We start from the raw sequence: 81,024 nt of genomic DNA, 5'->3' as shown, positions 1-81,024 counted from the left end.
GCGCGCCGCGGCTCGCCCGACACATCGCCGACCCGCCCAGACGACGAACACGCCAGACCGAAACCATGCCGGCTCCTTTCATAAGGAGACAAGCATGTTAGCGCCTATGGGAGGGTTGGGGAGGGGGCAAGGTTTACCACCACCTCAAACCGGCACGGCCTTCAACTGCCTTTCCACCGCCGCCCCCAGTTCGCGGGGCGTGACCGGCTTGTGGATCACCGTCAGGCCGTGGGCGGTGGCGTCCAGCAGGCAATCCGGCCCGGTTTCCCCGGTCAGGATCACGCCGGGAACCCCGGCACCGTAACGCTCGCGCACGCGCAGGATGACCTCGGTCCCGATCCGCCCCTCGCGCAGCCGGTAATCGGCGATCACGATGTCGGGGGCGCGGGTCTGGGCGGACAGCCGCTCCATCGCCTGATCGGCGCTGCCCGCCGCCAGCACGGCATAGCCCCATTCCGTCAGGATCATCTGAAGCCCCATCAGCACGATGGCGTCGTCGTCCACCAGAACGGCAAAGCGCCCCACGCCCTGGCCGGGCGCCTCCTCCCCCACCACCGGAGGCGCCGCCACCGCCGCATCCCCCATCGGAACGATCACGCGGAAGGCCGAGCCCCGCCCCACGGCGGAGCGCACCTCCACGGGATGATCCAGCAGGCGCGACAGGCGCCGCACGATGGCGAGGCCGAGGCCGAGGCCTTGGGTACGATCGCGCTCCGGGTTGCCGACCTGATGGAACTCTTCGAAGATCCGCTCCAGATGGTCCTCCGGAATGCCGACGCCGGTGTCCTGCACGACGATGGACAGGAACCGCCCGTCCGCCCGGCACTGCACCCGCACCAGCCCGCTTTCGGTGTAGCGGATGGCGTTCTCCACGAGGTTCCGCAGCAGACGGCCCAGAAGCGTGCGGTCGCTGCGCACCCGCCCGGTGCAGATCTCCACCTGCCAGCGGATGCCCTTGCCCGCGGCGACCGGCGCGTAGGCGGCGCGGATCGGGTCCATCACCTCCGCCACGTCGAAATCCTCCAGCACCGGAGTCACCACCCCGGCGTCCAGGCGCGACACGTCGAGCAGGCTGTCCAGCAGCCCCTTCAGCGCGTCCAGCCCCTGTTCCAGATGGTTCAGGATCTTGGCGCCCGCGTCGGACCCGACATGAGCCGGCAGGGCCGCGGCGAAGAAGAACAGCGACTGGAGCGGCTGGCGCAGGTCGTGGCTCGCCGCGGCCAGGAATTTCGACTTGGCGAGGTTGGCGCGCTCCGCCTCGTCGCGGGCGGCGCGCAGTTCGGCCTCCATCGCCTTGCGCTCGGTGATGTCCTCGGCGACGGTGATGCGGTAGGCGGGCTCCGCCCCGGTGATCAGGGCGAGCGAGGAGGTCACCCGCACCCACACCGTTCCGCCGTCCCTGCGGCGGTAGCGCTTCTCCAGGGCGTAGCTGGACAGTTCGCCGGCCAGCAGCCGCTCGATCAGTTCCTCCTCCGCCGGCAGGTCCGCCGGGTCGGTGATGTCGCGGTAGGTCCGCCTCAGCAACTCCTCCCGCGGGTAGCCGACGATGTCGCAGAACTTGGCGTTGACATCGAGCAGCCGGCCGTCCAGCGCCACCCGCTCGATCCCGACCGCGGCCAGTTCGAAGACGGAGCGGAACCGCTCCTCGCTCTGGCGGCGCGCCGCTTCGGCCCGGCGCAGGTCGGTCACCTCCATCACGACGGCGCCGACGGCGGCGACCTCCGCCCCCTCATGCACGGGGAACAGGGCGGTCAGCCAGTGGCGCGTCACGCCCGGCTCCCTCGGCGTCTCGCCCAGCACCTCGCGGTAGGGGATCGGCTCGCCGGTTTCGAACACCTGGTCGATCATCGGTTCGACGCTGTTCCCCACGGCGGGAAGCAGTTCCCCCAGCTTGCGGCCCATATGCGCCTCCGCCAGGACGCCGTTGCCCTCGGCCAGCCGCTCGTTGATGCGGATGTAGCGGCGCTGGCGGTCGAAGAAGGCGAAGCCGACCGGCGCGTTCTGCAGAAGGCTGTTCAACTGGGCGAGCAGAGCGCTCTTCTCCCGGTTGGCGGAGTTCAGCGCCGCCTCCCCCCATTTGCGGGCGGTGACGTCCTGGAAGAAGACGGCCAGCCCGTCCGGCGACGGGAAGGCGCGCACCGCGAACCAGGATTCGAGAGGCGGGTAGTATTCCTCGAACTCGACCGGCGTCTGATCCGTCATGGCGCGGCGGTAATGCTCCCCGAAGCCGCTGCCGGCGGTGTCCGGAAAGGCGTCCCACAGAACCGCGCCGGTCAGGTCGCGCCCTCCGGACACCAACGTCCGGGCGCGTTCGTTCACGAAGGTGATGCGCCAGCCGTGGTCCACCTCGAAGACGCCGTCGGTGACGCTTCCCAGCACGGCGGCCATCTTGTGGGCCAGTGCGTTGGCCCGGTCCCGGATCTGCTGCTGGCGCGCCAGTTCCTCGGCCATGCCGTCGAAGGCGCGGGCCAGCGTGCCGAGTTCGGAGGATTGGTGCGCCACGCCGCTGCGCGCCGTCAGGTCCCCGCCCTTCCAACGCTCCGCCGTCTCGACCAGCGTGGTCACGGGCCGCCGCAGGAACCGGTTGGCGCCCCACCAGACGGCGAGCAGAGTCAGGGCCAGCACGGTGGCGATTCCCGTCATCGCCTGCACCATCGCGCCGCGGATCGGCCCCAGCGCCTCGCGCTTGTCCAGGCAGACCAGCACGCCGATGCCGTCCGGTCCGGTCGGCTGGTAGGCGACGATGCGGGGCTGTCCGTCCCGCCCGGTCATCTCCGTCACGCCGGGGGCGTCGCGGGACAGAAGCTCGACGAAGGACGCAGGCAGCGCGTCGCCCGGCGGTTCCGGAAGCGCCGGCACCTGGGCCACCACCCGGCCGCGGCGGTCCAGCAGCGCGATCCGCGTGCTGTCGGGCGACGGCCGCTTGGCCAACAGGTCGGCGATCCAGGAGGTCTCGGTCATGGCCGTCACGACGCCCGCGGCCATGCCGGCCTCGTCCCGGAAGGCCAGCGCCACCGGCAGCGCCGGGTGTCCGTGGCGCTGGAGGACATGCTCCCCCAGCGTCATCCCCCCGCTGTCGAGCGCGTCGCGGAAATGGCTGCGGTCGGCGATGGAGATGCCCAGGGACGCGCGGTCGGTGGCGCAGCGGACGACCCCGTCGAGCCCGGCGACCAGCACGCCGAGATGCGCAGGATAGGCGGTCCGCAGATCGTCCATCAGCGCCTGGCAGGCCGCCGAGCCGGGCGCGCGCACCGGTTCCGCCTTCACCAGCGTGCTGAGCACCTGCCGGAGCCCGTCGATCATGCGATGCTGCTCCGCCTCGAACAAGGCGGCGAGGTGCAGGGCGTCGCGCCCCACCTCCGCCTCCCGTGCGGCGCGCAGGGCCAGCTCGTTCCTCACCTCGATGACCGCCGCCGGGATCATCGCCAGGAAGACCAGCAGCAACAGGCGGTGAAGAAGGCTCATGCAGCTCGGCTTTCGAAAGATGATCCCTGGCGGGACGGTGCGGGACGCCGGATGGCCCGGTCAGCGGCTGCGGGCCGCCCTCCAGAGGCCGGACCGCTCGGCCCCCGCGGCGATGCGGCGGTCGGCGATCTCCGCCTCGTCCACCTCGGCGATGCCCGCGTGCTTCAGCGCGCGCAGAAGGATGCTGCGGACCGTCGTGCCCTCCTCCTCCGCGCGGCGGCGGACGGCGCGCTTGACGCTCTGCGGCACCATGGCGGCGAGCTGCACGTCCGGTTCGCGCCGGGAGGGGAGCGGGTGGGCGGAGACGGGTTGGACGACGTCGGTCGGAACGGTGTTGACGGGTCGGAAAGGGTGGTCGCGCATCGGTCCTGCCGTTCATGGTTCGAACATCCGAAACCTTCCATATTATGGTTAATTTCCTGTTAACTATGAAACCGTCAGCAGAATCAAGCGGGGCGTCATACACCGGAATTGCGGTTGACCCGAACAATCCCGCACCGAACAGTGGCCGGCCGGGCCTTCCGGCGCCGCCCGCACCGGATCGCCGCCCCCTTCGTACGGCCAGAGCAGAGGAGCGACGACGTTGTCACCACGCCCTTCGAAACGCCGCATCGCCATCATCGGGGCCGGCTTCACCGGCAGCGTCCTCGCCGCGCATCTGCTGCGCTGCGCCGATGAGCCGACCAGCCTCCACCTGATCGAACGCACACCCAGCGTGGGCGCCGGCCTCGCCTACTCCACGCCCAACGCCGCGCATCTTCTGAACGTGCGCGCCTACAACATGAGCGCCTACCCGGACGACCCGCGGCACTTCCTGCGCTGGCTGTGGGCGCAGGACGACGGGGCCGGCGCCGTGCCGCCCAGCGGCCACGCCTTCGTCTCCCGCGCGCGCTACGGCGCCTACATCCAGGACGTGCTGCGGGAGGCGGAGGAGGCGGCCCCGCCCCACGTCTCGCTGACCGTGTCCCAGGCGGAGGCGGTGGATATCGCATGCGACGCGCGGGGCACGCGGCTGCGGCTGGGCAACGGGACCAGTCTGGCGGTGGACACGGCGGTGCTGTGCGTCGGCAATTTCGCCCCCTCGCCCCCGCCGGTTCCGGCGCCGGAGGTGTACGCCTCCAGCCGCTACGTGGCCTCCCCCTGGGACTGGCCGGCGCTGGCCGCCATCGACCCGGACGCGCCCGTGCTGATCCTGGGGACGGGGCTGACCATGGTGGACACCGTCCTGTCGCTGGAGGACCAGGGGCACCGCGGTCCCATCGTCGCCCTGTCGCGCCGCGGCCTGCTGCCGCAGACGCACGAGGAGGCACGGCCCTTCAAGAGCTTCGTCCACCCGCAGGTGATGCCGCGCACCGTCCTGGACGTGATGATCGCCCTGAAGGCCGACATGCGCCGCGCGCGGGAGGCGGGGTTCGACTGGCGGTCGGCCTTCGACGCGCTGCGCCCCTACCATCACCTGATCTGGAGCCACCTGCCGACGGAGGAGCGGCGGCGCTTCCTGCGCCACGTCCGCCCCTATTGGGAGGTCCATCGCCACCGCATGGCGCCGGAGGTGGCGGCCCGCATCGCCGCGCTTTGCGCGAATGGGCGGCTCGCCATCCGCGCCGGGCGCCTGCAAAGCCTGCGGCTGGCTCCGGACGGGGTAGCGGCGGAGGTCCGCACCCGCGGCGCGGAGGGCGCCGTCTGGACCCGGACGGTGGGAGCCATCGTCAACGCCACCGGCACCGAATGCGATTTCAGCCGGATCGGACACCCGCTGGTGAAGGCGCTGCTGACGCGCGGTCTGGCCCGCCCCGACCCGCTGCGGCTTGGGCTGGACGTCACGCTGGACGGCGCCCTGATCGGCGAGGACGGGCAGGCGTCGGACCGGCTGTTCGCGCTCGGCCCGGTCAGCCGCCCGCCCTTCTGGGAGATGACCGCGGTGCCCGAGCTGCGCAGCCAATGCGCCAGGGCCGCCCGGCACATCGCCGAGCTGCGGCGCTCCCCCTACCCTTTGGCGGAGTCGCTGCCGGCGCACGCGCGGGCGGCGCCGTGACCCTGGTCCGGTCTACCAGGGGGTGCCGTCGCGGTGGGTGAAGAGGTCGGCCGTGCCGTCGTAGCGCAGGTCCTCGTCCGGGTAGTGGACCTCGTCTCCGGCGGTGCGGTCGCCGACCTCCAGATAGGTCGCCGGCTCGTCGGAACGGTTGACGAGCTTGTGCCCGTCCGGCTTTCCGGCGGGAAAGCCGGCGCACATGCCGGGACGCAGCAGCGTCTCGCCGGAGTCGGTGACCAGGGTCAGTTCGCCCTCCAGCACATAGACGAACTCGTCCTGGCGGGTGTGCCAGTGCCGCAGGGCGGAGGCGGCGCCCGGCTCCAGCCGGGTCAGGTTGACGCCGAAGTTGGTGATGCCCAGCGGGTTGCCCAGACGCTTGCGCAGACGCCCTGCGACCGCCGCGCGGAAGGGTTCCGGATAACCGGTGGCGCCGAGCCTGGCCCCGACGGCGGCGGGGTCGAGGACCGGGGATTCGGGCAGGGCGGCGGGTTTGGTGGTGGGCTTATCAGACAAAGGTGGGTCTCCCTTCACCGGGGATCGATACCGATCTCATGGGTGGTCCTGTGAGATCGGTCCTGTGCCGACAGTTTAGGCCATCGGGCACGGACGAGCCATCCGCCCTGTTGACTCAGCCGGCTGGATACATGATCGGGATGGCTCATCGGGAGAGGAAGGCGCATGGAGACGACGCTCTACATTCCACCGCTCGGCCTCGCGGGTCAGTTGGGGGCGCCCGCCGGATTCGAGGCCGTGGTGATCTTCGCCCATGGCACCTCCAGCGGGCGGAAAAGCCCGCGCAACGTCCGCGTCGCCGCGCGCCTGAGGGAGGCGGGATTCGCCACTCTTCTGATGGACCTGATGACGGAGGAGGAGAAGGCCGATCCGGCCAACCAGTTCGACGTCCACCGCCAGTCCGAACGCCTGCTCCTGGCGGTCCGCCATTTGCGCGCCACCACCGATGTGGAGCGCAAGCCCATCGGCTTCTTCGGCGCCGGGTCCGGGGCCGCGTCGGCTCTGATCGCCGCGGGCCGGGCCGCCGAACATGACGGGGTCGGCGCCGTCGTGTGCCGCGGCGGGCGGCCCGATCTGGCGGAGGAGTGGCTGAACGCCGTCGCCGCCCCCACCCTTCTGGTGGTCGGCGGCAAGGACGCCCCGGCGCTGGACCTCAACACCGACGCCTTTTCGCGGCTGCACTGCGTCAAGGCGCTGGAGGTGGTGCCGGGTGCCGGCCGCCTGTTCGAGGAGACGGGGAAGCTGGATCTGGTGGCGGACTCGGCGCGCTCCTGGTTCACGACCCATTTGCTCAAGGCTGCCAACGGCTGAGCGCGGGTGGACAGCGGAACCGATGCGGACTACCTCTGGTTCTCCTACCGCACCGCAGCATTCCGACCGGACCGTCCATGCCAAAGCTCGAAATCCTCAGCCGGCCCCCCGCCGGCCCGGCCAAGCCCGTGCCTCTGCTGTTCGTCCACGGCGCCTTCTGCGGCGCCTGGATCTGGGACGAGCATTTCCTGCCCTGGTTCGCCGAACAGGGCTGGGAGGCGCACGCCGTCTCGCTGCGCGGCCACGGCGCCAGCGAAGGGCGGGAGCGGCTGCACAGCTTCCGGATCGCCGACTACGTGGAGGACGTGCTGTCCGCCGCGGAGGCCTGTTCGGCGCCGCCGGTGCTGATCGGCCATTCCATGGGCGGCATGGTGGTGCAGCGGGCGCTGATCCGCCGCCGGTTGCCGGGAGCGGTCCTGATGGCCTCCGCGCCGCCGCACGGGTTGCTGGAATCCACGATGCGTCTGGCCTGGAGCGATCCCTACGTCTTCCAGCAGATGGGCATGCTGATGGCTTTCGGCTCCCGCGCCATCGATCCGGAGGCGGTGCGCCGCGCCATGTTCTCCGACCGGGTGCCGCTGGAGATGGCCAAGCGCTACGAGCCGCTGATGCAGGAGGAATCGCAGAGCGTGGTCCTGGACATCGGCGGCTGGATACCCTTCCCGCCCCTGCCCGCGCGCGGCATCCCCGTGGCCGTCCTGGGGGCGGAGGAGGACCGGCTGTTCCCCGCCGATCAGGTCCGCGCGACCGCCCACGCCTTCCGGACGGAGCCGGTCTTCTTCCCGGCCATGGGCCACAGCATGATGCTGGAGCCCGGCTGGGAGTCGGTCGCCCGCCATGTCGCGGACTGGGTGGAGACGGCGGTTTTGAAGACGGATGAGCGCGCCGCCGCCGACTGACCGGCGCGTCACGCGCCGGGGGCGGATTTCTGCGTCAGGACGAGAAAGACCTTCTCCTCCAACTGCTCCGGCGTGAAGGGCTTGGCGATGTAGGCGCTGACATTGTGGGCCAGCGCCCGTTCCACCGCCTTCAGCGTGGCGAGTGCCGTCACCATCAGGAAGGGCAGCTCGCGCCGGACCTCGCGCACGCGGCGCAGCACGTCCAGGCCGCTGGCCTTCGGCATCATCCAGTCGCAGACGATCAGGTCGTAATCCCCGTCCCCGGCCAGCCGGTCCAGCGCCTCCTGCCCGTCCGCCGCCGTGTCGATGTGGCCGATGCCCAGCTCGCGCAGCACCGATTCGACGAAGTGGCGCGGCCCGTCCTCGTCGTCGATGACCAGGGCGCGGATCGCGCTCAGGTCGATGAAGGGCACGCCGATCACCCCAAGCGCCCCGCGCAGCCACGAGGCGCGGGCCGACCGCTCCTTGCCGCCGGTCGCCCCCAGCAGGAAGGAACGCACGAAGCGCGGGCGGTGCACCTGCCGGTACAGCGCCTTGGCGATTGCCGCCCGGCTCCGGCCCCGGCAGAAGGCGCCGTCGCCGGCCAGCCGCACCATCTCCAGCACCGCGTCGGGGGTCGGTTCGTCCTTGCCCTGGAGGGGGCTCAGCAGGCGCTGGGTGCGGATGAAGGCGCTCTGGATCTCGTCAAGCTGGTCGGCCATATGCTCGCGGTCCTCCTCCGCGAAGGCGCTGTCGAGCACCAGCCGCTGCACCTCCGCCAGCCCCTTCAGCTTTTCGGTCTTCTCCTTCCAGCAGTCGAGCAGGCGCCCGGCGAAGTCGCGCCCGGCGAAGAACTGGGTCAGATAGCCGTTCACCGCCCGCTCCGCGCTGGGCGACAGCGGCATCTTCTGGAGGACGAAGAGGATGCGGAGCTTCTGCATCAGCGTCCGCCCCTTGGTGATCTCCGGCAGCGTGTCCTCGTTGACGAGCAGCGCGCTTCGCCGCTGCAGCGCCGCTTCCGTCCGGGCACCGCCGAAATAGCCTTCCCCGCTGCGCAGCCGTTGCGACACCTGGCTGAGCGCCATGATCTCCCGCTGCACCGCCTCCACGCCGAACAGGTCGCCGGCACTGGTGATCGTGAAGCGGTCGGGTTTCGACAGCTCGCGGCGCAGCGCGAAGATCAGGCAGTCGCTCAGCACCGGCATGGCCGTGCGGCGCACCAGCGTTTCCAGCCCCCGGAAGACCGGCGGCGCCTCGTCGGACAGCGTCTTGTCCCCGGCGATCAGCGACACGAGCATGTCCACCCGGTCCACGAAGGGCGCGTCCAGCGAGCAGGAGGCGGTGCCGGTGTCGCTGCGCAGGATCTCGCCGAGCAGCCGGTCGAGCGGCGCCAGCGCGTCGGCGTCCTCCAGCCCCTCCGCCAGATCCAGCAGCAGCCGCGCCTTCTCGGCGAAGCTGCGGCCCTGGTACAGATGCGTGGTCAGCGCCGCATCGACCAGGAAGCGCCCGGTAAAGGCGTCGCGGGAGGAGATCAGCCGTTCCGCCGTGGCGGCGTAGGTGGCGGGCGTCAGTTCCGGCGGCTGGGCGTCCTTCAGCCGCTCTCGGGTCAGCCGGGCGACCTCGTTGACGAGCGCGGTCAGCGCGCCCTTGCGGTCCATCGCCCGCTCGGCCTGTTGCAGGATCGCGACGAAGGTCGGGATGTTCGACAGGCTCTGCTGATGACGGGGCGAATGCAGAAGCTCGGTCGGGGTCAGCGCGTTCTCGTCGAAATAGCGCTGGCAATGCCGGCCGATGCTGTCGCGGCCCTGCGGGGTGTAGAAATCTTCCGGGGTGCGGCAGACGGCGGCGTCCATCCCGCCTTCGGCGTCGATGTCCCGGCCATTGTCCCGGCCATTGTCCCGGCTTTCCGCGATGCGCTGGTCCGATGCCATGCCCTGGCTACCCCCGTGTCATTCGCTCAGCAGCCCGCGCACCGCCTCGATCAGGCGGTCCGGGGCTACCGGCTTCATGACGATCCGGCGGCCCGGCTGCGCCGTCAGGTCCGCCGCGGTGTCGTGGGAGGCGTAGCCGGTCAGGAAGAGGATGCGCAGGCCGGGGCTTCGCTCCTCCAGCGCGCGGGCCAGTTCCAGGCCGTTCATGCGGGGCATCGACATGTCCGACACCACCGCGTCGAACAGCCCGCCGCATTCGTCCCAGCGCTCCAGCGCGTCCAGCCCGTCCACCGCCTCCGTCACCGTGCATCCCGCCTCCTCCAGCGCCAGCCGGACATAGGTGCGCACGGACTCCTCGTCGTCCACCAGCAGGATGGCGGCCCCCTCGTCCTCTCCCAGCCCCAGCCCGTCGGCCAGCGTGCTTGGCATCGCGGGTGCGGCGACGGTGGGCAAATGGATGGAGAAGACGCTGCCGCGCCCGTCCGGCCCTGCCTCCATCTCCACCGCACCGGCGGCCTGCCGGGCGGTGCCGTAGACCATCCACAGGCCGAGGCCCGTGCCCTTGCCCGGCTCCTTGGTGGTGAAGAAGGGTTCCCAGATGCGGTCGCGCACCGCTTCCGGCACGCCGCAGCCCTCGTCGGCGACGCGGATCACGGCGTAGCGGCCGCGCGCCAGCCCGCCGTGCCGCCCGAAGAAGGCGGCGTCCGGCACGGCGCTGTCCAGGGAGATGGTCAGCCGCCCGCCGTCGGGCATCGCGTCGCGCGCGTTGAGGGCGAGATTCAGGATGGCCTGGTTCAGCATCACCGGGTTGGCGACCGCGTGCGCCTCCTCGTCGCCGACGCGGATCTCCAGATCGACCCCGGCGCTCATCAGCGGCTTCAGGAAGACCTTCAGGTCGCGCACCAGCGGGGCCAGGGCCACCACCTCCATCTCGTCCGCCGGGCGGCGGCGCGAGAAGTCGAGAAGCTGCGCGGTCAGGGTCGCCGCGCGGTCGGACGCCTTGGCGATTTCCCGCACGCAGGTGGCGACGCGCACAGGATCGCCGGGCGACCGTTCGGCCAGCCGGGCGAAGCCGCCGATGGCGGTCAGCAGGTTGTTGAACTCGTGCGCGATGCCGCCGGCCATGCGGCCCACGGCCTCCATCTTCTGTGAACGCTGAAGCTCCGCTTCCGCCCGGCGGCGGTCGGTGACGTCGTTCAGCACCAGCAGAACCGCCGGCTCCCGCTGATACACCGCGGGGAAGGCGCCGATCTCCACATGGCGGTGCTCGCCGGAGGGGCGGAGGATTTCGCATTCCACCCGCTGCCCGTCGCCGTCCGCGGCGCGCGCCAGCCGCGGGGCCACCGCCTCCGCATCCTGGATGAAGGGGCGGAGGTCCAGCCCCTCCAGCCCGCCGCTGCCGCCCACCCCCAGGATGGAGGCCGCCGCCGCGTTGCCGAACCGGATGGCCCGGCGGTCCCAGATGGCGATGCCGTAGGGCGCCAGTTCCACGAGCTGGCGGTAGCGCTTCTCGCTCTCGCTCAGCGCGCCGACGGTGGCCTCCAGCCGCTCCGTCTGGCCGGCGAGTTGCTCCTCGCGCCGCTTCAGCTCGGTGATGTCCATCAGGATCTTCACGATGCCGCCAGAACCGGTCGCGTGCTCGCTGATGCGGTACCAGCGCCCGTCGGACAGGCGTCCGTCCACCGGGTCCGTGTGCAGCAGATGGCGCTTCATCCGCTCGGCGATCCAGTCCGCCATCTCGTGGTCGTCGCCGTCATAGCCGCCCCGCTCCGCGGCGGCGCGCAGGATGTCCTCGAAGGCGGCGCCGGGCACCAGCACGTCGGCCAGATTGGGGTAGGCGCTGCGGTAGCGCTCGTTGCAGAAGATCAGCCGGTCGTCGGGGCTGAACAGCACGAAGCCTTCGGAGATGCTGGACAGCGCGTCGTGCACCACCGACTGCATGAAGCGCGCCTCGACGAGCGCCAGCGTTTCCGCGGTCGTCTCGATGCCGGTGCCGCGGTAGCCGGCGAACCGCCCGTCCGCGTCGGAATAGGGCTGCGCGCTGATCCGGAAGACGCGGCTGTTTCCCGCCCCGTCGCGCAGCGTGATCTCCAGGTCGCGGAAGGCGCGCCCGGATTCGATGTCGGCCAGATACTCCAGCCAGGTGTCGGTGTCCTCCACCAGCGCGCCGAGGTCGAGCAGCGAGTCGCCGAACACCGGCGCCGGATCGCCGCCCAGAAGCGCCGGCAGCCGTTCGGAGACATAGGTGTAGCGATGGTCGGCGGCGCTTTCCCAGAACCAGTCGGATGCGGCCTCCGCGAAGTCGCGGAAGCGCTGGCGGCTGGTGGCCAGTTCCTCGTTGGCGGCGCGCAGCAGGCGGGCGGAGCGGTCGAGCGCCGCCGCCGCCCCGCGGGCGCGGCGCACCGACAGGACGGCCATCGCCGCCATGGCGAGCGTCATCACGCCGAGCGGCAGCATCAGCCGGTCGCGCCCCTCCTCCGGCATCATCACGGCCAGCAGACCGGCGGCGCCGAGCATGAGGAACAGCAGGTCGGTCATCCCGCCCATCCCCCGGCGCGCGGCCGGTTCCCCAACCGGACGGTCGGCCCGGACACGGGAGTCGCTGTCGGTGGGGGGCAGCCCACCCCGGCCGGAAAGATCCACGGAGCCCCACTCCATCGCCATGGGAATACCGCTGCGCAAAATGCGCCTCGCGGATACCCGTAATAGGAGCCCAGCCGTTAACAGCGGGTTTCAGTGTTTTCCTTCGTATAAAAACTTTCCACCGGCGGCACGCCACCGCCGAGGGTCAGTTCCGGTTCACCAGAACCAGGATCTTTTCTTCAAGCTGCTCGGGAGAAAACGGCTTGGCGATGTAGGCGGTGACGTCATGGGCCATGGCCTCCTCCACCGCGATCATGGTGGCGAGCGCCGTGACCATCAGGAACGGCATGTCGGGCCGCGCGGCGCGGACCAGCTTCAGGAATTCCAGACCGGACAGGCCCGGCATCTTCCAATCGCAGACGATCAGGTCGATGGCGCCCTGCCGCTCCTCGAACCGGGTCAGCGCCTCGCGCCCGTCCTCGGCGATGGTGAGGTCGGTGATGCCCAGGTCGCGCAGGATCATCTCCACATAGCCGCGGGCCGCCGGCTCGTCATCGGCCAGAAGGACGCGCAGCGTGTTCATGGCGCGCATCGGCAGGCCGGCGGTGGCCAGGGTGGCGAAGAAATGGGCGAAGCGGTCGGCGCGCTGCTCGGTCGCCTCCTTGCAGCGGGCGAGGTAGGCGCGCAGGAAGGCGGTGGAGCGGACATGGTGCCCGACCAGATCGCGCGCCGCCGCCGCGCATTTCCCCTCGGTGAAGGCGCCCTCGGCCAGCAGGCTGGCGAACTCCATCACCTCCTCGACCTGGGGCGGACGGTCCTTTGCGATCCGGGCGAAGACCCTGTTGGTGCGCAGGAAGGTGTTCTGGATCTCGTCCAGCATGCGGACGTAGCGTTCGCGCAAACCCTCCGGCAGGGTGGAGCGCTGGACCCGCCGCTGCAGGTCGGCCAGCACCTTGATGCGGGCGCGCGGCGTGCGGGCCGTCTCGAACAGGCGCTGGGTGAAGTCCCGGGCTTCCAGGTGGCGGCGCAGATGGGCAACGATCATGCGCCGGCTGCGTTCCCCCGCCACCGCCCCTTCGAAGGCCAGCAGATCGACGATGCGGGCGTAATGGCTCTTGGCGTGCAGCACCGCCTCCAGCCGCGCGCCGGACAGCAGCAGCGCGACCCGCCGGTCGAGCAGCCGGGTGGTGCGTTCTCCACCGATCACCCCGCCCTTCACCGCCAGGCGGGAGCTCAGGAGGGCGATGGCCGACAGTTCGTCCAGCACCGCGGCCACGCTGTTCGGCTCCGCCTTCGCAGCGGACAGGAGCGTCGTGGACAGCGGCGCGTCGCCCAGCAGGGCGTGGTGAATCCCCGCCTCCAGCCCCAGCCGGGCGGCGCAGGACCGATGGCGGGCCTGATGCCGGGCCTGATGCCGGGCGATGAAGGCGGACAGACGGTGCAGGACCGCGGGGGCGCCGGGATGGGTCGGCGCTTCCCCCCGCCAGACCGTCGCCATGGCGTCCAGAACGCCGCGCAGCCCGTCCGCCCATCCGAACAGCGCCTCGACCACCAGCCCGTTCGCCAGCATCTCCCCGACGAACTGGTCGAGGATGGCGATGCCCTCGCCGGACAGGCCCTCGCCGTCGAGGGACAGGATGCGCACCAGCCGAAGCTCGTGGTTGCGCCCCTCCCCCAGCCATGCCGACAGCCAGGAATCGACGGTGTACCGCCCGGCGAAGCCCGGGGTCCGCGCCAGGGTCTGCGCCACCATGGCGGCGAACTGCTTGGCGTCGATGGACAGGGACGCGCCGCTGTGGGCGCGCCGCGCGGTGAGCGCCAGCACCTCCTGCTCCAGCCGCTTCAGCTCCTCCAGCCGCATGGCGGGGGACCGGCGTCCGGGGCGGGCCTGCCGCCGGGCCACCCGCTCCAGGATCGCGGGGCGGCGCGGCCAGTCGAGGAAGGAGCGTTGCGGCTCGACCTTGTGCAGGAATTCCGTCGGGGTGATGCCGCGCGTCTCCAGGAACTCCGCCAGTTCCTCCGCCATCAGCAACCGGGCGGCGGGGGTGAAGACCTCCTCGACCCGGACGCAGAGGGCGGATTCCGGCGGCTCCTCCCGCGTGTCGCCGCTCAGCTCGCCCAACAGGGCGTCGACGTCGTAGGCGCCGATGGGGATGGTCTCGGGCGGGGTCGCGGGCGGCGTAGGGGCGTTCATCGCTGCCCGCCGTCAGATCAGCAGCGCGTGGATCGCGTCGGACAAGGCGTCCGGGTCGATCGGCTTGCGCAGGAAGACGATCCGGCGCCCGTCTTCCTGCGGACCGGCCAGCGGGCCGGCCAGCAGATCGTCCAGACGTTCCGTCTCCGGCGGGTAGCCGGACATCAGGACGGTCGGCAGGTCCGGATTCTCCCGGCGCAACGCGCGCGCCACCGACGCCCCGCCGACCTGCGGCATCACGAGGTCGGTCACCAGCAGGTCGAAGGCCCCGCCGTGATCGGCGTAGGCGCGCAGGGCTTCGGTGCCGTCGGCGGCGCAGACCACCCGCATGCCCATGTCCTCCAGCGTCAGGCGGATGAAGTCGCGCACCTGCGCCTCGTCTTCCACCAGCAGGACGGTGGCGGCCATGGACATCCCCTCCGCCCCCTCCTCCCCGGCATCGGGAAGAAGGGCGTCGTCCAGGCCGGGGGCGTCCGGCTCCGGCGGTTCGGCCACGCCGTCCGCCGGGAGACGCAGCGTGAAGGTGGTGCCGCGGCCCGGCTCCGTGTCCACATCCACGGCACCGCCGGCCCGCGTGACCGTGGAATAGACCAGCGCCAGCCCCAGACCGGTTCCGGCTCCCGGCTCCTTGGTCGTGAAGAAGGGTTCGAAGATGCGGTCGATCACCGCCGGGTCGATGCCGCATCCGGTGTCCATGATGGCGATGGTCACGCCGCCGTCATCGGGCCGATGGACCTCGATGGCGATCGGACCGCCATCCGGCATGGCGTCGCGCGCGTTGAGGACGAGGTTGACCAGCGATTGGTGGAGCAGGCCGGGGTCCATGCACACCACCGCCCCGCCGCCGTCCCCTCCGATCCGCAGCGGGTGGCGCTCGCCGAGCGTCGGCCCCAGGAAGCGGCGCAGGTCGTCGACCACCGCGCCGACGCGCACGGGCCGCACCGCGTCCGGCCGGCCGGGCCGCCCGAAGCTGAGAAGCTGCGCGGTCAGGCCGGAGGCGCGGTCGGTGGCCTTGACGATCTCGGTCAGGCACTGCTCGACCCGCGGGCGGTCCTGCGGGGCGCGGCGGGCCATTTGGGCGAAGCCGCCGATGGCGGTCAGCATATTGTTGAACTCGTGCGCGATGCCGCCGGCCAGTTGGCCGATGGCCTGCATCTTCTGCGCCTGCTGAATCGCGCGCTCCGCCTGCTTGCGCCCGGTGATGTCATGGAGGACGAGGAACCACGCCGCCTCCCCCTCCACCGCGAAGGGATGGATTCCGACCTCCAGCTCCCGCAGGGCGCCTTGCGCGGTGACGAAGCGGGCCTCGACCGGCGGCGGAGCCTCCTCGGCGGTACCGGGGCCGCTGCCCGGCGGGGGCAGCCAATCGAACAGGCGTTGCACCCCGTCGAACTCCGTCGCCTCGACCAGCGGGATGCGCAGCATGGCGCCGGGGTCGGCGTTGCCCAGGATCACCGCGGCGGAGCGGTTGGCGAAGCGCACCCGCAGCCCGTCCCAAATCAGGATGCCGTAGGGCGCCATCTCCACCAGCCGGCGGTAGCGCGCCTCGCTGTCGGCCAGCGCCTCCTCGTGACGCTTCAGTTCCGTGATGTCGGTGAGGATCTTGACGACCCCGCCGAAGCGGGTGGCGTGCTCGCTGATGCGGTACCAGCGCCCGTCGCCGAGCTGGTGGTCGGTCGGCGGCCCGCCGCCGATGTGGCGGTTCAGACGCTCGGCGATCCAGTCGGACGGGTCGCCCAGATCGTCGCCGGCCGCACCCCGCTCCACCGCGACCCGCAGCAGGTCGGCGAAGCGGACGCCGGGCACCAGATGGTCGGACAGCAGCGGATAGGCGGCGCGGTAGCGGTCGTTGCACAGCACCAGCCGCCCGTCCGCACCGAACAGCACGAAGCCTTCCGACACGCAGCCGATGGCGTCGGCGAGAAGGGAGCGGAAATGGGCCTCGCCCTCTTCCTTTGGGGGATCGTCCAGAACGGCGTTCAGCCGGTCGCGCAAGGCCCGCAGCGGCTCCCGCGCATGGACCAGATCGCCGGACCGCGCGGCGGACAGCCGCGCGTCCAGGCTGACGAGGAGTTCCGCAAGCTCGTGATTGGGCCGGTCCATGGTCCGGCATTCAACCATTCACCGCGGTCCTCCCGCCAGTTGATTCCGCGGTCAGCCCTGCTTCGGGAAATGGTGATGGCCGTGGTCGCAGACGCCGCGGGAATGCTTGTCGTCGCAGGTCTCGCCGGAGGCGGTCAGGCCGATCCAGGCGTGCAGCGCGTTGGGGTCGAAGCCGGCCTTGCGGTCCGCCCCGACCTGGAGCAGCGGGCGGCGGATCAGGTCGCGGTCGGCCAGCAGCGCGGCCAAGGCCGACTCCTCGTCCAACTCGTCGGGCTTGACCGCCCCGGTCTTCACGGCGGCGGCGCGGCGGTTGAACCAGTCCTCGACCGGGCGGCCCTCGAAAAAGGGTCGCAGGGTTTCGGCGGTGAAGGGTTCCGCGGCCAGATCGCGCTCGACCAGCGAATGGCCGGCGGCCTGAAGCTGAAGCTTCTGCTTGGCGTTCGCCGTGCAGCCGGACAGACCGTAGAAGATCACTTCCGTCATGGGGTTGGTGCTCCGCATCGAAACAGGACGAATTAGGTCCAGTCTACCGGCGCGGAGACCGGGGGCGCCGGTGACGGAACGTCGCACCCCCGGATTGTCGAGCGGACCGGCTGTTCGCCGGTCACTTGATCCGCTTCAGCGACTCCTCGACATAGGCGTTGGTGTAGGTCTTGGACAGGTCAATGTTCGTCGCGGCCACGGCCTTGTCGAACGCCTTCAGCACCTTGTAGGCGGCCTCCGCCCCTTCCTGGGAGAAGCGGCCGTCCGGCGAATAGGTGGGCTTCGAATGCTCGAACGCCTGGGCGTAGAGCGTCTGGTTGCCGAGGAAGTATTCCGGCGGAAGGATCTTCAGGACGTCCTCCGTCTTGGCCTGATCCAGCCATTTCAGCGTCCGGACGAACACGTCGACCAGCGCCTGCGTCGTCTTCGGGTTCTCCTTGATGAAGGCCGGCGTGGTGTAGAGCACCGCCGCCGGGTACGGGCCGCCGTAGGTCTCCAGCGTGCCCTTCTCCGTCCGGGTGTCGGCGATCGGGGTCACGTCGCCGTCGGCCTCAAGCTGGCTGATGACAGGGTCGAGGTTGGCGATGGCGTCGATCTCGCCGCGCTTCACCGCCGCGACCGCGCTGGGACCGCCGCCGACGCCGATGAAGGACACGTCCTCCGGCGTCATGCCGTTCTGGGTCAGCAGATAATTGACCATGAAGTTGGTGGAGGAGCCGGGAGCGGTCACGCCGATCTTCTTGCCCTTCAATTCCTGCACCGACTTGATCGTGCCGGCCTTGTTGACCGAGGCCAGCACGATGCCCGGATAGCGGCCCAGCAGCACGACGGCGGTGATCGGCTGGTCCTTGGCCTGCATCTGCACCGTGTGGTCGTAGGCGCCCGTCACGATGTCCGCCGAGCCGCCGATCAGCGCCTGGAGGCTCTTGGCGCCGCCGCCGAAGTCGTTGATCTCGACGTTCAGCCCGGCCTCCTTGAAGTAGCCGAGCCGCTCCGCCACCGTCAGCGGCAGGTAATAGAGCAGCGGCTTGCCGCCGACCGCCAGCTTCAGGTCCTTCTTCTCCACCTGCTGGGCGTTCGCCCCGCCAATCCCGAAGGCCAGGACCACCGCCGCGGCGGCGATCACGCTTTTCAAACGCATGTCGTTCCTCCCAAGGTTTTTTCGCTATCGCGCGGTCATCCCTGCGCGTTGGTCGTCTGCGCCTCCTGCGGGCGCCAGTGCAGAAGGCGTTTCTCGATCACGGTCACGACGGCGTCGATCACCACGACGAAGATCGTCAGCACCAGCATGCCGGAGAAGACGCCGACCGTGTCGAACACCCCCTCCGCCTGATGGATGCGGTAGCCGAGCCCGGCGGCGGAGCCCAGATACTCGCCGACCACCGCGCCGACCATGGCGAAGCCGACCGCGGTGTGCAGGCTGGAGAAGACCCAGGACAGGGCCGATGGCAGATAGACGTGCCGGAACAGGTGCCGGTTGTTCGCCCCCAGCATCTTCGCGTTGGCCAGAACGACGGGGCTGACCTCCTTCACGCCCTGATAGACGTTGAAGAAGACGATGAAGAAGACCAGCGTCACCCCCAGCGCCACCTTCGACCAGATGCCGAGCCCCAGCCACAGCGCGAAGATCGGCGCCAGCACCACGCGGGGCAGCGCGTTGACCGCCTTGATGTAGGGGTCGAACACGATGGAGACCAAGGGTGCCCTGGCGAACCAGAAGCCGAAGGCGATGCCCGCGATGGTGCCGATGGCGAAGGCCAGCGCGGTTTCCAGAAGCGTGATCCCCAGATGGTACCAGATCACGCCGGACGCGAAGTCGTTCCAGGTGCGTTCCAGCACCGCCAGCGGCGTGCCGAAGAAGAAGGGGCTCAGGATCTTCGTCGCGGTCAGGACGTGCCAGAGCAGGAAGAAGCCGATCAGCACGGCCACCTGCAACAGCAGGATCACCGGGCGGCTCGGCAGGCGTTTCACACGGGCCACGGCCATATGAGGTCCTCGCTCACGTCAGCTTTGTCTGGGCGTAGCCCTTCAGCACTTCCTCGCGAAGCTGCCCCCAGATCTCCCGGTGCAGGTCGAGGAAGCGCGGCGTCATGCGGATCTCCGCCACGTCGCGCGGGCGCTCCAGATCCACCCGGTACTCGCCGATCAGTCGGGCGCCGGGGCCGGCGGACAGCACCAGCACCCGGTCGGACATGGAGATGGCCTCCTCCAGGTCGTGGGTGATGAAGACCACCGATTTGCGGTCCGCCGACCAGAGGTCCAGTAACTCGTTCTCCATCAACTGCCGCGTCTGGATGTCGAGCGCCGAGAAGGGCTCGTCCATCAGAACGATCTTCGGATCGACGATCAGCGTCTGGGCCAGCGCCACGCGCTTGCGCATGCCGCCCGAAAGCTGGTGGGGGTAGCGGTCGCCGAAGCGGTCCAGGCCGACGCGGGTCAGCCAGGGGCGTGCCCGCTCCTCCGCCTCGCGCCGCGGCACCCCGCGGAACTCCAGCCCGGCCGCCACATTCTCGAGCGCCGATTTCCAGGGCATCAGCGCGTCGGCCTGGAACATATAGCCAGCGTGCGGATTGATGCCGTCGACCGGCTCCCCGAAGGCCAAGGCGCGCCCGGCGCTGGGGGCGAGCAGACCCGCCGCCACGTTCAGGATCGTGGATTTGCCGCTGCCGGTCGGCCCGACGATGGACACGAACTCCCCCGCGGCGACCGACAGGGTCACGCCCTGCACCGCCGTGTAGCTGCGTCCGCGCCCGTCGGGCGATGGAAATGTGCAGGTCACGCCCTCCAGGCGGAGCGCGGCCTTGTCCGCCCCCTCCGTCCGCAGGGCGACCGCCACGGCGGCGCTTTCCGACATCGATGCGTTCCATCCCTGAAGTTCGTTTTGAAAGCATCTTGGCGGAATGGAGCGGCGGCGGCAATGGGCGCAACGAACAATTGCCCGCACCAACCATGAAAACTTACCCGAGCCGAGCGAAGAACTCCATGATCGCCTTGCCCACGCCCTGCGGCCATTGATGGGGATAGAAGCGTCCGCTGCGCGTCCGGTCGTCGGCCAGCGGGCACCACAGCACCGGGCTGGCTTCCGCCTCCGTGCCATAGCGGCGGCAGTTGAAGCGGTGCGGCTCGTCCGGCTCGCTTCCCGTGGGCAGCCCGTCCTGGGCCAGCAGCGCGCGGCGCAGGCGCAAGCCTTCGGACACCGGCACCTGTTCGTCGCGCGGGTTGTGCAGGACCATGGCGGCCACCGGCCCGCCGCACTCCCCGGCGCGCGCCGAGCCTCCCCCGACGCTGGCCAGCCCGCGGATCACGCCGCCCCGCGCGCAGGCGAGGCTGTTGGCGAAGGACCCGCCCAGAGAGTGTCCGACCACGAACACCCGGCCCATGTCCAGACAATAGGTCGCCGCCATAGTCTCCAGGACGGCGTCGAACAGGCGGAAATCCCGCAGCCGGTCCGGCGGATCGCCGGGATCGGCCCAGACGTTCAGCCCGCGCGCGTCCTTCAGGCTGGCGGGATAGACGACGATCGCCGGTTCCTCCGCGTGCCGCTCCAGATCGAAGTAGCGCCGCACCTCCGCGTTGCTGTTGGTTCGCCCGTGGAAGGCGACGACGAGGCTGTGCGGGCGGTCGGGGCGGTAGTCCGCCGGCACGGCCACGATCAGACCGCGCGCCGTCCCGTCCAGGGTCACATGGTCCGGCGGCCCCGCCGCGGGTGTCGCACCGCAGCCGCGAGATGTTTGCTGCGCCGCCACATTATTAACCAATTCTGCCGATAAGCCCGGAGGCACCCACAGAACCAGCGCGGCCACGGCGCAAAATGCGCAAAATTGTTTCACCATTCACAGCCCGAACGACCGAGTTCCTCCAAGAACAGCCTGTGGCGGAGGACGTTGCACTTTCGGACAGGCTTGGCGTTAACCATCACGCAAGCATTTCCCGGCACCCTCCTTCACAGATCAAGGAGGTTTCTATGCCGGTTCGCGCGACTGCACGCATGGTGGTTCTGGGAATGCTGCTGGCCATCGGCTCTTCGGGGGCCGCGACCGCCGACAGCCTGTCCGTGAACCGTCCGAACCCGGCGCCCCCGCCTGTCTCGGCGGAGTTTCCCGACGCCACCCTGGTCCGGGTCGATCAGGTGAACTCCACCACGCTGCGTCTGGACGGGATCATCACGCCGGGCGTGGAGCAGCGCTTCACCGACGCGCTGCGCAGCGTGCCGACGGGCCAGCCGGTGGTGGTCGAACTGTCCAGCCCCGGCGGCTTCACGACCGCCGGCTACCGCATGATCGATCTGGTGCTGGCGGAGCGGCGTGCGGGCCGTCCGGTCGCCACCCGCGTGGTCGGTGGCCAGTCCTGCGAGAGCATGTGCGTCGGCCTCTATCTGGCCGGCTACCCGCGCTATGCCGCACCGACCGCCGAATTCATGGTCCATGCCCCGCGTCTGGCCGAGAACGGCCGCATGACGCTGCGCTCCACCGACCAGATGGTGAAGCGCCTGGTCGCGCTGGGCGCGGCCCCCGCCTGGATCGAGCGGGTGCGGGCCGCCGGTGGCTTCTCCGGCAGCCTCGACTACCGCGACCGCGCCGACCATCTGACGGCGGTGGGCGCGAACATCGTCACCCACCTGATCCGCTGACCGTCCTTAGGCTTTGCTTTCCACACGTTCGCTTTCGACACTTTCGCTTTCGACCAGGCGCCGCGCGATCTCCGGCATGACCGCCGCGTCCACGTTGGCGAAGGCGAAGCGCAGGTAATCGTCCTGGCCGGGACCGAACATGGAACCGGGCAGGCAGAGGATGTTGTGATCGCGCGCCAGCCCTTCAGCCACCGCGTGGGCGCGCTTTCCGGCGAAGGGATGCCGGACATAGGCGAAATAGGCCCCGATGCTGGCGATGCGGTAGCGGGTGCCGCTGGCCTCCATCGCCGATTGGAAGGCATGGACACGGGCCAGGATGTCGGCGCGCTTCTCCGCCACCCAGCCGTCCAAATTCTCCAGCCCGAACAGCGCCGCCTTCTGCCCGATATGCGGGGCGCAGATGGCCAGACAATCCATCACCTTGCGCGCGTGGGTCAGCAGCCCCGCGTCGGCGATCACCGCGCCCACCCGGTATCCGGCGAGGCTGTAGACCTTGGAAAAGCTGTAGAGTTGGACCAAAGTCCGCTGCCAGCCCGGCCTCTGGAACAGCCCGTGCGGCGCCCGCCCCTCCCACTCCGGGAAGTCGCGGTAGGTCTCGTCGAGCAGCAGCTTCACGCCGCGCCGCTCGCACAGTTCGTTCAGCGCCGCGATGGCGTCGGGCGACGCGATGCCCCCGGTCGGGTTGTTCGGGGAGATCAGAACCAGCGCGCGGGTGCCGGCGTCGATCAGCGCTTCGGCCTCCGCCGGGTCGGGGATCAGGCCGTTCTCCTCCCGCAGCGGCAGGGGCCGGGCCTCAATGCCCAGCATGTCCAGGGTCATCTTGTGATTGAAGTACCAGGGCGCCGGCAGGATCACGTTGTCCCCGGCCCGCGCCAGCGCCATGACCGCGACGGCGAAGGCCTGGTTGCAGCCGGCGGTGATCAGCACCTCGTTTGCCGCGACGTCCGCGCCGTAAAGCGAGCCGGTGCGCCGGGCCAGCGCGGCGGTCAGCGGCGGGATGCCGTCGATGGCGGTGTAGCGCGCCGTGTCCGGCGCCCGCACCTGCTCGGCCAGATGGGCGGTCAGCGCGTCGGCGGGCGGATAGCCGGGCACCGCCTGACAGAGGTCGATCAGCGGCTTGTCCGCCGGAAAGCTGCGGCCCTCCACCCAGCGCCATGCCTCGGCGATGGGCGGGGCCTCCGTGGCGGCGACGAGCGGGTTGACGTCTCTGCGGTCCATTCCCTGATGTCCAGTCTGCGAGGTCCGATTTTCATGGGGTGCCATGGTGGACCGCCCCGCCGGGCTCGCGCAAGGGATCAGAGCGGCCCGAAGACGCATGAATGGGAAGGCCGCTTCACGGCGTGCATCGCCTCTGGTAAACTCAACCCACACCGCCACCGCGGCGCGACGAAGGCAGGACCCCATGGCCGACAACGACGACCTGAAGCCGCTGCTTCACAAACTGATCGGCATCGTCGAAGGCACCGCCCACGACGTCAGCGGTCTGAAGGCCGACATGAACGGGCTGAAGGCCGATGTGGAAGCCCTCAAGTTCGACATGATGATGGTCAAGTCGGAGCTGAAGGTGATGAACACCCGCCTCGACGGCTTCGAGAAGCGGCTGGACGACCAGGGGCGCATCCTGGCCGCCCTCGTGCCGACGCGCATCGCCGCCGTTCCGCCCGCCGCGGAGTAAGGCGGCAGTTCCCCTTTCCCCGCCGGGCGGTCAGGCGCCGCCCAGCACCTCGTCGGGCTTGCGGCCCACCAGGGATTCGTAGACCTCGGGGTCGGTCGCCCCTTCCGATCCGAAGACCAGAACGCGGGCGTCCGGCGCGAGCCCCAGGCTGGCGCGCGTGGCCGGGTCCGCCGCGGCGCAGAGCAGGCCGGCCAAACCGGCGACGCCGGATTCCCCGCCCACGATGGGCCGCCCGCCATGCCGCCCCTCGGCCAGAAGGCGCATCGTCGCCACCGCCGCGTCGTCGGGGATGGTCAGGAAGTCATCGGCCCCGCGTTCCAGGATCGCCCAGGCCAGAAGCGAGACCTCCCCGCAGGCGAGCCCCGCCATGACCGTCTCCAGATCGCCTTCGGACGGCGCCGGACGGCCCGCGACGGCGCTCTGGTACAGGCAATCGGCGGCTTGCGGTTCCACCACCACGAAGCGCGGGCGCTGGCGGCCCCAGCTTTCCCACAGATGACCGCAGACGGCGGCGGGCAAGGCCCCTACCCCGCCCTGCACGAAGACGTGGGTCGGGCGCTCGCTGGCGGGGAGTTGGCCGATCGCCTCCTCCACCATCACCGTGTAGCCCTGCATCACGTCGCGGGGGATGTCCATGTAGCCGGTGTAGGAGGTGTCGGAGACGACGTGCCAGCCATGGTCGCGCGCGTCCGCCGCGGCCTGCCGGACCGCGTCGTCGTAGTTGCCCGCCACACGGACCACCCGCGCGTCGAAGGACTCGATCGCCCGCTGCCGCCCTTGCGAGCAGTTGCCGGGAATGTAGATGACGCAGCCGCAGCCGAACACCTGCGCACCCCAGGCAACGGACCGGCCATGGTTGCCGTCGGTCGCCGTGGTCACGGTGATGCCGCGGGTCACCTTGGCGTAGCGCCCGACCACCAGATCCAACGCGGTCATCGGCACGCCGGGAACGCGGGCCTGCACCTCGCGCACCAGAAGGCGCAACACGGCGTAGGCACCGCCAAGCGCCTTGAAGCTGTGCAGGTTGAAGCGGCTGCTCTCGTCCTTGTACCAGATCCGGTCGATGCCGGCGGCGCGGGCCAGTCCGGTCAGGGAGCGCAATGGGGTCGGAGCGTAGCCCGGCCATGCGCCGATCTCCGCCATCGCGTCCTGGAAGGCGGAGCGGCTCAGGATCGCCCGTTCCGAGGACCCGTAGGCAAGGTCCGTGTCGGCGCGTGGGTTCGAAAAGAGACGCGGGGTGCCAAGCGGCGGCAGGTCGGGCATCGTGTTCGCTCTCCATGCCGCAAGGACGGCCACGATCACGAAAGCACTGCCGGCCACGCCGCGTCAAGCCGCGCGCGTCGTCCCCGGACAAAGCGTCACAAGGCGCGTTGGCGTCAGCTTCCCAGCAGATCGGCGAGGAGGCTTAGACTTCGCAGCGGTCGTTTCGCGACCGGATCAAGACGTTCCGGATGCGCAATGTGTCATTTCGCTACCGGAATATGCCGTTCCGCTTTCAAAACATTTGGATTCCGGTTGCGCAACAATGACTGGAAAATCTCAGCGCTTCCACTCGCGGCTGGATTTCACGAAGTCGGTCAGGGTGACGCCGATCTTGTCATCCACGATCACCACCTCGCCGCGGGCGACGAGGACGCCTTCCACATAGACGTCGGTCGGGTCCTTCAGGTGCCGGTCCAACTCCACGACGGCGCCGCGGCCCAGCTTCAACAGATCGCGGACGCGCAGCATCGCGGTGCCGATGACCACCTTGATCTCGACCGGAGCGTCACCGATGGCGAAGGCGTCGCTGCTCATGTCGTCGGACGAGCTGGCGCCCAGCAGATCGTCGATGTTGGCCATGCCGCACTCCTTCACCCTGGGCCAACGGCCCTTCCAACCAACAAGAGTTACTCCACCAGGCGCGCCGGGGCAACGCCGAGCGTGGATGCCGCCTGCGACAAGGATGGGAAACAACAGTGCAGATTTGGTTTTCCTGTATGGACTTGTGTTGATACCCTGCCGGACCGACGTGAAACCGGTAGCGAAGGCAGCCCCATGACATCCGATTTCCCGCGCCCGCTGGTGGACAGCGCATGGCTGAACGGCGCTCTCAGCCGCCCGAACCTCGTGATCCTCGACGTGCGGACGCCGCCGTCGGGCGGCTTCATCCCCGGTTCGATCCATTCCGACTATGCGAAGGCCGGCTGGCGCGCGACGGTGGACGGCGTTCCCGGCCTGCTGCCTGACACCGCCTTTCTGGAAGCGCTGATCGGCGGGCTGGGAATCGGCAACGCGGATCACGTCGTTCTGGTCGCCAGCGGCCATAGCGCGTCCGACATGGGGAACGCGACCCGCGTCTATTGGACGTTCAAGACGCTGGGGCACGACCGCGTATCGGTTCTGGACGGCGGGTTCGCGGCCTGGAGCGCCGATCCTGCCAACGCCGTCGTCCAGACCGCCGCCAGCCGTCCAGCAACGTCCTTCACCGCGGCCCCCCGCGACGGACTGCGCGCCACCCTGCCGGACGTGGAGGCGGCGGTGGCGGACGGCGCCGCGCCGCTGCTGGATGCCCGCTCCGCCGAGCAGTTCGAGGGCAAGGCCAAGAGCCCGCAGGCGCGCGCCGCGGGCACGTTGCCGGGGGCGGCGCTGTTCGACAGCAGCACCATCTACTCCGCTGCCGACAAGCGCTTCCTCGACGGGGAGGCGGTGAAGGCGCTGGCGGACCGGGCCGGGGCGGGCAACGCGCCGACCACCTTCTGCAACACCGGCCACCTCGCCTCGGTGTCCTGGTTCGCGCTCAGCGAACTGGCGGGGATCGACGGGGTGAAGCTCTATGACGGGTCGATGTCGGAATGGACCGCCGATCCGGCCCGCCCCCTCAAGAACGGGCCGGCATAGAACGGACCGGAGGCGTAAGGCTCACGCCCCCTTGCGGCGCCGGCGGAACCGCCCGAGGTCCGACCGGCGCAGCAGGCCCAGCGCGAAAGCCAGCACCGCATAGACCAGCAGCCCGGCGAGGCCGAGAAGCACCAGCCCGCCCAGCCGCTCGAACAGGGCATGGGCGGTGAGCCAGGAGGAAAGCTGGTTCTGCACCAGCCACAGCGTGCCGCCCATGGCGAGCGCCGCGACGGCCATGCGCGGAAGGTTGCGGATCAACCGGGCGTCGGCGCGGAACAGGCCCCGCCGGGTCAGCAGCCACGCCAGCAGACCGGCATTGACCCAGGCGGCGACGGAGGTCGCCACCGCCAGCCCGACCTGCGCCAGCGGCCCCATCAGCGCCAGTTTCAGCGCCACGTTGACCGCCGTCGCGGCCAGCGCCACCCGCACCGGAGTCGCCGTGTCGTGCCGGGCGTAGAAGCCGTTCACGAGGCTGCGGATCACCACGAAGGCCGGCAGGCCCAGCGCGTAGGCCTGAAGGGTCGCGGCGGATTGCGCGGCGTCGGTCGGGCCGAAGGCGCCGTGCTGGAACAGAACCGACACGATGGGCAGGCCGGCGACCAGGAAGGCGGCGGCGGCTGGCAGGGTCAGCACCAGCGACAGTTCCACCGCCCGGTTCTGGCTCTCCACCGCACCGGGCTCGTCCCCGCCCTTGATGCGCCTGGACATTTCCGGAAGCAGAACGGTTCCCACGGCGATCCCGATAACGCCCAGCGGCAACTGGTTCAGCCGGTCCGCGTAGTAGAGGTAGGACACCGCCCCGGTCGGCAGCATCGTGGCGATCAGCGTGTCGACGAACAGGTTGATCTGAGTCAGGCCCGAACCCAAAGCCGCCGGCCCCAGCACCGTCAGGAAGCGCTTAACGTCCGGCGTGAATCGCGGCCAGGGCAGGCGCAGCCCCATCCCGGCGCGGTTGGCCTCCCAGTAGAGATAGGCGAACTGCGCCAGCCCCGCGACGAAGACGCCCCACGACAGGGCGTGACCGACCGTGGGCATCAGCGGGGCGGCCAGGACCATCGCGGCGATCAGGCAGAGATTCAGCAGGATCGGCGCCGCCGCCGCCGCCGCGAATCGGCCCATGCTGTTCAGCACGCCCGCCAGCAGCGATTCCAGCGAGATGAACAGCAGATACGGGAAGGTGATGCTGGTGAACAGAACGGCCAGCCGGAACTTCTCCGGATCGTCGGAGAAGCCCGGAGCGAAGACCGTCATGAATTGCGGCATGATCGCCAGGATGCCGGCCAGGAACAGCAACTGCACCGCCAGAAGAAGGCTCATGACCTCCTCGGCGAAGCGCTTGGCGGCGGCCTGCCCGTCCTGCACCAGCTTGGCGGAGAACAACGGCACGAAGGCGGAGTTGAAGGCCCCCTCCGCGAACAGGGCGCGGAAATGGTTGGGCAGCCGGAACGCCACGAAGAAGGCGTCGGCCACCGGCCCGGCGCCGAGCAGCGCGGCGGTCAACACGTCGCGCAGGAAGCCAAGGGCGCGGCTGACCAGCGTCAGCCCGCCGACGGACAGGATGTTGCGGAGCACGGTGCGTACGGGTCCTTTGATGGGCGGCGCCATCCTAGCGTTTTCCCGGCCCGCGTCACGCCTTTCGGCATGCCGGCCCATGTGGAATTTGAGGGCTCCCGGCGGAAGCGGTCTGCTAGGATCGCCACCCACCCGACATCCCTCCACCCACGTTCAGACAATCGGAATGTCCATGGCCCAGGGTCTTCCCCTCACCTATCTGGAAGCCGGCGAAGCGAACGGCGGCACCCCTCTGCTGGTCCTGCACGGGCTGTTCGGGTCGGCGCGCAACTGGCAGACCCTGGCGAAGCGCTTCGCGGAGCGGCACCGGGTCTACGCGCTCGACCTGCGCAACCACGGCGGCGCCCCCTGGTCGGACGAGATGACCTATCCGGCGATGGCCGAGGATGTGCTGCGCTTCCTCGATGACCGGGGCTTCGCGCGGGCCGCGGTGGTCGGCCATTCCATGGGCGGCAAGGTGGCGATGACGCTTGCGCTCAACCATCCGGAGCGGGTGGAGCGGCTGGCCGTGGCCGACATCGCGCCCGTGGCCTACACCCACACCCACGCCCCCTTCGTGGCGGCGATGAAGCAGGCCAATCTGGACGGCTGCACCCGCCGGTCGGAGGTCGAGGCGCAGTTGGTGGAGGCGGTGCCTGAGGCCCCCCTGCGCTCCTTCCTGTTGCAGAATCTCGTTCTGGAACAGGGAACGTTCCACTGGCGGATCAATCTCGACGCCATCGGCGCCCGCATGGAGGACCTGATCGGCTTCCCGGATCTGGGCGGCGCCCGCTATGAGGGTCCCACCCTGTTCATCGGCGGCACCCGGTCCGACTACATCCTGCCGGAGCATCACGCCGCCATCCGCCGGCATTTCCCCAAGGCCGCCATCGAGATGGTCGAGGGCGCCGGCCACTGGCTGCACGCCGAACGCCCGCAGGAGTTCGCGGCGCTGATCGAAGCCTTCGCGTAAACGCGTCCGACGGCAAAAGAAAACGGGGGCCGCGGTGGCCCCCGTTCCTCACATACCGGCGATGCGATGTCCGGTCAGAGCGCGCCCTGGCGAGTCCCGGCCTTGCCGGCGGCGGGGCCAGCGGACTGGTTGAAGGCATCGCGCAGATAGGGCGACAGAGCCTGCCGCATGGTGCGCAGCCACTCGTGGATGATGATGAGCGAGCGGGAGGCGACCGGCGGCGTCATGCCCAGCTTCACCAGATCCTCGCGGGTCATCTGGGCCACCTCGTCGATGCGGTGGCCGGTCAGGCGCGCCCAGGCCGGGGCCGTGCAGGGCGCCATGGAGATGACCTCCACGCCCTCGCGCTCCACCATCTCCGCCTTGCGGCGGGCGTACTGGCTGTCGTCGAGCTGCGAGAAGGGACCGGAGAAGCCGTTCTCGACCAGAACGCGCTTGGCCTTCGGGGCGATGGTGGCGATGCGCTCCAGCGTGTTCATGCCGGTGGAGAGCGAGGCCAGATCGACGGTGACCGGCACCATGAAGGTCAGCCGCTCGCCCTCGCCGACGTAATAGTCGAAGCCCGACACCTCGGCCCAGTTGAAGAACCACTGGGAGATGTTGCCGCCGAAGTCGTACAGGCGGCCGCCGCGCTGCAGCTCCGGCCCGATCATGTCCCAGAACTCGTAGAAGCCGTCGCCCGACCCCATCATGTTCATGAAGTCCTGGGTGATGCGGCGATGCTCGACCACCTCCGGGCCGAACAGGCGGTTCAGGCGCTCGTTCACCTCATACTCGACGACCTTGAGCTGAAGGCCCTCGAGCATGGCGGTTGCCATCAGGTGATGGGACAGCAGCGTCTTGCCGACGCCACCGCGGTCATTGAGAACGAAGATGGTGCCCAGCATGCGATCGCCTTTCCAGGGTCTGTTCGTTGTCGAGTCTTGAGGAGTTGCGGTTTGAAAGATCGGCGCCTGGGAAACCGGGGCCTGAGTGAGGGAGGGTTCGGGAACCGGGGCCGGTTCGTCCAACGGGGTAGGCGGGGCCGGCGGGGCCGGTGTCACCAGCGGCGTCGGAGCGGCGGGTTCCGGCTCCGGCACGCTTTCGGGCTCCACCTGCGCTTCGGGAACGGGCTCTTCCGCGGGCAAGGGCTCCGCTTCCCCGGGCTCCGGCCCGGCGACCGCCGGCTGGCCCGCGGCGAGGGCGGCGCGGTGCACCGCGTCCAGCGTTTCACGCGGGGTGGTGGCGCCGTCCTCCTCTCCGTCCGCCGCACCGTCGCGGCCTTCGTTGCCGACCAGGAAGAAGGCGGAGCGCAGGGTGACGGGCGAGATCGGCTGGCTGTCGCGGGCGGTGACGCCCAGCTTCGCCAACACGTCGGAGATGTCCGCCCAGGACAGGCCGCGTTCGCGCATCAGGCCGATGTCGGCGTAGCTTTCGCGGACGGCCTGCATGGCCGAGCGGTTTCCGGTCGGACGATCGGCAAGGAGCCGTTCCAGTTCCGTGCGATCAATCGACACCGTGAGTACCCGGCATGCGTGGCTTTGGGAAGGGTGGGGTAGGATTTGTGATACCGCAGGATTCCGTTCCCCCCGGCGCGGAAAAAATAGTACAAGCGATTGGGGTGCGCAAACGGTTTCCAACCATGTTCAACCGCATTAAACCTGTGACACGGCAACCTTCCTTGGTCTCCGGCAGGATTGCAGGATAGGGCCCGGCCTTTGGCGAAGATGCCCTATGATTTCCGCCCGCAGGATCAGCGGACCGCCGACTCCGGGCGGACGCCGGGGACGCCCATCGGCTTCCACGAGCTGCGCCAGGCGTGCGAGATCTCGGCCCTGCGGGAGGATTTGGAACGCGTCCTCCAGGACACCGGCGCCCTGCGCGACAGCATCGAGGACGCGGTGGAACAGGTGCGCAAGCGCTTCGCCACCATGACGGCGGAGGAGCTGGCGGACTCCGAGAAGATGGCTCCGCTCCTCCAGTTCGCCGTGTCGACCCTGCTGTCCATCCGTGACGAGGCGCGGCGCATCAGCACCCAGACCGGCCCGGTGGACGACGACGACCGTCCCACGCGGACCGTTGCCGATCCCCCGCGCGCCCACCCTTCCGCACCGGTTCCGTCAGCGCCCCCGGCGGCGCCCCCGGCTGCGGCGGCAACAGGCCCCCAGGGCGCCCCGCCGACCGCACCCCAGACCTACGCGCCGCCCCCGTCCGCCGACCGCGCCCCGCCCTTCGCCGCCGAGCCGCCGCGGGAGGACCCGCCCCAGCCGCCCACGCCGCCGCCGGTCCTGTCGCCCTTCGTGCCGAGGACACCGGCCCCGGCCCCACAGCGCGCGGCGGCACCGGACCCCGGCCCGGACGCGGCGCCCTCCTCCTCCTGGCTCTCGCCCCTGTCCGGGCGCAAGGGTTCCGGAGCGAACGGCGCCGCCCCCTCCCCTCGCAACGGCAATGTGGACTGGTTGAGCCGTCCCAAGCGCTGAGGCGCAACGTCCCCGCCACACTGTTGCGGAAAAGTCTCGTCTCGACCGAACGAATCCGCGTCACACCGATTTTCCTTGAACTCCGAAATGGGTGTGATTACCACTTTATTTGGTAAATGATTCTTTACCAATAACACCTGCGGCGACGCATGGGGGTGGTGGTCATGGCACAGGAAGACTTGGATACGCTGACCCGACCGGCGTCCAGCCTGGACCGGCGGCACCGCTGCGGACCGGCCGCCCAAACGGACCGCCGCGATTCCATCCGGCGCCACGCCCCGGCGGTGATCCGCCCGTTGCGATTGCTGATCGTGGAGGACGAGGCCCTCGCCGCCGAGGCGGTGGGCATGGCCGTCACGGATCTCGGCCACACCGTCTGCGGCACCGCCCGCACGGAGGAGGAGGCGGTGGCCATCGCCGGGCGCGAGCGGCCCGACGTGGCGCTGATGGACGTGCGGCTGGCCGGCGGCGATGGGATCGAGGCAGCGCGGCGCCTGCGCGCCAACTACGGCATCCGCTCCATCTTCCTGTCCGGCTACGCGAACCACGCGATCATGGCCCGCATCACCGAGACCTACCCGCTGGGCGTGGTCAACAAGCCCTATTCGCTGGCCCAGTTGAAGCTGGCGCTGGACCTCGCGGCCCGGCGCCTGCACGGACCGCGCGGCTGATCCCAACCCGCTTCGCTCAAAAAGGAAGGGCGGCCTCCCCCGTGGGAAGCCGCCCTTTCCTTTTTCCGGCGAAGCGACCTGCTTCGGCTCCTTACTCCTGAATGAACGCCTTCACGTAGGAGTGGGACAGCGGCTGCACCAGATAGTCGAGCGGGGTGCGGGCGGACAGCAGGATGCGCGCCTCCACCGGCATGCCCGGCTTGATGGTCAGGTTATGGACCTGATGGGAGTCGCTGTCCTTCAGCTTGATCCGCGCGATGTAGGATTCCTGCCGGGTGATCGGGTCCATCACGCGGTCGGCGGACACGTAGGTCACCGTGCCGTCCAGCGAGCCGACGACGCGGCTGTCATAGGCGGTCAACTGCACCTTCACCGGCAGATCGACGGTCAGCGACTTGATGTCCTTCGGCTGGACCTTCACTTCGGCCAGCAGGGCGCGGTCGTCCGGGATGATGTCCAGGATCGGCTCGTTCGCGGTGATGGTGCCGCCGACGGCCCAATGGCTGTGCATCACGACGGTGCCGTCGTCCGGGGCCTTGATGGCGCGGGTTTCCAGACGGTTGGCGGCGTCGCGGATCTGTTCGGCCAGGCGCAGCACGTCGCCGCGGGCCTTCTCCAGATCGACCAGCACCTTTTCCCGGAAGTCGTTGCGGCGGCGCAGCAGGTCGCCCTCGGCATCGACGGCGGCCTGGTTGGCCTGGGCGATGCGGGCCTCAAGCTCGCGGTCGCGGCCCTTGAGCTGCGCCTCTTCCTTCTGCTGCTCCACCAGCTTGGTGCGGGTGGCGTTGCCGCGCGACAGCAGGCCCTGGGTGATGCGCAGATCGTCCTCGATGAGCTGGATCTCGCGGGCCAGGAACTTCCGCTGCTCCTGAAGGCTCCTGCCCTCCTCGCGCAGCGTGGCGGCGCGCTCCTTGGTCAGGCTGGCTTCGGTGTCGAGCTGGTTGCGGCGGACCTGGAACAGGGTTTCCTGGTTGCCCATCAGCTTTTCCACCGTGCGGTCGGTGCCGCGGCGGCGCAGCAGTTCCTCCGGCCACTCGATGGCGGGCTGCTCGAACAGCTCCGCGGTCAGGCGCGCTTCCAGGGCCTGCGTCTCCAGCCAGGAGGTGCTGAGCACCTGGAGCCGGGTCGCCGCCTCCGTGCTGTCCAGCCGCACCAGGACCTGACCGGCCTTCACCTTGTCGCCTTCCCGGACGAGGATCGCCTCGATCTGGGCGGTTTCGGTGTGCTTCACGATCTTGCGCCCGGTTTCCGGGGCCAGCGCGCCGGTCGCCATGACGGCGCTGTGCAGCGGGGCAAGGGCGGCCCAGGCGGTCATCCCGCCGAAGCCCACCGCCAGCACCATGAAGCCGCCGGCAAGAAGCCCGCTGACCCGGGTGTCGGGAACCAGCGCGCGCAGCGCGCCGATCGACGTCATGGTCTTCGTCTTGTAGGTGTTCGTGGTGGTGTCGGTCATCGGAGAAGGTCCTTGGTCGCCGGAAGTCGCTCGGGTGTGGTCTGGAGTGTCCGGCGTCAGCCGGCGGCGCTCTGCACCGGCGCGGGGCCGATGTTGCGCAGGCGGCTCCAGTTCGGACCCTGCTGCTCCTGCTGGCGTTGCGGCAGTTCCACCGCCATGCCGTTCTTCAGAACGAAGGTCTTGTCGGACAGGTCGACGAAGGCCGGGGAGTGGGTCAGCACGATGGTGGTGACGCCGCGGTTCTTGGCCTCGGTGATGAAGTCGCGCACCGCCTTGTGGCCGATCTCGTCCATGCCGGCGGACGGCTCGTCCAGAACCATCAGCGACGGGCGGCCGTAGCCGGCACGGGCCAGGGCGATCAGGCGGGCCGAGGCGCCGGTGATCGGGAACAGCGGGTCGGTCACCTCGGTCTCATAGCCGGCGGGCAGGCTCTCGATCCAGGAATGGATGCCGGCGCGCTTGGCGGCGTCCTCGACCTTCTCCCGCGTCGTCTCGGTGAAGCGGGCGATGTTCTCGGCGATGGTGCCGGGCAGCAGATCCGCGCCCTGCGCCATGTAGCCGATGCCCTGCTCCGGAGTTTCCGGGTTCAGCGAGGCGACGGCCAGACCGCCCAGCCGCACCGTGCCCGCCGACGGGGTGGCGACGCCGGCCAGCAGGCGGGCCAGGACCGACTTGCCGGAGCGGTTGGGACCGGCGATGCACACCGTCTGGCCCGGCTCGACCGCCAGCGTCACGCTGCGCAGGATCGGCTTCTGGTCGCGGGGGGAGACGAACAGCAGGTTCTCGACGGTCAGGCGCTCGCGCTCCACCGGGATCGTCGGGCGCTCCTGCTCGAAGGACAGGCGCTTCAGCAGCGGGTAGAGGCGGCGGAAAGCCTGCCAGGACTTCTGGATCTGGCCCCAGGCGCCGGCGCTCTGCTCCACCGGGGCGAGGCCGCGGCCCACCAGCATGGAGGTGGCGATCATGCCGCCGAAGGACAGGTGCTGCTCGATCACCAGCCACGCGCCGACGCCCGTCACCGCGATCTGGAGGACCATGCGGACCCACTTGGTGAAGGCGCCGATGGCGGCGGCGCGCTCCGTCGAACGGCCCTGGAGGGCGGAGGTGGTCATGGCGTCGCGGGACACGGCGTCCAGCGCGCTGGGCCCCATGCGCAGGCCGCGCACCGTGTCCGACCGGGACAGCAGGGAGTCGAACAGGCGCTGCGAGCGGCTGGCCGGGGCCTTGCTGTCGTCGGCGAAGTTGCGGACCGCCCAGTTGCTGATGTAGCCGAGCGCCGTCATGATGACGATCGAGGCGACCAGGATCACGGCCAGCAGCGGGTGGATCAGGTAGATGCCGATGACGTACAGGGGCACCCAGGGCAGGTCCATCAGGGCGGGCAGCGACGGACGGCTCATCGCGCCCTTGACCTCCATGAGGTCGCTGACCGGGGCGGTGTCGGGACGCCCCCGGCCCGAGGCGTCCAGCACGTCGGCGGTCAGCCGGCGCCGCCAGGTGACCTCCAGCGCGTTGCCGGCGCGGGCCAGGATGCGCGCGCGGAACGTCTCCATGGCGGCGCTCAGCGTCAGGGCGATCACCGCGATCACCGTCAGCATGATGAGCGTATCGAAGTTGCCGGACGGAATGGCGCGGCTGAATACCTGAAGGGAATAAAGCGGCATCGCCAACATCAACAAATTGATGGTGGCGCTGAAGATAAATGCACCAACGAGTACCCTGGAGAAATAGCGGCCCCCGTGAGCCATTTCTTTATTGGCCTTTTCAGACCCGCGAGAAAACAGGCGAGGCATTTACAGCCCTCCAATTGTCACCGTTTGAAGCAGTGCCCACTGGATGCAGGCGAGGTCAGTTGGCGCGTTTTTGGTAAATGAAATCTGAAGATTGAGGGACATCACAGGATTGCCACTGAAAACCACCCCCTTTGCGCAGGAAACATCGGCACCTCATGTGAAGGACTGCCGCTTTCTCCGAAGCCGCCCTCAGCCGTAAGGAACGTTGAATGACCGACACGCTGACCATCGACCCCGGCCATCTGACCCTGCCCGACTTGCGCCGAATCCTGCGGGACCCGCCCGTCCTGGCGCTGGCGCCCGGCTGCCGCGCCGCCATCGACGCCTCGGCCCGAACGGTGGCGGAGGCGGCGGGCGGAGAGCGCGCGGTCTATGGCGTGAACACCGGCTTCGGCCTGCTGGCGAAGAAGCGAATCCCGCCGGATCAGGTGCGGGAGCTGCAACGGCGGCTGGTCCTGTCGCACAGCGCCGGCACCGGGCCGGACCTGCCGCCGGGCGTGGTCCGGCTGATCCTGGCGCTGAAGGTGAACGCGCTGGCGCGCGGTCATTCCGGGGTGCGCATGGCGGTGATCGAGGCGCTGCTGGCCCTCTACAACCGCGGTGTCCTGCCGGTGGTGCCGGCGAAGGGCTCGGTCGGCGCGTCCGGCGATCTGGCGCCGCTGGCCCATCTGACCGGCGTCCTGATCGGCGAAGGGGAAGCCGACGTGGACGGCGAACGGCTGCCCGCCGCCGAGGCGCTCGTCCGCGCCGGCTTGTCGCCGCTGGCGCTGGAGGCCAAGGAGGGTTTGGCCCTGCTGAACGGCACGCAGGTGTCCACGGCGCTGGGGCTGGCCGGGCTGTTCGCGGCGGAGGACGGGTTCGCCGCCGCTCTGGTCGCCGGGGCGCTCAGCGTGGACGCCGCCCTGGGAAGCGACGGGCCGTTCGACGCGCGCATCCACGACCTGCGCGGCCAGCCGGGCCAGCGCGACGTGGCCGCGCTCTACCGTTCCCTGCTCCAGGGCAGCGGCATCCGCGACTCCCACCGGGAGGGGCACGAGACGGTGCAGGACCCCTACAGCCTGCGCTGCCAGCCGCAGGTGATGGGGGCGGTGCTGGACCATTTGCGCTTCGCCGCAGGCGTGCTGGAGCGGGAGGCGAACGCCGTCTCCGACAACCCGCTGGTCTTCCCGGACAGCGGCGACATCCTGTCCGGCGGCAATTTCCACGCGGAGCCGGTGGCGATGGCCGCCGACGTGCTGGCTCTGTCCATCGCCGAGACGGGCGCTCTGTCGGAACGGCGGATCGCGCTGCTGATGGACACCCACCTGTCCGGACTGCCGCCCTTCCTGGTGGCCGACGGCGGTCTGAACAGCGGCTTCATGATCGCCCAGGTCACCGCCGCGGCGCTGGCCAGCGAGAACAAGCAGATGGCCCATCCGGCCAGCGTGGACAGCCTGCCGACGTCCGCCAACCAGGAGGACCATGTGAGCATGGCGACCCACGCCGCCCGCCGCCTGTCGGACATGGCCGACAATCTGGCGGGCATCGTGGCGGTGGAGCTGCTGGCCGCGGCGCAAGGGATCGACCTGCGGGCGCCGCTCGCCTCCTCCCCCGCGCTGGAGCGTGCCCGCGCCCTGCTGCGCGCCCGCGTGGCCGTCTGGACGGAGGACCGCGCGATGGCTCCGGACATCGCGGCGGCGAAGCGGTTGGTGACGGAGGGGGCCTTCCGGCCCTTCGCGTCGGAACTTCTGCCCTGATCCTGAGACAAGACCGCGCAGGCGGCCCCAGCCGGTTTTCGTCAATCCGTTGAAGGGTTAAGGTTCGGCCCATCCCTCCCCAACCGCTTCACTTCGATCCGGAGACCATCATGGAAGGACGCAAAGTCCCCTCGGTCGTGTTCAAGACCCGCATGCGCGACGAGAGCATCGGCGGCCCCAACCCGTTCCGCTGGCAGGACGTGAACAGCGATGACCTGTTCGCCGGCAAGCGCGTCGTGGTCTTCTCGCTGCCCGGCGCCTTCACGCCGACCTGCTCCAACCAGCAGGTGCCGACCTATGACAAGCTCTATCCGGAGATCCGTGACCTGGGCGTGGACGAGGTCTACTGCATCAGCGTCAACGACGCCTTCGTGATGTACCAGTGGGGCAAGCATCTGGGCTTGCAGAACGTGAAGCTGATCCCGGACGGCTCGGGCCACTTCACCCGGCGCATGGGCATGCTGATCAACAAGGACCATGTCGGCTTCGGCATGCGGAGCTGGCGCTACGCGATGGTCGTGACCGACGGCGTGATCGAGAAGCTGTTCGAGGAGCCGGGCATCAACGACGCCGGCCAGGGCGGCGACCCCTACGGTGAATCCGCTCCGGAAACGGTGCTGGCCTACCTGCGCTCGCGCTGAGCCGTCGCGGCTCGCACCGCTCGCCAACCCTCTCCCCTCTGGGGAGAGGGAATCATTCCCACTCCCTTCAAGCCGGAACCGCAGTCCCCTCCACGCGCTCCTCCGCCGCCTCCGCCTTGCGGCGCTCATGGGCCGCCCAAGCCCGCTCGTGCAGGTGATAGGCCACCGTGTTGCACAGCGGCTCCACCAACGCCAGGGCGCCGCCCACCGCGATGCTGCCGGTCATCAGATAGCCGACCGTAAAGGCCACCGTGAAGTGGATGCAGGCGAAGCTGAAGGTCTTGGTCATCACGGAACTCCCGGTCGCCGCTGTTTATCTCCAGCTTCAGCATGCCCGCAGGGCGGTGACGGGTCCAATCGAACGATCCGAAGAATTCGATAGCCGTTCCCTATCGTTCAGCGGAAGGGGCGGTTGCGGTCGCCCGCGTCCGGCACGCTGCCGCGGCGCAGCGGGGCTCCCGGCGGAACGACCTCGAAGGAACGGCTGTGCGCCGGCTGCAGCAAGCGCACCTCCGGCCGCTTGAAGAAGGGGATCAGAGCCGCCCCCGCGAGGAAGCCGCCGACGTGCGCCCAGAAGGCCACCCCGCCGCTGTCGTCGGAGGTCGGGGTGGTGACACCGCTCAGGATCTGGCCGGCGAACCAGAAGCCCAGCACCAGCACCGCCGGCACGCTGATGACCCGAACGATGATGATGAACCAGAAGAAGACGCCGACGTTCGCCCGCGGATGCAGCACCAGATAGGCGCCGAGCACCCCGCCGATGGCCCCGCTCGCCCCGACCATCGGGATCTCCGAGGCTGGAGCGGCAAAGCTCTGGGCCATCGCCGCCGCCGTTCCGCACAGCAGGTAGAAGACCACGAAGCGGCCCCTTCCCATGCTGTCCTCGACGTTGTTGCCGAAGATCCAGAGGTACAGCATGTTGCCGGCGAGGTGCAGGAAGCCGCCATGCATGAACATGGAAGTGACGACCGACATCCAGGGCGGAATCACCCGCAGCGGCTCCGGCAACTCGGCGTGGCCGAACAGCACCGCCGGGACGAGGCCGAAGGAATAGACGGCGAGGTTTCCGCCCCGCGCGCCCAGCGAGAGCTGCCACAGGAACACCATCACGCACAGCGCGATCAGCGCCATGGTGACGACCGGCGTCCGCCGCGTCGGGTTGTCGTCGTAGATGGGAAGGAACAGCATCGGCGCCGCTTTCGGTTGGGTCAGCCCTCTTCAGTACGATGGCCCCGCCGGTCGGTTCCGCCAAGCCGCGCGACAAGCATACGCATCGCCCAGACATACGCACCGCAAAGAAAAACCGGCGCCCGTTGCGGGGCGCCGGTTCTGCGTTCTGGAGGTGCGATGGATCAGGTCCCCTGGGGTTCCGGGTCCATCCCGCCGCTCTCCTTGGTGGTCGGCACCGAGGGGCGGCGGCCCGAGGTCGGGGTCGGCTGCTTCGGCGGGGCCGGGGAGAAGCCTTCCCGCTCGTCGTTGCGGATCAGCGGTTCGCCGCGCAACAGACGGGCGATGTCCTCGCCGCTCAGGGTCTCGTATTCCAGCAGGCCCTTGGCGATGGTGTGGAGCTGGTCGATGTTCTCCGTCAGGATGCGGCGGGCTTCACCATAGGCTTCGTCCACGATCCGGCGGATTTCCTCGTCCACGGTGCGGGCGGTGGCGTCGGACATGTTCTTGTGCTGGGTGACGGAGTGGCCGAGGAAGACCTCCTGCGTCGGCTCGCCGTACAGCAGCGGCCCCAGCTTGTCGCTCATACCCCACTCGGTGACCATGCGGCGCGACATGTCGGTCGCCATCTTGATGTCGCCCGAGGCGCCGGTGGTGACCCGCTCACGGCCGAAGATCAGCTCCTCCGCGATGCGGCCGCCCATGGCGACGCGCAGGTCGGCCAGCAACTTGGCCTGGGACAGCGAGATGCGGTCGCCCTCCGGCAGGCGCATCACCATGCCCAGCGCGCGGCCGCGCGGGATGATGGTGGCCTTGTGGACGGGATCGCTGTCCGGCTGGTGGATGGCGACGATGGCGTGGCCGGCCTCGTGATAGGCGGTCAGCTTCTTCTCGTCCTCGGTCATGACCATGGAGCGGCGTTCCGCACCCATCATGACCTTGTCCTTGGCGGCCTCGAACTCGGCCATGCCGACGACGCGCTTGCCGATGCGGGCGGCCAGCAGGGCGGCCTCGTTCACGAGGTTGGCGAGATCGGCGCCCGAGAAGCCGGGGGTGCCGCGCGCGATGACCTTGGCGTCCACGTCCGGAGCCAGCGGCACCTTGCGCATGTGGACCTTCAGGATCTTCTCGCGGCCCAGCACGTCCGGGTTCGGAACGACGACCTGACGGTCGAAGCGGCCCGGACGCAGCAGCGCGGGGTCGAGAACGTCCGGACGGTTGGTCGCGGCGATGAGGATGACGCCCTCGTTCGCCTCGAAGCCGTCCATCTCGACCAGGAGCTGGTTCAGGGTCTGCTCGCGCTCGTCGTTGCCGCCGCCCAGGCCGGCGCCGCGATGGCGGCCCACGGCGTCGATCTCGTCGATGAAGATGATGCAAGGAGCGTTCTTCTTGCCCTGCTCGAACATGTCGCGGACGCGGCTGGCGCCGACACCCACGAACATCTCGACGAAGTCGGAGCCGGAGATGGTGAAGAAGGGCACGTTGGCCTCACCCGCCACGGCGCGCGCGGTCAGGGTCTTGCCGGTGCCCGGCGGGCCGACGAGCAGAACGCCCTTCGGGATCTTGCCGCCCAGACGCTGGAACTTCTGCGGGTCCTTCAGGAACTCGACAATTTCCGCCAGTTCCTGCTTGGCCTCGTCGATGCCGGCGACGTCGTCGAAGGTGACCCGGCCGACCTTCTCCGTCAGCAGGCGCGCGCGGGACTTGCCAAAGCCCATGGCCTTGCCGCCGCCCGACTGCATCTGACGCATGAAGAAGATCCAGACGCCGATCAGCAGCAGCATCGGGAACCAGGACAGCAGGACGGAGAACAGCGACGGCACGTTGCTGTCATCCGGAACGGCGCTGATGCGCACGTTCTTCTGCGTCAGACGCTCGACCAGCCCGGCTTCGGGCGGGACGAAGGTGCTGAACGACCGGCCGTCGGTGAAATGGCCGGACACCTGGCTACCTTTGATGGTGACGTCGGCCACTTGGCCGCGGTCCACTTCGGCGAGAAGCTCGCTGAACGGAACCGTCGTCTGCGGGCTGCGCGTGGAGGAGCTCTGGAACAGGTTGAACAGGGCCACCAGCAGCAGCCCGATGATGATCCAGAGCGCGAGATTCTTGCCGAAATTGTTCACGTCAAAAGCCTTTCTGCGAACCCTGCGCGGAAAGGTAGGCCGATGCGGAGCCATCCTTCCCGGGCTTACGGGCACGTTCCCAGATTAAATAATGCCGACACGGTCCGAAACAACCGGAAAAGCTGGGCCGCACAACACCGCCTCGGGAGCGTGCAAAGCCACCGCCGAAAGGGTGAATCCGGGCCGCGAAAAGCCCAGATGCGGCACCGCCGCCAGCCCGTTCCCATCCCACAGTGCCGGCAGCGTCTCGCGGACCGGTTCCGGCAGGCCGATACGGCCCGAATCCGGGCCTGCCGCGAGCGCCGTCCGCCAGCCGTCCCGACCCAGTTTCGCCACGGTGACCGCGCCGCCCTGCCCCGCCGCCAGCCGCACGGCGAATCGGCGGTCCCACCAGACCTCGCCTCCCGGGGTAAGGCTCAAGCGTTCGGTGACCCCGACCGGCTCGCGCGCGATCACCAGCCGCCCCCGGCGCGGCAGGATGCGGCAGCCGCCCAGCGTGCGTCCCTGGAACATGCCCCCGCCGATCTCGCCGTACAGGCGTTCCGCCGCCTCATCCTTCGGCGGATAGGGGGCGCCCCCGGTCGCGGCGATGCAGCGGACCAGGGCGCGCAGGGCGATCTCCTCGGGTGCCTCCAGCAACGGCTTCGGGTCCAACCGCAGCCAGCCTTCCGGATGGATCTCCGCCGCTTCGGCCAGCAGCGCGGCGGTCGCGGATTCCAGCGCGTTTCGGGCGCGGGCGGCCCGGCGGGCGACGTCGGCGAGGCGCAGCGGGTCCAGCCCCTCGGCGGCCAGCGCCTCACCCGCCGCGCGCAGGCGGGCGCGGGCGAACAGAGGGTTGCGGTTCGACGGGTCCTCGATCCAGTCCTGGCCGAAGGCGCGGCAGGTCGCCGCCAGCCGGTCCCGCGGCAAATCCAGCAGGGGCCGGATCACCCGGACCGCCCCCGCCGCGCGCACCGGAGCCATGCCGGCCAGCCCGTCGATGCCGGAGCCGCGGGCGAAGCGCAGCAGCACCGTCTCGGCCTGATCGTCGCGGTGGTGGGCGAGCGCCAGATGGAGGATGCCCTCGTCCCGGCAGCGCTCCGCCAGCAGGCGGTGCCGCGCCGCGCGGGCCGCGGCCTGGATGCCGGTGGCTGGCTTCTCGCCTTCCCAACGCAATATGGCGTGAGGGATGCCGCGCGCCTGGAGCCAGCCGCCGACCCTTGCGGCCTCCGCCGCCGACTCCGCGCGCAGTCCGTGGTCCACGATCAGGGCCAGAAGCGCGCCGCCCCGCGCCGCCGCCCAGCGCTGGGCGAGCAGGGCCAGCCCCAGGCTGTCCGCCCCGCCGGACACCCCGACGGCCAGACGGGGCCGCGCCTCGAAGCCTCCCAACCGCTCCATGCGGGCGGCGAATTCCGTCAGGGAGATGGGTTCAGCCGGGAGGGGAGCGCTCACCGCGCCCGTCAGGCGCAGTTCAGGCGGCGACGCTCCGTATCGGCGCGGCGCTTCACGCTGGCCGACGCCTCCGGGAACTTGGTGATCAACTGGTTGAAGGCCGTGCAGGCGTCCTTCTTCTGGTTGAGCTGTTGGAGCGACATGCCGAGCTTCAGCAGATTGTCGGCCGCCTTGTTGTTCTTCGGATACTTCTGCACACCCTCGGCGAAGGCCACGGCGGCGTCCTGGAACTTGTTGCGGACGTAATAGGTCTCGCCCAGCCAGTATTGGGCGTTGCCGGCAAGCTGGTGGTTCTTGTTCTTCGCCAGGAACTCCGTGAAGGCCCTTTCCGCCTTGTCGTAGTCGGACTGGCGCAGCAGCTCGAAGGCATGCTCGTACTGCTTTTCCGGGGTCGAGTTGGCTGGCAGCGGCGCCAGGGCGGCGGTCTGCTTCTCCGCCGGCTTCTCGGAGGCCTTCTCGGGCGCCTTGGCGGCGCTGGGGGCCGCCGGGGCCGCCGCGGGGGCGCTGGACTTCGCCGGGGCGCCGAACGGATCGGTGGCCGCCCCGGCGCCCTTGCTCTCCAATTCCTTCAGGCGGAAGTCGATGTCGCTGTTGACCCGCTCCAGCCGGTCCTTCAACTGCGAGACCTGATAGGTCGCCTCTTCATAGCGCCCGGTCAGTTCCGACATGGCGCGCTCCAGCCTCTGAAGACGCACCTCGAAGTCCGCGGCCAGCGAGGGCTGGATCTCGGCGGTCTGGCCCCGCGCGTAGCCGGAACCGGGATAGGCCTGAGCGACCTCGACGCGCCCGCCCAGAGCCTCCACCCCCGACTCCAGCCGGGCCAGACGGTCCTGCATCGACGCCGTCTGGGCGAGGACGGAGCCGCTGCACAGCAGGCCGCCAAGCAGCAGGGCGGCGAAAGACGTGGTTTTGGTCATGCGTCGAGGGTCCTGTCCGGGCGGTGAATGCCGCCATGATGAAGGTGCCGTTGCGAGGATGCCGGCCCAAGCGGGCGAAACTATGGCGGCTGTTTACCAGAAGCGTGCGCGCCCTGCCCAGCGGGGATTTGACAACCACCCGTGCACCGGGCGCAAGCCATAGGGCAAGCCATAGAAGGGTCATACGAAAAAGCCCCCCTCCGGTTTCCCGGAGAGGGGCTTTCGAAGCAAACTCCGAAAGGCTGTTACGCCTTCAGGATGCCGCGGCCGGCGTAGCGGGAGGCGGTGCCGAGCATCTCCTCGATGCGGATGAGCTGGTTGTACTTGGCCAGACGGTCGGAGCGCGACAGCGAGCCGGTCTTGATCTGGCCGCAGTTGGTGGCGACCGCCAGATCGGCGATGGTGCTGTCCTCGGTCTCGCCGGAGCGGTGCGACATGACCGCCGTGTAACCGGCCTTGTGCGCCATGTCCACGGCCTCCAGCGTCTCCGACAGCGTGCCGATCTGGTTGACCTTGATCAGGATCGAGTTGGCGACGCCCTTCTTGATGCCGTCGGCCAGACGCGCCGGGTTGGTCACGAACAGATCGTCGCCGACGAGCTGCACCTTCTTGCCGATGGCGTCGGTCAGAGCCTTCCAGCCCTCCCAATCATCCTCTGACATGCCGTCCTCGATCGAGATGATCGGGTAGCGGCCGACCAGATCGGCCCAGTAGGACACCATCTGCTCGGGCGACAGGGACTTGCCCTCGCCGGCCAGCTCGTACTTGCCGTTCTTGAAGAACTCGGTCGAGGCGGCGTCGATGGCCAGCATGACGTCGTCGCCCGGCTTGTAGCCGGCGGCCTCGATGGCCTTCATCACGAAGCCCAGCGCGTCCTCGGTCGAGGCGAGGTTGGGGGCGAAGCCGCCCTCGTCGCCGACGTTGGTGTTGTGGCCGGCGTCCTTGAGCTTCTTCTTGAGCGCCTGGAAGATCTCCGAGCCCATGCGGATGGCCTCGGCGCCGCTCTCGGCGCCGACCGGCATGATCATGAACTCCTGGATGTCGATCGGGTTGTCGGCGTGGGCGCCGCCGTTGATGATGTTCATCATCGGCACCGGCAGCAGGTTGGCGAAGGCGCCGCCGACGTAGCGGAACAGCGGCAGCGCGGCCTCTTCCGCCGAGGCCTTGGCGACGGCGAGCGAGACGCCGAGGATGGCGTTGGCGCCCAGCCGGCTCTTGTTCGGGGTGCCGTCCAGCTCGATCATCGCGAGGTCGAGGGCGCGCTGGTTGGAGGCGTCCAGACCGGCGATGGCGTCGTAGATCTCGCCGTTGACCGACTCCACGGCCTTCAGCACGCCCTTGCCGCCGTAGCGGGACTTGTCACCGTCGCGCAGCTCCACCGCCTCGTGCGCGCCGGTCGAGGCGCCCGACGGAACGGCGGCGCGGCCGAAGGCGCCGGATTCGAGCAGGACGTCCACCTCGACGGTCGGGTTCCCGCGGCTGTCGAGGATCTCGCGGGCGTGGATTTCGGTAATGGCGCTCATGTTGGTTCTTCCTCCGCGTTGCGCGCGTGCACCGGACAATCTTTCCAGGCGAAAAAGAAGCGCGGGGGCTTGATAGCCTTTGCATGAGGGGGGATGCAAGGCCGCAAGGGCGCAAAATCGCCGGGAACGGCGCCCCGAAGGCGGAACGCCCTATCCGCCCCCTATCCGGTTGTGCAGCGCACCTGCTTCCAAAGTCGCATAGACCATCTTGTCGCGTACCCGTAGCGTTCTAACGTTCGCTAGCGGGGCCGCCCGCGGCGGGCGGGCAGCACCCCACAACCACCCATCAAGCGCGGAGGACCCAACCATGAAGACCTGGCGCAAGCCCCAGATCGTCGAAATCGCCGTCGGCACCGAAATCAACGCCTACGCCTGCGCCCGCCTCTGAGCGCCGGCCGACACCAGCCTGTGAGTTCCATTGCGTGACGACCGACGCCTGACTCGGAAAGGCACACCATGCTGACGATCCTCGTCCTTGGCTCCGCCGCAGGCGGCGGTTTCCCGCAATGGAACTGCAATTGCGACGGCTGCCGCCGCGCCCGCTCCGGCGATCCTGCGGCCCGTCCGCGCACCCAGTCGTCGCTGGCCGTCAGCGGCGGCGACGGGCGCTGGGTGCTGCTGAACACCTCGCCGGACATCGGCCAGCAGATCCGCGACAACCCGGCGCTCCACCCGAAGACCGGCCTGCGCCACAGCCCCATCGCGGCGGCGGTGCTGACCAACGCCGACATCGACCATGTGGCGGGTCTCCTGACGCTGCGGGAATCCCAGCCGCTGGCCGTCTACGCCACCGACCGGGTGCACGGCGTGCTGGAGGCGAACGCCGTCTTCCGCGTGGTCAACCCGGAACTGGCGCCGCGCCGGGCCATGGCTCTGGACCGCCCCTGGGTCCCCGCCGACGCCGCCGGCACCCCCCTGCCCTTCGAGATCGAAGCTTTCGCCGTTCCCGGCAAGGTCGCGCTCTATCTGGAGGACCCGTCCGCCGCCGGCTTTGGATCGGTGGCGGAGGACACGGTGGCGTTGCGCATCCGCGACCGCAACGGCGACGGGGAATTCTTCTACATCCCCGGCTGCTCGGCCATGCCCGGCTGGCTGGCCGACCGGCTGCGCGGAGCGCCTCTGGTGCTGTTCGACGGCACCACCTGGACCGACGACGAGATGATCCGCGCCGGCACCGGCAGCAAGACCGGCCAGCGCATGGGCCACATGGCGATGTCCGGGCCGGAGGGCTCGATCGCCGCCTTCGCGGGGCTGGGCGTGCGGCGCAGGGTCTTCGTCCACATCAACAACACCAACCCGGCCCTGCTGGACGATTCGCCCGAACGGGCCGCCGCCGAGGCCGAAGGTTGGGAGATCGCCTACGACGGGATGGAGTTCACCCTATGACGAGACTGCTGTCGCGCGAGGAATTGGAAAGCGAACTGCGCGCCATCGGCGAGCGCCAGTACCACGATCTCCACCCCTTCCACAAACTGCTGCACGGCGGGAAGCTGAAGCGCGGGCAGGTGCAGGCCTGGGCGCTGAACCGCTTCTACTATCAGGTCTCCATCCCCAAGAAGGATCTGGCGCTGATGGCGCGGATGGACGACCCGGCGCTGCGCCGCATCTGGATTCAGCGCGTGCTGGACCATGACGGCTTCGGCGAGAGCGCACGGCGCGAGGAAGGCAAGGTCGGCGGGATCGAGCGCTGGCTGCGCCTGACCGACGGGCTGGGGCTGGACCGCGATTACGTCACCTCGCTGAAGGGCATCCTGCCGGCGACCCGCTACGCCGTGGATTCCTACGTCAATTTCGTGTCGAGCAGGTCCACGCTGGAGGCCGTCGCCTCCTCCCTGACCGAGCTGTTCGCCCCGGCCATCCACCGCGAGCGCATCGCCGGGTTCGAGGCCTATTACGCCTTCGCCAACGACGCCACCCTCTCCTACTTCCGCAAGCGGCTGGACGAGGCGCCCCGCGACGTCGAATTCGGGCTCCAGTACGTGCTGGACAACGCCCGGACGGCGGAGCAGCAGCAGGCGGTGATCGGCGCGCTGCGCCACAAGGCGGAGCTTCTGTGGGCGCAGTTGGACGCGCTGCACCACGCCTATGTCTCGCCCGGCCTGATCCCACCCGGCGCCTTCGTGCCGGAGGACATGGAACCGACGGTCTACACGCGATGACGGCGGCCTTGAACGAGGCGGACCAAGTGCGCCTGGCGCCGGGCGTCATGCTCCGCCAGGACCGGGTGCGCGGCCATTGGCAGCTTCTGGGGCCGGAGCGCGTGCTGATCCTGGACGAGGTGGCGCTGGAGGTGGTGCGCGCCGCCACCGTCCAGCCCCCGGTGACCATAGGGACCGCCATCGGAACGCTGGCCGGTCAGTTCGACGCCCCGCGGGAAGAGATCGCCGCCGACGTTCTGGAACTGCTGGCCGACATGATCGCGAAGGGGTTCCTGACCCGATGACCGTCTGTGGCGCCGCGACCGGACTCGAACCGCCGCTGGCCCTGCTGGCGGAACTGACGCACCGCTGCCCGCTGCGCTGCGCCTACTGCTCCAACCCGCTGGCGCTCGACCCGGCCAGCCGGGAACTGGACACCGCCGCATGGTGCCGCGTGCTGGACGAGGCGGCGGACCTCGGCATCATCCAGGTGCATTTCTCCGGCGGCGAGCCGACCGCCCGCAAGGATCTGGAAACGCTGATCGCCCACGCCACCGGGGCCGGGCTCTACGCCAACCTCATCACCTCCGCGGTGCTGCTCGACCGCGCGCGGCTGGAGCGGCTGCGCGACGCCGGGCTTCAGCATGTGCAGATCGGCTTCCAGGACACCCAGCCCGCCAAGGCGGAGGTCATCAGCGGCTTCCCCGGCGGCCAGCCGAAGAAGCTGGAGGTGGCGCGGGCGGTGACCGAGGCCGGCATGGCGCTGACCGTCAACGCCATCGTGCAGCGCCACAACATCGACCGGGTGGACGATTTCATCGACATGGCGCTGGAGCTGAAGGCGGGCCGGATCGAGATCGCCAACGTCCAGTATTACGGCTGGGCGCTGAAGAACCGGGCCGCCCTGATGCCCAGCCGCGAGCAGTTGATCCGCATGGACGAGCGGGTGCGCGCCCGTCTGCCGGAGTTGAAGGGCCGGCTTGTCGTCGATTACGTGGTGCCGGATTACTACGCCAAGCGCCCGAAGGCTTGCATGGGCGGCTGGGGCCGCAAGTTCCTGAACGTCACCCCCAGCGGATCGGTCCTGCCCTGCCACGCCGCGGAGACCATCCCCGGCCTCACCTTCGACCGGGTGACGGAACGCCCGCTGGCCGACATCTGGGCCAACTCCGCCGCCTTCCAGCGCTACCGCGGCACCGACTGGATGCCGCAGCCCTGCCGGAGCTGCGACCAGAAGGAGATCGACTGGGGCGGCTGCCGCTGCCAGGCGCTGGCGCTGACCGGAAACGCCGACAACGCCGATCCGGTCTGCGACCGGTCCGAGCATCACGGGCGGCTCGCCGGGATCACCGCGGAGGACGGCGGCACGGCTGAAGCGCCGATCACCTACCGGAGCTTCAGCCTGTAGAACCGTCGCAGCCCTCTCAAAGGAGAGAGGGGACCAGCTCACTTCTTCGGTGCGGTCCCCGCCGACGCGCTGGTCTTGGAGCCGCCGACCGCGGCGATGCGGCCCTTGATGTCGTCGTAGACGGTCTGCGGGACGATCTTCTTGCTGACCAGCTCATCCTTCGAGCGGTAGGGGCGGTTCTTCACGATGGCGTCCGACCGCGCCTCCCCGATTCCCGGAAGGGTCTGCAGCTCGTCCTTGCCGGCGGTGTTGAGGTCGATGACCTTGGCCTTCGCCGCCCCCGTGGACGACGACCCGCTGCCCATCGGCGGGGCCGTGGTGGTGCCGCTGTGGCCCGGCGGCATGGCCGGCTTGGCCTGCGGCATGGGCGCGGTCGAATGGGTGGATGAGGACGGCGCGGTCGCTTGCGCGAAAGCGGGAACGGCGATCATCGCACCAACGCTGGCGATGGCGGCGATGGCGCACAGGCGGATCGGCTTCATGGCGTTGCTCCATGGCTCAACCCGCGGGCGCTCCACCGGAAGCGCGGCGCCCACGGTGCCTGAGGCAACGCCGGAACCGGCACGCCGTTCCCGGACCTGTCCCTTCGTCAGCCCTTCGCCAGACGGTCGAAGGCCTGGAGCCGCGCCAGAAGGGCCGGCATCTCCTTCAGCGGGACCATGTTGGGGCCGTCGCTGGGGGCGCAATCCGGATTCTCGTGGGTTTCCATGAAGACGGCGGCGACGCCCACGGCGATGGCGGCGCGGGCCAGCACCGGAACGAACTCGCGCTGCCCGCCGGAGGTGGTGCCCTGCCCGCCCGGCTGCTGCACGGAATGGGTCGCGTCGAAGACGACCGGGAAGCCCGTCTCCGCCATGATCGGCAGGGCGCGCATGTCCGACACCAACGTGTTGTAGCCGAAGCTGGCGCCGCGCTCGCACAGCAGCACCTTGTCGTTGCCCGAGGCCACGAGCTTCGCCGCGACGTTCTTCATGTCCCAGGGGGCGAGGAACTGGCCCTTCTTCACGTTGACCGCCCGCCCCGTCTTGGCGGCGGCGACCAGCAGGTCGGTCTGGCGGCACAGGAAGGCCGGGATCTGGAGGACGTCCATCACCTCCGCCACCGGGGCGCACTGGTCGGCCTCGTGCACGTCGGTGATGACCGGGCAGCCGAACCGCTCCTTGATCTCCGCGAAGATCGGCAGCGCCTTGTCCATGCCGAGGCCGCGGGCCGTGCTGATGGAGGTCCGGTTGGCCTTGTCGAAGGAGGACTTGTAGATCAGCCCGATGCCCAACGCGCCGGTCATCTCCACCAGAGCCGCCGCCGTCTCCAGCGCGTGATCGCGGCTTTCCATCTGGCACGGGCCGGCGATCAGGGTGAAGGGCCGGTCGTTGGCGACGGTCAGGTTGCCGATCTGGACGGTTTTGGCGGTGGTCATCCGGTGCTCTCCAAAAAGCAATGCGAGGGGACGCGGACCGATGCCCCCCTCGCGCTGCCCTTTCCTTCCCAGATATCGGCGATCCCGGTCAACCGGAATGGCGTCAACCCAGATGCTGCTTGAAGAAGGCAGCCGTGCGTCCATTGGCGAGGTCCGCCGCCTGCGCGTCGAAATGGGCGCCGCCCTCGCGGGCGAAGGCGTGGTCCATGCCGGGATAGACGTGGGCGGTGACGTTCGGGTTGCCCTTCACCGCGGCCAGCACCTTCTCCCGCGCCTCCGCCGGGACGAACTGGTCCTTCTCGGCGATGTGCATCAGCAGCGGCTTGGTGATGTTCGGCGCTTCACCGGTCAGCCCGTCCAGCCCGACGCCGTAATAGCTGACGTTGGCGTCGGAATCGGAGCGCGCCGCCATCATGAAGGCCAGCCGCCCGCCAAGGCAGTAGCCGACCGATCCCACCTTGCCCGTGCAATCCGGGTTCCCGCGCAGCCACGCCAGAGTGGACTTGAGGTCATCGACCGCCTTGCCCTGGTCCAGACCGTTCATCAGCGCGAAGGCGCGGTTCCACTCCTCCTGCGTCTTGTCGGTCAGTTGGACGCCCGGCTCCTGCCGCCAGAACAGGTCCGGGCAGACGGCCAGCCAGCCCTGGGCGGCGAAGCCATCGCACAGGTCGCGCATGACCTGATTGACCCCGAAGATTTCCTGGATGACGACGAGTCCCGGCGCCGGTCCGCCGCCCGCCGGCTTGGCCACATAGGCGGTAAAGCTGCCGCCGTCGCCGGCGGGAATGCTGATGTCGGTCATGGTGTCTCCAGCCCCTTGGTTCTTTCCTGGCCCGCAACGCAAAAGCGGCGGCCGTTGGCTCGGCCGCCGCTTTCACTATACCCATCGGAAACCCGGAACCGGAACGCGCGGGGGAGGAAGCGCCTCCCCCATACGGACGATTCAGACCAGCCGGCTCTGCTCGATCGCCGCCTTGATGAAGGAGGTGAAGAGCGGGTGCGGGTCGAAGGGCTTGGACTTCAGTTCCGGGTGGAACTGCACGCCGATGAACCAGGGATGGTCCGGAATCTCGACGATCTCGGGCAGCTCGCCGTCCGGCGACAGGCCGGAGAACAGCAGGCCGACCTTCTCCAGGCGGTCCTTGTAGTAGACGTTCACCTCGTAACGGTGGCGGTGACGCTCGGTGATGTCGGTGGTGCCGTAGATCTCCGCCACCTTGCTGCCGGGGACCAGCTTCGCCGGGTAGGTGCCCAGCCGCATGGTGCCGCCGAGGTCGGTGCCCTCCGTGCGCTTCTCCAGGCTGTTGCCGCGCATCCATTCGGTCATCAGGCCGACCACCGGGTTGCCGGGCTTGCCCAGCTCGGTCGAGCCGGCGTCGACGATGCCGGCCATGTTGCGGGCCGATTCGATCACCGCCATCTGCATGCCGAAGCAGATGCCGAAGTACGGCACCTTGCGTTCGCGGGCGAACTGGGCGGCGCGGATCTTGCCCTCCGTGCCGCGCGAACCGAAGCCGCCCGGCACCAGGATGCCGTGGACGTTCTCCAGCCGCTGGACGGCGCTGTCGTCCTCGAAGATCTCCGAGTCGATCCAGTCCAGCTTGACCTTCACGTTGTTGGCGATGCCACCGTGGGTCAGCGCCTCGGCCAGCGATTTGTAGCTGTCGAGCAGGCTGGTGTACTTGCCGACGACGGCGATGGTCACCTCGCCCTGCGGCTTGCGCACGCGCTCCACGATGCTGGTCCAGCGCGACAGGTCCGGCTTGCCCTCGGTCGGCAGGCCGAAATAGGCCAGGACCTGGGTGTCGAAGCCTTCCTCGTGGTAGCTGACCGGCACCTGATAGATCGAATCGACGTCCAGGGCGGCGATCACGCGCTCGGGCCGGATGTTGCAGAACAGCGCGATCTTCCGGCGCTCGTTGTCCGGAATCGGGCGGTCGGCGCGGCAGAGCAGGATGTTGGCCTGGATGCCCATGCCCAGCAGTTCCTTCACGGAATGCTGCGTCGGCTTGGTCTTCAGCTCGCCCGCCGTGGGGATGTAGGGCAGAAGGGTCAGGTGGATGAACAGGGCGTTCTCCGGACCGACCTCGTTGCCGAACTGGCGGATGGCCTCCAGGAAGGGGGTCGACTCGATGTCGCCCACCGTGCCGCCGATCTCGCAGAGGATGAAGTCCTCGTCGGTCGTGTCGGCGCCGATGAAGTCCTTGATCTGGTCGGTGACGTGCGGGATCACCTGCACGGTCGCGCCCAGATAGTCGCCGCGCCGCTCCTTGGCGATCACGTTCGAGTAGATGCGGCCCGTGGTGATGTTGTCGCCACGGCGCGCGGCCACGCCGGTGAAGCGCTCGTAATGGCCGAGGTCGAGGTCGGTCTCAGCGCCGTCGTCGGTCACATAGACCTCGCCGTGCTGATACGGGCTCATCGTGCCGGGGTCCACGTTGAGGTACGGGTCCAGCTTGCGGAGCCGCACCTTGTAGCCGCGCGCCTGGAGAAGCGCTCCGAGCGCCGCCGACGCCAGACCTTTGCCCAGCGAGGAAACGACGCCACCGGTGATGAAGATGTAGCGAGTCATGTCCGTCCGAAGACCTTCAGAGCCTGATCCGTTCCCCGAATTCGGACCGTCCCCGGGCGCTGCCCGGACGACGATCCTCAAAAGAAAGAGGCGGCTTCGGGGGAGGCCGCCTCACGTCAGACCCGGCCGGAGCCGCGCCGCGTTCTACTGGCCGCCTTTTACTGGGCGACCGGCGGGGCGGGCTGGGCCGGGGCGGCGGGCGCCGCCGGAGCGGCGGGCTGGGCCGGCATGCTGTCGATGATCGAGGCCGGCTGCGTGTGCGCGCCCGCCAGGATCGCCAGGATCATGCTGGTCGCCATGAAGCAGCCCGCAAGAATACCCGTGGTCCGCGTCAGCAGATTGGCGGTGCCGCGGGTGGTCATCATGCCCCCCATGTTTCCGCCGCCGATGCCGAGACCGCCGCCTTCCGACCGCTGGATCAGGATGACCCCGACGAGCGCCAGAGCGATCAGCAGGTGAATGACCAGAATCACCGATTCCATGCAACCCGTTCCCTTGAGCCCTTCCCGAGGCGGCCCGAAAGGACCGCCCAAACCAACAGCGCGCCACGGACCTTGGTAGGGGCCCGTGGCGCGCGCCCACTGTTTTTAACGCGGTCCCGCGCCAGATGCTAGCGGCAACTGGTGGCGATGGCCCAGAAATCGTCCGCCTTCAGCGCGGCCCCGCCGACCAGCGCCCCGTCGACGTTCTCCACGGCCATCAGTTCCGCCGCGTTTCCGGGCTTGACCGAGCCGCCGTAGAGGATCTTCACCGCGTCCGGATCGGCGGTCTTGCCGGCCAGCTCCGCCCGGATGTGGGCGTGCATCGCCTTCACGTCGTCGGGAGTGGCGGTCTTGCCGGTGCCGATGGCCCAGACCGGTTCGTAGGCGATGACGGTGTTCTCCGACGTGGCGCCCTCCGGGATCGAGCCCTTGAGCTGGGTGGAGACGACGGCGTCGGCCTGCCCGGCGTCGCGCTGGGCCTCCGTCTCGCCGACGCAGATGATGGCGATCAGGCCCGCCTTGTGGGCGGCGGCGGCCTTGGCGGCGACCTGCGCGTCGGATTCGGCGTGGTCGGCGCGGCGCTCCGAATGGCCGAGGATGACATAGCGGCAGCCGGCGTCGGTCAGCATGGCCGGGCTGACGTCACCGGTGTGCGCGCCGGAGGTCTTGGCGTGGCAATCCTGCGCGCCGAGCGCCAGCGGGCTGCCGGAAATGGCGTCGCCCACCGGGAACAGCAGCGGGAAGGGCGGGCACACCAGCATGTCGAAGGGGACGCTCCCCGCCCCCGTCAGGCGCCCGGCGAGGTCGGAGGCGAGCGACAGCCCGTCGGCCTTCAGCCCGTTCATCTTCCAGTTCCCGGCAATCAGTTTGCGGCGTGCGGCCATGGCGTTTTCGTCCTCCGGCTCTCGTTCGTTTGGTATGGGCGTTGATACAGGCGTTGGTGCGGGTGTTCGCTTTCCAAGTGCGCCCCCTGTCTAGCAAGGAGTGCGGGGTATTTCCACCCGTCCAACGGGTTCTTTCCGATGGCGAATCGCGGGGGAAATGGGGTGTTGCCGGGCTTTCGCGGGGTGCCTATGATGCCGGCCCGGCCGGACGGCCGCCCTTCGCGCACTCATTCGGGTCCCATGCTTCAGTTCATCCGCACTTACGCCGGTTCGTGGGTCGTCAAGATCCTGTTCGTTCTCCTCATCGTCAGCTTCGCGGCCTGGGGCATCGGCGACATGATCCGCACGGGCGGGATGTCCAGCACCGTCGCCTCCGTCGGCAAGGTGGAGATAGACCGGGCGGAGCTGGATCAGGAGTTCCGCCGCCAGATGGAGCGGCTGCGCCCGATGCTGGGCGGCAACCTGACGACGGAGCAGGCGCGCCAGTTCGGCCTTCTCGACCAGTCGCTGTCGGCGTTGGTGCAGCGCGCTCTCTACGATCAGGCGGCGCGCGACGCCGGGATCTCGGTCGGCCAGGAGGTGGTGCGCCAGCGCATCGCCGAGGAGCCGGCCTTCCGCAACGCGCAGAACCAGTTCGACCCGGCCCGGTTCCGCAGCGTGCTGCGCGAGAACCAGCTTACCGAGGACGGCTACGTCGCCATCCTGCGCCGCGAGACCGCGCGCGAGCTGGTGGCCGGCGCGGTCGGCGCCGGGGTCACCGCGCCGAAGCCGCTGGTTCAGGATCTCTACCGCTTCCGCGGAGAGCGCCGCGTGGCCGAGGTGATCACCCTGCCCAACGCCGCCATCGGCGACGTCGGCGTGCCCGACGAGGCGGAGCTGACCCGCTATTACGAGGACCATCAGGTCCGCTTCACCGCGCCCGAATACCGCGCGCTCAGCATCGCCCAGCTCTCCGCCGACGAGATCGCCAAGGACATCCAGATCCCCGACGCCGAACTCCGCGCCGCCTATGACGAGCGCGCCGATGAACTCGGCACGCCGGAGCGCCGCACCGTGGACATGGCTCTGGCGGACGACGAGGCGAAGGCCCGGCAGATCGCCGAGGCCGCCAAGTCCAAGGGCCTGACCGCCGCCGCCAAGGACGCCGGGATCGACGTCATCACGCTGGACAACGTGGCCCGCAACGAACTGCCGGAAATCGGCGACGCCGCCTTCGCCCTCGCCCAGGGTGCGGTCAGCGACGTGGTCCGCAGCGGCCTCGGCTGGCACGTCCTGGCGGTCACCGGCATCCAGCCGGGCGCGACGAAGACCTTCGAGGAGGCCCGCGACCAGCTCCTGGCCGAGCTTCGCAAGGAGAAGGCGATGGATTCGCTCTACTCCATCGCCAACCGGGTCGAGGACCAGCTCGCCAGCGGCGCCCCGCTGGAGGAGGTCGCCCAGGCCCAGGGGCTGACGATCGCCAAGGTCGCCGCGGTGGACAGCAGCGGCAAGGCGCCGGACGGCAAGGACGCCGCGCCGGGCCGCGCGAACTTCGCCGCCATGGTGCAGACCGCCTTCCAGCTCGCCTCCGGAGCCACGTCGAACCTGACGGAAGCCCCCAACAACGTCTTCTACGCCGTGCGCGTGGACGGTGTGACGCCCGCCGCCGCCAAGCCGCTGGCCGAGGTGCGCGATCAGGCGATCGCCGGATGGCAGGACGACAAGCGCGCCAAGCTGGCCGCCGAGAAGGCGCAGGACATCGCCGCCAAGCTGAAGCAGGGTTCGGAAGCCGCGGCGCAGGACGTCGCCGCGCAGGCCGGCGCCAGCTTCGCCATGACCACCCCCTTCACCCGCGACGCCCGGTCCGTCGAGGGCCTGCCGGGAGAGCTGGTGCGCAAGCTGTTCGAGGTGAAGCCCGGCGAGACCGTCACCGGCGCCGGCGCCGACAGCCAGGTGGTCGCCCGCCTGAAGGAGGTCATCCCGGCGGACCCGGCGGCCGGCGACGCCACGGTGGCGACGGTCGAGACGACCGTCGCGCAGGGTCTGGAAAGCGACATCATGGCCCAGTTCGGCAACGCGCTGCGCAACAACTACCCGGTCGAGGTTCACCGCAACCGAATCGACCAGTTCTTCGCCAGCGGCAACTAACCCCACCCTGTCGCCCACTCAGTCGAGGCCCGTCCCGTGAAGGTTCAGCCGGAATCCGCCGCCTTCCACACCGCTTATGAGGCCGGCAAGCCGCAGGTGGTGTGGACCACGCTGGTCAGCGATCTGGAGACCCCCGTCTCCGCCTACATGAAGCTGGCCGACGGGCGCCCCTTCGGCTTCCTGTTCGAGTCGGCGGAGCGCGGAGCGGGGTCGCGACGCGACCGTTACTCGGTGATCGGCTTCAAGCCCGATCTGGTCTGGCGCTGCCGCCGCGACCGGGCGGAGGTGAACCGCAGCGCCCTGCACGACCGCGACGCCTACCAGCCGGTGGACGCCGCCCCGCTGGAGTCGCTGCGCGCGCTCATCAAGGAAAGCCGGATCGATCTGCCGGACGCCCTGCCGCCGATGGCCGCCGGCCTGTTCGGCTACCTGACCTACGACATGGTCCGGCTGATGGAGCGTCTGCCGGACGACAACCCGGACGAGCTGGGCATCCCCGACGCGATCCTGTCGCGCCCCAGCATCGTCGCCATCTTCGACAGCCACACCGATTCGGTGACCCTGGTCACCCCCGTCTGGCCGAAGCCGGGAACCGGCGCCGACGCCGCTTACGGCGACGCGCGCGAGCGGCTGATGGACGCGGTGGCCGACCTGGAGCGCCCCCTTCCCTACCGGCGCGAGCCGCGGACCAAGGACGGGCTGCCGCTCGCCTGGACCTCCAACACGACGCGCGAGGAGTATCACGCGATCGTGGAACGGGCGAAGGAGTACATCCGGGCCGGCGACATCTTTCAGGTCGTGCCGTCCCAGCGCATCCGCTTTCCCTTCAAGCCGTCGCCGCTGGCGCTGTACCGCACCCTGCGCCGCCTGAACCCGTCGCCCTTCCTGTTCCATTGCGACTTCGGGGAGCTGTCGGTCGTCGGCTCCAGCCCGGAGATCCTGGTGCGCGTGCGCGACGGAAAGGTGACCGTCCGCCCCATCGCCGGCACCCGCAAGCGCGGCGCCACCCCGGCGGAGGATCAGGCGCTGGCCGAGGATCTGCTGAGCGATCCCAAGGAACTGGCCGAGCATCTGATGCTGCTCGACCTGGGCCGCAACGACGTGGGCCGCGTGGCGAAGACCGGCACCGTCAGGGTGACGCAGAAGATGATCGTGGAGCTGTACAGCCACGTCATGCACATCGTCTCCAACGTCGAGGGCGACCTCGATCCGAAGCACGACGCGCTGGACGCGCTGGTCGCCGGCTTCCCGGCGGGCACCGTGTCGGGCGCGCCGAAGGTCCGCGCCATGGAGATCATCGACGAGCTGGAGAAGGCCCGCCGCGGCGTCTACGCCGGCTGCGTCGGCTATTTCGGCGCTTCGGGCGCCATGGACACCTGCATCGCGCTGCGCACCGCCGTTCTGAAGGACGGCATGATGTATGTGCAGGCCGGCGGCGGCGTGGTTGCCGACAGCGATCCGGAGGCCGAGTACCAGGAGACCGTGAACAAGTCGATGGCCCTGATCCGCGCCGCGGAAGAGACCGTCCGAGAGACCTCCGCCCGGTAAGGACCGAATGCCCATCGATGCGTTGCTGCTGCCGCTGCTCGTGAAGATCGCGGCGGCGGCGCTGGTCGTCGTCGCCGCGTCCGTGGCGGCGGAGAAGGCCGGCCCCTTCTATGGCGGCATGATCACCGCCCTGCCCGTTTCCACCGGCCCGGCCTTCGTGATGCTCGCCATGGAGCATGGCGACCGCTTCGTCGCCGACGCCGCCCTGTCGGGCCTCGTCGGGAACGCGACGATCGTGCTCTATCTGGCGCTTCTGGTGCGGATCGCCCCGCGCTGGGGCATGGTGGCGACGGTGGCCGTCAGTTCGGTCTTCTGGATCGCCGTGGCCTCGACCCTTCGCTCAGCCGTCGATTGGACGCTGCCGCTGGCGGTGCTTTTGACGCTCGCCTGCTACGGGCTGGCGGCCTGGGTGGTGGCCGGCCCCATCCCCGGAGAAGCCAAGGCGACGGTGGCCCGCTCACGCTGGTACGACATCCCGGCCCGCGCCGCCCTGGTCGGCCTTCTGGTCGCCACGGTGACCACGCTCAGCCACAGCATCGGGCCGGCGGCCACGGGAATCGCCGCCGTCTTCCCCATCGCGCTGACCAGCCTGACCGCGATCCTGCACCCGCGGCTGGGCGGCGCCGTGGTGGCCGCGGCGATGCGCAGCGCGCTTCTGACCAACCCCGGCCTCGCCCTGGCGCTGATCACCGCCCATCTGCTCGCCGAGCCCGCCGGACGCACCGTGGCGCTGAGCGTCGCCCTGATGGTGTCGCTGTCCTGGGCGGGCGTCCTGCTGGTCTGGCGGCTGCGCCGTCCCCGGACGGCCTGACCGCCGGAAACGAACCCAGCGACTTCCGCATCACGCTTGGCACATCACGCCCGGCACATCACGCCCGCCTATTCACGAATGTCCTCGTCGGACCGTCCTCGGGACAGAGTTCGAGCCGACAGAAGGATCAAGTCGATGCCCAATCTCAATTTCAACGCGGCGCAGCCTTTCGGAAGCAACGCGTGCGGCGCCTATGCACTGACGGCCGCGCTGAGGGCCATTCCGTCCGTGGCCAACGTTGCTTATCCCATTACGCTTTATCACAGCACCCCCAGGACGAGAATCCTGACGCCATCCATCACCATCGACGGCACCGAGACCGATCACATTCTGGCGAGGAAGATCTACAAGATCACGGGCGATCTCGAAATCATCGGGACATTGGCGAACGGGATGACCGTCACCTACGAGGATGGTCCCGATCTGCAGAATTCGCCGTCCTCCATCGCCTACGTCGCCAGGCAGTTCGGGCTGACGGTCACCGTCAACACCATCGCCAATGCCGTACAGGCGACGGCCGCGGCCTTAGCAGGCGGGCAGCCGGCGAGCATGTCCCAGCAGATCACGAGCGGGCTTCTCGGCGCCTTCACCGACGAGGTGCGCCGCTGCATGCTGAGCGCCACGGTCAACGCCCCCGGAGGCAACGGTACGATCACCGGCGTGGATTATGCCGACCCGCAGCCGAATGAAGTGCACCTGCTCTGCGTGGTGAGGAACGGTGCCATGCATTGGCTGACGCGTGGCGCGAACGGCTTCTATGATCCCGGCACCGGCAACCTCGACAACACCTGGACCATCACCCTCGGTGGCGCGATGACCGGCGGAAACTATGTCTTCACCGGAATCTGGATCGTCCTGAGTTAGGTTCTTCAACCGGTTGGGCGTGAACCGTCCGGTCCAGGCCCGACCGCCCCCTGGCTCGCCCCCTCAGGCCGGGCCGCCCTTCAGGCCGGGCCGCCGAAATCGAATCCGGCGCCCTCCACCGCCTTCTTCACCGCCTCCTCGGCGGCCCCCTCCACCGCCACGGTGCCGGCGGCGAGGTCCACCGTCACGGCGGCGTCCGGCGCCAGCTTTGCGATGGCATTGGTGACGGAACGGGCGCAGCCGCCGCAGGTCATGCCGCCGACCTTGTAGGTGTCAGCCATGGACATCTCCTCGAACAGGGCCGGCGGTCAGCCGCCGGTGTGGTGGGCGCGCACGACGGCGCTGACCGGAACCAGAACGAAGCCACGCTTCTGCACCTCCGGCAACCAGGACGCCAGTGCGTCGATTGTCGCATCGTGCGGGTGGCCGATGGCGATGGCGTAACCCTGGCTGCGCGCCACCTGTTCCGTCTTGGCGAGCTGGCCGCGCACCGCCTTCACGGTCATCTCATTGTCCAGGAAGATGTCGCGCCCGGCATAGGGCATCTGGAGGTCACGCGCGATGGTCAGGCCGGCGCTCTTCGCCGTGGTCCGGCTGTCCAGCCACAACAGGCCGCGCCGCGCGATCTCACCCAGAACGGGCGCCATGGCCGCATGATCGGCGGTGAAGCGGCTGCCCATGTGATTGTTCACCCCGACATAGCCGTCGAAACTGTCCAGCGCCGACTTGGTCCGGCGAAGGATTTCCCCCCGGTCCAGAGACACGCGCAACGCCTGCGGTCCCGGATCGGCGGAGCCCGTAGGCTCCATGGGAAGGTGCAGCATCAGCTCGTGCCCGGCGGCACGGGCGGCGCGGGCCTGGGCCGGCAGTTCCTGGGCGTAGGGCAGCCAGGCCAGCGTCAGCGGTCCCGGCAGCGACACCGTGCGGTTCGAGCGCTTGCGGTCCACTCCCATGTCGTCGATGACGATGGCGATGGCGGGCTTGCCCGGCGGGGCGCGGAAGGGCAGCGCGTTCTTCTTCCACAGCGGCGATCCCGGCGCTGCCTTCGGCGGCTCCAGCGGAGCGACGGGCGGAGGAAGCATCGCCACGACCGGCTTCGGCGTCAGGGCCGGTGGCGGAGGCGGCGCCGGAACCGGAACGGGCGCCGGAGCCTCCGTCACCTGCGGAGTCGGAGTCGGCGCGGGAACGGGCGCGGGAGCGGGTTCGGCCTCGCGCGCCGGGGGTTCCGGCGCAGGCTCCGCAGCCTTGGGAAGGGGCGGCTTGACCGGCGAAACGGCGGGGGCGATGACCGGCGCTTCCCGTTCCACGGCGGCGAACTCCTCAGGCGCGTCGCGCCCGATGATGAAGCGCGCGCCGAGCGCCACGACGAAGACGGCCATGACGCCCGCCAGCGCCAGCAGGATCGGGTTGACGGCGCGCCCCTGCGTCGCCCGGCCGGGCGTGGATGGGGATGGCTTTTGCGATGGCTTCCGTGCCGCCGCCTTCTGGGGCTTGCGCGGCGATTTTTTGGCCATGGGGAGGAATCTCGAACCCTGTTTCTTCCGGTTTGCGCGCAGGGTGGCACCCCGGCCCCGTCCCTGCAACAGCGGAGCGGGGTGGAGGCGTGCGCCGGCTGGGACTATGCTGTGACCCGCCATGCTCCGCACCCTCGCCACCCTGCCGCTTCTCGCCGCCGCAGCGGCCTTCCTCCACGCCGGCCCGGCCCTCGCCAACGAGGTCCGCTGTCCGCCCAGCCTGACCGTCCAGGCCCAGCCGGAGGCGCCCGGCGGCTGGTCGCCCTATCCGGCGAAGGACCAGCACGCGTTCAGCGGCGTCACTCTGGCGGAGGGCGACCGGGCGGAGCGGATGGCCTCCCCCGGCCCGGCGGCGCTGGAGCCGGACCGCAGCCTCCGCCGGGGGCGGTCGGAAACCCGGCAATGGGACTTTCCCGCCGCGCGGCGAAGCAACGTCTTTCTGGTCTGCCGCTACGCCGGGACCGAGGCCACGCTGGCGATCGACCTGCCGCGCACCGTGCGGCGCTGCCAGATCACCGAGGAGACCGACGCGCGGGGAATGATTCTGGAGAAGCCCGCGGCGGCGCCCCAGTTCCTCTGCCGCTGACCGTCTGCCGCCGACCGTCTGCCGATTCGGGGTTCGGACGGGCTGGAAATCCACCGCTTCAACGGCTAGGGTACCCGCCTTGGAACAAGGCCGGAACGGTATTCCGGGCGACAGACCGGAAACGACAGGCCGGAAGGATGCTGGGGCGCCCCATGCTGCTGCTCATCGATAACTACGACAGCTTCACCTACAACCTCGTCCATTACCTGGGCGAACTGGGCGCCGAACTGGACGTCCGCCGCAACGACAGCCTGACGGTGGAGAAGGCCATGGCGCTCCGCCCCGACGGCATCGTCCTGTCGCCCGGCCCCTGCGACCCGGACAAGGCGGGCATCTGCCTGCCGCTGATCGACGCCGCGGCGGCGGCCGGCGTTCCGCTGATGGGCGTGTGCCTGGGCCATCAGGCCATCGGGCAGGCCTTCGGCGGCACGGTGCTGCGCGCCCCGGTGCCGATGCACGGCAAGGTGGACCGCATGTTCCACGAGGGGCGCGGCGTCCTGAAGGGACTGCCCTCCCCGTTCCGGGCCACCCGCTACCACTCGCTGATCGTCGAGCGCTCCACCCTGCCCGCCTGCCTGGAGGTGACCGGCGAGACGGAGGACGGCCTGATCATGGCGCTGTCCCACCGCGAGCTGCCGATCCACGGCGTGCAGTTCCACCCCGAAAGCATCGAGAGCGAGCACGGGCACAAGATCCTGGAGAATTTCCTGAACACCACCCGCCGGCTGGAGACCGCCGCATGAGCACGCCCGCCGCGCCGCACGGCGATCTGACCGACATGAAGGCCATCCTCGCCAAGGTCGCCGCCGGCAACGCCCTGACCGAAGCGGAGGCCTCGCTGGCCTTCGACATCATCATGTCGGGCAACGCCACGCCGTCGCAGATGGGTGGGTTCCTGATGGCGCTGCGCGTGCGCGGCGAGACGGTGGACGAGATCACCGGCGCCGCCCGCGTCATGCGCGCCAAGGCGATCCCGGTGGAGGCGCCCGACGGCACCATCGACACCTGCGGCACCGGCGGCGACGGGTCGGGCACCTACAACATCTCCACCGCCGCCGCGGTCGTCATCGCGGCCTGCGGCGTTCCGGTCGCCAAGCACGGCAACCGCGCCATGTCGTCCAAGTCCGGCGCCGCCGACGTGCTGGGGGCGCTGGGCGTCAATCTCGACTGCGACATGGGGCTGGTGCGCAAGGCGCTGTGGGACGCGCGCATCGGTTTCCTGATGGCGCCGCGCCACCATCTGGCCATGCGCAACGTCGGCCCAACCCGCGTGGAGCTTGGCACCCGCACCATCTTCAACCTTCTGGGTCCGCTGTCCAACCCGGCCAGCGCCAAGCGCCAGCTTCTGGGCGTCTACGCCCGGCAGTGGGTGGAGCCGCTGGCCCATGTGCTGAAACGGCTGGGGTCGGAGGCCGCCTGGATCGTCCACGGCTCCGACGGGCTGGACGAGATCACCACCACCGGTCCGACCACCGTCGCCCAATTGAAGGACGGCGAGGTCACCGTGTTCGAGATCGAGCCGGAACAGGCCGGCATCTTCCGCGCCCGGCCCGAGCATCTGAAGGGCGGCGACGCCCATATGAACGCGGAGGCCATCCGCGCGCTGTTCGACGGGGCGCAGGGCGCCTACCGCGACATCGTTCTGCTGAACGCCGCCGCCGCCCTGCACGTCGCGGGCAAGGCCGGCGACCTGAAGGAGGGCGTGGAGCAGGCCCGCCGCGCCATCGACAGCGGTGCCGCCCGCGCCGTGCTCCAGCGCCTCGTTTCCATCACCAATTCGTCTGCCACCAACGAACCGGTTGCCGCGCCATGAGCGACGTCCTGACCCGCATCTGCGACGACAAGCGCGCGCTCGTCCAAGCCCGCAAGTCCGCCCGCCCGCTGTCCGCGGTGGAGGACGCCGCCCGCGCCGCCGATCCGGCGCGCGGCTTCATCCGCGCCCTGCGCCGCACGGTGGACGAGGGCCGCTACGGCCTGATCGCCGAGATCAAGAAGGCCAGCCCGTCAAAGGGCCTGATCCGTCCGGACTTCAACCCGCCGGCCCTGGCCCGCGCCTACCGCGAGGGCGGCGCCACCTGCCTGTCGGTGCTGACGGACGAGCCCTACTTCCAGGGCTGCGACGATTACCTGCTGGCCGCCCGCGCCGCGGTGGATCTGCCGGTGCTGCGCAAGGATTTCATGGTCGATCCCTACCAGATCGCCGAATCCCGCGCGCTGGGCGCCGACTGCATCCTCATCATCATGGCCGCGCTGAGCGACGCGCAGGCCGCGGAGATCGAGGAGGCCGCCATCGCCTGGGGCCTGGACGTTCTGGTCGAGGTGCACAACCGGGAAGAGCTGGACCGCGCGCTGGCGCTGAAGACTCCACTCCTCGGCGTCAACAACCGGAACCTCAAGACCCTGGCGGTGGACATCGCCACGACGGAGGAACTGGCGGCCCATGTCCCCGCCGACCGGATGCTGGTCGCCGAGAGCGGCCTCTACAGCCCGGCGGACCTGTCGCGCATGGCGGCGGTCGGGGCGCGCTGCTTCCTGGTCGGCGAATCGCTGATGCGGCACGAGGATGTGGCCGCGGCCACCCGCGCCCTGCTCGCCCGAAACCAATCATAAGAAACATCAAACATAAAAGCATAGGGGAGGAGCGACGCCGTGCCGAACGTGACCATTGCCTGCGAAACGCCGCTCCAGGATGAGGTGGTCCGCCTGATCGAAGAGCTGGACCGCTATCTGGGCGACCTCTACCCGGCGGAGAGCAACCATCTGTTGGACCTGCAATCGCTGGCGAAGCCGGACATCCGTTTCTTGGTCGCGCGGCGGTCCGGCACCGTGGTCGGCTGCGGGGCCGTCCGCATCGACGCCGAGGGCGGCTATGGCGAGGTCAAGCGGATGTTCGTCCAGCCGACCGCGCGCGGCGGCCAGATCGGGCGCCGCCTGCTGGAGCGCATCGAGGAGGAGGCCCGCGCCGCGGGACTGTTGCTTCTGCGGCTGGAAACCGGCGTTTACCAGGAGGAAGCCATCGCGCTCTACCGCAAGCAGGGCTTCACCGACCGAGGCCCGTTCGGCCCCTACGGCCCGGACCCGCTGAGCCTGTTCATGGAGAAACCCCTATGACCGACCGGCCCGAAAGCGGCTTCACCCATTTCGACGCCGAAGGCCGCGCGGTGATGGTGGACGTGTCCGGCAAGGCGGACACGGAGCGCACGGCGACCGCCCGCGGCTCCGTCCTCATGCAGCCGGAGACGCTGGCGCTCATCATGCAGGGCGGCGTGAAGAAGGGCGACGTCCTGTCGGTGGCCCGGCTGGCCGGAATCATGGGGGCCAAGCGCACCCCGGACCTTATTCCGCTTTGCCACCCGCTGATGCTGACCTCGGTCAAGGTGGACCTGACCTGCGCCCCCGACCGCAACGCCGTGGACATCACCGCCACCTGCAAGCTGAAGGGCCAGACCGGCGTGGAGATGGAGGCGCTGACCGCCGTGTCGGTCGCCGCCTTGACCGTCTACGACATGTGCAAGGCCGTCGACCGCGGCATGACCATCACCGAGGTCAAGCTGCTCCACAAGGCCGGCGGCAAGAGCGGCGAGTGGGGGAGCGCGTGATGATTTCGGTCGAGGACGCCCGCGCCCGCATCCTCGCCGCCTTCATCGCCCTGCCGGCGGAGACGGTGCCGCTGCCCGACGCGCTGGGCCGCGTTCTGGCGGAGCCCGCCGTCGCCCGCCTGACCCAGCCGCCCTTCGCCGCCGCCGCCATGGACGGCTGGGCCGTCCGCGCCGCCGACGTCGCTCAGGCGTCGGCGGACGCGCCCATCACCTTGCGCCGCATCGGCGAGTCCGCCGCCGGCCACGCCTTCGCCGGAACGGTCGGCACGGGCGAATCCGTGCGCATCTTCACCGGCGCGCCCCTGCCCGCCGGGGCCGACGCCGTGGTGATGCAGGAGGATTGCGAGAACGCCGGGGACCGCGTTCGCGTCGGACGCGCCGTTCCGGCGGGCCGCTTCGTCCGCCCCGCCGGGCTGGACTTCACCGCCGGGGACGAGCTTCTGCCCAAGGGGCGGCTGCTCACCGCGCGCGACGTGGCCCTGGCCGCCTGCGCCAACCTGCCCTGGCTGCGCGTCCACCGCCGCCCGCGGATCGCCGTTCTCGCCACCGGGGACGAGATCGCGCTGCCCGGCGATCCCCTTGGGCCGAGCCAGATCGTCAGTTCCAACGCGCTCGGCCTCTGCGCCCTGGTCGCCAGCCAGGGGGGCATCGCGCACAATCTGGGCGTGGCGAAGGACGATCCGGAGCATCTCGCCGCCATGGCCGCCGGGGCGGCGGGTTGCGACCTGCTGGTGACCACCGGTGGGGCCTCGCAAGGCGAACACGACCATGTGCGCGACGTGCTGGGCGGGCTGTCGCTGGATTTCTACCGCGTCGCCATGAAGCCCGGAAAGCCTTTGATCTTCGGCAAGGCGGGCGGCGTGCCGCTGCTCGGCCTGCCGGGCAACCCCGTGTCCACCGGCGTGACCGCCGTCCTGTTCCTGGTGCCGCTCCTGCGCCGCCTCCAGGGCCTTCCCGCCGAGAGCGGCACGGTGACGGCCCGGCTCGGCGCACCGCTGAGGGCCAACGACGACCGCGCCGATTTCCTGCGGGCCGCGCTGGCGCCCGGTGCCGATGGCCTGCCGGTCGCCACCCCGTTCCCCCGCCAGGACAGCGCGATGATGTCCCGGCTGGCCCGCGCCGACGGATTGATCGTCCGGGAGCCGCAAGCCCCCGCCGCCGCCGCCGGAGACCGCGTGACGGTGATCCCGCTGAACGGTGGCGTTCTTTCTTCGTAGTCCCTTCCGTCTCTGCAAATCCTTTGGGAGTGCTGTCCGCGGATTTGCGATTGATTTCGTCCGTAGGGCTTGACGATCCTCAGGAACCAAACTAGAACATAAAGCAACGTTTTGCTTTTGTTCCATATCCAGTGCGGAACCGGTCGGGAGGCACGAATGCTCACGCGCAAGCAGCATGAACTGCTGCTTTTCATTCACGAGCGGCTCGGACAGGGCGGTGTGTCCCCCTCCTTCGACGAGATGAAGGACGCTCTCAACCTCAAGTCCAAGTCGGGCATCCACCGTCTCATCACCGGGCTGGAGGAGCGCGGCTTCATCCGCCGCCTGCCCCACCGCGCCCGCGCGCTGGAGGTGCTGCGCCTGCCGGAAGGGTTGGAGACGGCCCGCGCCCGCCCGCCGCGCGCCAAGTTCCAGCCCAACGTCATCAAAGGCGACTTCAGCTTCGCGGGGCGGGAGGCGAACCCGGCCTCGGAAACGGTTCAGCTTCCGCTCTACGGCCGCATCGCCGCCGGCACGCCCATCGAGGCTCTGCGCGACAGCTCCGCCTTCGTGGACATCCCGGCGACCATGCTCGGCATGGGCGACCACTACGCGCTGGAAGTGGCTGGCGATTCCATGGTGGAGGCCGGCATTCTCGACCACGACACGGTGATCATCCAGCGCTGCGACGCCGCAGACAACGGTTCCATCGTCGTCGCCCTGGTGGACGACGCGGAGGTCACGCTGAAGCGCCTGCGCCGCAAGGGCAACACCGTGGCGCTCGAACCCGCCAACGCCGCCTACGAGACCCGCATCTTCGGCGCCGACCGCGTGCGGGTGCAGGGCCGTCTGGTCGGGCTGGTGCGGAAGTACTGATCGGAGACGCGCCGGGTTGCGGTTCAGCGCGTCCCGGCCTTTCCGTCCCCGACAACTCCCCCCATGGTCCAGGGGCGGTCGCCGCGCTGCGCACGGACGGTCTCCACCCTGATTCCCCGGTCCGACAGGTACAGCGCCTGCGCCCCCTCCCGACGCAGGCGCCAGCGGTCGATCACCAGCGCCGCCCGGCAACCGCGCGACGGGGCCGCGGTCACCACCGCATCGGCCACGGCGCAATCCTCCGGCAAGGCATCCGGCAGGCGCAGCAAGGCGACGGTCCTGCCCTGCACCCGGTAGAGGCATCCCAGCGCGTCGCAGCGCAGCCGCCCGTCAAGGCTCACCCCGGCGAGGGGCCAGACGTCCTGCCCCGCCCCATTCCCTGGACGCTCCATCCCGTCGCGACGCCTCCAGGTGTCGGCGACCCGCCCCTCGCTGGCGGCGGACAGGCTGAGAATGCCCTCCGCGCTGCGCACGGCCATCAGCGTGCCGTCCTCCGACACCAGAATGTCGGGCCGCTGGGCGAAGACCGGAACCAGCAGGCCGCCCGTCACCGCGGCCAGCCCCAGCCAGCGCCAGCGCCCCGTCCAGATCGCCAGCCACAACCCGCCCAGCGTGACCGCCGCGATGGCCGCGTCCGGCATGGCCGGCAGGATCGCCGTGGCGCCGGGAAGCGCCGCAGTCAGTTTCGCCGTCTCGACGACCAGCCATACACCCCAGCCCATCGCCACCACCGCCGGCCCCTCCAGCCCGAACGGCAGCAGCAGATAGGACATCAGGCTGCAGGGCATGATCCAGACCGACGTGACGGGGATCGCCACCATGTTGGACAGCACGCCGTAGAAGGCCACCTGCTGAAAATGATAGAGCCCATAGGGCGTCGTCGCGACCGTCGCCACGACGCTGGAAAAGGCGATGCCGCCCAGCGTCATGGCGCCCCTGCCGAACCAGCCCAGTTCCCGGCGCTGGCGCACCGCCCAGGGGGTTGCCAGCTCGAAGGCCGCGATAAGGGCGACCACCGCGGCGAAGGACATTTGAAAACTCGGTCCCAGCATTCCTTCCGGGTCGTAGAGGACGGTGACGATCCCCGCGAAGGCGACCAGACGCATGCTGATCGGGGACCGGTCGGCGATCACCGCTCCCATCACCAGCCCGGTCATCAGAACCGACCGCAGCGTCGGCAGCGGAGCCCCCACCAGCAGCGTGTAGAGGATGGCGGACAGGATGCCGCACAGCGCCGCGATCTTCTTGATCGGCCAGCGCAGCGCCATCCAGGGGCTGAGCGCCAGAAGCGCCCGCACCACCCAGAAGACGATCCCCGCGGCGATTCCCACATGCAGGCCGGAAATGGACAGGAGATGCGCCAGACCGCTGTCGCGGAAGGCGTCCATCATCGGCTCCGGAATGGCTGCCGCCTCGCCGTTCAGCAAGGCGGCGGTGACGCTGGCCACCACCGGATCGGCCACGGCGGCGCGCACCCGTTCCGCGATGGCGGCGCGGGCCTGCTCGAAGGCCACCGTCACGCGGCGCCAGCCGCCGGGGGGCGGCGCCTCCTGCGCGGCGGGAGCGCCGATGACGAAGCCGACCGCGCCGAACCCTTCGAAATAGGCGCGCCGCTGCAGGTCGAAAGCGCCCGGCTCCGCCGGGGCGGCCGGAGGGTGGAGCATGGCGCGCAGCCGGACCACCGTCCCGGCCTCGGGCGGCGTCACCTTCGCCGGCAGATGCAGCCGCGCCCGCGCCGGTGTCCCCTCCGGCGGCAGGCGATCCACCGCCAGTTCCCCGATCATCAACCGCGCGCCCGTGGGCTGCCGCTCGACCGCCAGCACCCGCCCGGTCAGTTCCACCGGCCCGAGTTCCCGCGTCAGCATCGGAGCCGCCGCCGCCATGGTGTGAAGCTGCGCGGCGGCGAAGCCCAGCGCCACGCTCAACAACCCCAGCAGGGCGACGACCGGAGCCAGGTTCCGTCGTGCCAGCCACAGCGGCGCCAGAACCCCCGCGACGACGCCCGGCCCCAGCCAGACCGGCGGCTCCGTCGGCAGACCGAAATAGAGCGCCACCCCCGCCCCGGTCCCCACCGGGAACCAGAGCGCCCAACGCTCCCGCTCCGCTGCCATTGTCCCGGCCACGGCGGCGATGAGGCGCGGGGCGAGGCCGCGCCGGAGCGGGCCGGTCCCGCCCCCCTCCTCCGCCGCCATACCCCCGGCTATGCCCTCTTCAATCCCGTGGGCCATACTGTCGCCTATGCGCGCAAGGCAAATGCCTCCAGCGCCGTTAATGTGTTACACCACCGCACCACTGCAGTCGCACCACTGCAGCCGCAACACTGTAGCAGCGCCGAACCCGGAATTGAGCCACCCATGACCGTCGTCACCCGATTCGCCCCCTCGCCCACCGGCTTTCTCCACATCGGCGGCGCCCGCACCGCGCTGTTCAACTGGCTGTACGCCCGTCGCCACGGCGGCACGTACCTGTTGCGCATCGAGGACACCGATCGCCAGCGCTCGACGGACGCCGCGGTGGATGCCATCCTCGACGGGCTGTCCTGGCTTGGACTCGACTGGGACGGCGACGCGGTGAGCCAGTTCGCCCGCAAGGACCGTCACGCGGAGGTGGCCCAGCAGATGCTCGCGGCGGGCCGCGCCTACTATTGCTACGCCAGCCCCGAGGAGCTGGAGGAGATGCGCGCCACCCAGAAGGCCGCAGGCCAACCGGTCCGCTACGACGGGCGCTGGCGCGACCGCGACCCGTCGGAGGCACCCGCCGGGGTGAAGCCGGTCGTCCGCCTGAAGGCCCCGCAGGAGGGCGAGACGGTGCTGAAGGACCATGTCCAGGGCGAGGTGCGGGTGCAGAACGCCCAGCTCGACGACCTGATCCTGCTGCGCGCCGACGGCACCCCGACCTATCTGCTGGCGGTGGTGGTGGACGACCACGACATGGGCGTGACCCACGTCATCCGCGGCGACGATCACCTGACGAACACCTTCCGCCAGATCCAGATCTACAACGCCATGGGCTGGGACCTGCCGGAGTTCGGCCACATCCCGCTGATCCACGGGCCGGACGGCGCCAAGCTGTCGAAGCGCCACGGCGCCCTGGGCGTGGACGCCTACCGCGACATGGGCTACCTGCCGGAGGCGATCCGCAACTACCTGCTGCGCCTGGGCTGGGCGCACGGCGACGACGAGATCATTTCGACCGAGCAGGCGGTGGAGTGGTTCAACCTGGAGGGAATCGGGCGTTCCCCCTCGCGCTTCGATTTCGCCAAGCTGGAGAACCTGAACGCCCACTACATGCGGCAGGCCGACGACGCCCGTCTGGTGGGCCTTGCCGCCCCGAAGCTGGAGGCGGAGCTTGGCCGCGCCCTCACCGAGTCGGAGCGCGACCTTCTGACGCGCGCCATGAACGGGCTGAAGCAGCGCGCCCGCACGGTCGTCGATCTGGCGCAGAGCGCCCGTTTCTACCTCGCTGCGCGCCCGCTGCCGATGGACGAGAAGGCCGCCGCGCTGTTGGACGAGAAGGGGCGCGGCGTCCTGGCCGATCTCGCCACCCGGTTCGAGGCCGAGGCGGATTTCACCGCCGCCGCCCTGGAGGCGCTGGTGCGCGCCTTCGCCGAGGAGCGCGGGGAGAAGCTGGGCAAGGTCGCGCAGCCGCTGCGCGCCGCCCTGACGGGCTCCACCGTGTCGCCGCCGATCTTCGAGGTGGCGGAGCTTCTGGGCCGCGCGGAAACGCTGGCCCGGATGAAGGATGCCGCAGCACGGGGATAACTTCCGTGCGTTGATATCCGCCCGTCATAGAACTATGCTGCGCGCATTCGAAAAGGGCGTTAAGCCCCAACCCTAAAGATAAGGACGTGCCGAGATGACCCAAACCGCGGACAAGGCCGATACCTTCACCCTGATCGACAACCGGACCGGCAAGCAGGTTACCCTGCCCGTGATGCACGGCAGCACCGGTCCGGACGTGATCGACATCCGCAAGCTCTACGCCGAGACCGGTTGTTTCACCTACGATCCGGGTTTCACCTCGACGGGCAGCTGCGAGTCCAAGATCACCTACATCGACGGTGACGAGGGTGTCCTGCTGCACCGCGGTTATGCCATCGACGACCTGGCCGAGCACGCGACCTTCCCGGAGGTCTGCTTCCTCCTCCTCAACAACCACCTGCCGAACGCCGCCGAGAAGGAAGACTTCGAGAACATCCTGCGCCGCCATTCGATGGTGCATGAGCAGCTCACCCGCTTCTACAGCGGTTTCCGCCGCGACGCGCACCCGATGGCGGTTCTCTGCGGCGTGACCGGCGCCCTCTCGGCCTTCTACCACGACTCGACCGACATCGAAGATCCGGTGCAGCGCAAGATCGCGGCCCACCGCCTGATCGCCAAGATCCCGACCATCGCGGCGATGGCCTACAAGTACTCGACCGGTCAGCCGTTCATGTACCCGCGCAACGACCTGTCCTACGCCGAAAACTTCCTCTACATGACCTTCGGCACGCCCTGCGAGCCGTACAAGGTCAACCCGGTCCTGTCCAAGGCCATGGACAAGATCTTCATCCTCCACGCCGACCACGAGCAGAACGCCTCGACCTCGACCGTCCGTCTGGCCGGTTCGTCGGGCGCCAACCCGTTCGCCTGCATCGCCGCCGGCATCGCCTCCCTGTGGGGTCCGGCCCACGGCGGCGCCAACGAGGCCGTGCTGAAGATGCTGGAGGAGATCGGCTCCGTCGATCGCATTCCGGAGATCGTCCGCCGCGCCAAGGACAAGAACGACAACTTCCGCCTGATGGGCTTCGGTCACCGGGTCTACAAGAACTACGACCCGCGCGCCCAGGTCATGCGCAAGACCTGCCACGAAGTGCTGGCCGAGCTGGGCATCAAGGACGAGCCGCTCCTCGACATCGCGATGGAGCTGGAGAAGATCGCCCTCGAGGACCCGTATTTCGTCGAGAAGAAGCTGTACCCGAACGTGGACTTCTACTCGGGCATCATCCTGAAGGCGATGGGCTTCCCGACCAGCATGTTCACCGTGCTGTTCGCCGTGGCCCGCACCGTCGGCTGGATTTCCCAGTGGCGGGAGATGATCGAGGACCCGGTCCAGAAGATCGGCCGTCCGCGTCAGCTCTACACCGGCGAGACCAAGCGGGCGTTCATCCCGCTGGCCGAGCGTGGCTAACCGGCCAACAGCACACATCGGGACGGGTGGCTCCGACGGGGCCGCCCGCAGCCCGGCCGCGTTCATCGTTCCGGCGCGGCGGGCCCGTCTGGGCCTGCCGGCCGCGAACGACAACAAGCCGCCGCTGTCGCGGCGGCTGCGCCGCATCGTCTTCTATGCGGTGATCGTGGCGATGATCGCCGCGGTGGTGCTGGTCTGACGCTTCAGCCCTGGGTGATGGGAATGTGCGGCCCTTCCGCCGCCACGCGCTCCAGCCATGCCCGCACCGCCGGATAGCCCGACAGGTCGAACCCGCCCTCTTCCGCGACATGGGTGTAGGCGTAGAGCGCGATATCGGCGATGCTGAACCGCTCGCCCACGAAAAAGCGTCGCTCCGCCAAATGCCCCTCCATGACGCCCAGCGCGTCGTAGCCGAGCCGGCGCTTGGTCACCAACCCCAGCTTGCGCTCCTCCGTCATCTCCACATGGTGGGTGATCCAGAAACGCACGGTCGCGATGTTCGGCTCGTGGCTGTACTGCTCGAAGAACATCCATTGCAGAACCCGCGCGCGGCCTTCCCGGTCGTCGGGCAGGTAAGGTGTGCCCTCCGCCAGATACCAGAGGATCGCGTTGGATTCGGGCAGATGGCTGCCGTCTTCCAATTGCAGCGTCGGAATGCGCCCGTTCGGATTCCTGGCCAGGAACTCCGGGGTGCGGGTTTCCGCCCGGTCGATGTCGAGTTCCACCCGCTCATAGGGCATGCCGAGCTTGTGCAGAAGCAGCCGGCATTTGTAGCCGTTTCCGGAAGAGAGATTGTCGTAAAGGCGCAGCATCGCAGCGTGTCTCCGCTCCAAATCCATCCGATGGCGGATGTAACCACGAATTTGTGTCAGGCGCCAGCACCACCGTCCCCAGAGGACAGGCCCAACCGCGCCAACCGCGTACGGTCCGCGGCGGCCTCTTCCAGCAGCCAATTCCGGAAGGCGCGAAGCACACCGCGTCCCTTCCCTTCCGCCGGCGCCGTCAGCATATAGCGGTCGCCGCAGGGCACAGCCGGCCCGAAGGGATGGACGAGCCGCCCGGCGTCCAGCGCGTCCAGCACCAGCGACGGTCGCCCCAGCGCAACCCCCTGCCCGGCCATGGCCGCCTGGATGACCATCACCGATTCCGAAAAACTCAAGTTGCGTGCCCCGTCCAGATCAACTCCGGTGGCCGCTCGCCACAGGCTCCAGTCGGGCGACGCCTGATAATGCAGCAACGTGCAGCGGGACAGATCGTCGGGACCAGCCAGCCGCTCCACCACCGACGGCGCGCAGACCGGGAACAGCGTCTCCTCCGACAGAAGCGCTCCTTCGGGGCCGGGATCACCGCCGCGCACATACCGGATCACCGCCCAGCCCGCCTCGGCCTCCGACGCGCGTTCGGTGTTGCCGCCCTCGATGTCCAGGCGCAGTTCCGGCCAGCCGGCCAGGAAGCGTCCCAGCCTGGGCACGAGCCACAACGCCGCCCAGGTTCGCGGCGCCGCCACGCGATGTTCCCTCCCTTGATGACCACCGCCTGCGCGCGGACCTGGAAGCTCTTCTGGAGGACGCGGTGAACAGCGGCGCCTCGGTCGGCTATCGCGCTCCCCTGGCACCCCATTGGAAGCAGGCATTCTGGAATGGGGTGGCAGCGCTCCTGCCCGGCGGCGCCCACCGTCTGTTGGTCGCGCGAGGGCCGGAAGGGGACCTTTTGGGAAGCGTGCAATTGTCACTCTGCACCAAGCCGAACGGCGCGCACCGCGCCGAAGTGCAGAAGCTTCTCGTGTTCACCCGCCATCGGAGAGGAGGCGTGGCCCGGCGGCTGATGGAGGCCCTGGAGGAAACCTCCCGCGGGCTGGGACGGACCCTGCTTGTGCTCGACACGCTGAAGGGCGACTGCGGCGAGCCCTTTTACGAGGCGACGGGCTGGCACCGGGCCGGGCAGATTCCTGGCTACACGATCGAAGCGGACGGTGCCTTTCATGACACCGTCCTCTTCTACAAAACGCTGCGGTGACCGTTACTTCGTCTCGATCAACTCGACCTTGTAGCCGTCCGGGTCCTCGATGAAGGCGATCACGGTGGTGCCGTGTTTCATGGGGCCGGGCGGACGCGGAATCTTCACGCCTTCCTTGGCGAGCTGCTCGCAGGTGGCGTAAATGTCCGGCACGCCCAGCGCGATGTGGCCGTAGGCGGTGCCGATGTCGTAGGGCTGCGCCTGATCCCAGTTGTGGGTCAGTTCGAGGACGGCGGTGTCCTTCTCGTCGCCATAGCCGACGAAGGCCAGCGTGAAGCGCCCGCCTTCATAATCGTTGCGGCGCAGCAGCTTCATCCCGAGCAGACGGGTGTAGAAGTCCAGCGACTTCTCCAGATCATAGACCCGGAGCATCGTGTGCAGCAGGCGGAATTGGCTCATGGTCTCTTCTCCCAAGCGGGTTCTTTTGTTCTGGCGGCGATGCCCAGGACCACGCGGGCGGCGCGCTCGCTGGGCGGCGTTCCGCCCTGGCCCAGCCAGCGCGCGACTTCGGCCACCCCTTCGACCTGCGCCGCGCGGGCGGCGGGATCGTCGAGCAGACGGCCCAGTTCCGAGGCCAGCCGGTCGGGCCGGCAGTCTTCCTGAAGCAGTTCCGGCACCAGCATGCGGTCGAGCATCAGATTGACGAGATTGACGTATTTGACCCGGATCAGCCGCCGGTACAAGGCCACCGTCACCGGATTCAGCCGGTAGGCGATCACCGTCGGCAGACGCGCCAGCGCCAGTTCCAGCGCCACCGTTCCGGACGCCGCCAGCGCGGCCTCCGCCGCCGCGAAGGCGTCATACTTCGGTCCGTCGCCCTCGACGAGAATGGTGCGCAAGGGCCAGCCCGCCACCTCCGCCGCCACGCGGTCACGCACCGTCGCGACGGTCGGGACCACGGCGACCAACCCCGGATGGCTGGGGAGCAACCGCTCCAGCGCCGCGCGGAAGTCCGGCAGCAGACGGGACACCTCCCCCTTCCGGCTGCCCGGCAGAGCGGCGACGATGCGCGCTTCCGGCCCCAGGCCGTGGGCCGCGCGGAATCGCCCGGCATCGCCGTGCCCTGCCCCGCCTTCCACGACCGAATGGCCGACGAAGGTGCAGGCCAACCCTTCCTTCTCGAAATAGGGCGGCTCGAAGGGCAGGATCGCCAGCAGGTGATCGTAGATGGCCGCGTATTTCGCCGCGCGCTTCGGCTTCCAGGCCCAGACGGTGGGCGCCACGTAGTGGACCAGCGGGATGTCCGGCGCCTGCGCCTTCACCCGCTTCGACACGCGGACGGTGAATCCCGGCGAATCGATGCCGACCACCACGTCGGGCCGCAGCCGCTGGATCTCCGCGACCGTCTGGTCGATGCGGCGCAGCAGGTTCGGCAGATGGGGCAGCAGCTCGAACACGCCGAACAGAGTCAGTTCGCCCATCGGGAAAAGGCTTTCCAGCCCTTCCGCGACCATCTTCTCGCCGCCGATGCCGGCGAAGCGCACCCGCCCGCCGGTCAGCCGTTTGCAGGCGGCCATCAGCCGCGCGCCCAGAGCGTCGCCGGACGGCTCCCCGGCAATCAGGAAAATCAGCGGATCGCTCACACCCTTGTCTCCGACGGAACGGCGATGCCGACCACGAACAGGCCCAGCCGGTCGGCGGCTTCCGCCACCGCGGCGCGGTCCACCAGCAGGCTGCCGCCGGCCTCCACCGCGATGCCGCGCAGGCCGGCGCGGGCAGCGTTCTCCACGGTCGTCACCCCCATGGTGGGCAGGTCCAAGCGGCGGTCCTGCTGCGGCTTCTTCACCTTCACCAGCACGCCGCCCGGTCCGGGCCGCGCGATGGCAGCGCAGCGCGCCAGCATCGCGTCGGTGCCCTCGATGGCCTCAACCGCGAGCACAATCCCCTGCTGCACCACCGCTCCCTGCCCGACATCCAGCGCCCCCAGCGCACGGGCGATCTCGACGGCGCGGGCAATGTCGCGCTCCGCCTCCGCATCCGGGCGCAGCCGGCCCACCGGACCCGCCTGTGTCAGAAGCTCCCCAAGAAGTTCGTGAAGCCCAACCACGCGGAACCCCTCCCCTTCCAACTCCCGCGCAACGGAACGCAACAAACCGTCGTCGCCCAGCGCGCGGGTGCCGACCTTGGCGAGGAATTTCGTGGTGTACCAGTCGGGAAGAAGTTCGGTGAAGGAGGGCCGGCGCACCGGGCCGGCGAAGACCAGTTCCCCGACGCCTTCCTGCTTCAGACGGGCGATGATGCTTCCCGCCGCGCCGAAACGACTCCACAGATGGGGAAGCCCTTCAACGGTGGCGGGGTCGGTCTGGCCATCGAAGGCGACGATGAAGACCTCGCGCCCCTGGCCGCGCACAGCGGCGGCGATTCTGGCGGGCAAGGTACCGCCACCCGCCAGAATGCCGAGCTTGGGAAGAGGCTGCGACATGGCCAGGGCTCTCCCAACCAACAGAATGAAGGACGACGAGGGTGCTTGAAAGCCCCTCAGCCCTCGCGCGGCTGGCAGAGCGAGCGCGACGTCCGTGCGAAGGACAGCACGTCAGCGACCAGCGCCTGCTGCCCCATGTCGCGGCCCACCTCCTCCATGCGCTCGGCGAAGGTGCCTTCGTTGCCGAACAGCAGACGGTAGGCGGCGCGCAGAGCGTGGATCTCGTCCTTCTGGAAGCCGCGGCGCTCCAGCCCGACAAGGTTCAGGCCGGCCAGACGCGCCCGGTCACCCATGACGAGGCCGTAGGGGATCACGTCCTTCTCCACACCCGACATCCCACCGATCATGGCGTGAGAGCCGATGCGGACGAACTGGCGGACCGCCGACAGGCCTCCGATGGTCACGAAATCGCCCAGTTCCACATGGCCGGCCAGCGTGGCGTTGTTCGCCAGCACCGCGTGGTTGCCGACGACGCAATCGTGGGCAACGTGCACCCCGACCATGAACAGGCCGTTGTCGCCGACCCGCGTGACCATGCCCCCGCCCTCGGTGCCGGGGCTCATGGTGACATGCTCGCGGATCTGGTTGTTGCGCCCGATGATGAGTTCGGACGGTTCGCCCTTGAACTTCAGATCCTGCGGGCGATGACCGATGGACGCGAAGGGATAGATGACCGTGTCTTCGCCGATGCGGGTGCGGCCATCGACCACCACATGGGAGGTCAGCCGCACGCGGTCGCCCAATTCGACGTCCGGCCCGACGACGCTGAAGGGACCGATGAAAACGTCTTCGCCCAGCTTGGCGGCCGGATCGACGACCGCCGTCGGGTGAATGGAAACGCTCATTTCTCGTCCAGGATCATGGCGGAATAGATGGCTTCGGCGACCAGAACACCGTTGACCTTGGCCTCGCCCTTGAACTTCCACACGTTGGCGCGCTGGCGCTGCTTGCTCACGTGGATGTGGATGGTGTCGCCGGGCGTGACCGGACGGCGGAAACGCGCCTCGTCCACGGTCATGAAATAGACCAGCTTGCCCTCGGACTCCTTGCCCAGCGTGGCGACCACCAGCACGGCGGAGGTTTGGGCCATCGCTTCGATGATGAGGACGCCCGGCATGACGGGTCGGGACGGGAAGTGTCCCTGGAAGTACGGCTCGTTGATGGTGACGTTCTTGACGCCGGTGGCGCTCTCGCCCAGCGTGATGTCGATCACCTTGTCGATCATCAGGATCGGATAGCGATGCGGGATCATTTCCATGATCCGCGTGATGTCGATGTCGGCCATCTTCTTGTTGTCCGCCGTCACATCCATAGTCCGGCCGCCCGCCTTTCAAAGTCCAGGGAAAACGCCCCGCGCCGCGCCGCACGCGACGCAGGGCGAAGCCCCCTTGTGCCCCATTTCCGGGGATTTGGCAATCCCGACGCCGCCAGGCTGCTGCGCACGGAGGGAACCGCCGCGCCATCCCGAAGGAGACGTGGCGGCACCCGTCCTGTGTGCGTTACTGCTTGGGAACGGTCAGCGCGACCTGCGGCAGCTTCTTGTTCACCCGCTCCAGCACCACGTCGGTGACGTCGAGGTGGGTGTCGACCAGAACGAACTGCTGCCGGGCCAGGACCAGATTCGCCCCGCGCTCACGCGCGACGTCGGCCACGATTTCCACCATGTTCTTGTGGACGACCGCCATGGCATCGTTCAGCGCGGTTTCCAGGGCGCGCTTGCGGCTCTGGACCGTCTTCTGGACCTCGCCGACCTGCTTCTCGAAGTCGCGGCGCTTGTTCGCCAGGACGTCCGGAGCCAGCACGGTCTGCTGCTTGCGCAGTTCCTCCTCGGACTTGCGCAGCTTGTCCTCAAGCGACGCGATTTCCTTCTGGTAGGTCTCGCGCAGCGACTCGAAGGACTTCGACACGCCCTTGGAGGCGTTCGATTCCTGCATGATCTTCTGGACGTCGACCACGGCGATGACCGGCGCCTTGAGAGCGTCGGACGGCTTGTCCTGCGCGATCGACGGGGTCGCCATCGCGACCCCCGCCAACACCGCACCGGCGGCGACCAGCGCCCTGAGCTTGCTGAACTGCATGTTAGAACCTGGTTCCAAAGCTGAAACGGAAGATCTCTTTCTTGTCGTAATCTTCCTTGATAATCGGGACCGCAAAGTCAAGGCGGATCGGCCCGAAGGGCGACCGCCAGGACAAGCCGGTGCCGACCGACAGGCGGACCGATTCGTCGTCGGGGACAAGAGGATCGTTGATGTCGACCTTGCCCAGAGTGCCGACGTCGGTGAAGGCGTGGCCCTTCAGCCCGAATTCCTCGGGCAGACCGACGGGGAAGCTCATCTCGACCGAACCGCGGTAATAGCGGGTGCCGCCCAGGGCGTCGCCGGTGCGCAGATCGCGCGGACCGATGCCGGCCGTGTTGAAGCCGCGCAGCGTGTCGCCACCCAGGAAGAAGCGATCGGACAGAGCGATGCCGTCGTCACCGATACCGACGATGTAGCCGACCTCGCCGGTGGCGCTGACGACCCAATTCTCGTCGAACAGCGGCAGGTAATAGCCGGCGCCGAGACGGTTGCGCAGGAAGCGCGCGTCGCCACCCAGGCCCGCGAGATCGTTCGTCAACCGAATGTAATAGCCTTCGGTCGGGCTGAGGCGGCTGTTGCGGCGGTCGTAGGTCAGCTCCTGCCCGATCAGCGAGGTCAGGCGCGCGCCCTTCTGCTCCTGGATGTAGCGGGACGCGCTGGCGGGCACGCTGGTGATGTCGGTGTTCTGGAGCTGGTAATAGACGCGCTGGCGGAGGTTCTCGGTCAGCGGGTAGCCCATCCGGAGCGCCAGACCGGTGCTCTTCTCGTCGAAGGAGCTTTCGTCCTGGTAATCGCGGGTGATGCGGAACAGGTCGAAGCCGGCGGACAGGTCGCGGTCCAGGAAGTAGGGCTCCGTGAAGGAGACGTCGTACTCCTGGCGGCTGCCCGACACGGTGGCGCCAAAGCGCAGGTCCTGGCCGCGGCCGAGCAGGTTGCGCTCGCGGATCGAGAAGTCGGCCAGCGGACCGTCGGACGTCGAATAGCCGGCACCGATGGAGATTTCACCGGTGGACTGCTCCGTCACCTCCACATTCATCACGGTGCGATCGGGCGCCGACCCTTCCGCAGTGGTGATGTTGACGCGCTCGAAATAGCCCAAGTCCTTGATGCGCTGCTCGGAGCGGCGCAGCTTGGTCGTGCTGAACGGGTCGCCTTCGGACAGCAGCATCTCACGCCGGACCACCTTGTCCAGCGTGCGGATGTTGCCGGTCACGTCGATGCGCTCCACGAAAACGCGCGGCCCTTCGACGATGTCATAAGTGATGTCGATGGTCTGGTTTTCGCGGTTGCGCGAAATGCGCGGGCGAACATCGACGAAGGCGTATTGCAGGTCGCCGACCGCGTTGGTCAGCTTGGTGATGGTGTTCTCCACCTCCTGGGCGTTGTACCAGTCACCTTCGCGTGTGCTCAGCACACCGCGGAGCTGCTCGGGGTCCAGCGCCTTCAGGGTGGTATTGATGCCCATCTTGCCGAACTTGTACCGCTCGCCTTCGTCAACCGTGAAGGTGATGACGAAGTCTTCGCGGTCGGGAGTCAGCTCCGCCACGGCGGAGACGACGCGGAAGTCGGCGTAGCCTTCCTTCAGGTAATAGCGGCGCAGCAGGTCACGGTCGTAGTTCAGACGATCCGGATCGTAGTTGTCGTCCGACGTCATGAAGCGCCACCAGGCGGATTCCCGCGTCTGGATCGCCTCGCGCAGCGTCCCGTCGGAGAACTTCTCGTTCCCGATGAAGGTGATGCCGCGCACGCCGGTGCGCACGCCCTCGTTGATCTCGAACACCAGATCGACGCGGTTCTGGTCGAGCTGGATGATCTTCGGCTCGACGGTCGCGGCGAAGCGGCCCTGGCGCCGATAGATGTCCAGAATGCGCTGAACGTCGCTCTGCACGCGGGTGCGGGTGTAGACGACGCGGGGGCGAAGCTGGATTTCCTTCTCCAGATTCTCCTTCTCGATGCGCCGGTTCCCCTCGAAGGCGATGCGATTGATGATCGGATTTTCCGCCACCTGCACCACCAGCACGTCGCCGTCGCGCTTCAGCACCACGTCGGCGAACAGACCCGTGTTGAACAGGGCCTTCAGCGACTGGTCGATCCGGTCCGGATCGAAGGGATCGCCGGGCGCGACCGCAAGATAGGAGCGGACGGTCGTCGGCTCGATGCGCTGGACGCCCTCCACCCGGATGTCCCGGATGGCGCCGCCCGAGAACATCTGCGCAACCAGCGTTCCATCGCCGAAAGCGGCCGATTTCGGCGCGCCGGAATTCGGCACACCGGCCTGGGCCCAGGCCGCGCTGGAAAGGGCAAGAGAAACCGTCGTCATGGCGCAACCGGCCATCAGGCCGAACGCCAGAACCCTGCTCGACACCCGCAAAGCTCGCTCCCTGGCTTTGGGGGCATCCGTCAGGATATCAGCCCCCGAAAGAAATCCACCACGCGCAGCTGAACGAGGTCGTTCCACGTGGCGAAAACCATGAGCGTTAATACCAAAGCAAGGCCGATGCGGAAACCGTATTCTTGCGCTCTAGGTCCGAGAGGACGCCCCCGCAGCCCTTCCAGCGCATAAAACATCAAATGTCCACCGTCAAGCAGCGGGACCGGGAACAGATTGATGAGGCCGAGGTTGACCGACAGGAAGGTCATGAACCAGATGAGCGGGTACCAGCCGGACTGGGCGACCTCTCCGGACATCTGGGCGATGCGCA

At 69.2% G+C, this 81,024-nt stretch carries 76 protein-coding genes (1 of these 76 cut by a window edge); 32 read left to right on the top strand and 44 right to left on the bottom strand.

Annotated elements, in window-relative coordinates:
* Positions 1 to 144 precede the first annotated feature (144 nt).
* The gene (locus DS843_RS20435; RefSeq protein WP_149470672.1) at positions 145 to 3,465 is read right to left on the bottom strand and encodes a PAS domain-containing protein; all 3,321 of its coding nucleotides are present in this window, start codon (positions 3,463 to 3,465) and stop codon (positions 145 to 147) included.
* Positions 3,466 to 3,525: 60 nt separating this feature from the next.
* Positions 3,526 to 3,828, bottom strand: coding sequence for a hypothetical protein (locus DS843_RS20430; protein ID WP_149470671.1), 303 nt, complete (start codon positions 3,826 to 3,828; stop codon positions 3,526 to 3,528).
* Positions 3,829 to 4,048: 220 nt separating this feature from the next.
* On the opposite strand from DS843_RS20430, the gene DS843_RS20425 reads away from it, so the two are divergent.
* Complete coding sequence (locus DS843_RS20425; protein WP_149470670.1) at positions 4,049 to 5,500, top strand: FAD/NAD(P)-binding protein; 1,452 nt, start codon at positions 4,049 to 4,051, stop codon at positions 5,498 to 5,500.
* Positions 5,501 to 5,512: 12 nt separating this feature from the next.
* On the opposite strand, the gene DS843_RS20420 is transcribed toward DS843_RS20425, so the two are convergent.
* Positions 5,513 to 6,010: a cupin domain-containing protein gene (locus tag DS843_RS20420; RefSeq protein WP_286192210.1), complete on the bottom strand. Its 498-nt coding sequence runs from the start codon at positions 6,008 to 6,010 to the stop codon at positions 5,513 to 5,515.
* Between the two features lie 165 nt (positions 6,011 to 6,175).
* Here DS843_RS20420 and DS843_RS20415 point away from each other — a divergent pair, with 165 nt between their 5' ends.
* Together DS843_RS20415 and DS843_RS20410 are read left to right on the top strand one after the other, a co-directional pair.
* Positions 6,176 to 6,820 carry a dienelactone hydrolase family protein gene (locus DS843_RS20415; protein WP_149470669.1) on the top strand — a complete coding sequence of 215 codons (645 nt, stop codon included), beginning with the start codon at positions 6,176 to 6,178 and terminating at the stop codon, positions 6,818 to 6,820.
* A 77-nt stretch (positions 6,821 to 6,897) separates the two neighbouring features.
* Positions 6,898 to 7,719, top strand: coding sequence for an alpha/beta hydrolase (locus DS843_RS20410; RefSeq protein WP_149470668.1), 822 nt, complete (start codon positions 6,898 to 6,900; stop codon positions 7,717 to 7,719).
* An 8-nt stretch (positions 7,720 to 7,727) separates the two neighbouring features.
* Here the strand turns inward: DS843_RS20410 and DS843_RS20405 are convergent, their stop codons facing one another.
* From DS843_RS20405 to DS843_RS20365, 9 genes are all read right to left on the bottom strand, one after another.
* Positions 7,728 to 9,629: a response regulator gene (locus DS843_RS20405; RefSeq protein WP_149470667.1), complete on the bottom strand. Its 1,902-nt coding sequence runs from the start codon at positions 9,627 to 9,629 to the stop codon at positions 7,728 to 7,730.
* A gap of 18 nt (positions 9,630 to 9,647) precedes the next feature.
* Positions 9,648 to 12,167, bottom strand: coding sequence for a hybrid sensor histidine kinase/response regulator (locus DS843_RS20400; protein WP_286192209.1), 2,520 nt, complete (start codon positions 12,165 to 12,167; stop codon positions 9,648 to 9,650).
* A 250-nt stretch (positions 12,168 to 12,417) separates the two neighbouring features.
* Positions 12,418 to 14,406, bottom strand: coding sequence for a response regulator (locus tag DS843_RS20395; RefSeq protein ID WP_149470666.1), 1,989 nt, complete (start codon positions 14,404 to 14,406; stop codon positions 12,418 to 12,420).
* Between the two features lie 12 nt (positions 14,407 to 14,418).
* Positions 14,419 to 16,509 (bottom strand): hybrid sensor histidine kinase/response regulator, encoded by a 2,091-nt coding sequence (locus DS843_RS20390; protein ID WP_167525379.1) that lies wholly within the window; start codon positions 16,507 to 16,509, stop codon positions 14,419 to 14,421.
* Between the two features lie 51 nt (positions 16,510 to 16,560).
* Positions 16,561 to 16,992: an ArsC/Spx/MgsR family protein gene (locus DS843_RS20385; RefSeq protein WP_149470664.1), complete on the bottom strand. Its 432-nt coding sequence runs from the start codon at positions 16,990 to 16,992 to the stop codon at positions 16,561 to 16,563.
* Between the two features lie 121 nt (positions 16,993 to 17,113).
* Positions 17,114 to 18,133 (bottom strand): ABC transporter substrate-binding protein, encoded by a 1,020-nt coding sequence (locus DS843_RS20380; RefSeq protein WP_149470663.1) that lies wholly within the window; start codon positions 18,131 to 18,133, stop codon positions 17,114 to 17,116.
* 35 nt (positions 18,134 to 18,168) lie between these two features.
* Positions 18,169 to 18,978, bottom strand: a complete 810-nt coding sequence (locus tag DS843_RS20375; protein WP_149470662.1) for an ABC transporter permease — start codon at positions 18,976 to 18,978, stop codon at positions 18,169 to 18,171.
* Positions 18,979 to 18,991: 13 nt separating this feature from the next.
* Positions 18,992 to 19,846, bottom strand: a complete 855-nt coding sequence (locus tag DS843_RS20370) for an ABC transporter ATP-binding protein (protein ID WP_149470661.1) — start codon at positions 19,844 to 19,846, stop codon at positions 18,992 to 18,994.
* A 103-nt stretch (positions 19,847 to 19,949) separates the two neighbouring features.
* Positions 19,950 to 20,675 carry a CE1 family esterase gene (locus DS843_RS20365; protein ID WP_167525378.1) on the bottom strand — a complete coding sequence of 242 codons (726 nt, stop codon included), beginning with the start codon at positions 20,673 to 20,675 and terminating at the stop codon, positions 19,950 to 19,952.
* A gap of 281 nt (positions 20,676 to 20,956) precedes the next feature.
* On the opposite strand from DS843_RS20365, the gene DS843_RS20360 reads away from it, so the two are divergent.
* The gene (locus DS843_RS20360; RefSeq protein WP_149470659.1) at positions 20,957 to 21,622 is read left to right on the top strand and encodes an ATP-dependent Clp protease proteolytic subunit; all 666 of its coding nucleotides are present in this window, start codon (positions 20,957 to 20,959) and stop codon (positions 21,620 to 21,622) included.
* 6 nt (positions 21,623 to 21,628) lie between these two features.
* On the opposite strand, the gene DS843_RS20355 is transcribed toward DS843_RS20360, so the two are convergent.
* Positions 21,629 to 22,840, bottom strand: a complete 1,212-nt coding sequence (locus tag DS843_RS20355) for an aminotransferase (RefSeq protein ID WP_149470658.1) — start codon at positions 22,838 to 22,840, stop codon at positions 21,629 to 21,631.
* A 184-nt stretch (positions 22,841 to 23,024) separates the two neighbouring features.
* On the opposite strand from DS843_RS20355, the gene DS843_RS20350 reads away from it, so the two are divergent.
* Positions 23,025 to 23,297 carry a hypothetical protein gene (locus DS843_RS20350; RefSeq protein WP_149470657.1) on the top strand — a complete coding sequence of 91 codons (273 nt, stop codon included), beginning with the start codon at positions 23,025 to 23,027 and terminating at the stop codon, positions 23,295 to 23,297.
* Positions 23,298 to 23,327: 30 nt separating this feature from the next.
* On the opposite strand, the gene DS843_RS20345 is transcribed toward DS843_RS20350, so the two are convergent.
* Both DS843_RS20345 and fliN read right to left on the bottom strand, forming a co-directional pair.
* Positions 23,328 to 24,560: a diaminopropionate ammonia-lyase gene (locus tag DS843_RS20345; RefSeq protein WP_149470656.1), complete on the bottom strand. Its 1,233-nt coding sequence runs from the start codon at positions 24,558 to 24,560 to the stop codon at positions 23,328 to 23,330.
* A 276-nt stretch (positions 24,561 to 24,836) separates the two neighbouring features.
* Positions 24,837 to 25,139: a flagellar motor switch protein FliN gene (fliN, locus tag DS843_RS20340; protein ID WP_149470655.1), complete on the bottom strand. Its 303-nt coding sequence runs from the start codon at positions 25,137 to 25,139 to the stop codon at positions 24,837 to 24,839.
* Between the two features lie 195 nt (positions 25,140 to 25,334).
* Here fliN and DS843_RS20335 point away from each other — a divergent pair, with 195 nt between their 5' ends.
* Complete coding sequence (locus DS843_RS20335; RefSeq protein WP_149470654.1) at positions 25,335 to 26,177, top strand: sulfurtransferase; 843 nt, start codon at positions 25,335 to 25,337, stop codon at positions 26,175 to 26,177.
* Between the two features lie 21 nt (positions 26,178 to 26,198).
* Here the strand turns inward: DS843_RS20335 and murJ are convergent, their stop codons facing one another.
* Positions 26,199 to 27,782: a murein biosynthesis integral membrane protein MurJ gene (murJ, locus tag DS843_RS20330; protein ID WP_286192208.1), complete on the bottom strand. Its 1,584-nt coding sequence runs from the start codon at positions 27,780 to 27,782 to the stop codon at positions 26,199 to 26,201.
* Between the two features lie 139 nt (positions 27,783 to 27,921).
* Between murJ and DS843_RS20325 the strand changes: the two genes are divergently transcribed.
* Complete coding sequence (locus DS843_RS20325) at positions 27,922 to 28,701, top strand: alpha/beta fold hydrolase (RefSeq protein ID WP_149470653.1); 780 nt, start codon at positions 27,922 to 27,924, stop codon at positions 28,699 to 28,701.
* Between the two features lie 74 nt (positions 28,702 to 28,775).
* On the opposite strand, the gene DS843_RS20320 is transcribed toward DS843_RS20325, so the two are convergent.
* Positions 28,776 to 30,197 carry a hypothetical protein gene (locus tag DS843_RS20320; RefSeq protein ID WP_149470652.1) on the bottom strand — a complete coding sequence of 474 codons (1,422 nt, stop codon included), beginning with the start codon at positions 30,195 to 30,197 and terminating at the stop codon, positions 28,776 to 28,778.
* Between the two features lie 201 nt (positions 30,198 to 30,398).
* Between DS843_RS20320 and DS843_RS20315 the strand changes: the two genes are divergently transcribed.
* Positions 30,399 to 31,160, top strand: coding sequence for a hypothetical protein (locus DS843_RS20315; protein WP_149470651.1), 762 nt, complete (start codon positions 30,399 to 30,401; stop codon positions 31,158 to 31,160).
* A gap of 164 nt (positions 31,161 to 31,324) precedes the next feature.
* Positions 31,325 to 31,831: a response regulator gene (locus DS843_RS20310; RefSeq protein WP_149470650.1), complete on the top strand. Its 507-nt coding sequence runs from the start codon at positions 31,325 to 31,327 to the stop codon at positions 31,829 to 31,831.
* Positions 31,832 to 31,922: 91 nt separating this feature from the next.
* Here DS843_RS20310 and DS843_RS20305 read toward each other — a convergent pair whose 3' ends face one another.
* Both DS843_RS20305 and DS843_RS20300 read right to left on the bottom strand, forming a co-directional pair.
* Positions 31,923 to 33,284: an HlyD family type I secretion periplasmic adaptor subunit gene (locus DS843_RS20305; protein ID WP_149470649.1), complete on the bottom strand. Its 1,362-nt coding sequence runs from the start codon at positions 33,282 to 33,284 to the stop codon at positions 31,923 to 31,925.
* A 56-nt stretch (positions 33,285 to 33,340) separates the two neighbouring features.
* Positions 33,341 to 35,032: a type I secretion system permease/ATPase gene (locus DS843_RS20300; protein WP_149470648.1), complete on the bottom strand. Its 1,692-nt coding sequence runs from the start codon at positions 35,030 to 35,032 to the stop codon at positions 33,341 to 33,343.
* A 254-nt stretch (positions 35,033 to 35,286) separates the two neighbouring features.
* On the opposite strand from DS843_RS20300, the gene hutH reads away from it, so the two are divergent.
* Entirely contained in the window at positions 35,287 to 36,813 is a 1,527-nt protein-coding gene (gene hutH, locus DS843_RS20295) for a histidine ammonia-lyase (protein ID WP_149470647.1), read from the top strand.
* 110 nt (positions 36,814 to 36,923) lie between these two features.
* Positions 36,924 to 37,454, top strand: a complete 531-nt coding sequence (locus DS843_RS20290) for a peroxiredoxin (RefSeq protein ID WP_149470646.1) — start codon at positions 36,924 to 36,926, stop codon at positions 37,452 to 37,454.
* Positions 37,455 to 37,521: 67 nt separating this feature from the next.
* On the opposite strand, the gene DS843_RS20285 is transcribed toward DS843_RS20290, so the two are convergent.
* The 6 genes from DS843_RS20285 to eno all read right to left on the bottom strand — a co-directional run bounded on the left by DS843_RS20285 (position 37,522) and on the right by eno (position 44,615).
* On the bottom strand, positions 37,522 to 37,743 hold the full coding sequence (locus DS843_RS20285; protein WP_149470645.1) for a DUF2061 domain-containing protein: 222 nt from the start codon (positions 37,741 to 37,743) through the stop codon (positions 37,522 to 37,524).
* A gap of 107 nt (positions 37,744 to 37,850) precedes the next feature.
* Positions 37,851 to 38,642, bottom strand: a complete 792-nt coding sequence (locus DS843_RS20280) for a rhomboid family intramembrane serine protease (protein ID WP_286192207.1) — start codon at positions 38,640 to 38,642, stop codon at positions 37,851 to 37,853.
* Between the two features lie 164 nt (positions 38,643 to 38,806).
* Positions 38,807 to 40,744, bottom strand: a complete 1,938-nt coding sequence (ftsH, locus tag DS843_RS20275) for an ATP-dependent zinc metalloprotease FtsH (RefSeq protein WP_149470644.1) — start codon at positions 40,742 to 40,744, stop codon at positions 38,807 to 38,809.
* Positions 40,745 to 40,828: 84 nt separating this feature from the next.
* The gene (gene tilS / locus DS843_RS20270) at positions 40,829 to 42,175 is read right to left on the bottom strand and encodes a tRNA lysidine(34) synthetase TilS (protein WP_286192206.1); all 1,347 of its coding nucleotides are present in this window, start codon (positions 42,173 to 42,175) and stop codon (positions 40,829 to 40,831) included.
* Positions 42,176 to 42,183: 8 nt separating this feature from the next.
* A complete protein-coding gene (gene ybgF / locus DS843_RS20265) occupies positions 42,184 to 43,092 on the bottom strand; it encodes a tol-pal system protein YbgF (protein ID WP_149470643.1) in 909 nt (302 codons plus the stop codon).
* Positions 43,093 to 43,337: 245 nt separating this feature from the next.
* Positions 43,338 to 44,615: a phosphopyruvate hydratase gene (eno, locus tag DS843_RS20260; RefSeq protein WP_149470642.1), complete on the bottom strand. Its 1,278-nt coding sequence runs from the start codon at positions 44,613 to 44,615 to the stop codon at positions 43,338 to 43,340.
* Positions 44,616 to 44,922: 307 nt separating this feature from the next.
* Here eno and pqqA point away from each other — a divergent pair, with 307 nt between their 5' ends.
* From pqqA to pqqE, 5 genes are all read left to right on the top strand, one after another.
* A complete protein-coding gene (gene pqqA / locus DS843_RS32060; protein WP_014240199.1) occupies positions 44,923 to 45,003 on the top strand; it encodes a pyrroloquinoline quinone precursor peptide PqqA in 81 nt (26 codons plus the stop codon).
* Between the two features lie 68 nt (positions 45,004 to 45,071).
* Positions 45,072 to 46,001 carry a pyrroloquinoline quinone biosynthesis protein PqqB gene (pqqB, locus tag DS843_RS20250; RefSeq protein ID WP_149470641.1) on the top strand — a complete coding sequence of 310 codons (930 nt, stop codon included), beginning with the start codon at positions 45,072 to 45,074 and terminating at the stop codon, positions 45,999 to 46,001.
* Complete coding sequence (pqqC, locus tag DS843_RS20245; protein ID WP_149470640.1) at positions 45,998 to 46,774, top strand: pyrroloquinoline-quinone synthase PqqC; 777 nt, start codon at positions 45,998 to 46,000, stop codon at positions 46,772 to 46,774. The genes pqqB and pqqC overlap by 4 nt, the downstream gene beginning before the upstream one ends.
* Positions 46,771 to 47,058 carry a pyrroloquinoline quinone biosynthesis peptide chaperone PqqD gene (pqqD, locus tag DS843_RS20240; protein ID WP_149470639.1) on the top strand — a complete coding sequence of 96 codons (288 nt, stop codon included), beginning with the start codon at positions 46,771 to 46,773 and terminating at the stop codon, positions 47,056 to 47,058. The genes pqqC and pqqD overlap by 4 nt, the downstream gene beginning before the upstream one ends.
* The gene (gene pqqE, locus DS843_RS20235) at positions 47,055 to 48,161 is read left to right on the top strand and encodes a pyrroloquinoline quinone biosynthesis protein PqqE (protein ID WP_149470638.1); all 1,107 of its coding nucleotides are present in this window, start codon (positions 47,055 to 47,057) and stop codon (positions 48,159 to 48,161) included. The genes pqqD and pqqE overlap by 4 nt, the downstream gene beginning before the upstream one ends.
* 38 nt (positions 48,162 to 48,199) lie before the next feature.
* Here the strand turns inward: pqqE and DS843_RS20230 are convergent, their stop codons facing one another.
* The 6 genes from DS843_RS20230 to tpiA form a co-directional block, all read right to left on the bottom strand.
* Entirely contained in the window at positions 48,200 to 48,643 is a 444-nt protein-coding gene (locus DS843_RS20230; RefSeq protein WP_149470637.1) for a ComEA family DNA-binding protein, read from the bottom strand.
* A 107-nt stretch (positions 48,644 to 48,750) separates the two neighbouring features.
* Positions 48,751 to 49,578, bottom strand: a complete 828-nt coding sequence (gene kdsA, locus DS843_RS20225; protein WP_149470636.1) for a 3-deoxy-8-phosphooctulonate synthase — start codon at positions 49,576 to 49,578, stop codon at positions 48,751 to 48,753.
* A 103-nt stretch (positions 49,579 to 49,681) separates the two neighbouring features.
* A complete protein-coding gene (locus tag DS843_RS20220) occupies positions 49,682 to 50,380 on the bottom strand; it encodes a dienelactone hydrolase family protein (RefSeq protein WP_149470635.1) in 699 nt (232 codons plus the stop codon).
* A gap of 141 nt (positions 50,381 to 50,521) precedes the next feature.
* Entirely contained in the window at positions 50,522 to 52,150 is a 1,629-nt protein-coding gene (locus DS843_RS20215; protein WP_149470634.1) for a CTP synthase, read from the bottom strand.
* A 158-nt stretch (positions 52,151 to 52,308) separates the two neighbouring features.
* The gene (gene secG, locus DS843_RS20210) at positions 52,309 to 52,632 is read right to left on the bottom strand and encodes a preprotein translocase subunit SecG (RefSeq protein ID WP_149470633.1); all 324 of its coding nucleotides are present in this window, start codon (positions 52,630 to 52,632) and stop codon (positions 52,309 to 52,311) included.
* 128 nt (positions 52,633 to 52,760) lie between these two features.
* Positions 52,761 to 53,516, bottom strand: a complete 756-nt coding sequence (gene tpiA, locus DS843_RS20205) for a triose-phosphate isomerase (RefSeq protein WP_149470632.1) — start codon at positions 53,514 to 53,516, stop codon at positions 52,761 to 52,763.
* 240 nt (positions 53,517 to 53,756) lie between these two features.
* Here tpiA and DS843_RS20200 point away from each other — a divergent pair, with 240 nt between their 5' ends.
* The 4 genes from DS843_RS20200 to DS843_RS20185 all read left to right on the top strand — a co-directional run bounded on the left by DS843_RS20200 (position 53,757) and on the right by DS843_RS20185 (position 58,866).
* A complete protein-coding gene (locus tag DS843_RS20200) occupies positions 53,757 to 55,643 on the top strand; it encodes a SurA N-terminal domain-containing protein (RefSeq protein ID WP_149470631.1) in 1,887 nt (628 codons plus the stop codon).
* Between the two features lie 36 nt (positions 55,644 to 55,679).
* Positions 55,680 to 57,191 carry an anthranilate synthase component I gene (trpE, locus tag DS843_RS20195; RefSeq protein WP_149470630.1) on the top strand — a complete coding sequence of 504 codons (1,512 nt, stop codon included), beginning with the start codon at positions 55,680 to 55,682 and terminating at the stop codon, positions 57,189 to 57,191.
* Positions 57,192 to 57,198: 7 nt separating this feature from the next.
* The gene (locus tag DS843_RS20190) at positions 57,199 to 58,002 is read left to right on the top strand and encodes a hypothetical protein (protein ID WP_149470629.1); all 804 of its coding nucleotides are present in this window, start codon (positions 57,199 to 57,201) and stop codon (positions 58,000 to 58,002) included.
* A 135-nt stretch (positions 58,003 to 58,137) separates the two neighbouring features.
* On the top strand, positions 58,138 to 58,866 hold the full coding sequence (locus tag DS843_RS20185) for a T3SS effector IpaJ family cysteine protease (RefSeq protein WP_149470628.1): 729 nt from the start codon (positions 58,138 to 58,140) through the stop codon (positions 58,864 to 58,866).
* An 80-nt stretch (positions 58,867 to 58,946) separates the two neighbouring features.
* Here DS843_RS20185 and DS843_RS20180 read toward each other — a convergent pair whose 3' ends face one another.
* Both DS843_RS20180 and DS843_RS20175 read right to left on the bottom strand, forming a co-directional pair.
* Positions 58,947 to 59,147 carry a heavy-metal-associated domain-containing protein gene (locus DS843_RS20180; protein WP_149470627.1) on the bottom strand — a complete coding sequence of 67 codons (201 nt, stop codon included), beginning with the start codon at positions 59,145 to 59,147 and terminating at the stop codon, positions 58,947 to 58,949.
* Positions 59,148 to 59,174: 27 nt separating this feature from the next.
* The gene (locus DS843_RS20175) at positions 59,175 to 60,380 is read right to left on the bottom strand and encodes a divergent polysaccharide deacetylase family protein (protein WP_286192205.1); all 1,206 of its coding nucleotides are present in this window, start codon (positions 60,378 to 60,380) and stop codon (positions 59,175 to 59,177) included.
* A 121-nt stretch (positions 60,381 to 60,501) separates the two neighbouring features.
* Here DS843_RS20175 and DS843_RS20170 point away from each other — a divergent pair, with 121 nt between their 5' ends.
* The 8 genes from DS843_RS20170 (at position 60,502) to lexA (ending at position 66,637) form a co-directional block, all read left to right on the top strand.
* The gene (locus DS843_RS20170) at positions 60,502 to 60,966 is read left to right on the top strand and encodes an STY0301 family protein (protein ID WP_149470626.1); all 465 of its coding nucleotides are present in this window, start codon (positions 60,502 to 60,504) and stop codon (positions 60,964 to 60,966) included.
* 152 nt (positions 60,967 to 61,118) lie between these two features.
* Positions 61,119 to 61,709: an anthranilate synthase component II gene (locus tag DS843_RS20165; protein WP_149470625.1), complete on the top strand. Its 591-nt coding sequence runs from the start codon at positions 61,119 to 61,121 to the stop codon at positions 61,707 to 61,709.
* Positions 61,706 to 62,779 carry an anthranilate phosphoribosyltransferase gene (gene trpD, locus DS843_RS20160; protein WP_149470624.1) on the top strand — a complete coding sequence of 358 codons (1,074 nt, stop codon included), beginning with the start codon at positions 61,706 to 61,708 and terminating at the stop codon, positions 62,777 to 62,779. Before DS843_RS20165 ends, trpD begins: the two co-directional genes overlap by 4 nt.
* Positions 62,776 to 63,576: an indole-3-glycerol phosphate synthase TrpC gene (trpC, locus tag DS843_RS20155; protein WP_149470623.1), complete on the top strand. Its 801-nt coding sequence runs from the start codon at positions 62,776 to 62,778 to the stop codon at positions 63,574 to 63,576. The genes trpD and trpC overlap by 4 nt, the downstream gene beginning before the upstream one ends.
* Positions 63,577 to 63,615: 39 nt before the next feature.
* Positions 63,616 to 64,077, top strand: coding sequence for a GNAT family N-acetyltransferase (locus tag DS843_RS20150; protein WP_149470622.1), 462 nt, complete (start codon positions 63,616 to 63,618; stop codon positions 64,075 to 64,077).
* Entirely contained in the window at positions 64,074 to 64,565 is a 492-nt protein-coding gene (moaC, locus tag DS843_RS20145; protein WP_149470621.1) for a cyclic pyranopterin monophosphate synthase MoaC, read from the top strand. The genes DS843_RS20150 and moaC overlap by 4 nt, the downstream gene beginning before the upstream one ends.
* Positions 64,565 to 65,782 (top strand): molybdopterin molybdotransferase MoeA, encoded by a 1,218-nt coding sequence (locus DS843_RS20140; RefSeq protein WP_149470620.1) that lies wholly within the window; start codon positions 64,565 to 64,567, stop codon positions 65,780 to 65,782. Before moaC ends, DS843_RS20140 begins: the two co-directional genes overlap by 1 nt.
* Positions 65,783 to 65,938: 156 nt before the next feature.
* A complete protein-coding gene (gene lexA, locus DS843_RS20135; protein ID WP_149470619.1) occupies positions 65,939 to 66,637 on the top strand; it encodes a transcriptional repressor LexA in 699 nt (232 codons plus the stop codon).
* A 23-nt stretch (positions 66,638 to 66,660) separates the two neighbouring features.
* On the opposite strand, the gene DS843_RS20130 is transcribed toward lexA, so the two are convergent.
* Positions 66,661 to 68,865, bottom strand: coding sequence for a ComEC/Rec2 family competence protein (locus DS843_RS20130; protein WP_286192204.1), 2,205 nt, complete (start codon positions 68,863 to 68,865; stop codon positions 66,661 to 66,663).
* 126 nt (positions 68,866 to 68,991) lie between these two features.
* Between DS843_RS20130 and gltX the strand changes: the two genes are divergently transcribed.
* From gltX to DS843_RS20115, 3 genes are all read left to right on the top strand, one after another.
* Entirely contained in the window at positions 68,992 to 70,398 is a 1,407-nt protein-coding gene (gene gltX / locus DS843_RS20125) for a glutamate--tRNA ligase (RefSeq protein ID WP_149470618.1), read from the top strand.
* Between the two features lie 94 nt (positions 70,399 to 70,492).
* Positions 70,493 to 71,806, top strand: a complete 1,314-nt coding sequence (gene gltA / locus DS843_RS20120; protein WP_149470617.1) for a citrate synthase — start codon at positions 70,493 to 70,495, stop codon at positions 71,804 to 71,806.
* Positions 71,799 to 72,005, top strand: coding sequence for a hypothetical protein (locus DS843_RS20115; RefSeq protein WP_149470616.1), 207 nt, complete (start codon positions 71,799 to 71,801; stop codon positions 72,003 to 72,005). The genes gltA and DS843_RS20115 overlap by 8 nt, the downstream gene beginning before the upstream one ends.
* Positions 72,006 to 72,009: 4 nt before the next feature.
* On the opposite strand, the gene DS843_RS20110 is transcribed toward DS843_RS20115, so the two are convergent.
* Positions 72,010 to 72,618: a glutathione S-transferase family protein gene (locus DS843_RS20110; RefSeq protein WP_149470615.1), complete on the bottom strand. Its 609-nt coding sequence runs from the start codon at positions 72,616 to 72,618 to the stop codon at positions 72,010 to 72,012.
* Between the two features lie 56 nt (positions 72,619 to 72,674).
* Positions 72,675 to 73,439: a LysR substrate-binding domain-containing protein gene (locus tag DS843_RS20105; RefSeq protein WP_149470614.1), complete on the bottom strand. Its 765-nt coding sequence runs from the start codon at positions 73,437 to 73,439 to the stop codon at positions 72,675 to 72,677.
* Between DS843_RS20105 and DS843_RS20100 the strand changes: the two genes are divergently transcribed.
* Positions 73,379 to 73,822, top strand: coding sequence for a GNAT family N-acetyltransferase (locus DS843_RS20100; protein WP_167525376.1), 444 nt, complete (start codon positions 73,379 to 73,381; stop codon positions 73,820 to 73,822). The two genes, DS843_RS20105 and DS843_RS20100, sit on opposite strands and share 61 nt — an antisense overlap.
* A gap of 3 nt (positions 73,823 to 73,825) precedes the next feature.
* Here the strand turns inward: DS843_RS20100 and gloA are convergent, their stop codons facing one another.
* From gloA to rseP, 8 genes are all read right to left on the bottom strand, one after another.
* Positions 73,826 to 74,221: a lactoylglutathione lyase gene (gene gloA, locus DS843_RS20095; RefSeq protein WP_149470613.1), complete on the bottom strand. Its 396-nt coding sequence runs from the start codon at positions 74,219 to 74,221 to the stop codon at positions 73,826 to 73,828.
* On the bottom strand, positions 74,218 to 75,405 hold the full coding sequence (gene lpxB, locus DS843_RS20090) for a lipid-A-disaccharide synthase (protein ID WP_149470612.1): 1,188 nt from the start codon (positions 75,403 to 75,405) through the stop codon (positions 74,218 to 74,220). Before lpxB ends, gloA begins: the two co-directional genes overlap by 4 nt.
* Positions 75,402 to 76,244, bottom strand: a complete 843-nt coding sequence (locus DS843_RS20085) for an LpxI family protein (RefSeq protein WP_149470611.1) — start codon at positions 76,242 to 76,244, stop codon at positions 75,402 to 75,404. The genes lpxB and DS843_RS20085 overlap by 4 nt, the downstream gene beginning before the upstream one ends.
* A gap of 56 nt (positions 76,245 to 76,300) precedes the next feature.
* Positions 76,301 to 77,089: an acyl-ACP--UDP-N-acetylglucosamine O-acyltransferase gene (lpxA, locus tag DS843_RS20080; RefSeq protein ID WP_149470610.1), complete on the bottom strand. Its 789-nt coding sequence runs from the start codon at positions 77,087 to 77,089 to the stop codon at positions 76,301 to 76,303.
* A complete protein-coding gene (gene fabZ / locus DS843_RS20075) occupies positions 77,086 to 77,556 on the bottom strand; it encodes a 3-hydroxyacyl-ACP dehydratase FabZ (protein WP_149470609.1) in 471 nt (156 codons plus the stop codon). Before fabZ ends, lpxA begins: the two co-directional genes overlap by 4 nt.
* 187 nt (positions 77,557 to 77,743) lie before the next feature.
* Positions 77,744 to 78,322: an OmpH/Skp family outer membrane protein gene (locus DS843_RS20070; protein ID WP_149470608.1), complete on the bottom strand. Its 579-nt coding sequence runs from the start codon at positions 78,320 to 78,322 to the stop codon at positions 77,744 to 77,746.
* A gap of 1 nt (position 78,323) precedes the next feature.
* Positions 78,324 to 80,687 (bottom strand): outer membrane protein assembly factor BamA, encoded by a 2,364-nt coding sequence (bamA, locus tag DS843_RS20065; protein ID WP_286192203.1) that lies wholly within the window; start codon positions 80,685 to 80,687, stop codon positions 78,324 to 78,326.
* Between the two features lie 35 nt (positions 80,688 to 80,722).
* Positions 80,723 to 81,024: the end of an RIP metalloprotease RseP gene (gene rseP, locus DS843_RS20060; RefSeq protein ID WP_149470606.1), read on the bottom strand. The gene runs 832 nt beyond the window's last position; 302 of the gene's 1,134 nt are visible here — the last part of the coding sequence; the start codon falls outside the window, past its right edge; the stop codon is at positions 80,723 to 80,725.

Source organism: Roseomonas genomospecies 6 (assembly GCF_008365375.1).
GTDB lineage: Bacteria > Pseudomonadota > Alphaproteobacteria > Azospirillales > Azospirillaceae > Azospirillum.
The sequence above is the reverse complement of the archived record's forward strand: the minus strand, read 5'-3'. Positions and strand labels throughout refer to the sequence as shown.

Coding starts and splice junctions, on each gene's coding strand:
- trpD (WP_149470624.1), top strand. CDS start 61,706: ATGAGCACGCCCGCCGCGCCGCACGGCGATCTGACCGACATGAAGGCC.
- DS843_RS20370 (WP_149470661.1), bottom strand. CDS start 19,846: ATGTCGGAAAGCGCCGCCGTGGCGGTCGCCCTGCGGACGGAGGGGGCG.
- pqqB (WP_149470641.1), top strand. CDS start 45,072: ATGCTGACGATCCTCGTCCTTGGCTCCGCCGCAGGCGGCGGTTTCCCG.
- DS843_RS20280 (WP_286192207.1), bottom strand. CDS start 38,642: ATGCTGTTCCTTCCCATCTACGACGACAACCCGACGCGGCGGACGCCG.
- DS843_RS20415 (WP_149470669.1), top strand. CDS start 6,176: ATGGAGACGACGCTCTACATTCCACCGCTCGGCCTCGCGGGTCAGTTG.
- DS843_RS20110 (WP_149470615.1), bottom strand. CDS start 72,618: ATGCTGCGCCTTTACGACAATCTCTCTTCCGGAAACGGCTACAAATGC.
- DS843_RS20395 (WP_149470666.1), bottom strand. CDS start 14,406: ATGAACGCCCCTACGCCGCCCGCGACCCCGCCCGAGACCATCCCCATC.
- DS843_RS20200 (WP_149470631.1), top strand. CDS start 53,757: ATGCTTCAGTTCATCCGCACTTACGCCGGTTCGTGGGTCGTCAAGATC.
- DS843_RS20085 (WP_149470611.1), bottom strand. CDS start 76,244: ATGTCGCAGCCTCTTCCCAAGCTCGGCATTCTGGCGGGTGGCGGTACC.
- DS843_RS20175 (WP_286192205.1), bottom strand. CDS start 60,380: ATGGCCAAAAAATCGCCGCGCAAGCCCCAGAAGGCGGCGGCACGGAAG.
- DS843_RS20230 (WP_149470637.1), bottom strand. CDS start 48,643: ATGAAGCCGATCCGCCTGTGCGCCATCGCCGCCATCGCCAGCGTTGGT.
- pqqE (WP_149470638.1), top strand. CDS start 47,055: ATGACCGTCTGTGGCGCCGCGACCGGACTCGAACCGCCGCTGGCCCTG.
- DS843_RS20360 (WP_149470659.1), top strand. CDS start 20,957: ATGCCGGTTCGCGCGACTGCACGCATGGTGGTTCTGGGAATGCTGCTG.
- gltX (WP_149470618.1), top strand. CDS start 68,992: ATGACCGTCGTCACCCGATTCGCCCCCTCGCCCACCGGCTTTCTCCAC.
- DS843_RS20140 (WP_149470620.1), top strand. CDS start 64,565: ATGATTTCGGTCGAGGACGCCCGCGCCCGCATCCTCGCCGCCTTCATC.
- ybgF (WP_149470643.1), bottom strand. CDS start 43,092: ATGACCAAAACCACGTCTTTCGCCGCCCTGCTGCTTGGCGGCCTGCTG.
- DS843_RS20335 (WP_149470654.1), top strand. CDS start 25,335: ATGACATCCGATTTCCCGCGCCCGCTGGTGGACAGCGCATGGCTGAAC.
- tpiA (WP_149470632.1), bottom strand. CDS start 53,516: ATGGCCGCACGCCGCAAACTGATTGCCGGGAACTGGAAGATGAACGGG.
- DS843_RS20220 (WP_149470635.1), bottom strand. CDS start 50,380: ATGACCGACATCAGCATTCCCGCCGGCGACGGCGGCAGCTTTACCGCC.
- fabZ (WP_149470609.1), bottom strand. CDS start 77,556: ATGGATGTGACGGCGGACAACAAGAAGATGGCCGACATCGACATCACG.
- DS843_RS20410 (WP_149470668.1), top strand. CDS start 6,898: ATGCCAAAGCTCGAAATCCTCAGCCGGCCCCCCGCCGGCCCGGCCAAG.
- trpC (WP_149470623.1), top strand. CDS start 62,776: ATGAGCGACGTCCTGACCCGCATCTGCGACGACAAGCGCGCGCTCGTC.
- DS843_RS20345 (WP_149470656.1), bottom strand. CDS start 24,560: ATGCCCGACCTGCCGCCGCTTGGCACCCCGCGTCTCTTTTCGAACCCA.
- DS843_RS20310 (WP_149470650.1), top strand. CDS start 31,325: ATGGCACAGGAAGACTTGGATACGCTGACCCGACCGGCGTCCAGCCTG.
- DS843_RS20305 (WP_149470649.1), bottom strand. CDS start 33,284: ATGACCGACACCACCACGAACACCTACAAGACGAAGACCATGACGTCG.
- DS843_RS20350 (WP_149470657.1), top strand. CDS start 23,025: ATGGCCGACAACGACGACCTGAAGCCGCTGCTTCACAAACTGATCGGC.
- DS843_RS20130 (WP_286192204.1), bottom strand. CDS start 68,865: ATGGCCCACGGGATTGAAGAGGGCATAGCCGGGGGTATGGCGGCGGAG.
- pqqC (WP_149470640.1), top strand. CDS start 45,998: ATGACGAGACTGCTGTCGCGCGAGGAATTGGAAAGCGAACTGCGCGCC.
- DS843_RS20300 (WP_149470648.1), bottom strand. CDS start 35,032: ATGGCTCACGGGGGCCGCTATTTCTCCAGGGTACTCGTTGGTGCATTT.
- lpxA (WP_149470610.1), bottom strand. CDS start 77,089: ATGAGCGTTTCCATTCACCCGACGGCGGTCGTCGATCCGGCCGCCAAG.
- kdsA (WP_149470636.1), bottom strand. CDS start 49,578: ATGACCACCGCCAAAACCGTCCAGATCGGCAACCTGACCGTCGCCAAC.
- pqqA (WP_014240199.1), top strand. CDS start 44,923: ATGAAGACCTGGCGCAAGCCCCAGATCGTCGAAATCGCCGTCGGCACC.
- DS843_RS20400 (WP_286192209.1), bottom strand. CDS start 12,167: ATGACCGACCTGCTGTTCCTCATGCTCGGCGCCGCCGGTCTGCTGGCC.
- DS843_RS20165 (WP_149470625.1), top strand. CDS start 61,119: ATGCTGCTGCTCATCGATAACTACGACAGCTTCACCTACAACCTCGTC.
- moaC (WP_149470621.1), top strand. CDS start 64,074: ATGACCGACCGGCCCGAAAGCGGCTTCACCCATTTCGACGCCGAAGGC.
- DS843_RS20215 (WP_149470634.1), bottom strand. CDS start 52,150: ATGACTCGCTACATCTTCATCACCGGTGGCGTCGTTTCCTCGCTGGGC.
- lexA (WP_149470619.1), top strand. CDS start 65,939: ATGCTCACGCGCAAGCAGCATGAACTGCTGCTTTTCATTCACGAGCGG.
- DS843_RS20180 (WP_149470627.1), bottom strand. CDS start 59,147: ATGGCTGACACCTACAAGGTCGGCGGCATGACCTGCGGCGGCTGCGCC.
- DS843_RS20170 (WP_149470626.1), top strand. CDS start 60,502: ATGCTCCGCACCCTCGCCACCCTGCCGCTTCTCGCCGCCGCAGCGGCC.
- murJ (WP_286192208.1), bottom strand. CDS start 27,782: ATGGCGCCGCCCATCAAAGGACCCGTACGCACCGTGCTCCGCAACATC.
- DS843_RS20105 (WP_149470614.1), bottom strand. CDS start 73,439: ATGCCTGCTTCCAATGGGGTGCCAGGGGAGCGCGATAGCCGACCGAGG.
- DS843_RS20190 (WP_149470629.1), top strand. CDS start 57,199: ATGCCCATCGATGCGTTGCTGCTGCCGCTGCTCGTGAAGATCGCGGCG.
- gltA (WP_149470617.1), top strand. CDS start 70,493: ATGACCCAAACCGCGGACAAGGCCGATACCTTCACCCTGATCGACAAC.
- gloA (WP_149470613.1), bottom strand. CDS start 74,221: ATGAGCCAATTCCGCCTGCTGCACACGATGCTCCGGGTCTATGATCTG.
- hutH (WP_149470647.1), top strand. CDS start 35,287: ATGACCGACACGCTGACCATCGACCCCGGCCATCTGACCCTGCCCGAC.
- DS843_RS20405 (WP_149470667.1), bottom strand. CDS start 9,629: ATGGCATCGGACCAGCGCATCGCGGAAAGCCGGGACAATGGCCGGGAC.
- DS843_RS20375 (WP_149470662.1), bottom strand. CDS start 18,978: ATGGCCGTGGCCCGTGTGAAACGCCTGCCGAGCCGCCCGGTGATCCTG.
- DS843_RS20355 (WP_149470658.1), bottom strand. CDS start 22,840: ATGGACCGCAGAGACGTCAACCCGCTCGTCGCCGCCACGGAGGCCCCG.
- DS843_RS20430 (WP_149470671.1), bottom strand. CDS start 3,828: ATGCGCGACCACCCTTTCCGACCCGTCAACACCGTTCCGACCGACGTC.
- DS843_RS20390 (WP_167525379.1), bottom strand. CDS start 16,509: ATGGACCGGCCCAATCACGAGCTTGCGGAACTCCTCGTCAGCCTGGAC.
- secG (WP_149470633.1), bottom strand. CDS start 52,632: ATGGAATCGGTGATTCTGGTCATTCACCTGCTGATCGCTCTGGCGCTC.
- DS843_RS20070 (WP_149470608.1), bottom strand. CDS start 78,322: ATGCAGTTCAGCAAGCTCAGGGCGCTGGTCGCCGCCGGTGCGGTGTTG.
- DS843_RS20380 (WP_149470663.1), bottom strand. CDS start 18,133: ATGCGTTTGAAAAGCGTGATCGCCGCCGCGGCGGTGGTCCTGGCCTTC.
- fliN (WP_149470655.1), bottom strand. CDS start 25,139: ATGGCCAACATCGACGATCTGCTGGGCGCCAGCTCGTCCGACGACATG.
- DS843_RS20185 (WP_149470628.1), top strand. CDS start 58,138: ATGCCCAATCTCAATTTCAACGCGGCGCAGCCTTTCGGAAGCAACGCG.
- pqqD (WP_149470639.1), top strand. CDS start 46,771: ATGACGGCGGCCTTGAACGAGGCGGACCAAGTGCGCCTGGCGCCGGGC.
- DS843_RS20290 (WP_149470646.1), top strand. CDS start 36,924: ATGGAAGGACGCAAAGTCCCCTCGGTCGTGTTCAAGACCCGCATGCGC.
- DS843_RS20285 (WP_149470645.1), bottom strand. CDS start 37,743: ATGACCAAGACCTTCAGCTTCGCCTGCATCCACTTCACGGTGGCCTTT.
- eno (WP_149470642.1), bottom strand. CDS start 44,615: ATGAGCGCCATTACCGAAATCCACGCCCGCGAGATCCTCGACAGCCGC.
- DS843_RS20325 (WP_149470653.1), top strand. CDS start 27,922: ATGGCCCAGGGTCTTCCCCTCACCTATCTGGAAGCCGGCGAAGCGAAC.
- DS843_RS20385 (WP_149470664.1), bottom strand. CDS start 16,992: ATGACGGAAGTGATCTTCTACGGTCTGTCCGGCTGCACGGCGAACGCC.
- DS843_RS20435 (WP_149470672.1), bottom strand. CDS start 3,465: ATGAGCCTTCTTCACCGCCTGTTGCTGCTGGTCTTCCTGGCGATGATC.